This is a genomic window from Pseudomaricurvus alkylphenolicus, from assembly GCF_011683955.1.
GTDB lineage: Bacteria > Pseudomonadota > Gammaproteobacteria > Pseudomonadales > Cellvibrionaceae > Pseudomaricurvus > Pseudomaricurvus alkylphenolicus.
Map to the genome: position 1 here is coordinate 1 of NZ_JAAQPI010000020.1, position 97,640 is coordinate 97,640.

At 55.1% G+C, this 97,640-nt stretch carries 82 protein-coding genes, 2 tRNA genes and 2 rRNA genes; 46 read left to right on the forward strand and 40 right to left on the reverse strand.

What is annotated here, in order from left to right; genetic code table 11:
• Positions 1-227: 227 nt before the first annotated feature.
• On the reverse strand, positions 228-1,844 hold the full coding sequence (locus HBA55_RS31750) for a methyl-accepting chemotaxis protein (RefSeq protein WP_166999774.1): 1,617 nt from the start codon (positions 1,842-1,844) through the stop codon (positions 228-230).
• 387 nt (positions 1,845-2,231) lie between these two features.
• On the opposite strand from HBA55_RS31750, the gene uvrA reads away from it, so the two are divergent.
• Complete coding sequence (gene uvrA / locus HBA55_RS31755) at positions 2,232-5,057, forward strand: excinuclease ABC subunit UvrA (RefSeq protein ID WP_166999775.1); 2,826 nt, start codon at positions 2,232-2,234, stop codon at positions 5,055-5,057.
• A 169-nt stretch (positions 5,058-5,226) separates the two neighbouring features.
• On the opposite strand, the gene HBA55_RS31760 is transcribed toward uvrA, so the two are convergent.
• A complete protein-coding gene (locus HBA55_RS31760; RefSeq protein WP_166999776.1) occupies positions 5,227-5,985 on the reverse strand; it encodes a 4'-phosphopantetheinyl transferase family protein in 759 nt (252 codons plus the stop codon).
• Positions 5,969-6,403 (reverse strand): excinuclease ATPase subunit, encoded by a 435-nt coding sequence (locus HBA55_RS31765; protein WP_166999777.1) that lies wholly within the window; start codon positions 6,401-6,403, stop codon positions 5,969-5,971. The genes HBA55_RS31760 and HBA55_RS31765 overlap by 17 nt, the downstream gene beginning before the upstream one ends.
• Before the next feature lie 236 nt (positions 6,404-6,639).
• On the opposite strand from HBA55_RS31765, the gene HBA55_RS31770 reads away from it, so the two are divergent.
• The 22 genes from HBA55_RS31770 to HBA55_RS31875 all read left to right on the forward strand — a co-directional run bounded on the left by HBA55_RS31770 (position 6,640) and on the right by HBA55_RS31875 (position 27,389).
• Positions 6,640-7,419: a beta-ketoacyl synthase chain length factor gene (locus HBA55_RS31770; RefSeq protein WP_166999778.1), complete on the forward strand. Its 780-nt coding sequence runs from the start codon at positions 6,640-6,642 to the stop codon at positions 7,417-7,419.
• Positions 7,416-8,183 carry a lysophospholipid acyltransferase family protein gene (locus HBA55_RS31775; protein ID WP_166999779.1) on the forward strand — a complete coding sequence of 256 codons (768 nt, stop codon included), beginning with the start codon at positions 7,416-7,418 and terminating at the stop codon, positions 8,181-8,183. The genes HBA55_RS31770 and HBA55_RS31775 overlap by 4 nt, the downstream gene beginning before the upstream one ends.
• Complete coding sequence (locus tag HBA55_RS31780; RefSeq protein ID WP_166999780.1) at positions 8,180-8,443, forward strand: phosphopantetheine-binding protein; 264 nt, start codon at positions 8,180-8,182, stop codon at positions 8,441-8,443. Before HBA55_RS31775 ends, HBA55_RS31780 begins: the two co-directional genes overlap by 4 nt.
• Before the next feature lie 40 nt (positions 8,444-8,483).
• Complete coding sequence (locus HBA55_RS31785) at positions 8,484-8,732, forward strand: acyl carrier protein (protein ID WP_166999781.1); 249 nt, start codon at positions 8,484-8,486, stop codon at positions 8,730-8,732.
• A 33-nt stretch (positions 8,733-8,765) separates the two neighbouring features.
• On the forward strand, positions 8,766-9,329 hold the full coding sequence (locus HBA55_RS31790) for a COG4648 family protein (RefSeq protein ID WP_206020077.1): 564 nt from the start codon (positions 8,766-8,768) through the stop codon (positions 9,327-9,329).
• On the forward strand, positions 9,326-11,077 hold the full coding sequence (locus tag HBA55_RS31795; protein ID WP_166999782.1) for an ApeI family dehydratase: 1,752 nt from the start codon (positions 9,326-9,328) through the stop codon (positions 11,075-11,077). Before HBA55_RS31790 ends, HBA55_RS31795 begins: the two co-directional genes overlap by 4 nt.
• A complete protein-coding gene (locus HBA55_RS31800; RefSeq protein WP_166999783.1) occupies positions 11,074-11,859 on the forward strand; it encodes a glycosyltransferase family 2 protein in 786 nt (261 codons plus the stop codon). Before HBA55_RS31795 ends, HBA55_RS31800 begins: the two co-directional genes overlap by 4 nt.
• Complete coding sequence (locus tag HBA55_RS31805) at positions 11,852-12,805, forward strand: LpxL/LpxP family acyltransferase (RefSeq protein WP_166999784.1); 954 nt, start codon at positions 11,852-11,854, stop codon at positions 12,803-12,805. The genes HBA55_RS31800 and HBA55_RS31805 overlap by 8 nt, the downstream gene beginning before the upstream one ends.
• Positions 12,802-14,352, forward strand: coding sequence for an HAL/PAL/TAL family ammonia-lyase (locus HBA55_RS31810; protein ID WP_166999785.1), 1,551 nt, complete (start codon positions 12,802-12,804; stop codon positions 14,350-14,352). The genes HBA55_RS31805 and HBA55_RS31810 overlap by 4 nt, the downstream gene beginning before the upstream one ends.
• Positions 14,345-14,764: an acyl-CoA thioesterase gene (locus HBA55_RS31815; protein WP_166999786.1), complete on the forward strand. Its 420-nt coding sequence runs from the start codon at positions 14,345-14,347 to the stop codon at positions 14,762-14,764. The genes HBA55_RS31810 and HBA55_RS31815 overlap by 8 nt, the downstream gene beginning before the upstream one ends.
• A complete protein-coding gene (locus tag HBA55_RS31820; RefSeq protein WP_166999787.1) occupies positions 14,761-15,348 on the forward strand; it encodes a LolA family protein in 588 nt (195 codons plus the stop codon). The genes HBA55_RS31815 and HBA55_RS31820 overlap by 4 nt, the downstream gene beginning before the upstream one ends.
• 10 nt (positions 15,349-15,358) lie before the next feature.
• Entirely contained in the window at positions 15,359-17,734 is a 2,376-nt protein-coding gene (locus HBA55_RS31825; protein ID WP_166999788.1) for an MMPL family transporter, read from the forward strand.
• Between the two features lie 4 nt (positions 17,735-17,738).
• Positions 17,739-18,992, forward strand: coding sequence for an NAD(P)/FAD-dependent oxidoreductase (locus HBA55_RS31830; RefSeq protein ID WP_166999789.1), 1,254 nt, complete (start codon positions 17,739-17,741; stop codon positions 18,990-18,992).
• A gap of 10 nt (positions 18,993-19,002) precedes the next feature.
• Entirely contained in the window at positions 19,003-19,620 is a 618-nt protein-coding gene (locus HBA55_RS31835) for a DUF3261 domain-containing protein (RefSeq protein WP_166999790.1), read from the forward strand.
• Positions 19,617-20,816, forward strand: coding sequence for a beta-ketoacyl-[acyl-carrier-protein] synthase family protein (locus HBA55_RS31840; RefSeq protein WP_166999791.1), 1,200 nt, complete (start codon positions 19,617-19,619; stop codon positions 20,814-20,816). Before HBA55_RS31835 ends, HBA55_RS31840 begins: the two co-directional genes overlap by 4 nt.
• Positions 20,813-21,274, forward strand: a complete 462-nt coding sequence (locus tag HBA55_RS31845; protein ID WP_166999792.1) for a hotdog family protein — start codon at positions 20,813-20,815, stop codon at positions 21,272-21,274. The genes HBA55_RS31840 and HBA55_RS31845 overlap by 4 nt, the downstream gene beginning before the upstream one ends.
• Positions 21,271-21,996, forward strand: a complete 726-nt coding sequence (fabG, locus tag HBA55_RS31850; protein WP_166999793.1) for a 3-oxoacyl-ACP reductase FabG — start codon at positions 21,271-21,273, stop codon at positions 21,994-21,996. Before HBA55_RS31845 ends, fabG begins: the two co-directional genes overlap by 4 nt.
• A complete protein-coding gene (locus HBA55_RS31855; protein WP_166999794.1) occupies positions 21,996-23,225 on the forward strand; it encodes a beta-ketoacyl-ACP synthase in 1,230 nt (409 codons plus the stop codon). Before fabG ends, HBA55_RS31855 begins: the two co-directional genes overlap by 1 nt.
• Before the next feature lie 49 nt (positions 23,226-23,274).
• The gene (locus tag HBA55_RS31860) at positions 23,275-24,033 is read left to right on the forward strand and encodes a hypothetical protein (protein ID WP_166999795.1); all 759 of its coding nucleotides are present in this window, start codon (positions 23,275-23,277) and stop codon (positions 24,031-24,033) included.
• A 365-nt stretch (positions 24,034-24,398) separates the two neighbouring features.
• Positions 24,399-25,649, forward strand: coding sequence for a Re/Si-specific NAD(P)(+) transhydrogenase subunit alpha (locus HBA55_RS31865; protein ID WP_240946406.1), 1,251 nt, complete (start codon positions 24,399-24,401; stop codon positions 25,647-25,649).
• A gap of 10 nt (positions 25,650-25,659) precedes the next feature.
• Positions 25,660-25,944 (forward strand): NAD(P) transhydrogenase subunit alpha part 2, encoded by a 285-nt coding sequence (locus HBA55_RS31870; RefSeq protein WP_166999796.1) that lies wholly within the window; start codon positions 25,660-25,662, stop codon positions 25,942-25,944.
• Positions 25,945-25,955: 11 nt separating this feature from the next.
• Positions 25,956-27,389: an NAD(P)(+) transhydrogenase (Re/Si-specific) subunit beta gene (locus HBA55_RS31875; RefSeq protein ID WP_166999797.1), complete on the forward strand. Its 1,434-nt coding sequence runs from the start codon at positions 25,956-25,958 to the stop codon at positions 27,387-27,389.
• Here HBA55_RS31875 and HBA55_RS31880 read toward each other — a convergent pair.
• The 7 genes from HBA55_RS31880 to HBA55_RS31910 all read right to left on the reverse strand — a co-directional run bounded on the left by HBA55_RS31880 (position 27,376) and on the right by HBA55_RS31910 (position 34,062).
• The gene (locus HBA55_RS31880) at positions 27,376-28,197 is read right to left on the reverse strand and encodes a substrate-binding periplasmic protein (RefSeq protein WP_166999798.1); all 822 of its coding nucleotides are present in this window, start codon (positions 28,195-28,197) and stop codon (positions 27,376-27,378) included. The genes HBA55_RS31875 and HBA55_RS31880 overlap by 14 nt on opposite strands.
• 77 nt (positions 28,198-28,274) lie before the next feature.
• Positions 28,275-29,258 (reverse strand): FAD-binding oxidoreductase, encoded by a 984-nt coding sequence (locus HBA55_RS31885; RefSeq protein WP_166999799.1) that lies wholly within the window; start codon positions 29,256-29,258, stop codon positions 28,275-28,277.
• An 8-nt stretch (positions 29,259-29,266) separates the two neighbouring features.
• Positions 29,267-29,632, reverse strand: coding sequence for a group I truncated hemoglobin (locus tag HBA55_RS31890; protein ID WP_166999800.1), 366 nt, complete (start codon positions 29,630-29,632; stop codon positions 29,267-29,269).
• Positions 29,633-29,649: 17 nt separating this feature from the next.
• Positions 29,650-30,006, reverse strand: coding sequence for a c-type cytochrome (locus tag HBA55_RS31895; RefSeq protein WP_166999801.1), 357 nt, complete (start codon positions 30,004-30,006; stop codon positions 29,650-29,652).
• Between the two features lie 17 nt (positions 30,007-30,023).
• Positions 30,024-30,593 carry a Tll0287-like domain-containing protein gene (locus tag HBA55_RS31900; protein ID WP_166999802.1) on the reverse strand — a complete coding sequence of 190 codons (570 nt, stop codon included), beginning with the start codon at positions 30,591-30,593 and terminating at the stop codon, positions 30,024-30,026.
• 24 nt (positions 30,594-30,617) lie between these two features.
• Positions 30,618-32,033 (reverse strand): cytochrome c3 family protein, encoded by a 1,416-nt coding sequence (locus HBA55_RS31905; protein WP_166999803.1) that lies wholly within the window; start codon positions 32,031-32,033, stop codon positions 30,618-30,620.
• A 37-nt stretch (positions 32,034-32,070) separates the two neighbouring features.
• On the reverse strand, positions 32,071-34,062 hold the full coding sequence (locus HBA55_RS31910) for an FAD-dependent oxidoreductase (protein WP_166999804.1): 1,992 nt from the start codon (positions 34,060-34,062) through the stop codon (positions 32,071-32,073).
• A 325-nt stretch (positions 34,063-34,387) separates the two neighbouring features.
• Here HBA55_RS31910 and HBA55_RS31915 point away from each other — a divergent pair, with 325 nt between their 5' ends.
• The 3 genes from HBA55_RS31915 to HBA55_RS31925 all read left to right on the forward strand — a co-directional run bounded on the left by HBA55_RS31915 (position 34,388) and on the right by HBA55_RS31925 (position 41,762).
• Complete coding sequence (locus tag HBA55_RS31915) at positions 34,388-39,340, forward strand: PAS domain S-box protein (RefSeq protein WP_166999805.1); 4,953 nt, start codon at positions 34,388-34,390, stop codon at positions 39,338-39,340.
• Between the two features lie 194 nt (positions 39,341-39,534).
• On the forward strand, positions 39,535-40,482 hold the full coding sequence (locus HBA55_RS31920) for a M14 family zinc carboxypeptidase (RefSeq protein WP_206020078.1): 948 nt from the start codon (positions 39,535-39,537) through the stop codon (positions 40,480-40,482).
• 74 nt (positions 40,483-40,556) lie between these two features.
• On the forward strand, positions 40,557-41,762 hold the full coding sequence (locus HBA55_RS31925) for an Nramp family divalent metal transporter (RefSeq protein ID WP_166999806.1): 1,206 nt from the start codon (positions 40,557-40,559) through the stop codon (positions 41,760-41,762).
• Here the strand turns inward: HBA55_RS31925 and HBA55_RS31930 are convergent.
• Entirely contained in the window at positions 41,759-46,399 is a 4,641-nt protein-coding gene (locus HBA55_RS31930) for a response regulator (protein ID WP_166999807.1), read from the reverse strand. The genes HBA55_RS31925 and HBA55_RS31930 overlap by 4 nt on opposite strands.
• 223 nt (positions 46,400-46,622) lie before the next feature.
• Between HBA55_RS31930 and HBA55_RS31935 the strand changes: the two genes are divergently transcribed.
• The 6 genes from HBA55_RS31935 to HBA55_RS38105 all read left to right on the forward strand — a co-directional run bounded on the left by HBA55_RS31935 (position 46,623) and on the right by HBA55_RS38105 (position 54,489).
• Entirely contained in the window at positions 46,623-47,639 is a 1,017-nt protein-coding gene (locus HBA55_RS31935; protein WP_240946407.1) for an HDOD domain-containing protein, read from the forward strand.
• A 36-nt stretch (positions 47,640-47,675) separates the two neighbouring features.
• A complete protein-coding gene (pyk, locus tag HBA55_RS31940; RefSeq protein ID WP_166999808.1) occupies positions 47,676-49,103 on the forward strand; it encodes a pyruvate kinase in 1,428 nt (475 codons plus the stop codon).
• The gene (locus tag HBA55_RS31945) at positions 49,103-50,269 is read left to right on the forward strand and encodes a methyltransferase (RefSeq protein WP_166999809.1); all 1,167 of its coding nucleotides are present in this window, start codon (positions 49,103-49,105) and stop codon (positions 50,267-50,269) included. The genes pyk and HBA55_RS31945 overlap by 1 nt, the downstream gene beginning before the upstream one ends.
• Before the next feature lie 298 nt (positions 50,270-50,567).
• Positions 50,568-52,322 carry an ATP-binding response regulator gene (locus HBA55_RS31950; RefSeq protein WP_166999810.1) on the forward strand — a complete coding sequence of 585 codons (1,755 nt, stop codon included), beginning with the start codon at positions 50,568-50,570 and terminating at the stop codon, positions 52,320-52,322.
• Positions 52,323-52,417: 95 nt separating this feature from the next.
• The gene (locus tag HBA55_RS31955; RefSeq protein WP_166999811.1) at positions 52,418-52,648 is read left to right on the forward strand and encodes a hypothetical protein; all 231 of its coding nucleotides are present in this window, start codon (positions 52,418-52,420) and stop codon (positions 52,646-52,648) included.
• 53 nt (positions 52,649-52,701) lie between these two features.
• A complete protein-coding gene (locus HBA55_RS38105) occupies positions 52,702-54,489 on the forward strand; it encodes a diguanylate cyclase (protein WP_166999812.1) in 1,788 nt (595 codons plus the stop codon).
• Positions 54,490-54,542: 53 nt separating this feature from the next.
• On the opposite strand, the gene HBA55_RS31965 is transcribed toward HBA55_RS38105, so the two are convergent.
• Positions 54,543-55,781, reverse strand: a complete 1,239-nt coding sequence (locus HBA55_RS31965) for a hypothetical protein (protein WP_166999813.1) — start codon at positions 55,779-55,781, stop codon at positions 54,543-54,545.
• A 139-nt stretch (positions 55,782-55,920) separates the two neighbouring features.
• Here HBA55_RS31965 and tcdA point away from each other — a divergent pair, with 139 nt between their 5' ends.
• The gene (tcdA, locus tag HBA55_RS31970; protein WP_166999814.1) at positions 55,921-56,748 is read left to right on the forward strand and encodes a tRNA cyclic N6-threonylcarbamoyladenosine(37) synthase TcdA; all 828 of its coding nucleotides are present in this window, start codon (positions 55,921-55,923) and stop codon (positions 56,746-56,748) included.
• Here the strand turns inward: tcdA and HBA55_RS31975 are convergent.
• The 5 genes from HBA55_RS31975 to galE all read right to left on the reverse strand — a co-directional run bounded on the left by HBA55_RS31975 (position 56,709) and on the right by galE (position 61,970).
• The gene (locus HBA55_RS31975; RefSeq protein ID WP_166999815.1) at positions 56,709-58,382 is read right to left on the reverse strand and encodes an aminotransferase class V-fold PLP-dependent enzyme; all 1,674 of its coding nucleotides are present in this window, start codon (positions 58,380-58,382) and stop codon (positions 56,709-56,711) included. The two genes, tcdA and HBA55_RS31975, sit on opposite strands and share 40 nt — an antisense overlap.
• A 24-nt stretch (positions 58,383-58,406) precedes the next feature.
• Positions 58,407-59,207: a TatD family hydrolase gene (locus tag HBA55_RS31980; RefSeq protein ID WP_166999816.1), complete on the reverse strand. Its 801-nt coding sequence runs from the start codon at positions 59,205-59,207 to the stop codon at positions 58,407-58,409.
• Positions 59,207-59,464, reverse strand: coding sequence for a hypothetical protein (locus tag HBA55_RS31985; protein ID WP_166999817.1), 258 nt, complete (start codon positions 59,462-59,464; stop codon positions 59,207-59,209). The genes HBA55_RS31980 and HBA55_RS31985 overlap by 1 nt, the downstream gene beginning before the upstream one ends.
• Before the next feature lie 49 nt (positions 59,465-59,513).
• Entirely contained in the window at positions 59,514-60,869 is a 1,356-nt protein-coding gene (gene rimO, locus HBA55_RS31990) for a 30S ribosomal protein S12 methylthiotransferase RimO (RefSeq protein WP_166999818.1), read from the reverse strand.
• A gap of 84 nt (positions 60,870-60,953) precedes the next feature.
• On the reverse strand, positions 60,954-61,970 hold the full coding sequence (gene galE, locus HBA55_RS31995) for a UDP-glucose 4-epimerase GalE (RefSeq protein ID WP_166999819.1): 1,017 nt from the start codon (positions 61,968-61,970) through the stop codon (positions 60,954-60,956).
• Between the two features lie 347 nt (positions 61,971-62,317).
• On the opposite strand from galE, the gene HBA55_RS32000 reads away from it, so the two are divergent.
• Genes HBA55_RS32000 through HBA55_RS32010 form a run of 3 tightly spaced genes read left to right on the forward strand, consistent with a single transcriptional unit; the run spans position 62,318 to position 67,163 of the window.
• Positions 62,318-64,240, forward strand: a complete 1,923-nt coding sequence (locus HBA55_RS32000) for a PrkA family serine protein kinase (RefSeq protein WP_166999820.1) — start codon at positions 62,318-62,320, stop codon at positions 64,238-64,240.
• Between the two features lie 31 nt (positions 64,241-64,271).
• Entirely contained in the window at positions 64,272-65,552 is a 1,281-nt protein-coding gene (locus HBA55_RS32005; protein ID WP_166999821.1) for a YeaH/YhbH family protein, read from the forward strand.
• 12 nt (positions 65,553-65,564) lie between these two features.
• A complete protein-coding gene (locus tag HBA55_RS32010; RefSeq protein WP_166999822.1) occupies positions 65,565-67,163 on the forward strand; it encodes a SpoVR family protein in 1,599 nt (532 codons plus the stop codon).
• Here the strand turns inward: HBA55_RS32010 and HBA55_RS32015 are convergent.
• Positions 67,160-67,723, reverse strand: a complete 564-nt coding sequence (locus tag HBA55_RS32015) for a response regulator (RefSeq protein ID WP_166999823.1) — start codon at positions 67,721-67,723, stop codon at positions 67,160-67,162. The genes HBA55_RS32010 and HBA55_RS32015 overlap by 4 nt on opposite strands.
• 456 nt (positions 67,724-68,179) lie before the next feature.
• On the opposite strand from HBA55_RS32015, the gene HBA55_RS32020 reads away from it, so the two are divergent.
• The 3 genes from HBA55_RS32020 to HBA55_RS32030 are packed head-to-tail and all read left to right on the forward strand — an operon-like array spanning position 68,180 to position 71,491.
• Positions 68,180-69,469, forward strand: coding sequence for a response regulator (locus HBA55_RS32020; RefSeq protein ID WP_166999824.1), 1,290 nt, complete (start codon positions 68,180-68,182; stop codon positions 69,467-69,469).
• A gap of 37 nt (positions 69,470-69,506) precedes the next feature.
• The gene (locus HBA55_RS32025) at positions 69,507-70,754 is read left to right on the forward strand and encodes a multifunctional CCA addition/repair protein (RefSeq protein ID WP_166999825.1); all 1,248 of its coding nucleotides are present in this window, start codon (positions 69,507-69,509) and stop codon (positions 70,752-70,754) included.
• Positions 70,751-71,491, forward strand: a complete 741-nt coding sequence (locus HBA55_RS32030) for a pteridine reductase (RefSeq protein ID WP_166999826.1) — start codon at positions 70,751-70,753, stop codon at positions 71,489-71,491. Before HBA55_RS32025 ends, HBA55_RS32030 begins: the two co-directional genes overlap by 4 nt.
• Positions 71,492-71,520: 29 nt before the next feature.
• Here the strand turns inward: HBA55_RS32030 and HBA55_RS32035 are convergent, their stop codons facing one another.
• A complete protein-coding gene (locus tag HBA55_RS32035; RefSeq protein WP_166999827.1) occupies positions 71,521-71,943 on the reverse strand; it encodes a CBS domain-containing protein in 423 nt (140 codons plus the stop codon).
• Between the two features lie 127 nt (positions 71,944-72,070).
• Between HBA55_RS32035 and HBA55_RS32040 the strand changes: the two genes are divergently transcribed.
• The 3 genes from HBA55_RS32040 (at position 72,071) to HBA55_RS32050 (ending at position 73,564) form a co-directional block, all read left to right on the forward strand.
• Positions 72,071-72,439 carry a SpoIIAA family protein gene (locus tag HBA55_RS32040; RefSeq protein ID WP_166999828.1) on the forward strand — a complete coding sequence of 123 codons (369 nt, stop codon included), beginning with the start codon at positions 72,071-72,073 and terminating at the stop codon, positions 72,437-72,439.
• Between the two features lie 75 nt (positions 72,440-72,514).
• Positions 72,515-73,036, forward strand: a complete 522-nt coding sequence (locus HBA55_RS32045; RefSeq protein ID WP_166999829.1) for a DapH/DapD/GlmU-related protein — start codon at positions 72,515-72,517, stop codon at positions 73,034-73,036.
• Between the two features lie 180 nt (positions 73,037-73,216).
• Positions 73,217-73,564 carry a hypothetical protein gene (locus HBA55_RS32050; RefSeq protein ID WP_166999830.1) on the forward strand — a complete coding sequence of 116 codons (348 nt, stop codon included), beginning with the start codon at positions 73,217-73,219 and terminating at the stop codon, positions 73,562-73,564.
• Between the two features lie 18 nt (positions 73,565-73,582).
• Here HBA55_RS32050 and HBA55_RS32055 read toward each other — a convergent pair whose 3' ends face one another.
• The gene (locus tag HBA55_RS32055; protein WP_166999831.1) at positions 73,583-74,473 is read right to left on the reverse strand and encodes a radical SAM protein; all 891 of its coding nucleotides are present in this window, start codon (positions 74,471-74,473) and stop codon (positions 73,583-73,585) included.
• 10 nt (positions 74,474-74,483) lie between these two features.
• Positions 74,484-74,846, reverse strand: a complete 363-nt coding sequence (locus HBA55_RS32060; protein ID WP_166999832.1) for a DUF2750 domain-containing protein — start codon at positions 74,844-74,846, stop codon at positions 74,484-74,486.
• 84 nt (positions 74,847-74,930) lie between these two features.
• On the opposite strand from HBA55_RS32060, the gene HBA55_RS32065 reads away from it, so the two are divergent.
• Positions 74,931-75,971 (forward strand): AraC family transcriptional regulator, encoded by a 1,041-nt coding sequence (locus HBA55_RS32065; RefSeq protein WP_166999833.1) that lies wholly within the window; start codon positions 74,931-74,933, stop codon positions 75,969-75,971.
• On the opposite strand, the gene HBA55_RS38110 is transcribed toward HBA55_RS32065, so the two are convergent.
• Positions 75,934-76,617: an OmpA family protein gene (locus tag HBA55_RS38110; RefSeq protein ID WP_166999834.1), complete on the reverse strand. Its 684-nt coding sequence runs from the start codon at positions 76,615-76,617 to the stop codon at positions 75,934-75,936. The genes HBA55_RS32065 and HBA55_RS38110 overlap by 38 nt on opposite strands.
• A gap of 178 nt (positions 76,618-76,795) precedes the next feature.
• On the opposite strand from HBA55_RS38110, the gene purU reads away from it, so the two are divergent.
• Positions 76,796-77,659, forward strand: a complete 864-nt coding sequence (gene purU / locus HBA55_RS32075; protein WP_166999835.1) for a formyltetrahydrofolate deformylase — start codon at positions 76,796-76,798, stop codon at positions 77,657-77,659.
• Between the two features lie 210 nt (positions 77,660-77,869).
• A complete protein-coding gene (locus tag HBA55_RS32080) occupies positions 77,870-79,858 on the forward strand; it encodes a putative bifunctional diguanylate cyclase/phosphodiesterase (protein WP_166999836.1) in 1,989 nt (662 codons plus the stop codon).
• On the opposite strand, the gene HBA55_RS32085 is transcribed toward HBA55_RS32080, so the two are convergent.
• The 16 genes from HBA55_RS32085 to rlmE all read right to left on the reverse strand — a co-directional run bounded on the left by HBA55_RS32085 (position 79,855) and on the right by rlmE (position 96,587).
• Positions 79,855-80,556: a hypothetical protein gene (locus HBA55_RS32085; protein ID WP_166999837.1), complete on the reverse strand. Its 702-nt coding sequence runs from the start codon at positions 80,554-80,556 to the stop codon at positions 79,855-79,857. The genes HBA55_RS32080 and HBA55_RS32085 overlap by 4 nt on opposite strands.
• Before the next feature lie 165 nt (positions 80,557-80,721).
• Complete coding sequence (pnp, locus tag HBA55_RS32090) at positions 80,722-82,830, reverse strand: polyribonucleotide nucleotidyltransferase (RefSeq protein ID WP_166999838.1); 2,109 nt, start codon at positions 82,828-82,830, stop codon at positions 80,722-80,724.
• Between the two features lie 277 nt (positions 82,831-83,107).
• Positions 83,108-83,377 (reverse strand): 30S ribosomal protein S15, encoded by a 270-nt coding sequence (gene rpsO, locus HBA55_RS32095; RefSeq protein WP_166999839.1) that lies wholly within the window; start codon positions 83,375-83,377, stop codon positions 83,108-83,110.
• A gap of 110 nt (positions 83,378-83,487) precedes the next feature.
• Positions 83,488-84,441 (reverse strand): tRNA pseudouridine(55) synthase TruB, encoded by a 954-nt coding sequence (gene truB / locus HBA55_RS32100; RefSeq protein ID WP_166999840.1) that lies wholly within the window; start codon positions 84,439-84,441, stop codon positions 83,488-83,490.
• Positions 84,442-84,460: 19 nt separating this feature from the next.
• Entirely contained in the window at positions 84,461-84,832 is a 372-nt protein-coding gene (rbfA, locus tag HBA55_RS32105) for a 30S ribosome-binding factor RbfA (protein ID WP_166999841.1), read from the reverse strand.
• Positions 84,833-84,861: 29 nt separating this feature from the next.
• Complete coding sequence (gene infB, locus HBA55_RS32110; RefSeq protein ID WP_166999842.1) at positions 84,862-87,540, reverse strand: translation initiation factor IF-2; 2,679 nt, start codon at positions 87,538-87,540, stop codon at positions 84,862-84,864.
• A gap of 18 nt (positions 87,541-87,558) precedes the next feature.
• The gene (nusA, locus tag HBA55_RS32115) at positions 87,559-89,064 is read right to left on the reverse strand and encodes a transcription termination factor NusA (protein WP_166999843.1); all 1,506 of its coding nucleotides are present in this window, start codon (positions 89,062-89,064) and stop codon (positions 87,559-87,561) included.
• A gap of 34 nt (positions 89,065-89,098) precedes the next feature.
• Positions 89,099-89,554: a ribosome maturation factor RimP gene (rimP, locus tag HBA55_RS32120; protein ID WP_166999844.1), complete on the reverse strand. Its 456-nt coding sequence runs from the start codon at positions 89,552-89,554 to the stop codon at positions 89,099-89,101.
• A gap of 220 nt (positions 89,555-89,774) precedes the next feature.
• A tRNA-Met gene (locus HBA55_RS32125) sits at positions 89,775-89,851 on the reverse strand.
• 217 nt (positions 89,852-90,068) lie between these two features.
• A tRNA-Leu gene (locus HBA55_RS32130) sits at positions 90,069-90,153 on the reverse strand.
• Positions 90,154-90,165: 12 nt separating this feature from the next.
• Positions 90,166-90,579 (reverse strand): preprotein translocase subunit SecG, encoded by a 414-nt coding sequence (secG, locus tag HBA55_RS32135; RefSeq protein ID WP_166999845.1) that lies wholly within the window; start codon positions 90,577-90,579, stop codon positions 90,166-90,168.
• A gap of 10 nt (positions 90,580-90,589) precedes the next feature.
• Positions 90,590-91,327 (reverse strand): triose-phosphate isomerase, encoded by a 738-nt coding sequence (gene tpiA, locus HBA55_RS32140; RefSeq protein ID WP_166999846.1) that lies wholly within the window; start codon positions 91,325-91,327, stop codon positions 90,590-90,592.
• A 172-nt stretch (positions 91,328-91,499) separates the two neighbouring features.
• Positions 91,500-92,837, reverse strand: a complete 1,338-nt coding sequence (glmM, locus tag HBA55_RS32145) for a phosphoglucosamine mutase (RefSeq protein WP_166999847.1) — start codon at positions 92,835-92,837, stop codon at positions 91,500-91,502.
• Positions 92,827-93,693, reverse strand: coding sequence for a dihydropteroate synthase (gene folP, locus HBA55_RS32150; protein WP_476704295.1), 867 nt, complete (start codon positions 93,691-93,693; stop codon positions 92,827-92,829). The genes glmM and folP overlap by 11 nt, the downstream gene beginning before the upstream one ends.
• Before the next feature lie 176 nt (positions 93,694-93,869).
• Positions 93,870-95,783 carry an ATP-dependent zinc metalloprotease FtsH gene (gene ftsH / locus HBA55_RS32155; protein WP_166999855.1) on the reverse strand — a complete coding sequence of 638 codons (1,914 nt, stop codon included), beginning with the start codon at positions 95,781-95,783 and terminating at the stop codon, positions 93,870-93,872.
• 183 nt (positions 95,784-95,966) lie between these two features.
• Positions 95,967-96,587, reverse strand: coding sequence for a 23S rRNA (uridine(2552)-2'-O)-methyltransferase RlmE (rlmE, locus tag HBA55_RS32160; RefSeq protein WP_166999848.1), 621 nt, complete (start codon positions 96,585-96,587; stop codon positions 95,967-95,969).
• A 65-nt stretch (positions 96,588-96,652) separates the two neighbouring features.
• On the opposite strand from rlmE, the gene yhbY reads away from it, so the two are divergent.
• Complete coding sequence (gene yhbY, locus HBA55_RS32165; RefSeq protein ID WP_166999849.1) at positions 96,653-96,952, forward strand: ribosome assembly RNA-binding protein YhbY; 300 nt, start codon at positions 96,653-96,655, stop codon at positions 96,950-96,952.
• Between the two features lie 264 nt (positions 96,953-97,216).
• Here yhbY and rrf read toward each other — a convergent pair.
• Both rrf and HBA55_RS32175 read right to left on the reverse strand, forming a co-directional pair.
• A 5S ribosomal RNA gene (rrf, locus tag HBA55_RS32170) occupies positions 97,217-97,332 on the reverse strand.
• Between the two features lie 189 nt (positions 97,333-97,521).
• Positions 97,522-97,640, reverse strand: a 23S ribosomal RNA gene (locus tag HBA55_RS32175); the annotation flags it as partial.

The following is a 97,640-nucleotide window of genomic DNA, read 5'->3' on the forward strand; positions in this document are numbered from 1 at the left end:
CCTTCGGCGGATCGGTGGATTACGAAGCGCAAAGCGCTTCTAATCCACCCTACGTCGTGCGGCCGTTGCGGACATTATCGAACGCCCATGGTGCCCTGAACCAGGATTATGAACTTCCGGTTATGGCGCACTGCCACCATTAGACTTGGCCTCAAACAGCCCACAAAGCCTCCCGAAAATCCAAATAACCAGGCGAGCATCCATGCTCTTAAACTGAAGAAAAACGATTAAACCCGGAATGCCCCAAGTTTCTGGCCCAATTGCTGAGCCAGATCCGATACTGAACGACTGGTCTGCAGGGCATCCGTCGATAACTCCGCCCCCTGCTGCGCCAACTGATCAATTCGCTCAGCACCACTGCCAACCCGAGAAACCACCTGCCGCTGCTCATCACTGGCCGAGCGGATATCCCCGGAACGGGCCCCGATCGTGGAGAACCCCTCCATAATACTGCCCAAAGACTCCCCCGCCATCTGAGCCGCAGACACCGCCGACTCCGTCGCGTCAACACCCTCCAACATCTGCTGCGATGCCTGCTGAGTGCCCTGCTGAATATTATCGATAATCACCTGAATCTCCTGGGTCGAATCCGACGTGCGGCTCGCCAACTGACGCACCTCGTCCGCCACCACCGCGAAACCACGACCCTGCTCACCTGCACGAGCCGCTTCAATCGCCGCATTCAACGCCAGCAAATTGGTCTGATCCGCGATAGACTTGATCACTTCCAGAACCGTGCCAATATTCTCACTGTCACGTTTCAGATTATCCATCCCGTCTGCGGCACTCTTCACAAAGCTCGCCACATTGTTGATCGCCTCAACCGTATCCAGCACTGTCTTATTCCCATCCAATGCCAGAGTCTGAGCCTCCTGACTCACTGAATCCGCCGCCATCACATTCTGCACCACAACATCCGCAGAGGTATGCACCTGCCCCATGCCCTCGACCATTTGCGCGATCTCATCGGACTGCTGCTCCGATTGACGGGTGGCCTGCTCATTCACACTCAGCAACTTATCCGCCGATTGGGACAGCTCACGTCCCATCAACTGCACCTGAGCCATCAACTGACCAATCTCCGACATCATGCGATCAAAGCGGCGCCCCATATCACCAAATTCATCACCCTCCGGCAGCTGGGCCCTGATCGACAGATCCTTACTCTGCTCGATCTCGGTGATCACATTCAGCATTCGATTCATTCGACGGGTAATACCCGTATTCAACCACCAGCCCAAAGCAATCGAAATAATGGACAGTGCGACCACCGCCGCCTTAAGCATCGTCGCCCCTTCGTCCGAGACTGCCCCCGCCTGAGCACTGGCCTGGTTCGCCAACTCGCGCTGCACCTCCTCCAGTTCATGGATCATATGCAGGACAGGATCAATCTCCGTGTAGAGTTCCAAATCCACATAATTGCCCATTCCATAGGACGACTGCTCTGCGATAAAACCCTGCAGCTTTTGAATCGTTCCGGCCGCCTGATCAATCGCATCGGGGTACTTGGCCAAAATATCCTGCTCTTCCTGGCTCAGATCCCCGTCCAGATAAATCTGCCATTCACTGGCAATCTTCTGCTCAGCCTCCAGGATTTGGGTTCGCGCTTCTGACCAAAACATCATCTGTGCCCGGGTTTTATGGGCCAGATCCACCACATTTTGTGTGTACTGACGCGCGATAAAATCCAGCCGCAGGGCAGGAATCAGACGCTCCTCGGTAAGGCGTGTCGCTGTGGTCGTGACCGTCGAGAGCGTTGTTAATCCCAGCGCGGCAATAGTGAGTGCGACCACCATCGGCAGCACAATAAGTAACACCAGTTTGGTGCGAACCTTGAGTTTCATAACAATCATGAACCTGAGTATGGATGCTTAAACCCCTGGACAGACACTGCTGGTCCTCAACCGTGTCCGATGATGCCCCGCGAAATTCGCATAGGTTTTTGATTTTATGAGGCTTTTTAAGCGCGCAGCGCTCAAAGGAGCTTCCTGCCCCCCGCGGTAAAATGTATATCGGTTGAAGTTTCCTTTTCTATTGTGAACTTTTTGTTACAGTCCTTGTAATATTTCGTTCTATTGATGGATGAATCAACTGTCAAATCGAGCAAAATTGCCCTATAGAGCCCTCCTGACAAGATCTGTCAGCAGCACCTGCGGGAACACTGCAAAATTGTCGGCAAAAACGCGTATACTTGCCGGTTTGCCGATTGAGAGAGCTGGACAGGACCTTCTGTGGATACGATTTACGTTCGCGGTGCGCGCACCCACAACCTGAAAAACATCGATATAGACCTGCCCCGGGACAAATTGATTGTCATCACCGGGCTATCGGGCTCCGGCAAGTCCTCCCTGGCCTTTGACACCCTCTATGCCGAGGGTCAGCGCCGCTACGTGGAATCACTCTCCACCTATGCGCGCCAGTTTCTGTCGATGATGGAAAAGCCCGATGTGGACCATGTGGAGGGGTTAAGCCCCGCCATTTCCATCGAACAGAAATCCACCTCTCACAATCCCCGCTCCACGGTGGGAACCATTACCGAAATCTACGACTATCTGCGCCTGTTGTTTGCCCGGGTCGGCGAACCCCGCTGCCCGATCCACGGCGAGCCCCTGGCGGCACAAACCATCAGCGAAATGGTCGATCAGGTCATGGCCCTGCCCGAAGGCACCAAGATTATGCTGCTGGCGCCAGTGGTTCGCGATCGTAAAGGGGAACACCAACACACCTTTGAGCAACTGCGCCGGGACGGTTTTATTCGCGCCCGTATCGATGGTCTGGTGGTGGATCTGGACGATACGCCGGAACTGGACAAAAAGAAAAAGCACACCATTGAGGTGGTGGTAGACCGTTTCAAGGTTCGCGACGATTTGCAGATCCGGCTGGCCGAATCCTTTGAAACCGCCCTGCAGCTGACCGATGGCCTCGCCACCATCAGCTTTATGGATGGTGAAGATGATGATCGCACCTTCTCGGCCAAACACGCCTGCCCAGTATGTGACTACTCACTTACTGAGTTGGAGCCAAGGCTGTTCTCGTTTAATAACCCGGCCGGAGCCTGCCCCAGCTGCGATGGTTTGGGGGTCAGTCAGTTCTTTGATGAAAGCAAAGTGGTGCAATTCCCGGAGGCCTCCATGGCCGAGGGTGCCATTCGCGGCTGGGACCGACGCAACTTCTACTACTTCCACCTGTTAAAGTCGCTGTCCGATCACTATGGATTCTCCATAGACACGCCTTGGCAGGAGCTGGATAAGAAGCACCGCAAAGCAGTGCTGTATGGCTCCGGCAAAGAAGTTATCAACTTCACCTATACCAACGATAAGGGCGACACCTACCAGCGAAATCACACCTTCGAAGGTGTGATTAACAACATGAGCCGGCGCTACAAGGAGACCGAATCCCAGAGCGTTCGCGAAGAACTGGCCAAATACGTTTCCTCCCAGCACTGTCCGGAGTGTGAAGGCACCCGTCTGCGCAAAGACGCTCGCAGTGTGTTTGTGGATGAACGCACACTGCCGGAAATTACCGATCTGCCCGTGGGCGAAGCCTTCGACTATTTTGAACAGCTGGTGTTTGAAGGTTCCAAAGCGGAAATTGCCGACAAGATCCTGAAAGAGCTGCGCGACCGCTTCCGTTTTCTGGTGGATGTGGGGCTCAACTACCTGACCCTCAACCGCAGTGCCGATACACTCTCCGGCGGTGAAGCCCAGCGCATTCGCCTGGCCAGCCAGATTGGGGCCGGACTGGTCGGCGTCATGTACATTCTCGATGAACCCTCCATTGGTCTGCACCAACGGGATAATGATCGCTTGCTCAATACGCTCAACCACCTGCGGGATCTGGGCAACACCGTGATTGTGGTGGAACACGATGAGGATGCCATCCGCCAGGCCGACTTTATTCTGGACATCGGGCCGGGGGCGGGCGTGCACGGCGGTGAGATCGTCGCCCAGGGCACACTTGCTGAGGTAATGGCCAACCCCAATTCCCTGACGGGTAAATATCTGTCGGGTGAAGAGGAGATCGCCGTCCCCAAAAAACGCACGCCTTACCCCGAAGACCGGGAGCTGATTCTGGAAGGCGCGCGTGGCAACAACCTGCAGGACGTAACCCTGAAGATTCCTGCGGGCCTGATGACCTGCGTCACCGGTGTGTCGGGCTCTGGCAAGTCAACGCTGATCAACGCGACTCTGTACCCGCTGGCTGCCACCGCGCTGAATGGGGCATCAACCCTGACGCCAGCGCAACACAGCGCTGTGCACAATATGGAGCTGTTCGATAAATGCGTGGATATCGACCAGAGCCCTATCGGCCGCACACCTCGCTCCAATCCCGCCACCTACACCGGCATCTTTACTCCCATGCGGGAGCTGTTTGCCGGCACCCAGGAAGCTCGCTCGCGCGGCTATAAGCCGGGACGTTTCAGCTTTAATGTCAAGGGTGGGCGCTGCGAAGCCTGTCAGGGTGATGGCGTGGTCAAAGTGGAAATGCATTTCCTGCCCGACGTCTACGTACCCTGTGATGTCTGCAAGGGCAAGCGCTATAACCGCGAAACCCTTGAGATCAAATATAAGGGCAAGAGTATTCACGAAACCCTGGATATGACGGTGGAGGACGCACGCGAGTTCTTCGATGCAATTCCTGCCATTGCCAAAAAACTGCAAACCCTGATGGACGTGGGCCTGTCCTATATTCGCCTGGGACAGGCCGCCACCACCCTATCCGGAGGTGAAGCGCAACGGGTCAAGCTGGCCAAGGAACTGTCCAAACGCGATACCGGCAAGACCCTGTATATTCTCGATGAGCCCACCACCGGCCTGCATTTTCACGATATCCAGCAGCTCTTGAACGTACTGCACCGACTGCGTGATCACGGCAATACCATCGTCGTGATTGAGCACAATCTGGATGTGGTCAAGACTGCCGACTGGATTGTGGACCTCGGGCCCGAAGGTGGCAGTGGCGGGGGCCAGATTATTGCTACCGGTACGCCGGAACAGATCGCAGAGTGCTCAGCCTCGCATACCGGTCACTTCCTGCGGCCTCTATTGCACCGATAAAAGGCTGTCAGGGGCCCTCTGTGTCGTGAATCCGAAGTTCGTTGAATTAATTTCAAAGCCAAAAACTGGAGAACAAGGCGGCTGGACGCAGGCGTAGTGGTGCTACGTCAAGTACAGCCAACGCCGTTATCCAATTTTTGGCGAAGGAATTTTTCAACGAACTTCGGATTCACGACACTAGGTCTGGCGGAGCAAAGAAGCTTGTGGGCAGCGACTGTGCCCGCCAGCGCCCCTCAGTCTGCAGCCATTGGTGCGAACCAATGGGCTCTGACAAAGGTTCCGGCACGGTAAGCGCCCCAAAGCCCTCCTGGAAGCAGAAACCGTAGCTGTACCAGGCCAGCCCCCCAACCGCTGTTGCAGGCACCAACTCCTGACGCATGCCGCCATCCAGCAGTTCACCGCAGCGGGCCTTGAGCCGGCTTTCCTTGAGTGTCCAGAGCTGATAAAAGTGTTCGGCAAGCGCTGGGGGATCAAGACCCCGCAGCCGCTGGTATTCTGCGGGCGCGAAGTATTCCCGGGCCAGTTCCAGCAACTGGCGTGGCCGGGTCGGTATTTCCAGGTCAAACCCGACGGGGCCGGTACGACTGATGGCACAGCCGACCGTGTTGCCACTGTGACTGATGTTGAAGGCCAAGGGAGCCTCGCCGTTACCTCCGAACTGTGGTGGCCGCCCCTCCATATGTTCAATATCACCGTTGGCCCGCCAAGCGGGCTCAAACTGATCCAATGCCCGCCGCAACAGCCGATGGCCACTGAGGTATACCTGCCGGCGCCGACGGCTGCGCATGCCTCGCAAACGCTCCTGCTCGGACTCACTCAACTCATTGGCGAAGTCATCAAGGCTGTGACTGGGAGTGGCTCCAAGATCCGGCACCCTGGTCCACCACAGTGATACGGGTGCCTTGTCGCTGTTATTTGAGTTTGACAACCGTACCCTTCAGCGCCACACCAGCCATCACGGCACCGGCATGACATTCGTACTTTTCGTTACTGTGATAGGGCTTCTTCTTGTAGTAGCTGTGGATATTGATCACCGCGTCTCCGCCCTCGTTCAGCGCACGCTCCTGCAATGCCAGCATCGAAGACAGGAACACCCACTCGCAGGCTTCCAGATCGGACTTGTTAAAGGCATTGGTTTTGCGGTTGGAGACATAGCTGCCGTACTCCTCCTTCACCTTGGGAGCCTTGTCACCAAAATAGAACTTAACGCCCTCGTTCAACTTTTCCTTGGCCGCTGGCGTGTTCATGGCGGATTTGATGGAATAGAGATGTTTGGTGTCTCTGGCGTCTACCAGAGCAGTACTGGTGACCAGTGTCAGCCCCAGCATCAAGGTTCTTAACCGCATGTTTGCCTCCTGCATATCGCTTGGTAAGCGCCGCAGTATAGCCTAAGCGGAGATCCTTCTGCACCAAACCCGACCATCTGTCCATATTGGGTGCTTGCCACTCACGGGCGACAGGGTAAAATACGCGTCTTTTTCCGGACAATTTGGACGTCGATAGCCGCAGTTGGGTTCACTTGCGCACCGAAACCCCAAGACGGTGCACGCCACCTCCGCCCGCGTCGTTATTTAGAGAACTTATGAACACCATTCAGCTCACCATCAACGCCTGGAACGCATGGACGCCAGGCGTGGAAACCCGGGAACAATGGGATGAATGGGCAGAGGATTTGCGTACGCCCCTTGATCAGGCCACAGCTCCCAAAGCCGAGGGCATCCCCCCTATGCTGCGGCGACGCCTGAGCAGCCTGGGCAAAATGGCTCTCGCCGTCGCGGCGCCACTGGCACGGGCCAACCCAGGCATTGCCAGTGTCTTTTGCAGCCAGCATGGCGAACTGGAGAGAACCGTGCAGTTGCTGACGGAAGTGGCCGGGCAGCAACCGCTGTCGCCGACGCAGTTCAGTCTGTCTGTTCACAATGCCATTGGCGGCCTGCTCTCAATGGCCACAAAAGACCCCAGCCCGATGACCGCCCTGGCCTGTGAGGACGGAGAAGTCAGCGCAGCCCTGCTTGAAGCGGCATTGATTGCCCGGGAACAGGACAATCGCCAGGCTCTGTGCGTGATTTACGACGAACCGCTGCCGTCCCCATATCCACGCGATGATATGCCCCCCGCTCGCCCTTATGCGCTGGCACTGGTTATTTATGTCGGCGACAATCCAGCGCCAGGGGCCTGCCCACTCGAATTACAAGTGCTCTCACCGGATACTGCCCAGGGAGCGCTCCTTGCAAAAGGCGGCGACGAGCCCGAAGCCCTGCAGCTTGTGCGCCTGCTCTTACTGCAGAAACAACAGCAACTCACCCTGGCAAGTGCTCGCCACACCTGGCGTTGGTGCAAACTGCAGGTTACAGAGCCATGAAACAGAAACTCAATTGGGCCTGGCGCTTGATCGGTACGGCTATTGCCTTTAGCACCTTTGGCATAGGCGGACTGATCCTGCCCTTGATTGTGGTGCCGACACTCTACTTGCTGCCCGGAGGCCCCGGAGCTCGCGAGATGCGGGCGAAAGCGGCGCTCCACTATGCGTTTCGGGGGTTTGTGGAAATCATGCGCGGGCTGGGGCTGTTAACTTACAACGTCGAACAACGTGAACTGTTGAACCGGCCCGGTCAATTAATTCTCGCCAACCACCCATCGTTAATTGATGTCGTGTTTCTGATCGCCTTTATTAAACGGGCGGACTGTGTGGTCAAAAGCAGTCTGTTGCGCAATCCTTTTATGATCGGCCCTATCAGCGTTGCCAATTACATTGCCAACGACAGCTCCGAACAGGTGATCGAACTGGCCCGCCAATCCCTGGACAGGGGCAACAGCCTGATTGTCTTTCCCGAAGGCACCCGCACAACCCCGGGGCAACCAATTACCATGCGACGTGGTGCAGCTAACATCGCTCTGCGTTGCAATTGCCCCATTACACCGGTGGTCATCACCTGTGAGCCCAGTACACTGACCAAGGATCTGAAGTGGTATCAGATCCCCGAGCGCCGCTTTCATGTGGCGCTAAAGCTGCAGCCGCAACTTCCGGTCGCACCCTACCTGGAAGAACAGGCGCCTTCACTGGCCGCACGCCAACTCACAAGATTCTTAGAACAGTATTTTAGCCAGGAGTTATGCCAAGCATGAACGCATTGGAACAGGAACTGAAACAACTCATTATCGACACCCTGGACCTGGAGGACATCAGCGTCGACGATATCATCTCTGACGAACCCCTGTTTGTTGAAGGCTTGGGCCTCGATTCCATCGATGCGCTGGAACTGGGGCTGGCACTGCAAAAGCGCTACGGCATAAAACTCGACGCCGACTCGGAGGAAACCAAGAAACACTTTGCCAATGTGATGAGTCTGGTGGCGCTGGTGACCGAGCACCAGGCCGGACAGTAATTCCCTTTGTCACATTCAGAAACACGCATGAGAAAGTAAAATGACTAGAGATGAAATTCAGGACAAGATCATCAGTGTCTTGATTGAGTTGTTCGAATTGGACGATTTGGATATTCAGCCAGGCTCCCACCTCTATGAAGATCTGGATATTGACAGCATCGATGCCGTTGACCTGGTGGTAGAGCTTAAGAAAATGACCGGCAAAAAAATCAAGCCGGAAGAATTCAAAAGCGTGCGCACCGTGGGCGACGTCGTGGACGCGGTCGAAGAATTAATGGCCGGACGCTAGTCGCTCTCCCGGCTCCGGCGAGATAACTCCCTTATGTCCATGACGGTAAAAGTGTTGCTCGGCCTGGTTACTCTGTTGTATCCGCTTGCCGTGTATACCGGCCTGCAGACCTTTGAAGCCCAACAACTGATCGTCCTGCTGGTACTGTTGGCGGGCCTGCGCCTTTTGGTGCAAGGCGACAATCCAATGAATCACTGGTTGTGGTTGCCGATTTTGGCACTCATGGCACTGGCCACCTGGATCACGGGCAGCGACCTGGGGCTAAAACTTTATCCCGTACTCGTCAATCTGAGTTTGCTGACCCTGTTTGGCTGGAGTTTGAAATTCCCCCCGAGTGCGGTGGAACGCATGGCGAGACTGCGCGAGCCCGATCTCCCGGACGCAGCCATTCGCTATACCCGCAAGGTCACGCAGGTGTGGTGCGCTTTTTTCTGCATTAACGGTACTATGGCGTTGCTGACATCGCTGTGGGCAAGTACGGAAGTCTGGGCACTATACAACGGGTTGATCGCTTACCTACTCATGGCGCTTTTGTTTGCCGGCGAATGGCTGGTGCGCCAGCGTGTGCAGCGCAGAGCCTCTGGAAACTCACTATGAAGTCGCCTGATTATTTCCCACTGGGAGAGCTGTTAACCCGCCCCCCTGCGCAGTTCGCCCAATGCTTGCGTTCAGGTGCGCTCCAAAGCCACCACGACTGGCTGCTTCGCGTTGAACAATGGCGACAACTGCTGACCCAACACAGGCACCAAATATGGGCATTGCACCATTCCGACACGGGCGAGTTTGCCGCCATTCTGTTGGCGCTCTGGTCACTGGGAAAAGAGGTGTACCTGCCTGGCAACGCCCAGCCGCAAACATTACAGGCCCTGACGGGAATGGTGGACGGTTTCATTGGCGATTTTGACCATCGCCAGACCGGGATTCAACCCCTGTCGCCCCCCGGGTCCGGCGCCGCGGAACTGCCTGATCAGTCACTGCTGCCGCTGGCGACAAATCGAGATCACTGCGCACTGCGCATATTCACCTCGGGTTCCTCCGGCGATCCGGTTGCCATCACCAAGTCACTGCCGCAACTGGAATCTGAACTCAATCACCTCCACCAACTGTGGGGACAGGCAACCAACGGCACCCCTCTGGTGATCGCAACAGTAAGCCATCAACATATCTATGGCCTGTTGTTCCGGGTTTTGCTGCCGCTGTGTGCCGGTTGGTGTTTTGATGCAAATACCTGTGAATTTCTGGAGCAGTTACAAGAGCGCCAGTGGACGCAAGGGCCACGGATACTGATCAGCAGTCCTTCGCATTTGTCCCGTATTCCACCGCAGCTGCCCGCTGCGAGCAGCAGCAACCTCACTGCTATCTTCAGTTCCGGGGCACCACTGTCAAGGGATGCCAGCCTCGATGCGCTGCAGAAGTTTGGGTGCGGTGTCAATGAAGTCTATGGCAGCTCCGAAACCGGCGGCATAGCCTGGCGTCAGCAACAGATTGATAGCGAACCCCAATGGCAACCACTGCCAGGTGTGAACCTACAGCGCGATACCGACAGTGGTTGCCTGCAGGTGCGTTCGCAACACCTGCCAGACCCGCGTCAATGGTACACCACAGCGGACCGGGCGCAGCTGGATTCAGAAGGTCGCTTTCGTTTACAGGGCCGGGTGGACCGAATCGCCAAGGTGGAGGGCAAACGCCTGTCCCTGGACGAAATGGAAAGGCAGCTATTGCGGTGCCCCGAGATCGAAGCGGTACGGCTGTTGGTGCTTGAACGTCAGCGGGTGGAAATTGCCGCTGTCGCCGTGCTTAGCACGCAAGGCAAGGCAGTTCTGCAGCAACAGGGCAAGGCCGGCCTCAACCGTCACCTGAGACAACAGTTGCTGTCGCATTTTGAGTTGCCACTGCTGCCAAGACGCTGGCGCTACCCTGAACAGCTCCCCTACAACAGTCAGGGCAAACTGGTACAGCAAACACTTATGGAGATGTTTATGCCTGGCACTGGCCCGGAACTACCGCAACAAATTCGGCGCCAACAAAACGGGCATCAATTGGAGTTGCAGCTGCGTGTTCCCGCCGACTTGAAATTCTTTGATGGCCACTTTGACAAAGCCCCAATCCTGCCCGGTGTGGTGCAACTGCATTGGGCCCAACATTTCGCACAGCAGGCCTTTGACCCCAAGGGCGAATTTGCCGGCATGGACGCGCTGAAGTTCCAGCAGATTGTCGTGCCCGAACAGGATCTGATTCTGCAGCTCACCTACGACCAGGACAAAGACAAGATTTTCTTTACCTATACCTCGGAGCGCGGCCAACACGCCAGCGGTCGTATCCTATTGAAAAGGCAGGCAGGATGAACGGCGCCAGCCAGAATCATGTCCCGCTTCGGCCTTGCATCGTAATACCGGTGTATAACCACGAAGACGCGGTAGGCATTATTGTGCAACGACTTGAGTCCAGCGGCTTGCCGGTTATTTTGGTTAACGATGGCAGCAGCCCGGCATGCCGGCAAGTACTGGAGCAATTGGCTGACGACAAGTCCAATGTGGAACTGTTAACCCTGCCGGACAATCGCGGCAAAGGCGGCGCCGTCAAAGCGGGGCTTCGCCTGGCACTGCAGCAGGGTTTTTCCCACGGACTCCAGATCGATGCCGACGGCCAACACGACACCGGTGATGTGGAGCGCTTCATCGACCAAGGGCGCCAACACCCCAATGCCATTGTTTGCGGCTGCCCGATCTACGACGACAGTGTTCCCAGGCTTCGCTATTACGCCCGCTATCTGACTCACGTATGGATATGGATTAACAGCCTCTCGCTGGCGATCAAAGATTCCATGTGCGGGTTTCGACTCTATCCCCTGGAAGCTGTCGTCGAGTTGATCGACCAGGAACATACCGGCGACCGTATGGACTTTGACCCGGAAATTATGGTGCGCTGGGTTTGGAGAAAGGGGCAGGTGATCAATGTACCCACGGCCGTGTCCTATCCCATCGATGGCGTTTCCCACTTCGCGCCCTGGCGTGACAATGCGCTTATCAGCCGTATGCACGCCAATCTGTTCTTTGGCATGCTGGTGCGACTGCCGCGCCTGCTCTGGCGTAAACACCGCTCAAGTCAGGAGTGCGCCCATGGCTGACCGTCATTGGTCTCAGGTGCAGGAATCCGGTGCACTGCTGGGCATGAAAGTCATGTTTTTCGTCTATCGCGTATTGGGGCGCTGGGCGTTTGGCCTATTGCTTTACCCCGTTATCACTTATTTTTTCCTGGCCCGCCGACAGGCTCGAAGCGCCTCCATGGACTATCTGAATCGGGTCAGGCAACAGGGGGCCCTGCCGGCGTCGACACCGCTCTGGCAGCAAAGCTTCAGCCACTTTTTGCACTTCGGCCGCAATCTGCTGGATAAGCTGGCCGCGTGGACGGGTGCATTTAACTACGACAACGTGCGTTTTCACCGCCGAGACGATTTTCTGCAAATGGTGGACCGGCAACAGGGAGCCCTGGTGATCGTTTCCCACCTCGGCAACCTCGAAGTCTGCCGCGCGCTCGCCGACAGCAGTAAACGCATTCGCCTGAATATTCTCGTGCACACCAAGCATGCGGAAAAGTTCAATCGACTAATGAATGATCTGGACAACGATAACCATCTCAATCTGTTGCAGGTTACCGATGTCTCTCCGGCAACGGCCATGTTACTGAACGATAAACTGAGCGCCGGCGAGGTTGTGGTGATCGCCGGTGATCGCACTCCGGTAAACGGCGGCCGACAGACTGATGTTGATTTCCTTGGCGCCCCGGCCGCGTTTCCGCAAGGACCTTACATTCTTGCCTCGGTATTGCGCTGCCCGGTTTACCTGATGTTTTGTGCCAAAGGCGAAGATGGTTACGAAATATTTTTCGAGAAATTTGCCGAGCGCATTCGTTTGTCCCGCAACAACCGTGACGCCGACCTCAGGCACTGGACCACTCAATTCGCCCAACGCCTGGCACATTACACGCTCCGCTATCCGTTGCAGTGGAATAACTTCTATCCTTTCTGGTCTCGGGCACAGGCAGACCAGGTTTATGACAGCTCCTCAACATGACAATCACTTTTGATAACACGCCACTCACCATTGAATGCATCGCAAAACTGGCCAGTGGCGAACAGCAACTGCAGCTCAGCCGGCAGGCCGAATTCCGACAACTGATCGAAGCCGGCAGTGACTTTCTTGATCGTTTGCTGGTTGAAGACGGTGAGATCTACGGAGTCACAACGGGCTACGGCGACTCCTGCACCGTCGCGATTCCGCCGCAACTTGTGGCAGAGCTGCCTCGTCATCTCTACACCTTTCACGGCTGTGGCATGGGCAACATCCTCTCGCCCGAAATGACACGTGCCGTCCTGGCGGCGCGCCTGGCGTCTTTGTGCCAGGGCTATTCCGGTGTCAGTTTCGAACTCCTGGAACAGATTGAAACCCTGTTCCGAAACGACATTTTACCGCTGATTCCGGAGGAAGGTTCGGTGGGCGCCAGCGGCGATCTCACGCCATTGTCCTATGTGGCTGCGGTACTCTGCGGTGAGCGCCAGGTACTGTATCGGGGCGACATCAAAAACACCGCAGACGTGTTTGAGTCCCTGGGCATCCAGCCCCTGACTCTGCGTCCCAAAGAGGGCCTGGCGATTATGAATGGCACAGCGGTGATGACAGGGCTGGCCTGCCTGGCCTTTCAACGCGCCGAGTACCTTGCCCGAATCGCCACCCGCATTACCGCCCTCGCCACACTGGCAACTAAAGGAAACGCGCACCACTTCGATGAAATTCTTTTTCAGGTAAAACCTCACCGCGGGCAACAACAAATCGCGCACTGGCTGCGCGATGACCTGCACGTGGGTGAACCACCCCGCAATCCCAAGCGTCTGCAGGATCGCTATTCTCTGCGCTGTGCTCCCCATGTCATTGGCGTACTGCAGGACACACTGCCGTGGTCGAGGCAACTGATCGAAAACGAACTCAATAGCGCCAATGACAACCCCATCATCGATGGCATCGGCGAGCATGTGCTGCACGGCGGTCATTTCTATGGCGGGCACATCGCCGTTGCCATGGACACTCTGAAAAATACTGTCGCCAACATTGCCGACCTGCTGGATCGTCAAATGGCACAGATGATGGATCCTAAATTCAATCACGGATTGCCGGCCAATCTGTCCGGCGCACAGGGAGAGCGGGCGGCGATCAACCACGGTTTTAAAGCGGTGCAGATTGGCTGCTCGGCGTGGACCGCAGAAGCTCTGAAGCACACCATGCCCGCCAGTGTGTTCTCGCGCTCTACCGAGTGCCATAACCAGGACAAGGTCAGCATGGGCACGATTGCCGCGCGAGACTGCCTGAGAGTCCTGCAGCTGACGGAACAAGTAACGGCAGCCACACTGCTCGCCGCCTGCCAGGGTGTGGAGCTGCGGGTAAAACAAGGCGAGCTGGATCTGCAGCGACTGTCTCCCGAGCTCAGCGACATGATCGAACAAGTGCGACAGCTGAGTGCGTTTATCGATGAAGACCGCGCACTGGATGAGGAACTATCGACCACGACCCACGCCATTCAATCCCAACGTTGGCCCCTTTACCGGGAGAGCAAAGCAAATGGATAAGCAGAGACATGAAGCTGAGGTGGAGATCATCATCCCGTTTCACGATGTCGACATGATGGAAGTTGCCTGGCACGGTCATTATGTAAAGTATTTTGAAATCGCCCGCTGCGCGCTGCTGGATCAAATCGACTACAACTACCAGCAAATGAAGGACTCCGGCTACGCCTGGCCAGTCATCGATCTTCGAATTCGATATCCGCAATCTGCGCTTTTCAATCAGAAAGTCACCGCCAGAGCGCGAGTGGCCGAGTGGGAAAATCGCCTCAAGATTGACTATGAAATCAGAGACAGCGCCAGCGGTCGCCGGCTGACCCGCGGTCATACCATACAAGTTGCGGTGGATATTGCCACCCGGGAAATGTGTCTGGAATCACCACCGGTGTTATTGGAAAAGCTGGGTGTTCTGCCATGAAGGTCGCATCAAGTATCTGTGCCGTTCTGCTGACAGCCATTTGCTGGCTGCAGCCGGCGCATGCCGATAAGCCACTGCTGGACGGCATTTCCAAACGCCTGCAACCAAGCTCCCCGCAATCCGGAACCTTTGAGCAACGCAAATTCCTGCAAATTTTGCCTCTGCCACTGGCTTCCGAGGGCACTTTTGCGCTGAGCGAAGAGGGCGAGCTGGTTTGGACTGTCACGGCACCGGTTCACAGCCAATTGACGTTTGGCAAGGAAGGTATCACACAAATGGTGGACGGCAAGGAGAGCTGGTCTGTGGGCGCCGACCAGGCGGGCGCCTCGTCACTGGGGAATATCATGCGAGCCCTGCTGTCAGCGGACTGGTCTGTGTTGCAGGAGTACTTTCACATCCGTGGCGAACTGAACCAAGACAGCTGGAAATTGGGCCTGACCCCAGCGGAGAGCGGATTGAGTGCTGCTATCGTCCGTGTCGACCTGCAGGGCAACCACTATCTCAGGCAAATTCAATTGCTGGAGCACAACGGTGACCGCACCGAGATAAGCTTAACCCCTGCTGCCGTGCCCCTGGATCAGTAACCACTCGACCATGTCCCTGCCCGCGCCTCCCATTCTCACCTCTCGCCGCGCCCAATACCTGGGGCTGGCCTTTTGGCTATTGGTTTTGTGCACTGCGGGCGCGAGCATTCTGCACAAGTTCCAACAGGGTTATCAATTTGACAGTAACCTGCTGGCACTGCTGCCCGCCACCGAGCAAGACCCTGCGCAATCGCTCGCCGCAGAACGCTTGATGGGCGCTGCCGACGATCAACTGTTGGTCATTGTCGGAGCAAAAGATGCCGCGTTAAGTTTGAATAGTGCAGAACGGGTGCTGCGGCAATTGGAAAGCAGCAAACTGTTTGCCAGGGTGGAAGGACCGCGCAAAAATCAGGATCTGGTTGGCGCCCAACAGTTCCTTGAGCGCTGGCGTTATCAGTTGCTCAGCCCAGCCCAAAGTCAGCAACTGCAGCGGGCTGACGTCACCCTGGTTAACGATGCCCTGGGCCGACTGTACAGCCCACTGGCGGCGTTGATAGGACCGAAACTGATCCAAGACCCGTTGCAGTTGCACTTTTTGTGGCAAATGCAGGCCATGCCCAAAACTCCCTTTGAACCCAGACAAAACTGGCTGACCCGGCAAATCGAAGGGCAATCGCAACGTTTGATCCGCGTTCACCTCAAGTATTCACCCTACGCTTACGGCTATCAACAGCAGGTGGCAGATCTGTTGCACCAAATTCGCACCGAAGCAGATTCAGACACCCAGGTGTTGGCTTCGGGTCTGGTTCTGCACGCGGCCTACGGTGCACGCCAGGCGCGTCAGGAAATTTCCACGATAGGCCTGGGCTCTGCGCTGGGAATCCTATTGCTGTTGGGGCTGTGCTTTGCGCGCCTGCGCATTATCCTATTGGCGTTCCTGCCTCTGGCAAGCGGAGTTTTGCTGGCTCTGGCCATCAGCATGCAGTTCTTCGAAAAAGTCCACCTGATCACTTTGGCCTTCGGTGCCAGTCTGGTGGGTGTTGCCATCGATTATCCATTGCATTTTTTCTGCGCCCGCCGCGAAACTCTGGCAGGGGATTCTCCAGCGCAAAGTTTGTTTCGTATTCTTCCCGCTTTGTCTCTGGGCCTCGCATCCAGCATCGCGGCTTACTCCGCTCAAGCCATGACCCCCTTTCCAGGTTTGCGGCAGATGGCGTTGTTTTCGGCCGTGGGATTATTGGGGGCCTGGACCACGGTTATCTGCTGTTTACCGTTATTGACACCGCACACAACGGAACCCAGTAGAGGCTTTTACGGATCTTTGGTAACCGCATTGTGCAGATGGCTGCGACGGTGGCCCACCATTGAGCAAGGTCGATGCCGCTGGATATTAGTCGCCTTGGTCAGCGTTGCTTTGGTGGCAGCCATCAATATGAACCGTCAGGATGACCTGCGTTTGTTGCAAACGTCACCACCGCAACTGCTGGAGGAAGACGCGCGAGTCCAGAACATTCTGGGAGCCGATCATCCAGGGCAGTATTTTGTGATACGAGCGCAAAGTGCACAGCTGCTGTTGCAACGCGAATTGTCATTCTCCAGAGAACTGCAACGGCTGCAGCAACAAGAACTCATTCGGGGCTACAACGCCGTATCCAGTGTTATTCTTCCCGCCGCGATGCAAGAGGAAAACCTTAGACTGCAGCGACAGCAAATCTACGCTGAAGGCGGTCTGCTGGATCTGCTGGCAGAGAAAATGGGACTGCCGACGTTCGCAGATCAGGCCCGCTCCCAGTTCTCTCAGAACTCTCAGGCTTCTCCTCTGCTACCCCGGCAGTGGCTCCAGCAGCCCGCGGGGGAATATCATCGGCGACTGTGGCTCGGCGATGTTGACGGGCACTACTATTCCATCATCGGTTTGTCGGGAATTCAGAACGAAGCGGCGCTGGAAACACTGAGGGCGCTGGCGGACACGGACACTGCCGTGGTTTTCGTCAATCGCGCCGATCAGATTTCGCAGGTGCTCGCCACTTACCGGCAACAGCTCACCCAATGGCTGCTGCTGGCTTATGCTCTGGTCATGGGGTTACTGATTTTTCGCTATGGGTTAAACAGCTGGCGGGTTTTGGCTGCCCCTGCCACAGCGAGCCTGGTCACCCTGGCCTGTTTACAATGGCTGGGCGCTCCCTTCACGCTGTTCCATGCGCTGGCACTGCTGTTGATACTGGGCATCGGCCTGGATGCGAGCATCTTTTTCACCGAAAGCCGTTGCAGTCCTCATACTTGGGTGGCCATTTCCCTGTCGTCGGCCACGACCCTGCTCGCCTTCGGACTGCTGGCTCTGAGCAGTACACCGGTGCTGCAATTCTTTGGACAAACCGTGTTTATCGGAATCATCTCGGTGTGGCTGTTCACTCCGTGTTTTGTCACACCAACTGCAAGGACCTGACGCTATGCCTGTTCACTCCCCCACTCCCGTCGATGTTGCCATTATTGGCGCCGGTCCTGCCGGTAGTGTCGCCGCATCGCTGCTGCACGCAAGAGGTCATCGAGTACGCGTACTGGAGCGTCAACATTTTCCGCGCTTCTCCATTGGTGAAAGCCTCTTGCCTCAGTGCATGGAGTTCCTTGAGGAAGCCAACCTTCTGAAGGCAGTGCAGGCGAATGTTCAGGACCATCACTTTCGCTTTAAGAATGGCGCTGCCTTTGTGCGCGGGGAGCAGCGCTCCACCTTCGATTTCACGCAGAAATTTTCTCCCGGTTGGGGAACTACTTTTCAGGTTCAACGGGCGCCCTTCGACGATGTCCTGGCCAGGGAAATCGAGCGCCAGGGCGTTCCCATTTCTTGGGGGCATGAAATCACCCGGGTTGATATCAGCGTCGCGGGAGCCAGGCTTCAGGTTCGCTCGGAATCCGGAGACACCTACATGCAGGAAGCCGGGTTTGTATTGGATGCCAGCGGATTCGGTCGCGTACTGCCACGGTTGCTGGATCTTGATCGTCCCTCCGGCTTTCCGCTGCGCACCTCGTTATTCACTCATGTGGAAGATCGCATCGACAGCGGCAGTTTTGATCGCGACAAAATTTTGATCACCGTCCATCATCAGCACAAAGATGTGTGGTTCTGGTTGATTCCGTTTGCCAACGGCCGCAGCTCTGTGGGTGTTGTTGCCGAGGATGGCTTTTTTACCCATAGAACCGCGGATCTGGATGCTCGACTGAAGGAAATCATCGCTTCCGATCCCGGACTCGGGCAGCTGCTGGGCAACGCCCGATTCGATACCCCCGCCAGGGAAATTCGCGGCTATGCCAGCGATGTGTCCCGCCTGTGGGGCGAGCGCTTTGCCCTGCTGGGAAATGCAGGCGAGTTTCTGGACCCGGTGTTTTCCTCCGGTGTGACTATTGCCATGAAATCCGCGAGCTTGGCCGCCCGCACACTGGATCGTCAGCTCCGGGGAGAAACCGTGGACTGGCAGAAAAGTTATGCGCAACCGCTGCAGGCGGGCATCAATACCTTCCGGGTATTTGTTGAGGCCTGGTACGACGGACGCTTCCAGGACATCATTTTTGCAGCGCGACAGTCCAAAGAGGTCCGCGCCATGATCAGCTCCATCCTCGCCGGTTATGCCTGGGACACTAACAACCCCTATGTACGTGACAGTGAACGACGACTCAATACGCTCTATGAGCTTTGTCGTATGAATTGAGTCTGTTGCCATGAGCCTTTATACATCATCACATCGATTGTGGATCTGGCTGTTGATCTTGACCTTGCAGGGGTGCACGCTGTTGCCGTCACCCAAGCCGGAGCTGAAGCAAGTGCCCCTTCTTCCCCCGGCCGCCATGACGCAGAGCTGGCAGAAATTGCAGAGTGTGTCGCTCTACCGGGAAGCTCAGACGGAATCGATATTGACCGCGCTGGTGGCCTGGTCCGTGGACCCGGCCCAGGTCAAAGTGGCAGTGCTGACCCCGACCGGGCAGTCACTTTTAACGCTGCTTTACGACGGCCAGACATTAGAGCAAGATTACTCGCCGGCCGTAGCACCCCGGCTAAGGTCGGCGTTTTCGGCACGAACTCTGGTGACGCAACTGCAATTGGCTTATTGGCCAAAAGACGTCATCAATCGATCGCTACGGCACAGCGAGTGGCAGTGGCTGGCGGAAGCGGAATCACGGCGCCTTATGTGGCGCGGCCAAACCCAGCTGGAAATTGAGGGTGCACCAGAGCGCCATCAGACCTTCCAAATACACCACTACGCCGGCGACATGCGACTTGAAGTAAAGACCCTGGCACACACGCCACTGCAGCCGGGAGCGCAAAGGCAATTACCATGAAACAGCCACCCGTATATTTGATGGACGTGGGTGCCATCTGCGCGCTGGGTTCCAATCTGGACCGTATCTCAGAGAGATTGTACCGCGCTGACCCTGACTGCCTGAGTTGGTCCGGGCAGTTCAGCCATGGTCATTCGTTACCCCTCGGAATGGTCGGTACCGATTTACCGCCGCCAGAGAACCTTCCCGCCCATCAGCGCAGCCGCACCAATCAACTGCTGCTGGCGGCCATGCAACCCATCCGCAGCCAATTCGACAACCTTCGACAGGGAATCGACCCCCTGCGCATAGGCGTTGTCATCGGTACCAGCACCAGCGGTATTGCCGAGGGAGAAACCGATTTGGCGACTCACCTGGAGACTGGAAGCTGGCCGCAGCGGTTCGATTACCAGCGCCAGGAAATGGCCAACGCCGCCTCCATGCTGGCGGATCTGCTGGGCATACAGGGGCCGGCCATGGTCATCTCCACCGCCTGCTCCTCGGGGGCTAAAGCCCTGGCCAGTGCCCGCCGGTTGTTGCGCGCAAATCTGTGTGATCTGGTCGTTGCCGGTGGTGTGGACTCGCTGTGCCAACTGACCGTGCAAGGGTTTTCCGCACTGGAAGCCATCAGTGACCGGCCTTGCCTGCCTTTTAGCGCCAACCGTGAGGGCATTAATATTGGCGAGGGCGCTGCACTGTTCCTGCTCAGCCGCGAACCTGGCCCCGTCTGCTTGAGCGGGGTAGGGGAAAGCTCCGACGCACATCATTTTTCAGCACCTCACCCCCAGGGCGACGGGGCGGCCAGCGCCATGAGCCGTGCGCTTGAGGATGCACAGCTGGAGCCCGGCGACATCGGTTACCTGAATTTGCACGGCACCGCCACCCGACAGAATGATCTGATGGAAAGCCGCGCCGTGGCCAGGGTATTGGGTACTGAGGTTCCCTGCAGCTCAACCAAGGGTTATACCGGTCATACGTTGGGAGCCGCGGGGGCAATTGAAGCGATGTTTTGCTGGCTCAGCCTGACCCATCCAAAACCTGCTCTCCCGCCCCACTTGTGGGATAATTGCCGGGATTTGGAGTTGGAACCGATCAATCTGGTGCTCGAAGCGGATCAGGGAACCACTGACCGGGAGCCACTCAAACGCGCCATGAGCAACTCCTTTGCCTTCGGCGGCAACAATATATCGCTGATTATGGAGCGCACAGGCCAATGATTGAGTTCGACGTTCGAGAGATCGTCCCCCATTCCGGGACCATGTCACTGCTGGACCAGGTGCTCGAGTGCGATGAGGAGGCTCTGTCCGCCATCGTCGAGATTCGACAGGACAGCCTGTTCGTGACCGAAGGGGGTGTGCCCGCGGCAATTGGCATTGAATACATGGCCCAGGCGGTAGCCGCCTGGGCCGGCGTCCAGGACCGGCGCGCGGGGCGCGATGTGAGCATTGGCTTTTTGGTGGGCACACGGCGCTATCGCAGCAGTCATCCCTTTTTTGCCGTTGGCTCCAGGCTGCGTATCTCCGTGAGGCGAGAGCTCCAGGGCGACAATGGTCTGAGCGTGTTCGATTGCCGCATTGAAAACGACCAGCTTGAGGTCAGTGCGAACCTGAACGTCTTTCAACCGGATGACGTGGACGCATTTTTGGAACAGGAATCCGCAAAGGCTAGATTATGAACAAAACCGTTTTTGTCACCGGCTCCAGCCGGGGCATCGGCAAAGCCACGGCACTGCGCCTGGCCAATGATGGTTACGATATTGTGCTGCATTGCCGCTCCGGGCGAACCGAAGCTGACGCAGTAAAAACAGAGATTGAGCAACTGGGCCGAACCGCCCGCGTATTGCAGTTCGACATTGGCGACCGTCAGCAGGCTGCCGAGATTCTGCTGCAGGACGTTGACACCCACGGCGCCTATTACGGTGTGGTGTGCAATGCCGGTCTGGCCAGGGACAACGCCTTCCCGGCCATGAGCGGAGATGATTGGGATCTGGTGGTGCACACCAACCTGGATGGTTTTTACAATGTGCTCAACCCCCTCACCATGCCTATGGTCAGACGCCGCAAACCCGGCAGAATTGTTGTACTGTCGTCCGTTTCCGGTGTTATGGGTAACCGCGGCCAGGTCAATTACAGTGCCTCCAAGGCGGGGCTCATCGGCGCCAGCAAGGCCTTGGCCCTGGAACTGGCGAAGAGAGCCATTACTGTTAACTGCGTGGCACCGGGGCTGATTGAAACCGACATGGTTGACGATGTGCCTGTGGAGGAAGCCATGAAGATGATACCGGCCCGGCGCATGGGCAAGGTGGAAGAAGTGGCGGCGACCATCAGCTTTTTAATGTCAGAAGATGCGGGCTACATCACCCGCCAGGTAATCTCCGTCAACGGTGGTATGTGTTAATGAAGAGAGTGGTTGTAACCGGGATGGCGGGCATCTCACCGATTGGCCAGGATTGGGGGACGGTAGCCGCTAATCTCAAAGCGATGAAGACAGGTGTTCGCCGGATGGAGGATTGGGATATATACGATGGTCTCAACACTCGGTTGGGCGCACCGGTGGAAGGGTTTGAAAAACCCGGTCACTACAGTCGCAAAGCCGTTCGCAGTATGGGCCGCGTTGCGCTGATGGCAACCCGGGCTACAGAACTGGCCCTGGAGGATGCCGGCCTGCTGGGAGATGCTTCGATTCAGGACGGCCGCATGGGCGTGTCCTACGGTTCCTCCGCCGGGTCCACATCGGCGTTTAAAGACTTTGGCCATATGCTGATCAATCACAGCACCGATGGCCTCAATGCCAACTCTTATATCAAGATGATGGCGCATACCGCCCCGGTAAACCTGAGTGTTTTCTTTGGACTTAAGGGACGCGTGCACACCACCTCCAGTGCCTGTACATCGGGCAGCCAGGGTATCGGCTACGCCTTCGAAACCATCCGCTTCAACCAACAGCAAATGATGGTGGCCGGAGGCTCGGAAGAGCTCTGCCCAACTGAAGCGGCGGTGTTTGACACCCTGTTTGCCACCAGCACCCTCAATGACCAGCCTGAGTCCTCTCCCCGTCCATTCGATCAGGAGCGGGACGGCTTGGTTATTGGCGAAGGCGCCGGCAGCCTGATCCTGGAACAACTGGATTCCGCCCGGGCCAGGGGCGCCACCATTTATGCGGAGGTGGTCGGTTACGGTACCAATTGCGACGGAGCTCACGTCACCCAGCCGCAGGATTCCACCATGCAGCAAGCCATGCAACTGGCACTGGACAGCGCCGGCCTGAGTCCCGAACAGATCGGTTACATCAGCGCCCATGGCACCGCAACCGATCGGGGTGATATTGCGGAAAGCGTGGCCACTCATCGCCTGTTTGGCTCCAGGGTCCCGATCAGTTCTCTAAAGAGTTTCACCGGCCATACACTGGGTGCCTGTGGTGCGCTGGAAGCCTGGACGGCTATTCATATGATGAACGAGGGTTGGGCCCACGCCACCGCCAATCTCACCCGGGTCGACCCCGAGTGTGCTGAGCTGGACTATATTCAAAACGCCCCACGCACTATCGACGCGGAGTACGTGATGAGCAACAACTTTGCCTTTGGCGGCGTCAACACGTCATTGATTTTCAAACGCTGGGCAGATTAATCCCACCATCCACATCGAGTAGATACCAAAACCTGACAGGGAGACATTTATGATAAGGACTTTCACTCTGACACTCTTGTTGGCAATCTTGCCCGGCATCTCGCTGGCGCTGCCAGCCTCAGTGAACTCAGAACTGCAGGAGTACATCAGGGTTTTCCAGGGCAATGATTGGTTTCGACAGAAGCAAATCGCCCAGACGCTGGAATGGTCCGGGCTCACCCAGCCGGAATTGTTCGATCTGATTGAAGCCAAGCTGCTCGACCGCTATGAGACAGAAGACGACAAGCATCAGGCTGACTATTTGGCTTGGCTGTGCAAGGCACTGGCCTTCTCCGGCAATGACAAATACCGACTGACGATTCAACGGGTTGCCGCTAACGCCGAGCATGGAAAGCTGCGTAAACATGCCAAGCTCAGCCTGGCCATTCTGGATCAATACAAACAGTGGAACCACGATATTATTGTTGAAAGCCAATGGCGCGAAGACCAGTCTGCCGACGTTAATCGTTTTACAGCCATGATCCAGAGTGACGTTTTGGAGCTAAAACGACTCGCTGCCAAACGGGTTCACTTTAAACACCTGTACGAAGAATCGCTGATGGACCTGCTTGAACAGCAGCTGCTGGCTAACTACCAAACCGACAGCGGCCACAGACTCTATGTCGACAGCTGGGCCTGGGTCTGTAAAGCCCTTGCCGGCTCCAGGAATCCGAAGTACAAAGCGACCATAGAAAAGGTCGCACAACAGGCCACCCACAAGAAGCTGCGCAAATACGCCAAGAAATACTTGCAGTATTACAGCTCCTAATCAACTCAAACCAGGCCTGTACGGGTATCAGCCGAGTTCCCACAACTGGATACCCGTAAATCATCATGTCGAACCCAATATTGAGCTTAATGTTGCTCCAGCAACGATCCCACTAAGTTGCTCCCACAACAATTCTTCTTCCAATCTACGTTCAAACGCGCAAGACAATCCCATCAAAATCCTCTAGATTAAAAAGTATCAGTCCTTTGGGCCGCCATTTACGAAAAAAGGTCCTAACCGGCCTCCATCGCCCGATGAATAGCCTCGACAAATAACATTAATAAAGACAATTAACTATGTTTATCAATGCAGGGCCCTAGACTCTAGGGTCCGCCTTTAGCGGCCCAATCGGACACAGATCCGAAATGACCAAAATAAGGCGCAGAAACGCACAGATTGCGGAGGACAACACCTTGATTATTGGAGTACCCAAAGAAACCTGCCCCGGTGAAAACCGCGTGGCACTGATTCCCCAGAATGTGAAAGCACTCACGGGGTTAGGCAGACAGATATTGGTCGAATACGGTGCCGGAGAAGCCGCCGGACACAGTGATTCCGCCTATCAGGAAGCCGGAGCCAGCCTCACAGACCGTGACAGTCTGTTTACGCAGGCAGACATTATCACCCAGGTACAGACCCCGGGCCTGAATCAGGACACGGGTGACGCCGACCTGGCTTCACTGCCCAGCGGCAAAGTGCTGGTGGGAATGATGGACCCCCTGGCCAACCCTGAGTTTGCCCAGACGCTGGCAGGCAAGAACGTCACCGGCATCGCCATGGAACTGATCCCGCGTATTACGCGCGCCCAGGCCATGGACGTTCTGTCATCCAACGCCATGATTGCCGGCTACAAAGCTGTGCTGATTGGGGCGAGCGAGTTGGCGTCTATGTTCCCTATGAACATGACGGCGGCCGGCACCCTCAATCCGGCACGTGTATTTGTGATGGGGGCAGGCGTCGCCGGCCTGCAGGCCTGTGCCACCGCCAAGCGTCTTGGCGGTGTCGTGGAGGCCTATGATGTACGGCCCGCTGCGCGCGAGCAGATTCTCTCGGTTGGCGCCAAACCGGTAGAGCTGGACATCAAAGCTGATGACACCGAAGGCTCCGGCGGCTATGCCAAGGAGCAGTCGGCCGAGTTTATCAAAGCTCAGCAGGCCGCCATGGCCGATGTGCTGGCGCAGCAGGATGTGGTGATTACCACTGCCGCCGTTCCCGGCAAGAAGTCACCCATTCTGGTTACCGCTGAAATGGTAAAAGCCATGAAACCCGGCGCCGTGATTGTGGACCTGGCCGCTGAAAAAGGCGGTAACTGCGAACTGACCCAATTGGGTGAGGTCGTGATCGAGAACGGGGTGAAAATCCTCGGTCCCAAGAACGTACCCTCCACTGTGGCCAACCACTCCAGTCAGATGTACGGCAAGAACATCGAAAATCTGCTGGCTCACCTCATTGATGACGAAGGCAATCTCAACCTGGATTTCGAGGATGAAATCATCAGCGAAACCGTGGTGTCTCTGAACGGCGACGTTCCCCATGGGCGCATGCGAGACCTGCTGGGCCTGCCAGAGCAGCCCCAAGCGGCCAAAGAGCCCGAAAACAGCACTGAGAATGCCTGAGGAGTAAACCATGGATATATCCATCATTCACATTACCCTGTTTGTTCTGGCCGTATTTCTCGGCTTTGAACTGATTACCAAAGTCCCCCCAACCCTGCATACACCACTGATGTCGGGTACCAACGCCATCTCCGGTGTCACGCTGGTCGGCGCCATTCTGGCAGCGGGCCACGGCGGCAGCCAAAACCTGGTGAACATTCTGGGATTTGTTGCCGTCACACTGGCCACCATTAACGTGGTGGGTGGCTTTATGGTCACCAACCGTATGCTGGCCATGTTCAAACGCAAGGACTGAGGGGGGATCCGATGAACGAAAACCTGATTGAAATCGCCTACATTCTGGCCGCTTCGCTGTTTATTCTCGGCATTAAGGGGCTGGCAAAACCCAAGACCGCAGTACGTGGCAACCAAATGGCTGCCACCGGTATGCTGATCGCCATAGTGGTGACGCTGCTCAATAGCACCGTGGTGAGCTACGAATGGATTCTCGCCGGTGCTATTGTCGGTGCCATCATTGGTGCCACGCTGGCCATCAAAATCCAGATGACTGCTATGCCGCAGCTGATCGCCTTGTTGAACGGCTTTGGTGGTGGTGCATCGCTGACCGTCGCCGCGGCGGAGTTCTTCAAGAGCCAGCCGGTCAGCGGTGATTTGGCCACCATGGCGGCCACTGCCGCCGGCCACGATGTTACCGGTATGGGCACCTTTGCCATGATAGCGACCGGTGCGGCCGTGTTTATTGGTGCGGTCACCCTGACGGGCTCCTTTATCGCCTTCGCCAAACTGCAGGAAATCATCGATGGCAAGCCCATGGGTTTTGCAGGCCAGCAGGCGGCCAGCGCACTGCTGTTGATCGGCTCCATTGTGGCCATTGGTTACCTGACCATTGAACCCACCAATACCGACCTGTTCTGGGCGATGGTGGCAGCAGCCTGTCTGCTGGGTGTTCTTCTGGTGATGCCCATTGGCGGCGCCGATATGCCAGTGGTTATTGCCCTGCTGAACTCTTACTCGGGTATTGCTGCAGCCGCAGCCGGCTTTGTCATGGGCAACAGCGTACTGATTATCTCCGGTTCGCTGGTTGGTGCCTCCGGTCTGATCCTCACGCAAATTATGTGTAAGGCGATGAACCGCTCACTCACCAACGTGCTCTTTGGTGTGATGGCCGAGGGTGGCGAAACCATGGACGCCGACGAAGTCTACGCCGGCAAGGTGAAATCCAGCTCTCCTGACGAAGTGGGTATGCTGCTGGAGACCGCCCGTCGCGTAGTGATTGTACCCGGCTTTGGTCTGGCTATGGCGCAGGCCCAGCACGCGGTGCGTGACCTGGCCGACACCCTGGAAGATCGCGGCGTTGAAGTTGAATACGCCATTCACCCGGTTGCCGGTCGTATGCCTGGCCATATGAACGTGCTGCTGGCAGAAGCTGAGGTGGACTACGACAAGTTGAAGGAAATGGATCATATCAACCCCACCTTCGAACAAACCGATGTGGTTATCGTGATCGGCGCCAACGACGTAACCAACCCACTGGCCCGCGAAGACAAAGGCAGCCCCATTTATGGCATGCCGATTCTGAACGTGGATAAAGCCAAGACGGTGGTGGTGGTGAAGCGCTCACTGTCTCCCGGTTTTGCCGGACTGCCCAACCCACTGTTCGCCAAGGACAACACATTGATGCTGTTTGGTGACGGTAAGGGCGCGGTACTGGATCTGGTAGGAGCTCTTAAGGAAGCCTGATCGATTTTTCACTATGTTCAATAGAAGGCCGGACCGACTCAGTCGGTTCGGCCTTTTTTGTATAGTCGAGAGGCCCATAAAGCTCCGGCGGCATCTGACGGCAAGTGCGCAAGGCCCGATTAAACAGAGGTAAAAAATCCGGATAACGAGCGTCAAATTCCTTACCGAAATAGACCACAAACGGCGACTGAAGAATGGGACGAACAATCCCTGTGCTTTGCCGCCCGAGGCTGCGCATGGTTGAGGACAGGAAGATACCAGACGTAATAATTGCATCCAGTCGACCGCCTTCGAGCATTTTCACCATCTGGTGGTATCCGGCGACCTGATGCAGTTCACCCTGCATCACCACCGACAAAGCCCGCCCAATTTCAACTTCCACATTGGCCCCGCTCATAACCCCTACACGCCTTAGCGGCTCATTGGGCCTTGGCCGGTAGGAAACTTTTGAGTCTTCAACCAGGTAATCGGAAGGGTAAGCGTAGGCGTTGCGGGCCATATCCCAATTGGCCGGAAAAAAGCCATCACTGCGGCCCGATGCCAGATTGCGTTGAATACGAACAAAAGGGCCGTCGCTGTACTCAACCCGATAGGGAATCTGATCAAAGGTGCAATCCAGCACTTGCCGGAACAGACCGCGCAATTGACCATCCTCGAAGATCAGCAGTCCCGGCCAGCGGGCCACCTGCCGGTCCAGAGTTTGCAGACGCACCGGCACCTGCTGTTCCAGCGACGGCAATGACCTAGACTCCGACCAGCCCGGCATAATAGAAACCACCAGACCAAGAGAAAGAAAAAAACGACGCAAAGCTCACCCCCATATAGAGGGAGACTAGCGGCAGCGCGGGCGCCAGGTCAAGCGCCCTGCGTCGTTAAACACCATGATCAGGCAAATGGGGTGAACGTATCGACCGCAATCTCCTGTATCGCCGCACCCGCCAGGAAGCATTGTTTACGAAGTTTTGATGTAAAGGATTCAGCCCCACAGATGTAAATTTTGTGCCCCTGTAGACTTGGAAAATGCTGATGAACGTAGTTATAGATATCCGCTTGCACAGAGTCTATAGCAAACGTGTTGCAGTCGGCGAAGTCCTCCTGATACACCAGCTTGATGTTTAGCTGAGCGGCTGCCTGCAGCAGAGACAGTTCCTCCAGCAAATAAAAATCATGGGGCGAGCGGGCCGCCCACAACAGCTGCATCTCGCCCTTGTGTCCCTGACTCAGAGCCTCTTTGATAACACCCAGCACCGGCGCCAATCCGGTTCCTGCTGCCAACAACAGCAAGGGCTGCTCAGAGGCTGCAGAATAGATACAGGTTCCCATGGGCCCCTGCACCTGCAAGCAGTCTCCCGGCTCTACTTCCGTGGCCAGCCAGTTGGAAAAAGCGCCATCCGCGTAGTGGCGAATGTGGAACTCCAAGGTGCCGCTGCCGTCAGACGCGTTGGCAATGGAATAACATCTGGCCAGGAAATCACCCGAGCCGGAAGGCCGCCCCAATAATGTGACGTACTGACCCGGCTGATAATCGAGAGCCGCCTCAAGGGTAACGCCGAGTACTGAAGGATTCAGCCAACGTTTATCAACAACCTTCGCATTAATTTTCAGCTGTTCACCGTCAACCCTGTTTACCGCCATCGGCTCCCAGGGCTGGCACTGGCAGGCCAGGAAATAACCCAGGCGCTTTTGTGCCTCGGTTAATCCCTGCTGACAATTTACCAGTTTCTCGCTGTCGCTCTGAAGCAAACAGGACTGGCAGACACCCGAACGACAACCGTTGGCGATATCAAAGCCTGCTCTCAGCAGACCATCCAGCAGCGGCTCGTTTTCGCCGAGCCGGATGGTTTCTCCCTCGAAATCAATGGCAGTCATAGCGAACCTCAGGCGGCAGGCTCCAGATTGAGCACATCGTCTTTAACGCTCAGGCAGACGGCGATGATGTCATCTATGTATTCCTGCGGAACCTCCAGCTCCTTGAGTGTTGCTACCAGGTTTTCCGCCACCGCGTTAAAGTGCTCTTCCTTCAGATTCAGGTGCTTGTGGCCCTCACGCATATCCTTGCCCGTGTAACTGTTGGGACCACCAAAGGCCATGGTCAAGAATGCTTTTTGTTTAACATGTTGATTCTCCATATCAACGGTATCGAAGAACTCACTGATACGTTCGTCCATCAGCACCTTGCGATAAAAAATATCCACGGCAGCATTCACCGCCGCCTCGCCACCAATTTTTTCGTAAATAGACATTGTTTTTTCCTTTCAGATTAATTTGCCATTGCGACATAATATTCAACGATCTGGCGTATCTCGGCCTCAGTCAGGTGATCCTTACCGCCTTTGGCTGGCATCAAGCCATAGCCTTCAACCGCATGCTTGACCAAAACGTCGACACCTTGTGGCAGACGATCTGCCCACATTTTCTTATTGCCCACAATAGGGGCACCATTGATACCCTGTGCGTGGCAGACTTTGCAGTTTTGTTTGTACAACAACTCCGCGGCCTTGTGTTGCTGTTCAGCAGTACCGAGGCTCTCGGTACTGCCGCGCTCACCCGAACAACCGACGAGCGCGGCGATAATCAATATCGCCGAAAAGCATAACCTCACTCTTGAAGCCAACATATGGGACCTGCGATTACTTAGAGAGGCACACGAATGACAACACCACCCATCACCTCACCCAATTGAAAATCGCTTTTGGGTGAGTCCTTATGATCGTTGTGGCAGGATGTGCAGGCATCGGAAACAGCCACATCGGGATATACCGCCGTAAAGTAGGTGGTATCACCCAGCTTCTCTTCACCGTAGAAATTCTCTCCGGGGTTGGCGGCAATATATTCCAGGCCTTTTTTCTCCATGTCTGTCTTGGGTGCGTTCTGGCTGTTGATTGGCCAGATGGACTGCAGCGAATAGGTAAAGTCGTCTGTCATTTCCGCCACCGCTTCGGCCCCGGCACGAAACATCTGCGCTGGCAGCAGAGTGCCGTTGTCGATGTCCTTCCAATGTTCATCCGGTTTGATCACATTCGCTCCTGCAGGCCCAAGGCGCTTTACCACTAATTTGGTGTAGTTGGTTCTGTCGGCCTTCATAACCGCAAACAGAGAGTCGGTGTAAATCTTAGGATCGACCCCTTTGCTTTCAGGCTCCCCGCATCCTGTCAGACCGACCGCAACCGTCGCCATTGCCAACGTCATTAAGGTTTTTTTCATGATCACTTCCTCAGTTGTAGAAAATTAATGTTTCACTCGTTTTACAGCCCAATCCACAGATTCAATATGTTGTTTTGGATTCCCGGAAAAATTGTTTCGAATCAGTGTCTCATCAGCCAGAGCGTCAATGGCGAACTCCAGACTGTGACAGCTCATACAAACGGGCCTGATCATTTTCTCATTGGGCCGCAATGTCAGATTCTGGTTATGCACAACGGAAATGACGGCGTTTTCCGTCGCTTCATGGCCTTCTCCCAGGCTCGCACCACCATCTACCGTTTTTTCGAGGGACAGGTTGCCGGGGGTCGCAGCGGCAAAGTTAAGTCCGGGGTTTTTGTGTGTCATCCTCGGCATGTGACAAGTCGCACAGGTAACGGCTTCCGCCCAAGGCTTGCTGCCATCAATCGCGGCCTGCGCGAGTCGGCCGTGCGGTGAGTTCAGAAAAGCTCTGGAGTGCTCGTCGTCGTGGCAGGACAGACACGCGCCTACAGCGGCATTTTGCGTATCAAAGTCATGCGCTCCATGACAGCTGGTGCATCCCTGGGGTTCATGCAGCGCCTGGGACTGGAATTGCAGAGTGGAATCTTGTGGCGTTACGGCACTAAAACCGGCCGCCAGTTTCATTCCATGTTTTCCATCGAGATAACCCCGCGTTTCCAGCGCATGACAACTCTGGCACTGCGCCAAACCGGGTTTCTCCAACCATTCGGCCTGATCCATATCGCTCCCCTGCGTATGGCAACCAGCACAATCAACACCGGCACGACCATGGGCACTGAGCAACCATTGCCCCGTAATGGTGTCGTGCTGCTGCCGCTGAACCTGGCTATCGGCAATCTGCACCGGCAATCGAGTCGGCGCTTGGTTGGCAGCATGGTTGGAATCGGCCAATCGGGCGACCACCTGCAGCCACGGCTGGCCGGAATTCTCCACCAGAAAGTCTTCATATAAGGCGCGGTTATCATGGTAATTGTGGCAGCCCGCACTGGCGCAGGAGTCAAAAGCCAAACCCTGATGACTGAGCCGACTCTCCCCAATATCCTGATGACAGTGATAACAGTAGTCTTCTGGCAATGTCACACCCATGGGGTGAGTTTGCTCTTTCTGGTGCTCCGTGTGACAACTGACGCACTGACGTGCATCAATCACTTCCAACAGGTCGGCATTGCGGGGATCGGTAAACTTCTTGCGGGGATGCGAATCGTGAGCCAATGCCAAATCATCGCCGTGGCAATCCACACAGGCCGACTGAATGACCTCTCCACCGCCAAAAGCATCGGTGTGGCAGGAGGAGCACGCCAATTCAATCTGGAAATGGCCATGACTGGCCTCACCGATCAGCAGCTCGCTTTTGTCTTCCGCTTTTAGCAGGACAAAAGAGAAGTAGCCGGCAATTGCCAACGTCATTAATACCCAGCTTGACCAAAGAACTCTTTTCAAAACGATAACTCTATAAATTCGAATTAAGCTGCATAAATTAGAAATAATAAACAGTGATAATGTGAGCGATCAGCAACACCGGCAGGGGCCAGGCCACGAGAATATGCAGATAGTTCCAACCCTTTTGAATTCCCGCAGCTTGCGCTGGCGCCAGTTTGTGAGCGAGACCGGCCACCCCTCCCGCGAGCCCCCCAAAGACCAGCACAACCAGAAAGCTCGTCATCAACAGACGATTGAGGTTTTCTCCCAAGTGAAAACCGGTATGCAACATCAGCAGACCAGCGCTGACGGTACCGAGAGCTACGTGCAGGAGACGCCAGCCAAAGAACGCTCCCATCCAGGTCCACCCAAGTCGCTTGCGCAAGGACATTAAAAGCCCAATAAGGACCAGTCCGAGCAAAGAAAATCCGCTGACCTGTTTCCAGTCTTTGTCATTCCAGATCCGCTCGAACCAACCCACAGCTTGCACGCTTTCCGAAACCTGAGCTGCGGGGAGAAACATCATGATCAGTGCTGCTACGACCGCCATAAAACTGCCGGCCAACAGAAAAGGCCATGCTCGCGCCCTCTCCAATCTGGTGCCCAATATCTGCGATAGCATTGGCCGGCAGGAACCGCACACCGTACCCGCGCGAGTGGCCTCCCCGAGGGCATCGACGCTGCTGCATCCATCGGCCTGGGCCTTCTTTAGATCCTGCAGCGTGATCTGGTTACACTGACAGATGATGGAAGAGAGCGGCCATCGAGAAACGTCACCTGCACCCTGCAACAGCCATAACCGCCCCAGTACCCAGAACATCAGCCACTGCCAGGGCCAAATCCGTCGTCCACTTTTGTAGGATTCCTCAATGCGGCGAAATTCCGCCCAGGGACCAAAACCCACCGCGCCGATCAATCGGCCCTTATGCAATACCAGCTTTCGGTACTTCTGCTGCCGGCGATGCCGGAACGTTATTTCCCGCTGCGCAGGTCGCTGGGGAAGATCATTGACATCACCGATACTGACAACGTCTTCTCCGATCACTTTGAGTCGACTTACCGTGGTAGATCCCTGGTAGCAGGCATTACCACCCGCCACCGCTTCCGCAGCGACAGCGGCCTGCTCCAGACCGGGACTGACCAGCCCGTAGGTTTTGCCCCGGTGTTCACAGCATTCTCCAATGGCATAAACGTGTGGATCTGATGTTTGCAGTGAGTCGTTAACCAGTATGCCGGTAGCCACTTTTAGACGCGCCGACCGGGCCAGCTCCATATTGGGGCGTATGCCGGCACAAAGGAGTACTGTGTCGCAGGCCAATACCTGCCCATCGCGGGTTCGAATGGCGGTCACGCGGCCATTGCCCAGCACCTCCCTGACACCAGAGTTGGTAATGACCTCTATGCCCAAAGCTCGAACCTTTTGCATCAACAAAGCAGCTGCGGGATCGTCCAGCTGGCGGTTCATTAACCGTTCGCCCTGCTGGATAACCGTCACCCGGGTACTTAGCCGCGACAAACCGCGCGCAGCTTCCAATCCCAAAACGCCGCCGCCAACAATCACCAAGTGACGGGCACGGGCAACGCGGGAGTACAACGCGTGGGCATCTTTCATATTTCGGAATGTATAAACCCCCTGACGCTGCACGCCGTCAATACTCGGTACGTGGGCCCTGGCCCCAGTGGCAATCACCAGCTTGTCGTAGGCAAAGCGTCGACCGAGTGAATCCCCTACGGTTTGTCCCCCAGTGTCGATGTCACAGATGGTCGCTGTACTGTAAGTGAAATTCGGGTAATCACTGAGATCAGGGAAAGGCAGCTCAATTTGTTCCGGAGTTCGGTCTCCTGACAGCAAACTGCTCAAGAGTACGCGGTTATAGGGCTGGAAAGGTTCATTGCTAAACAAATGTACCCGTGCCGTCGAGCGGCGGCGCAGCAATTCATCCACAAATCGCATGCCTGCCGGTCCGCTTCCAATCACCAGAATGTTTTCTGTGACAGCCGGCTCGTATTGACGAACCGCCATCTCAGACTCCAACCTGTGTGCCAACATTCCGCTCCCCTACGCTTCTCTTTGAATTCGATGTTCCACAAACAAAAAAGGCGCCCACAACCCGCAAATATTTGCGAATCGAGGGCGCCTTTGCCGAAAGTCCCGAGCTACGCCGTTGTAGCCGTACTTTCAATATGTCCTTTTTCCAATCTTCACAAGCATATAGCATGCCAGACTTAACAGGCCTATGACTTCGAGCCCTGCGGTGAGTGTTGGGAAGGAGAATGTGTTTACGAGGTGCGCTGACTAGCCTGCAAGCACCAGGCGGGTGCACAGGCTCGAAAGCACAGGAATCCTTGGCTACTATAAAGAAATGGTCAGAAACGTGACTCCCAACCAATCGATCAAACGCAGCCTGACGTTGCTAATGCTGGTATTGGCCCTGGTACCTGTTTCGCTCGTCTCTGTTTTCAGCTATCAGCAAGCTGCACGCAGCCTCAAACAGCAGGTGGCCCAGGAACTGGTACAATCTTCCAGCATGGCCGGGCATTTTCTCAACGAGTGGTTCGATTCGCGAGGGCGCGAGCTGGACACACTGGCCCGTTCCCGCTGGAGCACCGCCACCATTGAAACACTGAACAGCGACTTCGCCGAAAGCGGGCTCACACTGGATAAATACATCGGCAGCACACGCTGGCGCCATACCGTGGAACCTTTTCAGCAGGTTCTGCAGGAAATCATGGAACGATACCCCAGCAGCTACGACCTGTTCCTGATTGATCGCAAGGGCAACATCCTACTGACGGTGACCGAAGAGAGCGATCTCGGCACCAACCTGATTACAGGGCCCTACGCTGATTCTCGCTTTGCCGGTGCCCTAAAAAAGACGCTGGCAAAGGAAACCCTGGTATTCTCCGATTTGGAACATTACGCCCCTTCCAATAACATCATTGCTGGCTTCATGACCGCTCCAATCCGCGACAACAAGGGCGCAGTGTCCGGGGTAATGGCGATGCAGGTGAAGCTCGATCAGATCATGGACGTAGTGCGCGCCAGCCAATACAGTCAGCAAGAGCGCTATTTGGTCGGTACAGATGGACTACTGCGCAGCCACCTCAGCAGCGAACCGGACACTGCGCTAAGAGTTAGGGTTGATTTGGACCGGTGGCACCAGGAGCCAGCCACCGAGCGGGGAATTCAAGCCAATGTTGGCTTTTACAAAAACGATAACGGGCTGAACGTTATCGGCGCCCATCGGCAGCTGGATATTTTGGACATTCCCTGGATTCTCGTCAGTGAAACCGCCACACGCGATGCATTGGCCCCCGCCCGGGATATCGCCACGATTACCGCCCTGTTGCTACTGTTGACTTCCCTGGTTGCGGTAGTCCTGATTCAGATACTGGCCAACCGAATCACCGCCCCCCTGATCCGGCTGTCACGCGCTGCCAGTGACGCTGCCAAGGGCGTGCCGATGAAACCCGTCGTCGTCGACAGCCACAACGAATTGGGGCATCTCGCCCACGCATTCAACCAAATGGTGACTGCGAGAAGACGCCATGAGGAAAATCTCGCAGCCTCCAGCCAATACATTGAAAGCCTGCTGAGAGCCGCCACCGGGTTTTCAATCATCGCCACTGACTGCGATGGCTTGATCACAAGTTTTAACAGCGGTTCTGAACAAATGCTGGGTTATCGGGCTGACGAGATGATCGGGCGTCTTACGCCCGCTGTGATTCACTGCGCCGACGAAATAGAACAGAGAAGCCGCGAACTGAGCCGCGAACTGCAACGACCCATCAGCGGCTTTTCTGTTTTTACGGCCATCGCCGAACGAGACAGCGCGGAAACTCGCGAGTGGACCTATATCGCCAAGGGAGGGCGCCGCATACCGGTAACCCTCTCGGTGACCGTTACACGAGACAGCAATCAACAGATCACCGGGTATCTGGGCATTGCCCAGGATATCTCCGAACAGAAGCTGGCGGAGAACGCACTGGCGGAGAGCAAGCGACAACTGCAGTTGATTATTGAAAGTACAGGCGTGGGAATCTGGGACTGGAATCTGGTTCGCAACAGCATTTCCTTTGATCAGCGTGCCGCAGAAACACTCGGCTACCAACGCCTTGAACTGGAAGAACTCCCCGACGGCCAACAGCTCAAGTTTTTGCATCCCCGTGATCGCAAACGCGCCAGGAAGCGACTAGATCACCACTGGCAAGGTAAAACAGATCGCTTTGAGGCGGAAATACGGGTGAGGCATGCCAAAGGCCATTGGCAGTGGGTTCTATTGACCGGCAAGGTCGTGGAGCATCGCCCCGATGGTACGGCCCGGCGAATGGTTGGCACGATACTGGATATCGACAAGCGTAAGCAAGCCGAGGCGGAAATCACCAATCTGTCAAAAATCGCCAGCCAGACCAGTAACGGAGCCATCATTACCAACGCCGCAGGAGAGGTGGAATGGATCAATGACGGGTTTACCCGAATCACCGGGTATTCCCTGGAAGAAATGAAGGGGCGTTCGCCGGGCTCCGTTTTACAGGGGGAAGAGACTGACCCGGCGACGGTCAGCGAAATACGGAATGCCCTGGCTCAGAAGCAGCCCTTCGATGTGGAGATCCTCAATTACCGTAAGAACGGCGAGAGTTACTGGATCGCGGTCAGCTGTAACCCGCTGCACGATGAAGAGGGTCGCTTGCAGGGTTTTATGGGTATTGAGACCGACATCACTGAACGCAAGCGTAACCAGATCGCCCATCAAAATGCCCTGCGCTACAACCAGGTACTGGCGGAGCTGACGATTCACCCCAAAATCATGGCGGGCAAGCTGCAGGAAGCGCAAAGCTACCTGACTGAGCAGATGTCCTATGCACTGCAAGTCACTCGCGCCAGCATCTGGCTGTTTGCCGAGGACACACTCAGCATTCACTGCTTGGATCTGTATGATGCCCGCACCAATCTCCACTCCAGTGGAGAACGGCTACTGCGTGCTGATTACCCAAGCTATTTCGACGCCCTGTTGCGACAGTCACTGATAACGGCTGACGACGCGCGCACCGATCCGGATACCCGCGAATTTAGAGAGACCTACCTCGATCCCTTTGGCATCACATCCATGCTGGATGCGATAATCGTCGGTGGCGAGGGTGTTGTTGGCATGGTGTGTTTCGAGCACATTGGCCCGCAACGCGATTGGAGTTCGGCAGAAGGCAACTTTGCCGGTGCTGTCGCCACAATGATCGGCGGCATCTACTCCAATGAACAACGTCGGGTGGCAGAGGAGGCCCTGATTGCAGCGAAAGAAGCCGCTGAAAGTGCCGCTCTGGCCAAAAGTGAATTCTTGGCCATGATGAGCCACGAAATTCGCACCCCTATGAACGGTGTGATCGGCATGCTGAATTTGTTGCAGCGAACTGAACTCGATGGCGAACAAAGCCGACAGTTGGAAATTGCACAATCCAGCGCTCGTTCACTGCTGTTTTTGATTAATGACATTCTGGACTTTTCCAAAATCGATGCTGGCAAAATGGATATGGAATACATCGATTTTGACCTCAGCCACAGTCTGGAGGAATTCGCGGAGGCCATGGCGTTCAAGGCGCATCAGAAAGGCCTGGAGCTGGTACTGGATGTGACCGATATTACCGAGCCCTGGGTGACAGGCGATCCTGGCAGGATCCGGCAGATTTTCACCAATCTCGTCAGCAATTCGCTCAAGTTCACCGAACAGGGTGAGATTGTTATTAGGGCCACACTCAGACACGAGGATGATTGCAGCCACCTGGTCGCCAGCGTCACCGATACCGGCATTGGTATTCCCAAGGAAAAACAGGCCTCGCTGTTTGAGTCTTTCACCCAGGTGGATGCCTCTACCACTCGCCGCTACGGTGGTACCGGATTGGGCCTGGCTATTACTAAAAAGCTGTGTCAAATGATGGGGGGCGATGTCAATGTGAGCAGTGGTGACGGTGAGGGCAGCCGCTTCAGTGTGCATCTACCTCTGCGGCGATGCCCTCAACATCACTTGAGCGTCCCGGACATCAGTCTGGAGGGCCTGCGGGTGCTCATTGTCGATGACAATGCCACCAACCGGGAAATTTTGCGGGCTCAACTGCAACAGTTTCGGGCGCGGGTTTTTGAAGCCGCCAGTGGCAAAGAGGCGTTGGAGTTTTGCCTACGCCGGGAAAGCCCGCCTGTGGATATCGCCATACTGGATATGCAAATGCCCGGTATGGACGGGGAGCAATTGGGTGAAAAACTCAAAGCCGACCCCCACACTCACTCGGTGCGCCTGATCATGATGACCTCCATGGCCAAACGTCACGATGCCGAGCACCTGGCTGAACTGGGGTTCAGCGCTTACTGCACAAAACCTACCACAACCCGCGATCTGCACGATGCGCTGGCCGTTGTCATGGAAGACGGCAAAGTGATGCACAGTGCCCACCCGCTGGTTACCCACGATTTTCTGGTCAGCCTCGATCATCCTGACGACACCGAGATCAACCGCACCATCCATTGGCCGGAGCACTGCCGCCTGTTGTTGGTGGAAGACAACCCTGTTAATCAGGAAGTGGCAACCATGATGCTGGCCGATCTCGGTCTGCAGATTGACCTCGCCACCAATGGCCTGGAAGCCATACAAGCGTTACACGGCTCTTCCACGGCCAATCCTTTTACATTGATTTTTATGGATTGCCAGATGCCGGAGATGGATGGCTACGAAGCGAGCCGTCAGATCCGAGCCGGTGCGAGCGGCGAACGCTACTTGAAAGTCCCCATCGTGGCGATGACGGCCAACGCCATGAAGGGGGATCGGGAAAAGTGCCTGGCCTCGGGCATGAATGATTATCTCAGCAAACCCATTGACACTGAAGAACTCTACACCTGCCTGCATCGATGGCTGATTGGTCCCGGGCGCAGAGAAGAACAGCTTCGCAGCGCTAATGAACAAGCGAAATCAAAGGAGAAAACCGATAGCCAGAAACCACTGTGGAATCGCGAACTGGCGCTGAAACGTGTCAATGGCAAACCGGAACGACTGCAGCATCTGACCCAATTGTTTCTGAAAGATATGCCCGCCCGGCGACAACAATTGCTGGAAGCCCAGGGCGCGCAACATTTGGAAGAAGTGAAATCGCTGGCGCATATCGTCAAGGGTGTATCCGGTAATCTGGCACTGGAACGTTTGCAGGACAGCTCCGCCGCCGTTGAATCAGCAGCACTGGCGTTATTGACGGAGGGCAAGCCGCTGCCCGGTGAACACCCGCTGTGGCTGGAGTTTCTTGAAAGCTTCAATGAAACGCTCGAACTTTTGGCGGAGGAAGACGACTAAACTGCCACTATGTGAATTAATCGTGACAACCACAGCCTCCCGGTCTGTCGACCACAACCTTTTGCTATAGTTCTGAGATAGAAGTTCAGAGAAAACAGTTCAAGCGTAACGCTCGACAACCCGGAGAAGGGCCAATCAACAACTCAATTTTTTTCCGGCAACTCAATATACTTGAGGAACACAGCTCCCCGCACGTGCGCGTGCACCGAATTGCCAGTGTTGACTACCAGAGCAGCACTTACCCCATTTACGCGCTCTCCCTTGGCAGTGACTCAAGTGATGTTCCTTGCCTCGCGTTTATCGCCGGCATTCACGGCCTGGAGCGAATTGGCAGTGAGGTGGTGCTGGCCTTTCTGGACACACTGATACAACGACTCGAGTGGGACCAGTCCTTAATCAGCGGATTGGAACAGCTGCGATTGCTGTTTATTCCGGTGGCCAATCCGGTTGGCAGCCTCAATAGCACCCGCAGCAATGGCAACCATGTTGACCTTATGCGCAACGCGCCGCTGGATGCCGAAAGCCGACCTGCCTTTTTGGTCGGCGGCCACCGGCTCCATCCGAGGATACCCTGGTATCGGGGCCCCGAGGGAGCCCCAATGGAAATCGAAAGCCAAGCCGTTTGCGACTTTGTCCGACGCGAGCTGCTGCCGGCCCCGTTCAGTATACTGCTGGATTGCCATTCGGGATTTGGATTTGATGATCGCATTTGGTTTCCCTTTGCCTACAGCCGTCGGCCAATTGACCATCTGAGTGAAGTGTTTGCCCTCAAACGCCTGCTCAATCAGACCTACCCCCATTTACACTACCTGTTCGAACCCCAATCGCTTCAGTACACTACCCACGGTGATCTTTGGGATTATCTCTATCTGGAATCGCTGCAAAGAGACACCGTCTTTCTGCCGCTGACTCTGGAAATGGGGTCCTGGCGCTGGGTAAAGAAAAATCCCCGTCAATTGGCGTCGGTCAGCGGGTTGTTTAATCCGATCATTCCACACCGTTTACGCCGTGTACTGCGTCAACATATCGTGATGATGGAGTTTCTGATACGAGCCTGCCGCGCCTGGCAGCAATGGTGTCCCCAACCCACACAACGCGTTTTCCTGCAACGCGAAGCCCTTCGTCACTGGTACAACACCTAGTCAATGCACCGAGAGCCTGTTAGATTGCCCCCAACGCTGTGCCAGCAGAGCTGATTGAATAACAGGAATTCGTCATGAAAAAAATGGGACCGGGTTTACTGGTGATGGCCGCCTTTATTGGCCCTGGCACCGTGACCACTGCCAGCAGCGCCGGCGCCAATTTTGGCTTCGCCCTGCTGTGGGCGTTATTGTTTGCGGTGATGGCGACACTGGTTTTGCAAGAGATGTCAGCCCGCCTGGGGCTGGTCAGCGGGCAAGGCCTGGCCGAAGCCTTACGCACCAGCTTCCGCAATCCGTTTTTCAGTCGCCTGTCGATCATCCTGGTGGTGGCCGCCATCGGCTTTGGCAACGCTGCCTACGAATCAGGGAATATTTCCGGTGCTTCACTGGCCCTGCAGGGCGTGACCGATATCCCGCGCGGCATATGGGCTGTGGTGGTGGCGTTGATTGCCGGTTCGCTGCTGGCGTCCGGTCGCTATCAGGTAGTGGAGAGTGCGCTGGTTGCCCTTGTGGCGGTGATGAGCGTTGTCTTTGTTGTCACCATGATGCTGGTAAAACCGGATCTGGGCGACCTCTTCAGTGGTTTATTGCGCCCCAGCCTCCCCGACGGTTCCGCTTTGACGATTATGGCTCTGATAGGCACGACGGTGGTGCCCTACAACCTGTTTCTTCACGCCAGCTCGGTGCGACAAAAGTGGTCCGAGAATGTCCCTCTGGAGACGGCACTGAAAGAATCCCGCCAGGATACAAGGTTTGCCATTTCTCTCGGCGGTCTGATCACTCTGGCGATTGTATCTACTGCTGCCGCTGCGTTTTTCGGTACCGGCGTTGCCTTTTCTGCCTCAAGCCTGTCAATTCAGTTGCAACCGCTATTGGGTGACTATGCAGGTTGGTTCTTTGCCAGTGGGCTTTTTGCTGCAGGGCTCACCAGTGCGGTCACTTCACCTCTGGCCGCAGCCTACGCCGTATGCGGTGCTTTAGGATGGCCCGTGGATATGACGGAACGACGCTTTAAAGCGATATGGATCGCGGTTTTGACGGCGGGCGCAGTCGTGGCTGCGCTGGGAGCGCGCCCTATTGCTGCCATCATGTTCGCCCAGGCCAGTAATGGGTTTTTACTCCCCTTGGTGGCCGTCTTTTTACTAGTGGTTATGAACCGCAGGGATTTATTGGGGCAATACTGCAACACCTGGCGAAGCAACCTGCTCGGTGGGCTGGTTATTGCGATTGTGCTGATGCTCAGTGGAGTAAAGCTGGCGCAGGTGGTCGGCCTGGTTTAGGCGGAAGTCTGCGCCAGGTAATCCCGCAACTCGGTTTCCAGCTCACAGTATTGTTTGCGCAGTTGAAAGGTCAGCGTATCGAGCTGGTCGGCACTGCACTTGCGACCGGAGATTTCCACCGCGGAAATAACTTCAGTAAAGGCATCGGCACCCAGGTTGGCAGCAACACCTTTAATACCATGAGCCAGCTTTGAAATTTCTCCATAATTGCGCTCGGCCATTTTTGCCTGCAGCTGCACCATGCGCGCAGGGATATCATCGACAAACATAGACACCAGATGCCGCAGCCGCTCTTCTTTGCCTCGCACACGCTTAAAGACGGCATCGCGATCCCACACCAATTTGATGACCTCGGATCTGACAGTTTCTGGCTCATTCTCATTGAGGCCATCACTGAGCCACTGCATCAACTTGAGTTCCAATTCATCGGCATCGACGGGTTTGGCAAGGTAATCACTCATCCCGCACGCCAGGCAGCGTTCCCTGTCTCCCTTCATCGCATTCGCCGTCATGGCAATAATCGGCACTGAACAATAGCTTTCACCCGCTTCCCCTCGTCTGATTCGACGGGTGGCTTCGTAGCCATCCATGTCGGGCATCTGACAATCCATCAATACAAGATCATAGGGTGCCAATTGACGAGCCTGTTTTAGGGCATCCAGTGCTTCGGTGCCGTTTCCGGCCACATCGCAGCTGAGGTCGAACTCCTCAAGGATACCCAGTGCAACAGTCTGGTTAATGGGGTTGTCCTCCACCAACAACAGCCTCGGGCATCCCTGCCAGGGTTTAATAGCCCGTCGCTGCGGCTGATGATGCCGCAGACCACTGAGGTAGTGGCGAGTAACCAGTGGTTGTGCCTGCTCCATTACTTCCCCGCCGTTGATGACCACCGCCAATGCGTCAAAGAGATCAGAAGTTGTGGCAGGTTTAGGAAAATAGGCATTAAACCCCTGTTCTGCCAGGCGACGGGCATCTCCTCGCCTGGCCATGGAGGTCATCATGACCAATTTGCAGTCGTCAAAACGGTGATCCGCACGAATGACTGCACCGACTTCGAGCCCATCCATCCCGGGCATTTGCATATCCATTAAGATCACATGAAACAAAGGCTCGTCTTTGCTACCCAGCTGCGCCTTCATGATGCTCAAAGCCTCTTTGCCGTCCCGCGCCTGTGTAACTCTGGCACCCCAGGATTGCAACTGAGTCGTCAGCACCTCTCGGTTGGTCGCGTTATCATCTACGACCAGCATAGGTATGTCTTCAATACTCACGGCGGGTAGCAGTGACTGTGTCTGGGCGCTGGCTTCCAGCTCCACCGTAAAGAAAAATCGACTGCCCCTGCCTACCTCACTTTCAACCCCGATCTTGCCGTTCATCAGCTGGCATAACTGTCGGGTAATCGCCAGCCCCAGTCCGGTGCCACCAAACTTTCTGGTGGTGGAGGCATCCACTTGAGTGAAAGAATCAAACAATGTATCAATCGCCTCTGCCGGTATTCCAATGCCGGTATCCTCCACTTCGCAGCACAAACTCAGTTTGCCCTCATGCCCTGTTCTTTGTTTGGCATGCAGCGACACCCGAATCGTTACTTCACCGCGTTCCGTAAATTTAATGGCGTTACCCACAAGATTAGTCAGTATCTGGCGTAACCTCCCCGGATCACCTCGGACCATGGTTTGATCGACAGCAGTCACATCGAGTATCAACTCCAGTCCTTTTTCCTGCGCCTTGTGACTGATCGCCTCGGCGAACTCACCCAGTTGATGCGTTAGGTTAAAATCGATAACTTCCAGATCCAGTTTGCCTGCTTCGACTTTAGAGAAATCCAGAATATCATTGATGATGGTCAACAACGATTCAGCGCTGGATCGAGCCAGGGACGCTTGGTGATACTGTTCTTTATTCAAATCACCCCGCATCAGCAATCCCAACATGCCCAACACGCCATTCATTGGCGTCCGTATTTCATGGCTCATGCTGGCTAAAAACTCAGACTTGTAACGTGCCGCGCTTTCCGCTGCTTCCTTGCTTTCGATCAGTGCCTGCTCAGCGGATTTTTGTGCGCTGATGTCGTGGATCAAACCAGTAAACACACGCCCTTCGGCAGTGGACACTTCAGATATAGCCAAATGAATCGGAAATTCCGTGCCATCCTTTTTCCTGGCAACCAGTTCCCTGCCGACTCCAATGATGCCGCTACGACCTGTATTTAAGTATCGGCTGATGTAACCGTCGTGTTGCTCGCCATGTTCCGCAGGCATCAGACCATTGATTTTCTGGCCAAGAATCTCATCCAAATGGTAACCAAACATTGTCTCCGCCGCGCGATTAAAACTCAGAATTACGCCATGATCATTGATGGTGATAATGGCGTCCGCAGCGGAATTAACAATTGCCTGCAAATGTTGACTGCTTTCCTGAGACTCCAGCGCCAGTTGCTTTTGTGTATTCAGTGACGACTGGATGCGAATCAGTAAATTGTGAAAACTCCTGGCCAGCACTCCGATCTCATCCTGGGATTCAATCGGTAAATGTTCCAATCGACCACTGCTTTCGTAGGTCTGTACGGCGTGTGACATCTGTACCATCGGTTGCACCAGGCGTCGCGAAGCCAACACTGCCAGAGCCAAGGCAACGAGCGCCAGTGCCACGCCCAGTACCAAGCTGCGGTTACGAAAGGCTGCGAGTTCCGCCGTGACACCATCACCGCGGTGTTGAATCAGTAACAGCAGTGGATACTCACTTCCGTAGTGACTCAGGTCAAGACGTTGGAAGTATGAAGCTCGGCCTTCGGCTGATTCCGTTGCCAGATGACTAAACCCTCTGGCATGCACGCTCGCCTCTACCGCCGCCTGCAGATCCGGAAACTCTTCCTGCATCAAATGACGTCGCCCAAGATCAAACCCGAAACGCTTGTCTGCCTGAGGGTGTACAAGGTAATCGCCGCGGAAATTCGCCAGGTAGTATGTAAAGCCCTCCATATTGGGCTCAACGTATTGGGACAAAAAGCGATTGAAGTCCATATTAAGAATAACAAGTCCAAAAAGCTGACCCGTTTGATCGCTGTAGATCGGCGTCGCCACTCGCAATACCGGCTGATGAGGAACAACTACCCTCCCGTGTTCGCGACTGAGTTCGATGGCAGAGAAGTAAACCTCGCCCGGCATTTTCTTTGTGGCATCCAGAAAGTACTCGGTATCACCTTTGGATTGCAGGCGCGATGAAGGAATCACTTGAATACCACTGAAATTGCGGACCACATTCACCAGTTCCATACCCTTGTCAGCGATACCGATATAGCGGATTTGCGTGTAGGTTGGATTACTGGAGAGCCGTTGCTGAAAAATTGTCTGTAAGCGGCCAGCCCATACTTTTGCATCCTTTTCTCGCCCTTCCAGGGTGGCACGCGCAATCGCATTAATCGGTGGGGTTCCCGCCAGAAAAGTCACATCGCTGGCGGATTGCTGGTACAGCTGTGCCAGTAGCGGCTGTACCAATTTCGCCTCAAGTTTCAGTAGCTCCAGCCCTTTTTTGTGCACCAGGCGCTCACTCTCAAAGTAAAAGCTGAAGCTGACCAGCAGTGCCACAATCAGCACCAGCAGAAATGCAGCGAGCGGCATTTGCAATCCAAGTGGACGACGAGCATTGCCGATGTCAAGTTCCCCCTCAACTGTTTCCCGTGGATTACCTGCCCTTTCACTGCTCTCATCTGGTGACCGATGGTGCGCTGCTTTTGCACCACTCACCAAATCCATCAAAAATCCGAGCAGAACCGTAGCGTAGGCGAGACTCTTCAGGGCGTGGGCAATATTAAAATGGTTGTCGAACAACGCGCTGGATCCAATCGCCATATGCAACTGGGTCGACACCGCGGGTATGAAACTCAACAACAGCCCATAACGGGCAATGCTATTGTCTCGACGAAACCAGACCCAATATACGGTCGCCCCCAACAGCAACAGTGCCAAAGGCAACACATCGAATGGCCGACTGATCAACGCCTCAGGAAACTGGGTTTGCGGCAATTGCAGACGGGCCGCGGCAGCTTGTGCAACGATGAGAGCTACTGCGACAAAAGAGGCTGACACGGCCATCAGAGTGGTCATACCATAGTGGCGGGGCGACTGAAGCGGACGGGACAGCCATATACTGACAAAAACAGCCGCGATCATGATCGATGCGTTAAACAGGCGGGAAACGGCCCAGGTAAAAGGAATAACATCGGTGCTGGGCGCATTGGCCTCAATGATGCGAGTGGCCGCCAGTGCATGAAAGGCATCGACGCCCCCCGCGCAAAGCAGCGCCACACCGATAACAGGCACGGTGATATCCCTGCGTACCCGGTAGTGTAAAAATGAAACAGCCGCTGTCACCACCGCCAGGCTGATCGCCGTCCATTCCAGCAGTGCGTGGTGCATCGCTCCGGAGAGAGCATAGAACTGGGAATCCTGATCACTTTTTCCCCAGACCACACCTGAATTCGGCGCATGAGCCAAGGACTGGCTACTGGAGCCAAAATCCACACCCAATGTATTGAGGAAAGTGGGCAGCAAACAAAAAAACGTCAATAGCCACAGCGTCGCGTGGCGCCTGTTGATTCCCGTTTCCATGGAAGCCTGAATCGTTTGCAAGTTCATTCCCTGATCCTACGAGAGTGGCCGACGCCACGCTCCGCTGCTAACTCTGTAAAAACCTTAGTCCATAACTCGGGTATTTGGTAGCAATAGCTGATGCCTGCAATAAGCGATTGATTTTCCTGGTGCTATCGCTAGGATTACCCAAGCGGGCTCGGACCGCGCAGTCATCTGAAGCTGCAGACAGGAAGGATGGCAGATTTTTCGACATTGAGGTTCCCGATTTATGGCCGTCGCCAAACTCTTTCGCAAACTGTTCGGCAAAAGCCCGGATACCCCCCAATCGACCGGCGCCAAACCCTTGGCGCTGGAGCGAACGTTTGAAATTGCCGAACCCTACACAATGGGCATACGCTCCATTGAGGACGGTTTCTACCGCGCACTGTTTGCCAGTTCGTCACTGAGCGACCCGCTGACCACCACCCAGAAGCAGGCCCAGGAGGCCGTGCGTCAGAAGCTGGGCGCGGCTGAGTCACGGGACCTGATCGTGCCCCGTCTGCCCTCAGTGATACCGCGGCTGATGCGCAGCCTGCGGGATCCGGACTCCTCCGCCAGCGATTATGTGGCCATTATCAACAAAGATCCTGCCATGAGCGCTGCGGTATTAAAGCTGGCCAACACGGTCTACTTTAACCCCGCCAACCGCCGCATTACGTCCATTGAAACCGCTGTGGTCAAACTGGGAATCGAGGGATTGCGTTCGGTGCTGTCAGCGGCGGTCATGCAACCGGTGATTCAAAAGGATTCACCCTACTTTAACCAGTTCGGCGAGCAACTTTGGCAGCACTCGCTGCAATGTGCGGTCACCTGTGAAACCATTGCCGCCACACGCGGCGCCGAACCTTACAAGGCGTATCTGCTGGGCCTGACCCACGATATCGGCAAGATTACCGCCTTCAGCGAACTGTGCCGCGAGTTCAAACTCAAGATTGGGCGCGATACTCCCGGCTACCAGGCATTTGTACCTGTATTGCAGAAGATTTCCGCTCCCCTGAGTTATCAGATTGCCCGCAATTGGGACTTGCCTGACGAAATTTGCAATGCCTTGAAGCAACAGGTCAATTTGCAACCCGGCCGCAAGGTCGACACCTATGCCCATATCCTGTTTCAGGCCAATCTGATCTGTGAAGTGATGGGCGCACCGGACTTCCACCCACCGAAAGCGGTGGACCGCTTGATACGAGCCATGCAATTGCCCGCCAATTTGAATACCTCGCTGCAGGAACTCTCCATGGAGCTCTGACTCCTTCCCCTCCGCCAACACCGAATCGAGATACCCATGCGCAAAACCAAAATCATCTGTACCATCGGCCCTGCCACTGAATCGCTGGAAATGCTGGAAAAACTCTATCACGCCGGCATGAATGTGGTGCGACTGAACATGTCCCACGGCGACCATGAGTCACACGCCAAGGTGATTCGCTCTATCCGCACTCTCAACAAGCGGGTCAAGCACCCTATTCCCATTCTGCTCGACACCCAGGGGCCGGAGATTCGCACCGGCGATGTGGCCAGGGAGCTTGACCTGCACGAAGGCTCTGAGGTGACCATCGCCGTGCGCGGTGCTGAAAATGTGGAAGAGACGTCTATCCACATTAACTATGACGACCTGGTGGACAGTGTCAGCGATGGCGACATGATCACTGTGGATAACGGTTTGATCAATCTGGAAGTTCTGGAGAAGCATGAGCGGCAACTGCGCTGTAAAGTGATCGATGGTGGGGTATTGAAGAGCAAACGCCATGTAAACCTTCCAGGCATCCGCGTCAATCTGCCGGCGATAACCGAAAAAGACCGTCGTGATGTTTTGTTTGCCATGGAACAGGAACTGGATTTTATCGCCCTGTCTTTTGTTCGCCGCGCCGAAGACATTGAAGAGCTGCGCCAGCTTTTGGGTGACAAAGCCAACAAGATCAAGATTATTGCCAAAATTGAGGATCAGGAAGGTCTGGGTAATCTCGAAGAGATTATCGACGCCGCCGACGGTGTGATGGTGGCGCGAGGAGATCTCGGAGTTGAAATCAGCGTCGAGCTCCTGCCCAACGAGCAACGGCGCATGGTGCGCCTGTGCGTAGAGCGAGGCAAGCGGGTCATTGTTGCCACTCATTTGCTTGAGTCCATGATCGACAATCCGATCCCCACCCGCGCAGAGGTCACCGATGTGGCCAACGCCATCTACGAAGGCGCTGACGCGGTCATGCTTTCCGGCGAAACCACCATCGGTAAGTATCCCGTCAAATGCGTGGAAATCCTCGACAAGATCGCGGACGCTTCAGAGCGGGAACCGGGTCTGCAGTTTGCCCGCAACCTGCACAAAAATGACGAAAAACAGCACTTGGCGCACGCAACGGTCAGCCTTGCCGAATCGCTGCGGGTGAAGGGTATTGTTGTGATAACACGACGGGGCTTTATGGCCAATTTGGTGACCAATTGCCAGCCCCACCACACGCCGGTATACGCCTTTACCAATGACGCCCGTACCCGTCGGCAACTGTTGCTCAACCGCAGCGTTTACCCATTCCGTATGGAATTTTCCCAGGACCCCGAAAAAACACTGCTGAACGCCTTCCGGATTCTGGTGGAAAGGTCCGATTTTGTGCCGGGTGACCAGGTTGTGGTGATTTCTGACATTATTGCCGGTTCCGGTGTTGATGCGGTGCAGGTCAGAGAGATTCCGGTCCAGGACCCAGAGGTCGATTCGCACTGATGTCGGCGGACACCAACCTGTTCGATACCCCCTTCGGCGGCTTCTCTTTGCATCGCTACCCACCCCGGAAAAAGGGTGGGCAGGCACCGCTGCGTGCCTGGGATGCTGCCGATGAGTACCTGCTGCATTGGCTGCACGACAATCAGGATTTGGATGTCGCCAACAACAGATCCTTGATCTGCAATGACGCCTTTGGCGCTCTGAGCCTGGCTTTACACCACCTGCACCCGGTTAATCAGGGTGATTCCTGGCTCGCGCATCGGGCTTGCCAGGAGAATCTGGCCCACAACGGCATGAGCGGCGATAACGTTGTCTGTATCGATAGCCTGACGACACCGGAGCAAACTCTGGCACTGGTGGTGATCAAAGTACCCAAAACTCTGGCGCTGCTGGAGGATCAGCTCTACCGATTGCGGCCGCGAATTACTGAAAATACCTGTGTTGTCGCTGCCGGCATGACCAAAAATATCCATACCAGTACACTCAAGCTGTTTGAGTCGATTATTGGACCCACCCGAACTTCCTTGGCCAAAAAGAAAGCCCGGCTGATTTTTTGCCAGCCCCAACCACAGCAATGGCAGCATCAATCTCCCTACCCCAGTTATTACACGCTGGAAAATTCCGGTTATCGAATCGGCAATCACGCCAATGTCTTCTCCCGTGCAAACCTCGATATAGGCACCCGCCTGATGCTGGAGCATATGAACGCGCTCCCCGGTGCCGATGACATTATCGATCTCGGTTGCGGTAATGGCCTCCTCGGTCTGATGGCAAAGGCCCGGCAGCCGGAATCGCGGGTTGGTTTTTTTGACGAATCCTACATGGCGCTGGCCAGTGCCAGAGAAAATCTGCAAAACGCGCTGGGCCCTGATGCGCTGAATGATTGCCAGTTCCTGGCCAACAACTGCCTGGAGGGAGTAGCCACCGCCAGTGCAGATCTGGTTCTCAACAATCCGCCGTTTCACCAGGGCAACGTGGTGGGTGACCACATTGCCTGGCAGATGTTTCAGGATGCTCGGCGGGTATTGAAACCGGGCGGGCAGTTGTGGGTAATTGGCAATCGCCACCTCAACTACCACACCAAACTCAAGAAACTGTTTGGCAATTGTCGCGTGCAGGGCTCCAACCGCAAATTCGTGGTGCTGGTCACCACTTGCCGCACATGACCTTATTTAAAGTCATTCACAGATTCCCTGGATCCCCACACTGATATCCTGTGGATAACAAGCGCTCGCCCCCGTCAGCCCTGGGATTGCAAAGTTTGCTTAAGAATCAGACAGTTAGCACTCCCTCCTGATTGATTGCTCAACTCTGCTCCCGGATTCACAACCGCCAATTCGATTTCAGAGCCCCAGGGGATTATACTTCAGGGACTCTAGCCACAGGGCCTCAAGGCTTGAAGCCCCTTAACGACAATCGGGCGTGAACCCACAGTGAGCGTGGGAATTACATGGACGTAACACGATGGTTTCCTTGAAGCACTCTCTTTCACCTTCTGCCAGTATCGAATCCGAGCTGTTGCACCTATTGGCGCGCCAGGGCTGGATGGGGCCGATACCGGTTTTGATTTCCCTTGGGGTTATCGCCGGGTTTTCGGCCGAACATGTGCCCGTTCTTGCCTGGGCCGGCTGGCTGCTGCTCTGTACGGTGGTGTTATTCGCTCGCTCCACCGTGCTGATTTATTTGCCGAGGATGAACCATATTGCTGAGCACAGGCGACTGCGCTGGGCCATTGCGCTGAGCGCAGTCAATGGCTGCTGCCACGGGCTGTCGCTGCTTTTCTTTCCTTATCTGGACGAACTCCAACGTGCAGTGCAGACGATGATCCTGACGGGCATAGGCACCATCAGCGTGATAACCACCGCCGGGTTCCTGCCAATTTCGATCGCCTACCTGATCCCGACACTGGTCCCCAATATCTGCTTGTGGATCGCCTATACCTGGCTTGAGGAAGGCAGCTGGATTGGTTATGCGGTGGCGATCATGGCACTGTTGTCCAATGTCATTATGGTGGTGCTGTCCAAGGATACCTACGAGCTGTTTAAGGAATCTTTCGCAATTCGGCGCCGCCAGAACGAGATGAATATCCAACTCAAAGCGGCACTGCAGGAAGCGGAAGCCGCGAGCAGGGCCAAGACCCGCTTCCTGGCCTCCGCAAGCCACGATCTGCGCCAGCCCATTCATGCATTGTCACTGTTTGGTGGCGCCCTGGCCAAACGCCCGCTGGACGAGCACAGCCGGGATATTGCTGAACATATGGATCTGGCATTACAGTCGCTGGCGTCACGATTGGACTCGTTACTGGATATATCGAAACTGGATGCCGGCATCATTCAGGTCAATGAGGCGCCATTCAATTTACGCCTGCTGGCGGAACGGTTACAGGATGAATTTATGCCGGCCGCAAGAAACAAGAGCCTCAAGGTGTGGTTGCACTGCCCGGACGACGTATTCGTAGCCAGCGATGAAGTGTTGATGGAACGGATTGTTCGTAACCTGCTGTCGAATGCGATCAAGTACACCGACAGAGGGCGCATCGACTTCAGCGTGACCGTCGCGTCCGGGCTGGTCAGGCTTCAAGTCATGGATTCCGGTCAGGGGATTCCGCTGGATGAGCAGGAGCACATCTTCGAGGAGTTCTACCAACTCAACAATCCTGAACGCGACCACGCCAAAGGGCTTGGCCTGGGGCTCGCCATTGTCAGGCGTTTGTCTGATCTGCTGAAAATCACACTGGAGTTGGAATCCAGTCCGGAACGGGGCTCCACTTTTACACTCACCATGCCCAGTACCAGAGTTGAGGCGGACCCCGTACTGCCAGACCCCAAAGTCAGTCTCAGTTGGAATAATCTCTGTGCACTGGTCATCGATGACGAACTTGAAGTGGCGCTGGGCATGCGAGCTCTGCTGGAGAGTATGGGTTGCAAGGCATTGTTGGCTGACAGCACAGAGACCGCCATGCAACAGGCCCGGCGGGAAAGACCGGATATCATCCTCGCCGACTTTCGCCTGCGAGGCGAAGATGACGGCATACGCTCCATCAAATCTGTTCGCGGCCTCTACGGCGAGCTACCTGCCATTCTGATCAGTGGAGATACCGCCCCGGAGCGACTGCGGGAAGCGGAAAATGCCGGTATAGAACTGTTACACAAACCTGTGTTGGTACAAGATCTGGAGTTGGCCATTTCCGAAGCCTGCGACCTCACCGAAGCCCTGTGAATTTTAAGTAAGTTGCTATACTCAAAGGGCAGCTGCCCTCCTGGCGCTGACCCACAAAAATAAAGTTAATTCCGGCTTACCACAGGAGTATCGATATGGATCTTGCACATATGCAGAAGCTCTACGACCTTGGCCGCCTCAGCGACGTTATGGCGGTAGCGGAGAATCAGGACGACAGTTGGCACCTGGACTGTCATGACCTCTGGGGACATGTTCTGCACCTGACCGACAACCGCGGTGAACCGCGCCGTTTTCACAGTCTCGATTCCGCCTCACGAGTGGCGAGAGATATCGGTTTCAGTGAAATTCAGGTAGTGGAGCACTGACCTTCCCACTAGTCCGACACCTCACCCACTTTAACACTCTTCAAGTCAGGAGAGTGTTTTCGTTCGTCTGCCTGTCAATGCTGCTGGCTTCGGTCGGCCAGACGGCGAGCAGCCAGCCAGCCTGTATCAATCCAAGCCCACAGCAGGGAGAGATGCGGGTCAACTGCTGGTCACAGTCCCAACCGCTATCTCTGGCCGGTGAATGGCAGCTGCACTATCAGTCCCAGGACAATCAGGAACATTACCAGGGGCCAATGGCAGTGCCCGGGCTTTGGCGTACCCGCAGAACCCCGTTACCCGGTATGGGAGAAGGGCAATACCGGCTCATACTGCACTTTCCCCAGACGGTGTCCGGAGCCGCGCTCCAGCTTCCCTGGATGAGTGCCGCCCGCCGGGCCTTCATCACCATCGATGGGCAGCGCACTCCTTTGTTGGATGTTGGATACCGGCAGCGTCGGGCTGCACAAGCCGACTATCGACACCCTCTGCTGCAACTGCCTCCACTCTCTGGCAGGGTATTGCTGGAAGTCGATGTATACAGCAACTTCAGCCTCAATGGTGGCATGTATGGCCCGCCAGTGCTCGGGGATTACCAGTTACTCCTGAGGCAACACCAAAAACAAAAGACCCTTGCCACGGCACTCGGCACCCTGATCTTTATGTTTGCCCTGGTGAATCTGGTGTTCTGGGGGCTGCGGGACTATGGGCGAGGCTTTTTGCTGTTGGCGGCGCTGGGTACCGATATTTCACTTCGCATTCTGATCAACGATTCCGATGTTCTCGAGGACTTTCTTCCACGCTTTTCGGTTGCCGCCGATACCTATTTCGGCTGGGTGTTATTCCTTGGCGGTGCGGCTTTAGGGGCCGCCTACTTTCGAACCATTTACCCACGCATTATTCCTCGCTGGCTTTGCATCGCTGCTGTCCTTTTCAGCCTGATCGGGTTGACGCTTCTGTTCACTTCGCCTATCCCTGTCGTGCAGTCCTATGGCGAGTTTTATCGCCCAATGGTGGCCCTGCTGGCACTGGCGCTGACGCTGATGCTGGTGCGGGGCTATCTTCGCGGTCAACGCGAGGTACTCTACTCCCTGCTGTCAGGCATGGTGGTATTGGTTTCATTTATGTTTGAAACCCTGTATTTCCATTTTCAGGCCCGTGCCACCCCTTTTCTGGCCTATGGTCTCGGCTGGCTGGTGTTTCTGATGATCGAAACCTGGCAGATGTCGCGGCGCTTTCGGCGCTCAATGGAGCGGGCCGAACGTCTCAGTTCCCGCAATCAGATGTTGGAAGATATCGCCCTTCGAGATCCCTTGACGGAACTGGGAAACCGGCGCGCCTTTGACCAGCGCTTTGAGCAGGAGGTAAAACGCCACCGCCTCCGTTATCCCGGCAGCCAAGGCCCGCTGTTGGGGCTGGCACTGATAGATTTGGATTTGTTTAAACGCATTAATGATGAGCACGGTCACGACGTGGGCGATCAGGCTCTGCAAGCGGTGGCTGCCGTTTTACGAGAGCGGGTCAGAGATGAAGATTTCGCCGCAAGGGTTGGCGGCGAGGAATTTTGCCTGCTGATGCCTGATTGCGGCAGGGATAGCGCCCGCCAGACGGCCGAACGTTTGCGTCGCTATATTGAGACCCTGGCTCTGGGTAGCGCAAAAGGCCCGCTCAGCATCAGCGCCAGCATCGGCGTGGCGGTACTGCTGCCCAACATGAGCCGCCACGACCTGCTGCGCAACGCCGACCGGGCACTCTATCGCGCCAAAGACAGTGGCCGTAACCGCTCCGTCTGCTATTGGGAAATGGAAACCGAACCCGACAGGGATAAAGAGCCCTCAGCCTGATGGAGAGCCTTCAGCCTGATGGAGAGCCCTCAGCCTAATAGACAGCCCTCAGCCTAGGCGTACTGCATGGCCCGCATTTCGTAAATCGCATCAAAAAACGCTTGCTTGCGCGCCCGCATCGCCCGGCGCGCCACTTCCATCTCCGCCTTGAGTTGTTCCAGCCTGCGCTTCAGCTCCAACTGAGGCAGAGACATGGATTGAATCTGGATCTTACGCGCCCTGAAGGTCTCCCAGTGCTGCGTGGCCTCCAGCCATTCCGACTTGAGAGCCTCCAGTTTCGCTTCCCATTTGTCCCAACGGGGGCGCAGGGTTTCCACCCGGGCTTCCAGCAATTTGCGACGGGCGATTATTTCCGCCTCCTGGCGTTTGCTGGCCCGTTGCAGCCCCTTTACCAGCCCCAGGGCATTGAGCAGCAGAATCACATAACGGCTGGGGTCGAGCAGCCAGCCGCTCCAGCCGAAGCCATTGCGGTAATCGCGGCCATAGTCGTGATGGTCAGCGTGGTGATTGCCCTCACCCAGTGGCCCCATCCAGATGTAATTGTTCTTGGCGGAGCTGAATGCGCCTTTGGTAAATCCCCACATATGGGTCACGCTGTTGACCGTCCAGGTATTGTGCTGTGCCAGGATAAATCCGCCAATCGACGCCACCAGTAGGCACAAAGCTCCGGTGATCGTGCCCGTAATCAAGTAGCCCACCACCATCGGCAAGAGAAAATTCAGACCAATCAGCAGTGGCAGGTAAAGTTTGTCCTGCCATACCAGCGGGGCGCTGTTCTTGGCGTCGTAGGCCTTGTCTTTGGCTTCCGTGTCGGGGTGATGAAAGAAGTAGGTCAGCACGTGGGACCAGAGGAAATTGCGCCAGCCACTGCTGAACCAGGTGGCGCTGTAGGGATCCAGATGGTGCTTGCCACTGCGGTCGACGCCATGGTGCACCACATGCATAGCCGCCCAGCGACGCACGCTGCCCTGCATGGCCAGCACCTGCCCGATAAACCCAAACACAATGTGTACAGGCCAACTGATCGTTTTGGCTGCGCCATGGGCGATAAGGCGATGGGAATAGACAGTGGTGGAAAGGCAACCAATCAATGCGTGGATCAGGGTCCAGCCAAGCATAATCTGCCAAAAGCCCGCAGGGGCATAATAATAGGCGACAGGCGTCGCCAGCAGACAGATCAAGTGAGTGGACGAAATGAATGACGCAGTCACCCAATCGATGGTAAACCCATTGCTGAACAGGTCGCGAATTCGATGGTAGATGGGAGCCGGATCGTTTTGGGGTCGGGTCATTGGGTACCAACTTCAATGAGGCAAATCGAGAGCTCTTATACTATAGGCGATGCCAGCAAAAACAAGTCGGCTTTGGTATGAAGCTTTTGTAACAGTCTGCTAGAATCCGCTCCCCCATTGTGCTACCCGTCTCACCTTTATGAAGCCACTGTCCGAACACACCCTGCAACGCTTTGGCGGCATTGCCCGGCTCTATGGCATGACGGCCCTTGAACACTTGCAGCGGGCGCATTTTGCGGTTATTGGCATTGGAGGGGTAGGCACCTGGGTGGCAGAGGCCCTGGCCCGTAGTGGCGTGGGTGAAATCACCCTGGTGGACATGGATGACATTTGCCTGACAAACACCAATCGCCAGATTCACGCCCTGCAGAGCACTATTGGACGCCAAAAGATCGATGTCATGGCGGAACGGCTGAGGGATATCAACCCCGAAATCAAACTCCATTGTGTCGATGATTTTCTGGATCGGGACAACCTGCTGGAGCTGATCCACTCCGATTTGGATCTGGTGGTGGATGCAATTGATGCCGCCTATGTGAAAGCGGCTCTGATTTCCCACTGCAAGCGCCAGAAGCAGTTGATGGTGACGGTGGGCTCCGCCGGGGGAAAACTTGACCCCCGGCAGATTGTCAGCGGGGATCTGGCCAAGACCATCAATGACCCATTATTGGCCAAGACCCGCAACAACTTGCGCCGACTGCACGGCTTCTCCCGCAACCCCAAGCGCGTGTTCTCAATCGAGGCCGTCTACTCCACCGAGCAAATGACCTACCCCGACCAACAGGGCGGCACCTGCCAGAGTAAGAGCGGTCTGGAGAATGGGGTTAAGTTGGATTGCAGCGGTGGTTTTGGCGCTGCCACCATGGTTACCGCCAGCTTTGGCTTTGTCGCTGTATCGCGGGCTATCGACAAGTATTTGCTGCGCTGTCAGTCCCGGGACGAAGCCCGTACCAATGCCAGAGCCTGATCCAGCAGCGCCCTGAAGCCATTGCTGCGCGAGGGGCTGAGGTACTTCTCCAGACCCAACTCTGCGAAGGTGGCCTCCAGATCCAGGGCCTCAATGTCCCGGCGAGTGCGGTTATCGATCAGCAGCAAAACCAGTATGGAAAGCCCTTGAATGACTCTTGAGTCCGTATCGATAGCGAAGCGATGGCGATCCGCTTCCACTCGATGTACCAGCCAGACTTCGGATTCGCAGCCGTGCACCTGATGTTCAGGAACTCGAATCGCCGGTTTGCGCGATAACTGAGTCGCCCAGCGAGTCAGTTGTCTGTAGCGTTTCTGCCAACTGGATTGCGATGAAAGCTCCTGCAGGGACAAAGCGCTGAGATCATCCCCGACCCAACCCTCAACAGTCGATGGTGCCGCAGATTCCACATCCTCATCCAGAGGCATGACTGATAGCGCCTGTAGCAATCGATCGACGTCCTCGCGGTTGTTATAGGCGGCCAAAGAGATTCTGAGACTACCCGATTGGCCCAGACTCTCCATAAGCGGTTGGGCGCAATGGTGTCCCACCCGTACGGCAATATCGTGCTCATCCAGCCAGTCGGCGATATCACTGGCCGCCAGCTTGCACTGAGGGCTTGGCACCAGTGCCGCAATACCGACGTTGTTTTCGAAACGGGTCAGAAGTTGTAGCGGTCGCTTCAGGCAAAGAGCCTCCAGCTCTGTGTGCAGGTAACGGTTCAGGTGAGACTCATAGGTTGCCATCGCCTTGCGGTCCTGGCCCTCAAGAAACTCAAGGGCGGCCCCCAACCCCGCTATGGCCGCCAACGCCGAAGTCCCCGCCTCAAACCGATGAGGGGCCTCGGCATAATCGCTGCTTTGCAGACGCACCTGACGAATCATCTCACCACCACCCTGCCAGGGCGGCAATGCGCTTAATGCCTCTCTGCGTCCATACAACAATCCCACACCCGTGGGTCCATAAAACTTATGGGCGGAACCCACCAGAAAATCACAACCCATTGCCTGCACATCCACGCGCTGGTGAGCCAGTATCTGACTGGCATCCACGACCAGACGACAGCACTCTGGCAACAGGTTTTTCACTCTCTCGACCGGAATACGAAAACCCAGGGCGTTAGAAGCCGCCGATAGCGCCACTACCCGCAGGCGCCCGTTCAAGAACTCCGGCAATCGCTCTAACTGCGGCTCGCCGTTGTGATCGGGCAGAAAGCAGAGCTCCAGCCCAAATTGCTCTGCTGCCATTTGCCAGGGCACCAGATTGGCATGGTGTTCGGCCGCAGACAGCAGTACCTGATCGCCAGGCTCCAGGGTGCGTGCCAAACTTTGGGCCAATAGGTTAAGCGCTTCAGTGGCTCCCCGGGTAAAGATAATTTCGTCTCTGTCGGAGGCATTCACAAACTCCGCCGTGGCCTGCCTGACACGCTCAACCATGGCCGTAGCGGCTCTGGCCAGGCGGTGGCTGGAGCGGTGTGTATTGGCATTGTAGCGGCTGTAAAAGTCCGTCAGCGCCTCGATGACACAGCTGGGTCTCTGGGTGGTGGCGGCATTGTCCAGATACACCAAACGGGTATTCTCGGCATGCTCAAACAGGGGGAAGTGCCGTTTAAAAGCGGCGTTATCAAAGGCCATGAATATCGATCAACAATTTACGGTTCAATTAAGCTGCAGATTAAATAGACGTCGGGCATTTGCACTGGTCTGTCGCGCGATGTCTTCCAGCGGCAACTCACGCAACCGTGCGAGGCACCGGGCCACTTCGAGCAACGCCAGAGGGCTGTTGCGTCTGCCCTGATGCCCCTGCAGAGGCATGGCCGGGGCGTCGGTTTCCAGTACCAGGCTCTCCAGCGGTAAATCCACAACCGCTGAACGGGTTTTACGGGCGCGCTCATAGGTAATACTGCCGCCCACACCAATATAAAAGCCCATTGCCCAATATTGCCGGGCCAATTCGGGGCTGCCGGAAAAGCCGTGTATCACCCCGCCGGCTTTGGGTCGGTGGGCCTTGATCTGTCGCAGCAGGGGATTGTGAGCGCGATGACCATGCAAGATCAAGGGCAAATCCAGTTCGCAGGCCAATTGCAGCTGTACCTCCAGATAGGCTTGCTGACGCTCCAGAGGGCAGTTGATGGCGCCATCCAGCCCGCACTCTCCAATCGCAACGGCCCCCTGCTCCCGGATTTGCTGTTGTAGCTGCAGTTGAAACTCTTCGGGCGACTCCTGCTGGTGCTCTACCCACCAGGGATGGAGCCCATAGGCCGCCAGCAATCGTGGCGATGCGGCTGCCTGTGTGAGCTCCGAAAGCCCCGCCCACTGCGCTGGCTCTATGCCAGGAAGCACGATAGTGGTGATTTGTTGGTCGCGACATTGCTGCAACAGGGTCTGGCGATCCGGCTCAAACTCCGGAAAATCGAGATGACAGTGGCTGTCTACAAACGCTGCAGAGGATATCGGCATCAACAGCCACCGCCGTCGCCACCGCCGCCACTGCCGCAGTCACCGCCTCCGCCATCACCCCAACCGCCGCTGCCCCAGCCTCCAGAGCCACCGCTGCCGCCGGCCCTGGCAAGAGTCAACCGCGACAGCAACCAGACAATAAAGGCAAAATCCACAACGGGTAACAGGACTCCGTCGAACCAATGCAGGCTCTCCAGATCGGTGTTAAGGAGGCTGGTGATACCCACCACCAGCCAGATCAGGGTAGTCAGCTTCATAGAGCCCTTCCCGCATGCTCAGTTGTCAGTTACCAGTGTAACGGACGACTCAGACATTGTGGACAACACTACCCCAGAGGTCATATTCATCGGCATGCTCGATTTCGACCTGAACCCGTTGACCAGGTTTGACGCTGAATTCTTCATTCAGGTATACGACGCCATCGATTTCCGGGGCATCCGCAAAGGTGCGTCCAATGGCACCTTCATCGTCAACCTCGTCAATCAACACCTCCAGGGTGCGGCCGATCTTGCGTTGCAGACGGGCTGCGCTGATGCGCTGCTGGGTTTCCATGAATCGCTCCCAGCGCTCTTGCTGGATATCTTCAGGCACGTGATCCGGGAGGTCATTGGCCCTGGCGCCATCAACCGGGGAATACTTGAAGCAGCCAACCCGATCGAGCTGGGCCGTTTCCAGAAAATCCAGCAACATCTGGAAATCTTCTTCCGTTTCACCGGGGAAACCCACAATAAAAGTGGAGCGAATGGTCAGGTCAGGGCAGATCTCCCGCCAGTTCTGGATGCGGTCCAGAACCTTTTCACTGTGGGCCGGGCGCTTCATCATCTTCAGCACCCTGGGGCTGGCGTGCTGAAAGGGAATATCCAGATACGGCAGGATTTTGCCTTCTGCCATCAGGGGGATCACCTTATCGACGTGAGGATAGGGGTAAACATAGTGCATTCTGACCCACACTCCCAACTCGCCCAAGGCAACCGCCAGGTCCTGCATACGGGTCTCACGTCCCTGGGCCAGATCCAGCTTGTATTTGACGTCCACGCCATAGGCACTGGTGTCCTGGGAGATCACTAACAGCTCCTGAACGCCACTTTTGACCAGCTTATCGGCCTCTTGCACTACATCGTTCAGGGGGCGGCTGACCAGGTCCCCGCGCATATCGGGAATGATGCAGAAGGTGCAGCGATGGTTGCAGCCCTCGGATATCTTCAGGTAGGCGTAGTGTTTCGGGGTCAGCTTGACCCCCTGAGGCGGCACCAGATCCACTAAGGGGTTGTGGGCCTCAGGAGCAGGGGGAATAAACTCGTGAACCGCATTCATGACCTGGTCATAATCCGCGGGGCCACTGACGCTGAGCACATCGGGATTGGCCGCCTTGATGGCCTCGGCGTCAGAGCCTTTGCCCATGCAGCCAGTGACAATCACCTTGCCGTTCTCCCGCATGGCCTCTTCAATCGCTTCCATCGACTCCTGTTTGGCGCTGTCAATAAAGCCACAGGTGTTGACCACCACCACGTCGGCGTCATCGTAGCTGGATACCACGTCGTATCCATCAAGCTTGAGCTTGGTCAGGATCCGCTCGGAATCCACCAGCGCCTTGGGGCACCCCAATGACACAAAACCCACTTTTTGCGAACCGACTTTCTGGTCGAAACTGCTGTTAGACATTCAATAATCACCGACGGGTAAAACAGGGCCGCGTATTGTACAGAAATCACCCAGCCGGTGCTATTAAATGGGGGGCTATGGAAGCTATTGATAACCTTCGGGATTATTGGACTGCCAGCGCCAGGTGTCCTCCATCATGCGCTCAATACCCAGCTGTGCCTGCCATCCCAGTTCCCGCTGGGCTTTTTCCGGGTTGGCGTAGCATTGAGCCACATCCCCCGGCCGGCGCGGTTGAATCTCGTAGGGGACCTCGCGATCGCTGGCAGCGGCAAATGCCGCCACAATTTCCAGCACGCTATAGCCGCGTCCGGTACCCAGATTATGGGTGTAACAGCCTGAATGGTTATCCAGCAGGAACTGCAGGGCTTTTACATGGCCCTGGGCCAGGTCCAGAACGTGAATATAGTCCCTGACTCCCGTGCCATCGGGGGTGTCGTAGTCCTGTCCGAACACATTGAGATGGGGCAGACGCCCCACCGCCACCTGGGAGACGTAGGGCAATAGGTTATTGGGAATGCCCTTGGGGTCCTCGCCGATCAACCCGCTGGCATGAGCCCCTACCGGGTTAAAGTAGCGTAACAGGCTGACACGCCAGGGATTATCCGGAGTCCTGCACAGATCACGCAGAATTTCTTCCACCATAAGCTTGCTGCGACCGTAGGGATTGGTGGCAGAGGTTGGAAAGCTTTCATCGATGGGAACTGTCGCAGGATCGCCATATACGGTGGCTGAGGAGCTGAAAATCAGGTCATGGACATCATATTCGGCCATCACCTGGCACAGAGTCAGCGTCGCCGAAATATTGTTGTGGTAATAGGTCAGAGGCTTTTGCACTGACTCCCCCACCGCTTTCAAGCCCGCGAAGTGCAGTACCGCGCCCACCTGGTGACGGGCGAAAATCTCCCTCAAGGCATCGCGATCAGTGACATCCGCTGTTTCCAGTGCCAGCTCCCGGCCCAGAATCTGTGACAGGCGGTCCATAACCATGGGTTTGCTGTTGCAGAAGTTATCAACCACCACCGGCTCAAAGCCCGCGCTCATCAGCTCTATACAGGTATGGCTGCCAATATAACCGGCTCCGCCGGTAACTAGTACTTTCATGTCTTGGTCCTTAATTTAACGGGCTTCCTTCAGGGGGCGATTATCACACACCCAATACGACTAAAGAAGCGTCAACGCCAGTGCAACAACACTGCGGGAGTAATCTTTTTGCGTTAAAAAAACGTAAAAATTAATTCCATAGTGACGCACAAATTTTTTTTGCGTCTATGCTTTCTGGTAGGGAATAACGGTTTCGATGGATTCGCCTATAACGTTATATGCAGTTGGCCTATATAGGGGGAATATTTTAACTATCCCGCGGTCTAAACCCCCACAGGCTACTGACAATTTTTGACCAAAGTTTTTGCAGTTGCAGCAGTTAGGCTTTGCCCTGAAGGAGACGAACCATGAGTATTTTCAGCCACTATCGTGAGCGCTATGAATCCACTCAGGAAGAGGAACTCACTATTCAGCAGTATCTGGAGCTGTGCAAGAGTGATCCCGGCGTATACGCGACCGCGGCAGAACGTATGTTGATGGCCATTGGTGAGCCGGAGTTGATCGACACCTCCACAGATTCCCGCTTGAGCCGTATCTTTTCCAATAAAGTCATTAAGCGTTATAAGGCTTTTGGCGATTTTTACGGAATGGAAGAATGCATCGAGGAGATCGTTTCCTTCTTCAAGCACGCCGCACAGGGTCTGGAGGAGAAAAAACAGATTCTTTACCTGCTCGGACCGGTGGGAGGGGGTAAGTCCTCACTTGCAGAAAAACTGAAAGACCTGATGCAAAAAGAGCCCATTTACTGCATCAAGGATTCACCGGTTTTCGAATCACCCCTGGCGCTGTTTGACGAAGATGAGGACGGACATATTCTGGAAGAGGATTACGGCATTCCACGTCGTTATATCAAGTCCATTATGTCGCCCTGGGCGGTCAAACGCCTCCACGAATACAACGGCGATATCAGCAAGTTCAAAGTCGTTAAAATGTATCCCTCCATTCTGGACCAGGTTGCCATCTCCAAGACCGAACCCGGCGATGAAAACAACCAGGACATTTCCTCCCTGGTGGGCAAAGTGGACATTCGCAAACTGGAGGACTTCCCGCAAAACGACCCCGATGCCTACAGCTTCTCCGGCGGCCTCTGCCGATCCAACCAGGGCATCATGGAATTTGTGGAAATGTTCAAAGCACCTATCAAAGTGCTGCACCCTTTGCTGACTGCCACCCAGGAAGGCAACTACAACAGTACCGAAGGATTGGGAGCCATCCCCTTTGAAGGTATCATTCTGGCGCACTCCAACGAATCAGAATGGCAGACCTTTAAGAACAACAAAAACAACGAAGCCTTTATCGACCGTGTTTATATCGTCAAGGTCCCCTACTGCTTGCGTGTTTCGGAAGAGATTCGCATCTACGACAAGCTGTTGGTCAACAGCTCCTTGTCCAAGGCGCCTTGTGCACCGGATACGTTGAAAATGCTGGCTCAGTTTTCCATATTGTCTCGCATTAAGGACCCGGAAAACTCCAACCTCTATTCCAAGATGCGCATCTATGATGGCGAAAACCTCAAGGACACTGACCCTAAAGCCAAGTCGTTACAGGAATACAAAGACTCCGCCGGAGTGGATGAAGGCATGGCGGGCCTATCTACCCGCTTTGCCTTTAAGATTCTCTCGAAGGTGTTTAATTTCGATCCCACCGAAATTGCTGCCAACCCGGTGCACCTGCTTTATGTATTGGAACAACAAATCGAGCAGGAACAATACCAAGCCGAACAGCAGGAAAAATACCTGGCCTTTATCAAAGAATATCTGGCCCCACGATACGTCGACTTTATTGGCAAGGAAATCCAGACAGCTTATCTCGAATCTTATGCTGAATACGGGCAGAATATTTTTGACCGCTATGTAACCTATGCTGACTTCTGGATTCAGGATCAGGAATTCCGTGACCCTGAAACCGGCGAAATTCTGGACCGCAGCGCTTTGAACGAAGAGCTGGAGAAAATTGAAAAACCGGCAGGTATCAGCAACCCGAAAGATTTCCGTAACGAAATCGTCAACTTCGTATTACGCGCACGCGCCAACAACAACGGTAAAAACCCGGTTTGGAACAGCTACGAAAAACTGCGCACCGTGATTGAGAAAAAAATGTTCTCCAATACCGAAGACTTGCTGCCAGTAATTTCGTTCAACGCGAAAGCTTCGGCCGACGACAAGAAAAAGCACGAGGATTTTGTCGATCGAATGGTGGACCGCGGTTACACCGAGAAGCAGGTTCGCCTGCTGTCCGAATGGTACCTAAGAGTCAGGAAATCGCAGTAACCTGACGTGTTGGGTACCTAAGGGGCATTGTATGAGTTATATCATTGATCGGCGCCTTAACAGCAAGAATAAAAGCACGGTTAACCGGCAGCGGTTTTTAAGGCGCTACCGCAAGCATATCCAAAAAGCGGTTTCTGATGCGGTCACCCAACGCTCGATTACGGACATCGACAAGGGTGAACAAATCAGCATTCCCAGCAAGGACATCAGTGAACCGGTTTTTCACCATGGATCCGGAGGTCTTGGCACCGGGGTATTACCCGGCAACAAGGAGTTTGTCAGCGGCGATAAAATTCCCCGCCCCCCCGGCGGTGCCGGCGGAGGTGGTGGCTCGGGTTCAGGCGCCAGTGATCAGGGCGAAGGCATGGATGATTTCGTCTTCCAGATCACCCAGGAAGAGTTTCTGGACTTTATGTTTGAAGACCTGGAACTTCCCAATCTGGTCAAGCGGCAACTGTCAGGCAACGAAGAATTTAAAATGCGCCGCGCGGGTATTTCCAACGAGGGTTCGCCTGGACGCATTAACATTGTCCGCTCTCTTCGTTCCGCCAACGCCCGCCGTATCGCACTGACCGGAGGTAAGAGGCGCAAACTGAAAGAACTGGAAGCTGAATTGGCGGAGCAGGAAGCGCTGGACCCACTGCTTAAGGACCATCGCAAAATCGAAAAGATGATGCAACAGATCGCCAGTCTGAGAGGCCGCATTAATCGTGTGCCCTGGCTGGATGATTTCGACCTCAAATACAACCTTCACGTCAAGGAACCCATCCCCCGCTCAAAAGCCGTCATGTTTTGCCTGATGGATGTGTCGGGCTCTATGAACCAGGCCACCAAGGATATGGCCAAACGCTTTTTTATTCTGTTATATCTGTTTCTACAACGAAACTATGAACACACTGAAGTGGTGTTTATTCGCCACCACACCAGCGCTAAAGAAGTGGATGAACAGGAATTTTTCTATTCGCGAGAAACCGGCGGCACCATCGTCTCCAGTGCGCTGAAGCTGATGAAGGAAATCCTGGACACCCGCTATCCAGTCAGTGAATGGAACATTTACGGTGCCCAGGCGTCCGACGGTGATAACTGGAACGACGACTCCAGCACCTGCTCCAAAATTTTGATGCAGGACTTGCTACCCAAACTCCAATATTATTCTTACATCGAAATCACTCCCCGCGACCATCAGGCGCTGTGGGAAGAGTACCGTGAGGTGCAGGCTAATTTTGGCGATGTGTTCGCCATGCAGCAAATTGTCAATGTGTCTGACATCTATCCGGTATTCCGCGAGCTGTTCCACAAAAAAGCTGTATGAATGAGGGAACCTATGAGCAACCCGGACGACGCCCCCCAGAATGAATCCGTTGAGAGCCCCCTGAGAAGCAACCCGATTTCTGAAACCTCGGAATGGTCGTTTGAGCTTATTGAGGAGTATGATCGCGCAATTGCTGAAATTGCCAAGGGGTACAAGCTCGACACCTACCCCAATCAGATTGAAGTGATCAGCTCCGAGCAGATGATGGACGCCTACGCTTCTGTGGGCATGCCCCTCGGGTATCATCACTGGTCCTATGGCAAGCAGTTTCTCAATATAGAGCAATCCTACAATCGTGGGCAGATGGGGCTCGCTTACGAAATTGTGATCAATTCCAACCCCTGCATCGCCTATCTGATGGAGGAAAACACCATGACCATGCAGGCGCTGGTAATCGCCCACGCCTGTTATGGCCACAATTCGTTTTTTAAGGGAAATTACCTGTTCCGAGCCTGGACCGATGCAGACTCCATCATCGACTATCTGCTGTTTGCCAAGAACTATATTGCTGAGTGTGAATCTCGCTACGGCATCGACGAAGTCGAATCCCTGATTGACTCCTGTCACGCCCTGATGAATTACGGTGTTGATCGCTATAAGCGCCCCTATCCTATCTCCGCAGAAGAAGAGCGGCAGCGGCAAAAAGAACGGGAAGAGTATTTGCAGAAACAGGTTAACGACCTGTGGCGTACCATCCCTACCGCGGAGGAAGATAAGGCAGAAGCAGAAAAAATTCACTTTCCACCTGAACCAGAAGAAAACCTGCTCTATTTTATTGAAAAAAATGCGCCCTTACTTGAACCATGGCAAAGGGAAGTGGTGCGTATCGTTCGTAAGATTGCTCAATACTTTTATCCTCAACGCCAGACTCAGGTCATGAACGAAGGCTGGGCCACCTTCTGGCACTATACGTTGCTGAACACCATGTACGACCGGGGCCTGGTGACTGAAGGCTTTATTCTGGAATTTCTCCAGTCCCATACCAGTGTTATTTATCAACCCCCCTATGACAGCCCCTATTACAGCGGCATTAACCCTTACACATTGGGGTTCAGCATGATGTGCGACCTGCGCCGCATCTGCGAGAACCCCACAGACGAAGATCGGCACTGGTTCCCGGACATTGCAGGCAGTGACTGGCTGGAAACCCTGCACTTTGCCATGCAGAACTTTAAGGATGAGAGCTTTATCCTTCAATTTCTGTCACCCAAAGTGATGCGTGACCTGAAGCTGTTCTGTATTGTGGATGATGACCAAAAGCGCGAAATTGAAGTTTCTGCCATCCATGATGAAATGGGATACCAGAAAGTGCGGGAAGCCCTCGCCGGCCAATACAACCTGGGCAATCGGGAGCCCAATATTCAGGTCCACAAGGTGGACATTCGCGGCGACCGGTCGCTGACCCTGCAGCACATTCAGTACAACCGCAAGCCCTTGGGTAAATCCACAGAGGAAGTATTAAAGCATGTTCACCGTCTGTGGGGATTTGATGTGCACCTGCATTCGGTTCAGGACGATACCGTCAGTGCCAGCTATCACTGTCCGCCACAACCGGAAACCAGCACCGAGGATCTGGAGGTAGCACTGCCTGTCATCGGCTGGGGAATTTAACGGATCAGAGCTTCGACACGAGCCAGCAATTCGTCGTTTTCGAAGGGTTTGGGTAGGACATCTGTGGCCCCCAGGGCCATGGCGCGCTCTAATCCCGCAGCAGTCTCAGCGGAAATAATCAGAACTTTGGTGTTGGCATGTTCTTCGTTGCTGCGGATAAAGGACAATACTTCATAGCCATCCATTCCCGGCATCTTCAGATCCAGTGTCACCAATCCGGGCTTCATTCTCGACAACATGGTGCCGGCGCTAAAGCCGTCACGAGCCACCTCCACCTCGAAACCGCTGCGTGCCAACACCCGTCGAATGGCACTGGCCATTTCCGGCTGGTCTTCGATCACCAGCACAGAGCGGTTGGGAGCCTGCAAATCCGCCGGAACCGGCATATCGTTTTCTTGTAGAAATAGCACGAAATCCTCTACCTGAATACGATGGTCACCACGCCCGGGTAATTTATAGGCCTTCAGGCGGCCCCGCTCGATCCAACGAATGACCGTGCGGAAATTAACGCCGCAGTATTTTGCCGCTTCGCCGGTCGTCAGGACGCGAATTTCAGACATAGAGTGCTCTTGAATTTTTTATTGTATAAGCGCAAACCAGCAGTCTACCTGACTTGCATGACTTATGTGAATATCTTCCAGCCGATTTTTTAACCAACATTCGAAATCTTTCCTTTCTGACCGTTGATCTCGTCATTCAATCAGTCAGTGATCTATCCCGCATTTTGGCCTGATAGTACCGAATGTCAGGTTTGACAGGTTTGTTACATTTGGCATATTATAGCTTGCAGATGTTGTGGTGTCCTCTCCTTTGTGGCTGGGCGAGAGCGTCGTACGGGCCGAAACGGCCTGACCCCTGAATAGTCAGTCGGGGGCAAACGAACTTTCTGCCAGCTCCCCGAACACCCTAAGACCCTTCGCCCCTAGCTGTATTGGGGGCCTTTTTTCTTTCCTGCCTGTTTTTTCCAACCGCTGTATCGGCCATACTGCGATAAAAATCCAGCGGACAGGGAATCCATGGCCAGCCAAGCCAACGCGCCAGAATCATTCGAAAGCGCCTCCATTCTTGTCGTCGACGACAACCCAGTGAATCGCAAAGTGCTCCGGTATATTCTGCAGAGCCAATACGCTCACCTGGAAACGGCGGAGGATGGTGAGCAATGCCTGCACCGCCTGACTTCAGGGCGCTTTGATCTGGTCATGCTGGATCTAAATATGCCCCTCAAATCCGGGTTTGACGTGCTCCAGGAAGTGGGGGCAATGCCTTTAAAGCAACGCCCCACTTTTATTGTGGTATCGGCCGATAACAACCCCAGCAGTATCAGTCGCGCCCTGCGACTGGGGGCCTCTGACTATGTCAGCACACCATTTAACCGCGACGAGCTCCTGGCCCGGGTCAAAACCCACCTGGCCCTGCGAAGCCGAGAGCTGGATCTGGAAAACCGGGTCAAGAAACGTACTGCACAGCTGCAAGCCACTAACGAAAAGCTTCGCGAGGCCCAGCACCAGCTGGTTCTGGCCGAAAAAATGGCGTCACTGGGCCAGTTGTCGGCGGGTATCGCCCACGAAATCAATAATCCAATCGGATATGTGGCCTCCAATCTGGATTCGCTCAAACACTATGTGGAGGATCTGGTGGAACTGATCGGTGAGTACCAACAGGTGGAAGCCTACATCGGCGACGAGTCCGCCCGCCGTCAACTGGAACAGAAATGTCAGGCTGTGAATCTCCCCTTTTTGAAAGAGGACGTCAGACAACTGATTGGCGATTCATTGACGGGTGTACAACGGGTCAAGCAGATTGTCAGCGATCTGAAGGTTTTCTCCCACCCCGAACAGCGAGACTGGGAAGCACTGGATCTGAACGACTGTATCCGCAGCGTACTGAATATTGTTAACAGTGAGATCAAGTACAAAGCGGACATTGTGTTGCAACTGGACCCGAATCTGCCGACCATTGCGTGCATCACCACACAGATGTACCAGGTAATTACCAATCTTGTGGTCAATGCGGCCCAGGCGATCGAGAAACATGGAGAAATCCGTATCAGTACCCGCAGCCTCAAACCCTCGCAAGACAGCATTGAAGTGGAGATCTGTGATAACGGCTCCGGCATGAGCCAGGCGGTCAAACACAAAATATTTGACCCTTTTTTTACCACCAAGGCTGTGGGCCAGGGCACTGGTCTGGGGCTGTCCATATCCTACGGCATTATCGAAGGCCATAGAGGCAGTATTGACGTCGACACTCGCCCGGGCGAAGGCACCTGTTTCACATTGACACTGCCAATCTCCCAGGGCGAGTAGCGCCTGTACCCTGCCTGACAGCGTGTATAATGCCGCCATGAAAGAGATTTATCTGGTTGGCGGCGCGGTCCGCGACAAACTATTGGGCTACCCCTACAGCGAAAAGGACTGGGTGGTGGTAGGCGCCACCCCGGAAGAGATGGAGAGCGAGGGCTATCGCCCTGTGGGCAAGGACTTCCCGGTATTCCTGCACCCCGAGACGGGTGAAGAATACGCACTGGCCCGCACCGAACGCAAAACCGCCCCCGGCTACAGCGGCTTCGTTTTCCACACCTCTCCGGACATTACTCTGAAGGAAGATCTACTGCGCCGGGATCTGACAATCAATGCCATTGCAGAAGACTGCCAGGGCAATATTTTTGATCCCTATGGTGGGCGACAAGACCTGCAATCCCGCATCCTTCGTCATGTCAGCGACGCCTTTAGTGAAGACCCAGTGCGGGTACTGCGTGTCGCCCGCTTTGCCGCCCGCTACCATCACCTGGGGTTCACATTGGCCGAGGAAACCCGGCAATTAATGAGCAGCATGGTGCAAGAGGGTGAAGTTTCCCATCTGGTGCCAGAGCGGGTCTGGAAAGAAACCGAACGGGCGCTGCGCGAGCCGTCTCCACATATTTTTGTCGAGGTATTGCGTCAGTGCGGTGCGCTGGCCGTGATCATGCCGGAGCTGGACAACCTGTTTGGTGTTCCGCAGCCAAAACAACATCACCCGGAGGTCGATTGCGGTTTGCACTGTCTGATGGCGCTGGAGCAAGCCCGTCAGCTGAGTGAAGACAGCGAGGTGTTATTCGCCGCCCTGGTCCACGACCTGGGTAAAGCCGAAACGCCCACCGAAGAACTGCCACGACACATCGGCCACGAAAGCCGCAGCCTGCCGTTGATCGAAACGCTGTGCGACCGGCTTGGGGTACCCAAAAAGCATCGGGAGCTGGCCCTGTCGGTTGCCAGAGACCACACCAATTGTCATCGCGCCATGGAGCTGCGCCCCACTACCCTGATGCAGTTAATGCAACGCCTGGATGGCTTTCGGCGCCCCCAGCACCTGGAGCAATTCCTGTTGGCGTGTGAAGCGGATGCGAAAGGCCGCACAGGCTTGGAGCAGCACCCCTACCCCCAGCGGGAGTATGTTCTGCAGGCGCTGGTGGCGTGCAATCGAATACAGGCTCGGGATGTGATGGAAGAAGGCATAACCGGAAAAGCGATTGGAGAGGCATTGACGAGGAAACGAGTCAGTGCCCTCAAACAATTCAAACAGCAATTTACGACTCAGGATAAAACACAGTGACCACAGAACAACCCGTTGCTCTGGTGACCGGTGGCGCCCGTCGTATCGGCGCTGCGATTGTCAGAGAACTGCACCAGGAGGGCTACCGGGTGTTGGTGCATTGCCGACACTCCATCCAAGATGCCCAGGCCCTGTGTGAACAGCTGAATCACGAGCGCCCCGATACCGCCAAGGTGGTTGTGGGTGATCTGAATGATGCGGATGCGATTGCTTCACTGGCGGCTTCGGTGCTGAATAGCTTTGGCCGGCTCGACAGTCTCATCAACAACGCCTCGGTGTTTTATCCGACCCCCGTCGGTGAGGCCACGCTCGAACATTGGGACGATCTGTTCGCCAGCAATGCCCGGGCGCCGTTTTTTCTCAGCCAGGCCCTGGCACCCGCCCTCACCAAAAGCCGCGGCTGTATCGTCAATATCGCCGACATTCACGCCGAGAAGCCGCTTAAAAACTACACTATTTACTGCATGGCAAAGGCCGCCAATCAAATGCTGACACGCTCACTGGCGCGCGAGCTAGCCCCGGCGGTACGGGTTAACAGCGTCGCCCCCGGTGCGATCATGTGGCCTGAAAATGAAGCGGAGATGGATGCTGACGACCAGTTGCAGATTATCGATCGAACCCCCATGAAACGCCCCGGCCACCCTGACAACATCGCTCAAACCGTGCTCTACCTGCTACAGAACGATTTTATCAACGGGCAGATTATCGCCGTAGATGGCGGGCGCTCACTTACCTGACACCACTTCCTCGCCAAAGTGGTGCACCTCTATTGGGGATTCGGTGCCTCGGGATGGGTGATGCGCTCCAGCATTTCTTTGAGAATGTGACGCCGCGAAATCACCCCCACCACTTTGTCTTCCGAATTCACAACCGGGTAGATCTTGCGCTTGTGATTTTTCATATCCTCGGCCAGATCGAGCGCATTGCGATCTGGTGCGGATTTGGTGACTTCCTTGCTCATGATGTCACTCACTACAGCAACGCGGTCTTCATAGTACATGACCTGACTGACTGCACCGATACAGTCCTGCTCAGAAATCCAGCCAATCAAATGACCTTGAGCATCTACCACCGGGCCGCCCAGCAACTCGTTCTTCACCAGAGCCACTGCCGCTTCCACCAGCGGCATCTCTGGCTCAAAGGAGACGAATTGACGACTCATGCAATCTGAAACCTTGATGGAATCCATAGCTTTCCCTCTGTAGCAAAATATTCCCGAACCGGCCCAAAAGGCACAGGTCCTGAGTCTAGTCTACGCTTAAAGTGGAAACCCTGCCATTCGCAGGCATCGCAGTAAGATGATATTAGAGGCCATCATGCTGGATTTTGAACTGTTACAGAATCAGGGCATTATCCGGGTGCACCCGGAGACCCCTCTACTGGCGAGGGATTTCGCCCAACTCAGTGAAACAGTAGATCGCTACCTCGCCGGTAACCGGCAACTGAAAGGCATTGTGATTAGCGCAGAAGACCAGCTTGGCTGGGAGGATTTTTCGGAATTGGTGTCCCACATCCGCTTTGACGGGGACCATCACCGAATCATTCCCAGGGTGGCGGCAGTGTCTGATGAGCCACTGGCAGGCATACTTCCCCCTATTGAGCATCATTTTGCCGCCGCAGAAGTTCGGCGCTTTTCCAGCGAGGACTTTGAAACGGCTATCTCTTGGGTACAGGATTCAAACTGATACTCATATTACCGCTGGCACTTTTGGGCTATGCTGTGCGCCTGTTTTACGCACTGACCATAAGAGGGAGCCCCTGTGATTGCTGACCTGAAAGACCGTACAGTCAACGCCCATGAAGATTGTTTTGTAGCCCCTACGGCGACCGTCGTTGGTTCTGTCGAGCTGGCAGAAGGGTCCAGCGTCTGGTTCGGGGCCGTGCTTCGGGGCGACTGCGAACAGCTCAGCGTTGGCAAAAACAGCAATGTCCAGGATGGTGCCGTGCTGCATGCCGATCCGGGCTTTCCCCTGCAGATTGGTGAAGGTGTAACCATCGGTCATAACGCCACTGTTCACGGCTGTGTGGTTGGCCAAAACTCCCTGATCGGAATTAATGCCGTGGTATTGAACGGCGCCAGGATTGGCAATAATTGCCTGATTGGTGCCAGCGCTCTGGTGCCTGAGGGCATGGAGATTCCTGACGGCTCCCTGGTTCTGGGAGCCCCCGCCAAAGTCAAACGCAGTCTGTCGGAAAAAGAAATTGAGGGGTTAAAGCTCTCCGCCCAGCATTACGCAGACAATGGTCGTCGCTTCCGAGAGGAAATGGCCATTCGCCCTTAGCCCTGATCCCAGCCTCTTGACCTGTCGCCTGGATCCATAGCAACATGTCGATCCAGGCGACATCACTATCGCTTAAACGACGCCACTGTCACTTAAACATAGTGTGAACTGCTTCGAAGCATCGATGCACAAGCCCGTGTTTTAATAATCCCGACGATTGGCAAGCCCTCAGAGGTCACCATGGCAATTACAACCCTCACCGAACCGCAGCTGCTCGGCAGCCGCGAAATTCAGTTTCTGAACCGCCAGGAAACGCGCCACACCCACCTGCAGCGCCTGGTAATGGACTTCGGATTTCGTGTGCTGGAACTGCTTCAGAGCCGCCATGACGGAGGCTCCCAGGATGAGATCAATAAGAGATTTGTGTTAGTAACGGATGACTACCGCCAGAGTAAGCTGTCGGCAATTACACCCGAATTTGAGTGTCTGAGCGGTCTCAACGATCATGTCGGCAACCACATGACCAATCTTCTGCACGACTACCTGTTTGGCTTTGTTGATGAGGACATTTCTCTGGCGCAGGCCTGATTGCCCCCTCAACCCCGATCACAATCCCCGCTGCCACTCTTGTCGCAGTGGTATGCGGCCAGGTTGACGCAAGGCCAGGCGCACTTGCTTCAGCAGAGCTTCCTTGTCACGACCCAATATTCCCTTCAAGACCAGATAATTCGAGGCGTGATCGCTGCGGAACACCGTGCGTTCCAGCTCCAGATTCTCCAGCAATAACTCCATCTCCTCGAACAACCGGGTCTGCCCCAAGGGCTGAAAACGGCCCTCGAAGTTATGCTGATATCGTTGATCTCCCGCCGGAAATGAGACCACCAGCGTTGAAAGAAAGTCGGGCTGCGCCGCGTTCATCAGCCGGGCGGAATTAACGGCATGCTGGCGAGAATATTGCTCACCGCCCAGCCCATTAAGAATCATCACCGAACTCTTCATACCCGCTGCTTTGATCTTCTGCAGTGCTTCCAGCGAAGAGGCAAAATTCTCGCCTTTCTCCACCAGAGACAACACCTGATCATCGCCGCTCTCACAGCCCACATACATCATGCTGAGGCCCAACTGCCGCAGCTCCGTCAGTTCTTCTACGGATTTTTTCTTAAGGTTTCTGGGCAGGCAGTAGGAGGAAATCCGTTGGACATCCGGATAGTAACTCTTCACCAACTCCAGAATCTCGCGCAAACGCCGCACCGACAGGGTCATGGCGTCACCATCGGCAAGAAAAACCCGACGCACCGGATAGCCTGCCTGAGCCAATTGCATCAGTTGCTGGTCCAGCTCTTCTATCGGCTTCGGACGAAAACGCTTCTGCGACTGAGTGTACATTTCGCAGAAGGTGCATTTGTTCCAAGAGCAGCCGTTGGTCACTTGTAAAATCAGTGAGCGCGCCTCGCTCGGAGGGCGAAACACCGGGTCGATATAATCCAGAGGGTACATGTCCGCAGACCTACTTCATCTCGCTGTCGAATTCTTCGGCCAGATCCAGAGGTTCCATCTCCATACCTTCCAGCTCTTCCGTCCAGTTGATGCCCACCAGCAGAATATCCGCGTGCATACCGTCAACCCATTCATCCAGAAACTCTTCCAGCGAAACCGGCACCGGCTTGTAAACCGACCACTCGTCGACACAGACCGCCTGGGCAAATTCCGGCTGTGACCAAAAAGGCATCACATCGACGTCGTCGTTATCCTCCGAGGGACACAGCGCAAAGCCCTCCGGCCCTTCGAGACCCCAGACGCAGCCGGTCTCCAGGGCTTCGACAATAAAGCGGTCCAGGTTTTCCTCGACGTTTTCAGACAGTGGCTCCATAGCAACTCGCTCGCAGTAAAACTTTCGCGCCATTATAGAGCAAAGATGGATGATGGAGCCAAACCCGCGTAAACTCTGTTACCCATGCAGCACTCCCCGTCCATCATCGGCAGCTGGCTGACCCTGTTTGTCGCCACCCTGGAATACTACGGCGTTGATCGCGACGAGTTCCTGAAATCCAGGGGCGTCGATTACGAGCGGCAATCAGATCCCGATCAACGCATTCCGTTGGCGTTGATGGCAACACTTTGGGAAGACGCAGCCGCATTAACCGGCGACCCCCACATCGGCCTGCGAGCAGGCAGCTTCGTCACCCCCACCACCTTTAGCGCGCTGGGCATCGCCCTATGGAGCAGCTGTAGCATCAAGGATCTACTGGTGTGCTGGTGTCGCTATATGGCGGCGTTCAGTACCGCTGCCGACGAGATCACCCTCAGAGAAGCCGAAGACACTCTGGTGATGACCGGGAGTGTCCGTTTTACGCCACAGGCCAGGGCCTCGGACTATGCCATCGATGCGACCTTTTCTGCCCTGTCCCACCTGTGCCGCAAGCATTCCACCTTTGATTTTCATCCCTTGGAAATGACGCTACCCCGCCCACAACCCGTCGACCCCGACTCCTATGATCAATGGTTTGGCTGCCCCGTGAGCTATCACTCCCATCAATTTGAAGCGACCTATGATCGTCACCAGGCGGAAACGCCGATCCCGGGGGGTAACCGCCAACTGGCTCAGGCAACCGAACAACTGGTTGCTGATTACCTGGCAAAACTGCAGACGCCCACCCTCGAACAGCAGTTGCAGAATGTCTTGTTTGAACGCCTGCCCCGGGGAGAGGCCAATCTGGAAAATGTCGCCAGCGAGTTGCATATGAGCCCGAGAACCTTGCATCGCAAGCTGGAAGAGCAGGGCAGCAGCTACCGCCAAGAATTGGAAAACGTGCGACGGCAGCTGGCGTTGCAATATATGAAGGGCGATGACCTCAGCATCGGCGACATCGGTTTTTTACTGGGCTTCTCCAATACCAGCAACTTCAGCCGCGCCTTCAAACGGTGGACAGGGCAGACCCCAAAGACCTATCGAGCCGTCAATTCATCACCACCTCCGGCTTGCGACGACCACTGAGAATATCGATATCGACACGGCGCTCGGCGGCATAAGCCCGATGATCACCCTTATCGGCGCGGGAGCGGCTGGAACCATGGCTGTATAACTCTACCCGCTCCGGTTTTACACCCGCGGCAACCAAGGCTTCTTCCACCGCTTTCGCCCGATACTGGGACAGGACATTGTTGTACTCATCGGTTCCGCGTGGGTCCGCGTGTCCGTCGAGTCGTATGCGCCATTGAGGCCACTGCTGCATGAGCCTGGCCACCCGCTCCACACGATCGCGCCCCCGCTCGGTCAGCTGATCCGAAGCCGTGTGGAACAATACCTGAGTATTGAGAGATTCCAGGGCCATTTGCTGCAGTTTCTCCGTTTCCTCTCTGGCCTGCACCAGTTGAGCATTCAGTCGTTCAATCTCTTCGTTTGCCACTGCCACCGATTGCGTCATGGTGTCCACCTCATCTGCCTGTTTGATTTGCTCCCCGATATAAGCGCCGCCCAATGCTCCCAGAATCATACCAACAGGCCCTCCCAGGGCCGCGCCGGCCAACGCCGAAGTAGTAAAGGCAGCCCCCTGCTTGAGCTCTGTTGCCTCAGGCGTTGCCTGAGCTGATGTTGCCACTGTGCAGGTTGCCAAAGTGAGTATTGCCATTGTCTTTTTCACGCGGTTGTCTCCGTTGCCTGTGATTTGATGGTTATTACAGCGCTCAAATCAGACTCACAGCGGGTAAGAAAAAGGCAGGTTGAAGGGAAATCATGATGAATTGTGGCAGCCGCATCTGGTACAGTTCGTGCTCCACATTCAGGCACCCTTAGCCATACCAACCTTTGGAAGTTCCACCATGAGCCAACCACGCTATGTTCTGACGTTCAGCTGCCCGGACCGCCACGGCATTGTGGCTGCGGTCACGTCGTTTCTGGCCAACCACTGTTACAACATCGAAGAATCGTCACAATTTGAGGACACCTCAGAGAAACGCTTCTTTATGCGCACCGAGTTCACAGCGGCTAATGACAGCGCCACCGACATTGATCTGCTGCGGGAGCAGTTTTCTCAGCTGGCAGCCACCGACCAGATGCAGTGGCAATTGTGCGATCTGTGCGAACGCCCGAAGGTGGTGCTGGCCGTGTCTCGCTGGGGCCACTGCCTGAACACACTGCTGCACAAGTGGAAAGAAGGCACCCTGCCTGTCGACATCGTGGCGGTGGTTTCCAACCATGAAGATATGCGCGATCTGGTGGAGTGGTATAACCTGCCCTATCACTATTTGCCGATTACGGCAGATACCAAACCTCAACAGGAAGCCCAAATTCTGGAGGTGATGGAGAACACGCAGGCGGACTTCCTGGTATTGGCCCGCTACATGCAGATTCTGTCCAACGAGCTTTGCCAGAAGCTGGAAGGCAGAGCCATTAATATTCACCACTCTTTCCTGCCCGGCTTCAAAGGGGCCAAACCCTACCATCAAGCCTACGAACGCGGCGTGAAACTGATTGGTGCCACCGCTCACTTCGTCACTTCGGATCTGGACGAAGGCCCCATCATCGAACAGGAGGTGGAGCGTGTTTCTCACACCAACTCTCCCGAACAACTGGTGGAAATCGGTCACGACATCGAAAGTGTGGTGCTCTACCGGGCGGTGCGCTGGCATGCTGAACACCGTGTTTTGCTCAACGGCAACCGTACTGTGGTGTTTCGCCGCTAAGCACTCGACTGGAAAAGAGTGACTGCTCGCTCCAACATGCTCGGGCCGACCTGTACCCGGTCGGCCAAATCCCCTCATCCTCTGTTTGGCCCAAGATCCCCTGACCTAAACCTCTAAACGAGCCGGACACGAAACTGTCACAGTGCAGCGATACCCTGGCACTCCGAACTCTGCCCCCCACGTTCACACCGGCGCTGAGAGTTAAGCCTGATGAAGTTTCAGTTCCTATCTGCCCGCCAGTCCATTCTGGTGAATGTTGTTGCCGGCCCGCTACTGATACTGCTGTTGGCGCTTTCCGGGCTGCTTCTGGAAGCCAATTTCCTGTACGACCAACACGCCCTGCTGAAACGCCAACAAAGCTCCGCCCGCACTGCGGCGGAACTCAATATTGCATTGAAAAACCAGACCCAGGCCTGGAGTGATTATCTGCTTCATGCCAGTGTCAACAACGAAACGGGGCTCTGGACACAGTTTCGTATGCGCGAGCGAGCCACCCTGGAGCTGGCTAATGAGCTACTGGTTAAGATTGACGACGAAGACCTTCACCGCCAGATCCGCACCATTATCTATGCACTTGAAGTGCTTCGAATTGCCTACCAGGAATCGCGCGCAGGTTTTCTTAACGACAGTGGCAACCCCGGTGCTGCAAATATGCAAGTACGCAATATTGATCAAACACCAAGTACCTTAATCGAGAACCTATACCAGAACATCGAGTTTCAGGCAGAAGCCGCTTCTGAAGAATTGCGAGAACGCAGCGTCAGGCTCTCCGGCCTGTTTGCCGCACTGCTGCTTCTGGCCACAATCATCTACATCCGCTTCAGCGGTCGGCACATTCGCCGCCTGCTGGACAAACAGGATCGCAGTCACCAGCGAGTGCAGTGGCTATTGAAACACGATTATCTGACTCGTTTGTTAACCCGTAACAGCCTGATTCAGGAGATCGAAAATAACATTCAGGAAAAGCAGTCGCTTTATATTTTTCATATCAGTCTCTCGAATATCAAAGATGCGGCCCAGTCCCACGGCCACTCTCTCCAAGATCAATTGATTCGTGTGGCGGCCCGTCGCCTCTCCTCTGAAAAACGCCCTCAGGACTTGCTGGCCCGCTCTATAGGAGAAGAATTTGTTCTTTTGGTTCGGGACGACGAGAACCTTGTGGTGCGCAGCTATGCACGGCAGTTACTGAGCAAAGTAAACACCGATTTCAGCGTCGCCGGATTTCGCTATCAGATCGCTGGCGCGATGGGCATCAGCCACTACCCTTCCCATGCGGATGATTGTGCCAGTCTGTTGCAGAAAGCGGACATCGCCGCTGTACACAGTCGTACCCGCAACCTGCAATCGCCCTGTGTGTTCGCTCCGGCAATGACCAATAACATTCTTAAGAAGTTTGAGCTGGTGGACGAACTCAAGCAGGCAATTTATCTGCATCAACTGGAAGTCGTGTTTCAGCCCCAGGTGAACCTGCAAACCCGCAAAATCGTCGGCTTGGAAGCACTGGCCAGGCTGACTACGGATAACCCACAACTTAACTCGCCGCAGGTGTTTATTCCTCTTGCGGAAGAAACCGGTCTCATACACCGTCTGGGCAAACTGGTATTCCAGCGAGCCCTGCAGCCGTTTGCCCAGTGGTCAGAGCAACATCCTGAATTGAATTTGTCCATCAATGTTTCAGCCCGCCAGCTGGAAGCACCGGACTTTGCTGATGTGGCGGCATCGGCCTGCCGGGATTTTCGTGTTGCCTGCGAGCGTGTCGACATCGAATTGACGGAGTCCAACTACATCGATGGGCATCATCCGCAACTCGATCGGTTGCGCGAATCCGGCTTCCGTCTCAGTATTGATGACTTTGGCACCGGTTATTCCAATCTGGGTTACCTGGCCCGCTTTGTCCCCCAGCAGCTAAAGATCGACAAATCCTTTGTTGACAAGATTACAGAGTCAGATCGCAGTCATGCGTTGGTTCAGTCCATGGTGGGCCTGGCGCAAAGTCAGCAGATTGAGGTGGTGGCTGAAGGTATCGAAACGGAGATCCAGGCCCACATACTCAAGCAGATGGGCGTCGATGTGGGGCAGGGTTATCTGTTTAGCAAACCGGTAGACGCTGCCGGTATAGACACATTTTTGAACAAGGATCGAAGGCAACTCAAGGCTTCCGGCCAGCTGGTCTCCCTGTATCCACAGAACTTCAGCTAGAGAAGTGCCTCACACGGCAGGAAAGAAGCCTGCTCTAATCTCACTATGTAGGCCCCCTGCTGAGCGAGCAGGTCGTAGTCCTGAAGGTGCTGGCGCGCATCGCTGTAGGATTGATAGACGCCATAGTAAACCGAAAACAGACCGTCTTCCCGTTCCCGACAGGTCAGCGCAATACCCGGGTGTCGCTGAGCAAAGTCATGCCCCTGTTTCGCATCCGCAAAAACCGCAGTCTGGATGCTGTAGACCAACTCGTAAGGGGCGTTCTGTCGCAAAGTCAGGCGTGGCGCCTCCCCCTGCCCATCAGCAGTCGCTGGTGCTGGCACCGGAGTAGAAGCCGACAGACCGAGGGGTGCTGGATCCGGCTCTGCCTCCAGGCGAATACTGGGTGAATCCTGAGGTCCCTGAACGGACACAAGCAACGGATATCGACTTCGCCCCCAAGTCTTCAATGCCTTCCCCAGAGCTGCCACACCGGCGGCTCTGCTGGTGTATTGCCCCAGATAGACCAGTCGCCTGCCACCTTCTACTGTCACCTTGTAGACGATATCGGCTCTGCTGCTGAGTTCGTTTTCGCCCGCTTGCTCCAGCAGTTGAATGCTGTAGTACCGTCTGTTGTTTGGGGAAGCAACGGCTTGCGACTCCTCGCAGCGAAATCCGCTCTCATGACCACCACTGAGGCAGTATTGATCATTTGCCAATAGTGTTGGTATCCACACAACCCCGATGCAGATCAAAAGAGTCCTTACACATGTCATTACAAGCGCCCCCATCGCCATGCCTGACTAACCATAACAAAAAAAGCCCGCAAGCGGGCTTTTCGGGAAGCTCGAAAGGGGAAAGGTGGCCCTTCCCCCGACCGAAGTTTAGTCTTCGGCTTCAGCTTCGGCGGCATCGTCCAGTGCCGCTTCTTTGATGGACAGCTTGATACGACCACGCTGGTCCACATCCAGACACTTGACGCGAACCATCTGGCCTTCGGTCAGGTAATCGGACACGCTGTTGACGCGCTCTTCGGCAATCTGAGAGATATGAACCAGACCGTCTTTTCCGGGCAGGAAATTAACAAACGCACCGAAGTCGACAATGCGGACAACCTTACCTTCGTAGATTTCGCCAATCTCGGCCTCAGCCGTGATTTCGCCGATACGATCCAGGGCCGCCTGCAAAGACTCAGTGCTCTCGCCGTAGATCTTCACGGTGCCGTCGTCATCGATATCAACGGAAGCGCCGGTTTCTTCAGTGATTGAACGAATGGTGGCGCCACCTTTACCGATAATGTCGCGAATCTTATCGGGGTGTACCTTGATGGTCTCAAACTGAGGTGCGTTGTCAGAAACGCCCTGACGAGACTTGTCGATCACCTTGTTCATCTCTGCCAGGATGTGCAAACGTGCCTGCAGAGCCTGCTCCAGAGCGATCTCCATGATCTCTTCAGTGATACCTTCGATCTTGATATCCATCTGCAACGCAGTGATACCGTCAGAGGTACCGGCAACTTTAAAGTCCATATCACCCAGGTGATCTTCGTCACCCAGAATATCGGTGAGGACGGCAAAGCCGTTGTCTTCTTTTACCAGACCCATGGCAATACCAGCTACGGGAGCCTTCAAGGGCACACCGGCATCCATCAGAGCCAGTGAAGAACCACACACGGAAGCCATGGAAGAAGAACCGTTGGATTCAGTGATTTCACTGACCACACGAATGGAGTATGGGAACTCATCTTCTTTTGGCAGTACAGCCGCCACACCGCGACGCGCAAGGCGACCATGGCCGATTTCACGACGACCTGTACCACCCATGCGACCGGCTTCACCTACGGAGTAGGGAGGGAAGTTGTAGTGCAGCATGAATGGGTCACGGCGTTCGCCTTCCAGCGCGTCAATGATCTGTGCATCGCGGGCGGAACCCAGAGTGGAGACCACGATGGCCTGAGTTTCACCACGGGTAAACAGTGCCGAGCCATGGGCCTTTTCCAGCACGCCAACTTCTACCTGGATGGGACGCACGGTTTTGGTGTCACGACCATCGATACGAGGCTCACCGGCTACAACCGCCTGACGGACAGTTTGCTTTTCGAGCTTGCCGAATACCGCTTTGATATCGTCGGTGCTGACGGTTTCACTGGCCAGTTGCTCGGCAGCGGCATCGCGCAGCTCACCCAGACGGGTGTAGCGCTGCATCTTGTCGGTGATACGGTAGGCTTCTTTGATCTGGGCACCAAAGGCCTCAGTCACAGCGGACTTGAGCTCGGTATTTTCAGGCTCTGGCGTCCACTCCCAAGCGGGCTTGGCGGCGTCTTTGGCCAGCTCGTTAACTGCCTGAATAATGGCCTGCAGCTCCTGGTGAGCAAAGAGCACGGCGCCCAGCATGATGTCTTCCGGCAGCTCGTTGGCTTCGGATTCCACCATCAGTACCGCGTCTTGGGTACCGGCAACCACCATGTCCAGCTCAGACGCTGCAACAGCGGCGTAACCCGGGTTCAGGAGATAACCCTGATCTTGGGTATAACCGACACGGGCAGCGCCAATCGGGCCACTGAACGGAATACCGGAAATGGCCAGTGCCGCAGAAGTACCGATCATGGCCGCAATATCCGGATCCATATCCTTGCCGGCGGACATAACGGTGCAAACCACCTGCACTTCGTTCATGAAGCCATTGGGGAACAGCGGACGAATAGGACGGTCAATCAAGCGGGAGGTCAGAGTTTCTTTTTCACTGGGACGACCTTCACGCTTGAAGAAGCCACCGGGGATCTTGCCGGCGGCGTAGGCTTTTTCCTGATAGTGAACAGACAGGGGGAAGAAGTCCTGGCCTTCTCTCATACTTTTGGCGCCAACCACAGTACACAGAACCTGGGTTTCGCCCATTGTGACCATCACCGCACCGGAGGCCTGACGAGCTACTTTGCCGGTCTCCAGAGTGACGGTATCGTTTCCATATTGAAAGGTTTTAATGACGGGATTCACGACATTTTCCTTATGCTTTTCTAACTTTACGTTTACTTTCGACTTTTCTTACTTTCTTCAATGTAGACTAAGGCGTCCATGCCTTTCGCCGCCCGCCTGGCTGTTGCCCGGCTTTTGGCCTAACGTTTTAATGTTTTAACCTTCGCGTTAGGCTTGGCAGCTAAGGGTCGCTTCCTGCGACCTGCAGAGAATTCTATCCTCGGCGTTGTTCCTCAATATGAGGAGGACACAAGCGCTAAAATAAAAGTGCCCGCGGTTGCGGGCACTTTTATGTCACTTAGCGACGCAGACCCAGCTTTTGGATCAGTGTGGCGTAGCGACTAACGTCCTTGCCCTTCAGGTAATCCAGCAGTTTACGACGCTGGTTTACCATGCGGATCAGGCCGCGGCGTGAGTGGTGATCCTGCTTGTGATCAGAGAAGTGGCCTTGCAACTTATTGATGTTGTGGGTCAACAGCGCAACCTGCACTTCCGGAGATCCGGTATCACCTTCAGCTTGTTGAAAGTCTTTTACAATATCAGCTTTTTCAGCAGCACTCAGTGCCATAGTCTTTTCCTCAAAGTTAATATGCCTTACATCAATCCAGCCAGCCCCGTGCATATTTACAGGACGGCTAGCTATCAAACCTTAGCGACTTAATAGACAAGCGCTATGGTCTAATTTTCTGCGGTGGGTCTCACCACAAGTCGTTTGGGTGCCACACGACCTTCGTCATCCAACACCCCAACGCCCAAAAATTCACCATCTTCGGCGAAGACGCGAACCATATCACCTTCGTCGCCAATGCGATAGACCTGGGGGTCCATCACAGGGTTACCCTGGCGAAAATAATAGGCCGAGCTGTCCGCCAGGGCCAATGAGGCCAGCGACTGTACCGGCGCATCGGTCGGCAGCAGATGATGATCCAGCACCTCTGCAAGCTCTTCGCCTCGCTCCTCACGCAACTCATCCAGCGTAAGGGTATCGGCCTCCACAAAGGGACCGGATTCGGAGCGGTGCAATTTGACCACATGGGCACCGCAACCCAACATCTCACCGAGATCTTCCGCAATGGAGCGAATATAGGTGCCCTTGCTGCAGCGTATATCCAGATCCACCTCAGCCCGCTCGCCGGGACGAAAATCCAGCATCTCTATATGATAGATGGTTACCGGGCGAGCCTCGCGCTCAATCTCGATTCCCTGGCGTGCCAGCTTGTAGAGTGGCTCGCCATTGTGCTTAAGAGCGGAGTACATCGGCGGTACCTGCTCGATGTCACCCTCGAAGGCCTTCAGTGCTTCCTTGACCTGTGCTTCGGTGATATCGGCGGCGCTCACTTCCTCCAGCAGCTCTCCATCGAGATCGCCGGTAGTGGTGTAGGCACCCAGCCGGTAGGTGGTGCGATAGCGTTTATCGGCATCCAAGAGAAACTGGGAAAACTTGGTCGCCTCGCCAAAACACAGCGGCAACACCCCGGTCGCCAGCGGGTCGAGACTGCCGGTATGGCCTGCCTTGGCCACATAAAACAAGCGCTTGGCTTGCTGCAGGGCATCATTGGAGGTCATGCCCGCGGATTTGTTCAATAGCAACACGCCACTTATCTGGCGCCCTCGTGCTCTTCTACGACCCAAGCCGATACCTTCCGTTATTTCACTCTTCGCCGCGATCTTCGCGCACGGCCCGGTCAATCAGCTGTGACAATTGCTGCCCCCGCACGGAGGTCTTGTCATAGATGAACGTCAGGCGAGGTGTCACTCGAATATCCAGCTCTTTTGCCAGATGGGAACGCAGAAAGCCGCTGGCCTTGTTCAGGGCTGCGGCGGCTTTTTCACAGTCTTCGTCAGACTCCTTGCCGACAAAGGTCACAAATACCCGCGCGCTGGCGAGGTCGCGACTGACGTCCACGTCGTTGATATTGACCATGCCGATGCGCGGATCGCGCACCTCAAACTGGATCAACTGGGCCAGGATGCGCTGAATGGCGTCGCCCAGTCGGTCCGTTCGTTTAAATTCTCTGGCCATGTTACTACCTCTAAGAAACGGTCACGCGCTTAGAGCTCGCGTGCCACCTCTTTCACATCAAAGACTTCGATCTGGTCGCCGACCTTAACGTCGTAGTCCTTCACGCCGATACCACACTCGGTGCCGTTGCGGACTTCGTTAACATCGTCCTTAAAGCGGCGCAGGGACTCCAACTCGCCTTCAAAAATAACGACGTTGTCGCGCAGTACACGGATCGGTTTGTTGCGATATACGGTACCCTCGGTGACCATACAACCGGCAACCTGACCGAACTTCGGAGAACGGAACACTTCACGCACATCGGCGATACCGACAATTTCTTCGACCCGCTCGGGATCCAGCATACCTGCCAGAGCGCCTTTCACTTCGTCCAACAGCTGATAAATGATGCTGTAATAGCGAATCTCGACAGACTCCTGCTCCGCCAGCTTACGGGCACTGCCATCGGCGCGAACATTAAATCCGATGACAATGGCACCGGAGGTCAGAGCCAGGTTGATATCGTTTTCAGTAATACCGCCAACGCCGGATACGACCACATTGACCTGAACTTCTTCGTTGCCGATATCCAAAAGTGCAGACTGGATAGCTTCCAGCGAACCGCGCACGTCGGTCTTCAGAACTACCGGGAGAATCTTCTTCTCGGCGCTGCCCATATTGGCAAACATGTTTTCCAGCTTCGCCGCCTGCTGACGCTGCTGACGATCCTGACGGGCTTTTTCGGCACGGTGCTCGGCCACTTCTCGGGCTTTACGCTCATTGGGCACAACCACAAACTCTTCGCCCGCATCCGGCGCGGTATCCAGACCCAGGATTTCCACCGGAGTGGATGGTCCGGCCTGCTTGGCGGTTTTGCCACGCTCGTCGGTCATGGCACGAACCCGGCCGTAACTCTGTCCGGCCAGCAGCATATCGCCGCGACTGAGTTCACCGCCCTGAACCAGAACCGTGGCGACGACACCGCGGCCTTTATCCATGCGCGATTCGATCACGACACCACGTGCAGGAATACCTACAGGTGCTTCCAGCTCCAGCAGTTCCGCCTGCAGCGAGACGGCCTCAAGCAGTTCGTCAATACCTTCACCGGTATGTGCAGAGACGTTTACAAACTGCACATCACCGCCCCAATCCTCGGGGATCACTTCCTTGGCGGCCAACTCATTCTTCACACGGTCAGGATCAGCGGCTTCTTTGTCACATTTGTTAACCGCGACAACAATAGGCACCTCGGCGGCCCTGGCATGCTGAATCGCTTCCTCGGTTTGCGGCATGACGCCGTCATCGGCGGCAACCACCAGAATAACCACGTCAGTACACTGGGCACCACGTGCGCGCATTGAGGTAAATGCCGCGTGGCCTGGAGTATCCAGGAAGGCGATTTCACCCTTATCTGTTTTCACTCGGTAGGCACCAATGTGCTGGGTAATACCACCGGCCTCACCGGTAACCACCTTGGTGTTACGGATATAGTCCAGCAGAGACGTTTTACCGTGGTCAACGTGACCCATCACAGTAACTACGGGGGCTCGAGCCTGCATATCGCCATCAGAGACGATGGATTCTTCCAGCGCTTCCTCGACTTCGTTACCACTGACGATAACCGCAGTGTGCCCCATCTCTTCAACCACAAGTTGCGCGGTTTCCTGATCAAGCGCCTGGTTCATGGTGGCCATAGTACCCATCTTCATCAGGGTCTTAACCACCACGCCAGCCTTGACACTCATACGCTGCGCCAAGTCGGAGACGGTGATAGTTTCCGGTATCTGTACTTCGTGCACGATCTTTCCTGTCGGCCGTTTGAAGCCGTGTTTGTTAGCCAACTTGATCGCGGGGCGAGCACTCTTACGGGGCCTGGCGCTACCGTCATCGGCATCCACATCGTCATCGAGCTCGTTAAGCAACGCAGTGCGATTGCTCTTTTTGGGCCCGGATTTTTTCGCCACTCTGGGCGCCTTCTTGCGGTGCGCGCCCTCGGCATCGTCATCATCGCCCGCCTCAGCGACATGCTTCTCTTTCTTCTTGCCGTGCTTGCCTTTTTCTTCTTCCTGCTTGGCCTTGAGAGCTGCTGCCTCAGCATCAGCACGCATTTGCGCTTCACTCTTGGTTCCCTCGCCCGCCTCTGCCTTAGCACCGACTTCTTTGACTTTGGCGGCCTTGCGCTGAGCTTCCTCTTCCTCAGCCTTGCGGCGAGCAGCCATGGCAGCAAGACGCTTTTCCTCGGCGTCATCAACAAAGGAACTGGTTGGAGCAGGTGCTACCGGCACCTCCACCGCGGGCTCAGGAGCCTTGGTCTCCTCCGCCACAATTTCAACCACTTCCGGCTCCACCACGGGTTCAGGTTCAACCGGCACGCTTTCCACTACTGGCTCCGGCGCTGGAACGGGCACTTCCGCCTGCACAGACTCTTCCACATCCCGTTTAACATAAGTGCGCTTTTTGCGGACTTCGACATTAACGGTTTTGCGGCCACTGCCACTCCCAGTCTTCAGGGTAGTCGTGGTTTTACGCTTCAGGGTAATTTTTTTCGGTGCTTCTGTTGATTCACCGTGACTGGTCTTCAGGAAGGCCAGCAAAGTCTGTTTTTCTTCGTCCGACACCAGCGCATCCGCGCTCTTGTGGTTCAGACCAGCCTCAGCCATTTGCTTCAGCAGGCGCTCTTCTGACGCACCTACTGATTTGGCGAGCTCACTTACGGTTACTTCTGCCATGATCTATCCTCAATCCTCTTATTGCTCGCCTTCCTGCTGTTCATCAGCGAACCAAGGTTCACGCGCCTTCATGATCAAAGCTGCTGCGCGTTCCTCATCGATGCCATCAACATCCAACAAATCATCTACCGCCTGCTCGGCCAAATCATCCATTGTGGCTATGCCGCGACTGGCCAGAATAAAGGCCAGGTGCTTGTCCATGCCTTCCATGTTGAGCAGGTCTTCAGCAGGCTCGGCATTTTCCAGCTGCTCTTCAGAGGCCAGGGCCTGAGTCAACAGGGCATCCTTGGCACGAGAGCGAAGCTCTTCGGCAATTTCCTCGTCGAAACCTTCAATCGCCAGCATTTCTTCAAGCGGTACATAAGCCACTTCTTCCAGACTGGTAAAGCCTTCTTCTACCAGAACTTCAGCCACGTCCTCGTCAACGTCCAGAGCATTCATAAAGGTTTCGATGTAGCTGCCAGACTCTTCCTGCTGTTTGGACTGCCACTCTTCGACGCTCATGACGTTGATTTCCCAGCGGGTCAGTTCGCTGGCCAGACGAACGTTTTGTCCACTGCGACCAATTGCCTGTGCGAGATTGTCCTCATCCACAGCCACATCCATAGACCCGGCATCCTCGTCCACGACAATCGACTCGATCTCTGCCGGGGCCATAGCGTTAATCACAAACTGAGCCACATTGTCGTCCCAGAGCACGATATCGATGCGCTCGCCGCCCAGCTCATTGGAAACCGCTTGTACTCGCGAACCCCGCATGCCCACGCAGGCGCCCACCGGATCGATACGTCCATCGTTGGTGTAAACCGCAATTTTCGCGCGGGAACCCGGATCTCGGGCAGCCGCCTTTAGCTCAATCACCTGTTCGGAAATTTCAGGAACTTCAATCTTAAACAGCTCGATCAGCATTTCCGGACAGGCGCGGCTGAGGTACAACTGAGGGCCACGCATTTCGGTGCGAACATCCAGCAACAGAGCGCGAACACGATCGCCCATGCGGAACACTTCACGGCCAACCAGCTGATCACGAGGCAGAAGGCCTTCGGCATTGTTGCCCAAATCGACAATGATGCTGTCGCGGGTCACTTTTTTCACGGTGCCGCTAATGAGTTCGCCCAAGCGGTCGCGGTAGAGCTCAACAATCTGCTCGCGCTCTGCCTCGCGGACCTTTTGTACGATAACCTGCTTGGCCGTTTGTGCCGCAATACGGCCAAACTCAACGTTCTCTACCACTTCGGAGTATACGTCGCCGGCCTTCAGACCTTCGTCCTTTTCGTGGGCTTCCTCCAGGGTGAACTGAGTTCCGAGCAGCGCCAGGGTGTCATCGTCAACAACCTCCCAACGGCGGGTCGTTATATAGTCCCCGGTACGGCGGTCGATCTCCACCTCAATATCGGCATCTTCGTCGTAGCGCTTTTTGGTCGCCGCAGCGAGAGCCAGCTCAATGGCTTCAAAGATAATGCCCTTGTCTACGCCTTTTTCATTGGAGACCGCATCAGCCACCAGCAGAATTTCTTTACTCATGAGTACGCCTCGTTTACCTGCACCAGGTGCATCCCTAAAAACGGGGAATAATGTTTGCTTTTTCGATTAGTTCAATTGGCAGCAGATATTCATGGTCATCCACCACCACCAGCACGTCGTCATCTTCAATGCCGCGCAATACACCGGAGAATTTTCTGCGACCCTCAAAAGCGGAACGCAGCTTGATCGACACCTGCTCCCCGGCATAGCGAGCAAAATGTTCAAGGGTATAGAGAGGCCTATCCATGCCAGGAGAAGACACTTCCAGGGTATATTCACCCGCAATTGGGTCTTCAACATCCATGACGCTGCTGACCTGGCGACTGACGCGCTCGCACTCTTCCAGACCCACACCGTCAGGATGATCGATGTAGAGACGCAAGGTGCTATGACGCCCCTGGGTGAAATACTCCAGCCCCCAGAGTTCACAGCCCAAGGACTGCACCACTGGCGCCAGTAATTCTGTTAATTGATCATGTTTTGAAGCCATGACAGTCAACCACACTGTACAAACAAAAAATGGGCACAAGGCCCATCATACTGCGACTGCAGAAGCACAGTCATTTGCCTGCCCCCTCCGGGAGCCGGTTGCGCCCTACCGAGCGCATACGAAAAAGCCCCTTAAAAGGGGCTTTCCAACTGCGCCATTGTAGCGCAAGACCAAAGATAGATCACCTTACATTCCAGAGATCAACTCAAGCCTTTGAATTTGGTAGCGGGGGCTGGATTTGAACCAACGACCTTCGGGTTATGAGCCCGACGAGCTACCAGACTGCTCCACCCCGCATCAACAACTTGGCGAAGAACCCGTCCTCAACCAAGGCCGCGTATTATAGGGACCGACTCAGGGATGGTCAATAGCCTTTCCAGGGAAAATTACGTTTATTTATCAATAACTTGAAAGGGTGGCACCAAGCCACCTCAGGGACGGGGCAAGTGAACGCGGACGCAGTCCGGCCGAGAAAACAAAAAAGGGCCTCGCACAGCGAGACCCTTCCTTAATATGGTGCCCAAGGCCGGACTTGAACCGGCACGGCTTACGCCACTACCCCCTCAAGATAGCGTGTCTACCAATTCCACCACTTGGGCATAAACTTGTTGTCACTGCGGCACGTCAGATGAATCAGAACCTACGGGCACATCAGCTGCCGGTATGTCGCTTTCATCGCCACTTGGTGCCGGCACATCACTGGCATCAGCTGCCGGAATCTCTGCACCCGCCTCTACAGCGGCCGGCATAGCACCGTCCGTTATCGGCAGACCCTCGGTAGCACTGACAGCAGCCTGCTGCTTCGCCACGATGGCCAAACCAAAACTGGTGATAAAGAACACCGTTGCCAGAATCGCCGTTGCACGAGTAAAGAAGTTGCCACTCCCCTGACTGCCAAAAACAGTCTGGGACGCACCGGCACCAAAAGAAGCGCCGGCCTCCGCACCTTTACCCTGCTGCAACAGGATCAAGCCAATAATCGCCAGCGCCGTCAATACGTGCACTACCAGAATGACTTTTTCCATCACTTAACCTTTATTCTGCCGCCAGGCAGATTTGATAGAAATCTTCACTTGCCAACGACGCACCGCCAACCAGTGCGCCATCAATGTCAGGCTTCGCAAAAAGCTCGCCTGCATTGGCGGGCTTTACGCTGCCGCCGTACAAAATTCTTACCGCATCCCCGGTATCACCCAGTTGTTCACGAATAAAACCGTGAACCTCTTGGGCTTGCTCAGGTGTTGCCGTCAAGCCGGTACCAATCGCCCAAACGGGCTCATAGGCAACAACGGCGTCAGTCATAGCCTGCAACCCTGCGCGATCGATCACCGCTTTGAGCTGCTCAGCAATCACATCGAGCGTTTCGCTCGCATTCCTCTGCTCCAGAGTCTCGCCCACACAGAGGATCGGCACCAGGCCCGCCTGCTGTGCTGCCGCAAACTTCTCCGCCACCAGCTCATTGGTCTCGGAGTGGTACTCACGCCGCTCCGAATGCCCGACAATCGCATAGCGGCAATCCAGATCCGCAACCATGCTCGCCGATACCTCACCGGTGTATGCACCGGATTCGGCCTGACTGACATCCTGGGCACCAATCTGAAGACCGTCACCTGCCAATTGCTTCACTTGAGCCAGGTAAATCGCGGGAGGACACACCGCCACTTCCACCTGATGCTCACCTTGCCAGCGCTCCAGAAAACTCTCCAGCAGCTGACTGTTTGCAGCCAGACTGCCATTCATTTTCCAATTTCCGACGACCAGGGCTTGTCTCATGCTTTCAGGTCCTATCCCCAATGACACACGCAGAGCGTTATCTCCATACGCTGCCAATATTGCCGGGGGCTCTTGGCAAAACGGGCGCAAATGGTATCGGATAAATTCATAAGATACAACGCCTTATAACGATGATTGGAAATTTTATTTACCTGATTAGCCGGACAGGATACTAGCCCAGCGCACCGGCAACCACATCCGCCAGCTCCTGACTCAGACGGGCCACCAACGGCGGCTGATCACCTTCCACCATCACTCGAACAACCGGCTCGGTTCCTGATGGCCTTAGCAGGACACGACCGGAACCAGCCAATTCCGTCTCCGCTGCCTGCACAGCCTCCTGAATAACCTTGTTGCTATCCAGATCCACCTTGCCGGAGACTTTCACATTGATCATATTCTGGGGCAGCTTACGCATCCCCTGTTTCAAATCGTTCAGGGGTGCGCCATCTGTGGAGAGCGCCAACAACACCTGCAAGGCTGCCACAATCCCATCACCTGTCGTAGTGACATCACTACAAACGATATGGCCGGAATTTTCACCCCCGAGCATCCAGTCTCGCTCGCGCATGGCCTCCAGCACGTACCGATCCCCAACTTTGGCGCGTACAAAGGGTATTTCCAGCTTTTGCAGGGCCAACTCAAATCCGAAATTACTCATCAGCGTGCCGACGACCCCGGAGCAGCCACCTGCGTAACGCTGTCGGTAGGCGGCAATCAAATAGAGGATTTCGTCGCCATCAACCACCTCACCCTTATGGTCAACGAACACCACCCGATCACCATCGCCGTCGAAGGCGATACCCATATCGGCACCGCACTCCAGCACCCTCGCCTGTAGCCTTTCCGGCTTGGTTGAGCCGCATTCGAAATTGATATTCTCGCCATTTGGCTCTGCGGCAATCACATCAATCTCTGCTCCCAACTCGCTGAATACTGCCGGGGCGATGTGGTAAGTCGCACCATTGGCACAATCGAGTACCAGCTTCACCCCGTTCAGACTGAATCCCCAAGGCATGGTGCCTTTGCAGAACTCGATGTAGCGCCCCGCTGCGTCTTCAATTCGACGCGCCTTGCCCAGGGTTTCCTCTGTTCCCATCGGAACGTCCAGCTGAGCCTCAATGGCATACTCGATTTCATCCGGCAGTTTGGCCCCGGTGCCGCCGAAGAACTTGATACCGTTGTCAAAATAGGGGTTGTGCGACGCACTGATGACAATACCCGCCTGGGCCTGAAATGTCCGGGTAAGGTAAGCAATCGCCGGCGTTGGCATCGGCCCCAGCAATCCGACATCCACACCTGCACTGATTAAGCCGGCCTGCAGAGCTGATTCGAACATGTATCCCGATGTCCTTGTGTCCTTGCCAATCAGTATCTGCTTGTGCCCGGCGTAGCGGTCAGCCAGAACCTTGCCAGCCGCCCACCCCAGACGCAGTACAAACTCCGGAGTAATCGGGCCCTCACCCACCCGACCCCGAATCCCATCGGTGCCAAAATACTTACGCCCCATAACCACGCTCCCTATTATTTTTTACCGCTGCCCACATATTCAGTACATCGGAGGTCTCAGCCACATCATGTACGCGGAGGATTTTCGCACCTGCCTGCGCCGCCAGCAACGCCAAAGACAAACTTGCGGCCAGTCGTTGATCCACGTCACGCCCAAGCACCTGCCCAATCAGAGATTTGCGAGATAACCCGGCGAGTATCGGCAGCCCCTCGGACTCCAGCTCGGAAAGACGAGCCAGCAACTCCAGGTTGTGCTCCCGGGACTTCCCAAATCCAAACCCGGGATCAATGATTATTGAAGATCTGGGAATCCCGGCACCCACCGCGGCATCGACACGACTGCGCAGATAATCCAATACCTCATCTACCACCGACTGGTAGCTGGGCTGATTCTGCATGGTTCGAGGGTTTCCTTTCATATGCATCAGACACACTGGCAGGCCTGTCTGAGCAGCAACCTCCAGTGCACCTGGACGCTCCAAGGCGCGCACGTCATTGATCAACCCGGCTCCCATCGAGGCGCCCTCCCGAATCACTTCCGGGCTGCTGGTATCCAGAGAAACCACCACATCGAGTTCTTTTCGGATAACCTCGACGGCGGGCACCACTCGATCCAACTCCTCCTGAGTTCCAACAGGGGTTGCACCAGGGCGGGTAGATTCCCCTCCGATGTCCAGAATCGCAGCACCTTCGGCAACCATTTTAGCGGCTCTGCCAAGGACTCTGTCCAGCAGAACACGTTGATCGCCGTATAACTGCCCACCATCTGAGAAAGAATCCGGTGTGACATTGAGAATACCCATCACCAATGGTCGGGTGATATCCAGGCTTTTAGCGCCAAATTGCATTTTGCTCATCGCTTTGACTGGTTTCCAAGACAAAACCGCTACCGCCATCCTTGGCTCTCGCGGAATACCGTACGTCCTGTACATAACCGCTACCGCCATCCTTGGCTCTCGCGGAATACCGTACGTCCTGTACATAAAAAAGCGGGGCCCAGAATACCTGGACCCCGCTTTATACAATTAGGATATTAGTGGTGTTTGGCTGGTCCACCAATAGGGCTTGATTTACTTTCGTCGCCGGAGGTTTTCTCTTCGTCGGCTTCCTGAATATGACCGTTGAAATCACCATCGTGCCAATCACGTGGCGGGCGAACCTTGCGGCGCGCCATCAGATCATCCACCTGCTCTGCATCAATGGTTTCATACTCCATCAAAGCATCCTTCATCGCTTCAAGTATATCGCGATTTTCCTCCAGCAGGCGTGATGCCTCCTTGTAGCAGTGATCAACAATCCGGCGAACCTCTTCATCGATCGTTTTGGACGTCGCTCCTGAATAATTAGGCGGACCTCCCACACCGGTCATTCCACCATCGTCTTCGCCATAGTGAAGTGGGCCCAGCTTTTCAGAAAGGCCCCACTTGGTGACCATACTGCGAGCCAGGCTCGTGGCCCTTTCGATATCATTCTGAGCACCGGTGGTGACCCCTTCGAAACCAAGCGTCAGCTCCTCAGCAATACGCCCACCAAAGAGTGAGCACAATTGAGACTCAATCGCCCGCTTGCTGAGGCTGTATTTATCATCCTCCGGCAGAAATTGCGTCACACCCAGCGCCCTGCCGCGCGGGATAATAGTAACCTTGTGTACAGGATCATGCTCGGGCACCAGACGGCCAACGATAGCGTGACCAGCCTCGTGGTATGCTGTGTTTTCCTTTTCCTTCTCGCCCATCACCATGGACTTGCGCTCGGCACCCATCATGATCTTGTCGCGAGCTTTTTCAAACTCCTCCATGGTAACCAGACGCTTGTTCGCGCGCGCCGCAAACAGCGCAGCTTCGTTAACCAAGTTGGCCAAATCGGCCCCTGAAAAGCCTGGAGTACCGCGGGCAATGATGGAAGCCTTGATTTTCTCGTCCAGAGGAACCTTGCGCATGTGCACTTTCAGGATCTGCTCACGACCGCGAATATCCGGCAGGCCCACAAACACCTGACGGTCAAAACGGCCTGGGCGCAACAACGCTTTATCCAGAACATCCGGGCGGTTGGTTGCGGCAATAACAATGATACCCTCATTACCTTCAAAACCATCCATCTCTACCAACAGCTGGTTCAATGTCTGTTCACGCTCGTCGTGGCCACCGCCGTGACCACCGCCACGATGACGGCCCACCGCGTCAATTTCGTCGATAAAGATAATGCAGGGAGCCTGCTTCTTGGCCTGATCGAACATATCCCGGACACGGGACGCACCAACCCCCACAAACATTTCCACAAAGTCTGAACCGGAAATAGAGAAGAACGGCACCTTCGCCTCACCGGCAATCGCCTTGGCCAGCAGCGTCTTACCTGTACCTGGGGGGCCCGCCATCAGCACGCCGCGAGGGATCTTGCCGCCAAGACGCTGAAATTTGGATGGATCACGGAGGTATTCGACCAACTCCTGAACCTCCTCCTTGGCTTCATCAACTCCGGCCACATCAGCAAAGGTGGTTTTGATCTGATCCTCACCAAGCAGGCGTGCCTTGCTCTTACCAAAGCTCATGGGGCCGCCTTTACCACCGGCGCCGCCCTGCATCTGGCGCATAAAGAACATAAACACCACAATGATCAACAAAATGGGGAAGCTGGCGACCAGCAGCTGCTGCCACAGACTTGGCTGCTCGGGTTTACGACCTTTTACGGTGACATTGTGATTTAAAAGGTCGTCCATCAAACGATCATCGGCGATCTGGGGACGAACCGTCTCGAAGCGACTGTTATCGTGACGAGTACCTATGATGATCAACCCGTCTACGGTAATTTCCCTCACCTGCTCGGACTGAACTTCGTTAACGAACTCCGTATAGGTCAGCGACTCCTGCGAGGTTTGCGGATTAAAATTCTGGAATACCGCCAGCAAAATTGCCGCTATTACCAGCCACAGCACCAGATTTTTTGCCATATCGTTCAAAAAGACACCCTCATGTCATCAGGATATTCAGTATAAGTCATTGATCTATAGGGAGTTTCCCAAAAATAGCGCGAGCAAAGCCCACTTCTGACCGATACCACTGCTTACCAGTATAGCGCTATAGACCCACCCTCGGCGATGGCCCCTTTTCGCTTCCAGGTAAAATTCTGTAAATCAGCCCTTAAAACCCTTACCTACTACATACACCTCTCGTGAACGTGCTCGCGAGGAATCGGGCTTGCGGATCACCACGGTCTTAAAAGACGTCCTGGCATCCTTTACGTAGGCATCAAAACCCTCGCCCTGGAACACCTTGGCGGCAAAGTTACCGCCAGTCTTAAGCGTCTCACGCGCCATATCCAGGGCCAGTTCAACCAGGTACATGGACTTTGGCTGATCCACGTCAGATACACCACTCATGTTGGGGGCCATATCCGAGATTACAAGGTCTGCCTTGTCGGCACCCAGCAACTCCAGGATCTTCTCGAAGACATCATTCTCGGTAAAATCCCCCTGCACAAACTCCACCCCGGCCAGAGAATCCATCGGCAAGATGTCAGAGGCAATCACCCGACCATTGTCACCAATATGACGAGCTGCTACCTGACTCCAACCGCCTGGTGCCGCCCCCAAGTCCAAAACGGTCATGCCCTTGTGGAACAGTTTGTCTTTCTTGTCCAGTTCAACCAGCTTATAGCTGGCGCGAGATCGATAACCATCCTTCTGTGACTGTTTGACATACTGATCGTTAAAATGTTCGTCCAACCAGCCTTTGCTGCTTTTTGACCTTGCCATACCAAACAGGCACTCCAACATGAGGTACAATAGGGAATTGCTAAGTTTTAAAGAAGAGACATTGTATGCCTTTAACCCCAGACCGTAAAAAGCAATATCGCACACTGGGACACAACCTTAAGCCCGTCGTCACCGTTGCTGGTAACGGCCTGAGTGAGACCGTTATGGGCGAGCTTAATCGAGCACTCGACGACCATGAACTGATCAAAGTAAAACTTGTGATTGCCGATCGTGACCTTCGCAAACAGGTTATTGCGGAAATGGTAAAACAATCCGATTCCGAAATTGTTCAGGAGATCGGTAAGGTTGCTTTGATCTATCGGGAAGCTAAAAAGCCCAATTTCAAGTTATCCAATGTGAGGTGAAGCTCGGTTGGAAATCTGTCGTTCCCCAGAAGGGCGAGGTAGAAATACCTCGCCCTTTTTTGTGTACTGTCGATACTAGCTAGCCAGTCTGGCATCAAGCGCGGCTTCTTTATCAGGTTTTTAAACCATTTTGTTTAAATATCTGGTGGTGGACTGAAGGACAGACATGGGGGAGGTCACATGGACCCTTTTGTAGTAGACACTAGATCCTAGTATCCAAAAAAAAAATCCCCCGACACTTCGTGCCGAGGGATTTTGTTTGGAGGCTGACGATGACCTACTCTCACATGGGGAAACCCCACACTACCATCGGCGATGCTTCTTTTCACTTCTGAGTTCGGGATGGGATCAGGTGGTTCAAAAGCTCTATGGTCGTCAGCCAAACTGGCTTGGTTCGTGGTTGGTCTTAGGGCTTGTCTTAAGCCGGCCGCACGAGATCCAAATAGGTTGGCGGATAGTAAAGTTACTTCAGTTAACACAATCTCGCACTGATGATCGGTGCGTATTCTCTTTGACTCTTGCCTGTCCTGCAACTGTCGATGCGCTTAACATCCAATTGCGTCAGTTATATGGTCAAGCCTCACGGGCAATTAGTACTGGTTAGCTCAACGCCTCACAACGCTTCCACACCCAGCCTATCAACGTCGTAGTCTTCAACGGCCCTTCAGGGGACTCAAAGTCCCAGGGA

Coding starts and splice junctions, on each gene's coding strand:
- glmM (WP_166999847.1), bottom strand. CDS start 92,837: ATGGGGCGTAAGTATTTTGGCACCGATGGGATTCGGGGTCGGGTGGGT.
- HBA55_RS31900 (WP_166999802.1), bottom strand. CDS start 30,593: ATGAAAAAAACCTTAATGACGTTGGCAATGGCGACGGTTGCGGTCGGT.
- HBA55_RS31975 (WP_166999815.1), bottom strand. CDS start 58,382: ATGGCCTTTGATAACGCCGCTTTTAAACGGCACTTCCCCCTGTTTGAG.
- rimO (WP_166999818.1), bottom strand. CDS start 60,869: ATGTCTAACAGCAGTTTCGACCAGAAAGTCGGTTCGCAAAAAGTGGGT.
- HBA55_RS31965 (WP_166999813.1), bottom strand. CDS start 55,781: ATGACCCGACCCCAAAACGATCCGGCTCCCATCTACCATCGAATTCGC.
- rlmE (WP_166999848.1), bottom strand. CDS start 96,587: ATGGCAAGGTCAAAAAGCAGCAAAGGCTGGTTGGACGAACATTTTAAC.
- HBA55_RS31945 (WP_166999809.1), top strand. CDS start 49,103: ATGTCGGCGGACACCAACCTGTTCGATACCCCCTTCGGCGGCTTCTCT.
- HBA55_RS31805 (WP_166999784.1), top strand. CDS start 11,852: ATGGCTGACCGTCATTGGTCTCAGGTGCAGGAATCCGGTGCACTGCTG.
- HBA55_RS31985 (WP_166999817.1), bottom strand. CDS start 59,464: ATGAAGCTGACTACCCTGATCTGGCTGGTGGTGGGTATCACCAGCCTC.
- HBA55_RS31790 (WP_206020077.1), top strand. CDS start 8,766: ATGTCCATGACGGTAAAAGTGTTGCTCGGCCTGGTTACTCTGTTGTAT.
- HBA55_RS32015 (WP_166999823.1), bottom strand. CDS start 67,723: ATGTCTGAAATTCGCGTCCTGACGACCGGCGAAGCGGCAAAATACTGC.
- HBA55_RS31815 (WP_166999786.1), top strand. CDS start 14,345: ATGGATAAGCAGAGACATGAAGCTGAGGTGGAGATCATCATCCCGTTT.
- HBA55_RS31770 (WP_166999778.1), top strand. CDS start 6,640: ATGAACACCATTCAGCTCACCATCAACGCCTGGAACGCATGGACGCCA.
- HBA55_RS31835 (WP_166999790.1), top strand. CDS start 19,003: ATGAGCCTTTATACATCATCACATCGATTGTGGATCTGGCTGTTGATC.
- HBA55_RS31860 (WP_166999795.1), top strand. CDS start 23,275: ATGATAAGGACTTTCACTCTGACACTCTTGTTGGCAATCTTGCCCGGC.
- fabG (WP_166999793.1), top strand. CDS start 21,271: ATGAACAAAACCGTTTTTGTCACCGGCTCCAGCCGGGGCATCGGCAAA.
- HBA55_RS31950 (WP_166999810.1), top strand. CDS start 50,568: ATGGTTTCCTTGAAGCACTCTCTTTCACCTTCTGCCAGTATCGAATCC.
- tpiA (WP_166999846.1), bottom strand. CDS start 91,327: ATGAGACAAGCCCTGGTCGTCGGAAATTGGAAAATGAATGGCAGTCTG.
- rbfA (WP_166999841.1), bottom strand. CDS start 84,832: ATGGCCAGAGAATTTAAACGAACGGACCGACTGGGCGACGCCATTCAG.
- HBA55_RS31765 (WP_166999777.1), bottom strand. CDS start 6,403: ATGCGGTTAAGAACCTTGATGCTGGGGCTGACACTGGTCACCAGTACT.
- HBA55_RS32050 (WP_166999830.1), top strand. CDS start 73,217: ATGGCAATTACAACCCTCACCGAACCGCAGCTGCTCGGCAGCCGCGAA.
- galE (WP_166999819.1), bottom strand. CDS start 61,970: ATGAAAGTACTAGTTACCGGCGGAGCCGGTTATATTGGCAGCCATACC.
- HBA55_RS31780 (WP_166999780.1), top strand. CDS start 8,180: ATGAACGCATTGGAACAGGAACTGAAACAACTCATTATCGACACCCTG.
- HBA55_RS31810 (WP_166999785.1), top strand. CDS start 12,802: ATGACAATCACTTTTGATAACACGCCACTCACCATTGAATGCATCGCA.
- HBA55_RS32035 (WP_166999827.1), bottom strand. CDS start 71,943: ATGGATTCCATCAAGGTTTCAGATTGCATGAGTCGTCAATTCGTCTCC.
- HBA55_RS31785 (WP_166999781.1), top strand. CDS start 8,484: ATGACTAGAGATGAAATTCAGGACAAGATCATCAGTGTCTTGATTGAG.
- yhbY (WP_166999849.1), top strand. CDS start 96,653: ATGCCTTTAACCCCAGACCGTAAAAAGCAATATCGCACACTGGGACAC.
- HBA55_RS31980 (WP_166999816.1), bottom strand. CDS start 59,207: ATGCCGATATCCTCTGCAGCGTTTGTAGACAGCCACTGTCATCTCGAT.
- HBA55_RS31750 (WP_166999774.1), bottom strand. CDS start 1,844: ATGAAACTCAAGGTTCGCACCAAACTGGTGTTACTTATTGTGCTGCCG.
- HBA55_RS32000 (WP_166999820.1), top strand. CDS start 62,318: ATGAGTATTTTCAGCCACTATCGTGAGCGCTATGAATCCACTCAGGAA.
- ftsH (WP_166999855.1), bottom strand. CDS start 95,783: ATGGCAAAAAATCTGGTGCTGTGGCTGGTAATAGCGGCAATTTTGCTG.
- HBA55_RS32010 (WP_166999822.1), top strand. CDS start 65,565: ATGAGCAACCCGGACGACGCCCCCCAGAATGAATCCGTTGAGAGCCCC.
- HBA55_RS32060 (WP_166999832.1), bottom strand. CDS start 74,846: ATGGAGCCACTGTCTGAAAACGTCGAGGAAAACCTGGACCGCTTTATT.
- HBA55_RS32080 (WP_166999836.1), top strand. CDS start 77,870: ATGAAGTTTCAGTTCCTATCTGCCCGCCAGTCCATTCTGGTGAATGTT.
- HBA55_RS32065 (WP_166999833.1), top strand. CDS start 74,931: ATGCAGCACTCCCCGTCCATCATCGGCAGCTGGCTGACCCTGTTTGTC.
- HBA55_RS31825 (WP_166999788.1), top strand. CDS start 15,359: ATGTCCCTGCCCGCGCCTCCCATTCTCACCTCTCGCCGCGCCCAATAC.
- folP (WP_476704295.1), bottom strand. CDS start 93,693: ATGAGCAAAATGCAATTTGGCGCTAAAAGCCTGGATATCACCCGACCA.
- HBA55_RS32020 (WP_166999824.1), top strand. CDS start 68,180: ATGGCCAGCCAAGCCAACGCGCCAGAATCATTCGAAAGCGCCTCCATT.
- HBA55_RS31870 (WP_166999796.1), top strand. CDS start 25,660: ATGGATATATCCATCATTCACATTACCCTGTTTGTTCTGGCCGTATTT.
- HBA55_RS31775 (WP_166999779.1), top strand. CDS start 7,416: ATGAAACAGAAACTCAATTGGGCCTGGCGCTTGATCGGTACGGCTATT.
- HBA55_RS31925 (WP_166999806.1), top strand. CDS start 40,557: ATGAAAAAAATGGGACCGGGTTTACTGGTGATGGCCGCCTTTATTGGC.
- HBA55_RS31800 (WP_166999783.1), top strand. CDS start 11,074: ATGAACGGCGCCAGCCAGAATCATGTCCCGCTTCGGCCTTGCATCGTA.
- HBA55_RS32040 (WP_166999828.1), top strand. CDS start 72,071: ATGCTGGATTTTGAACTGTTACAGAATCAGGGCATTATCCGGGTGCAC.
- HBA55_RS31955 (WP_166999811.1), top strand. CDS start 52,418: ATGGATCTTGCACATATGCAGAAGCTCTACGACCTTGGCCGCCTCAGC.
- HBA55_RS31910 (WP_166999804.1), bottom strand. CDS start 34,062: ATGTTGGCACACAGGTTGGAGTCTGAGATGGCGGTTCGTCAATACGAG.
- HBA55_RS32025 (WP_166999825.1), top strand. CDS start 69,507: ATGAAAGAGATTTATCTGGTTGGCGGCGCGGTCCGCGACAAACTATTG.
- HBA55_RS31795 (WP_166999782.1), top strand. CDS start 9,326: ATGAAGTCGCCTGATTATTTCCCACTGGGAGAGCTGTTAACCCGCCCC.
- HBA55_RS31885 (WP_166999799.1), bottom strand. CDS start 29,258: ATGACTGCCATTGATTTCGAGGGAGAAACCATCCGGCTCGGCGAAAAC.
- HBA55_RS32005 (WP_166999821.1), top strand. CDS start 64,272: ATGAGTTATATCATTGATCGGCGCCTTAACAGCAAGAATAAAAGCACG.
- HBA55_RS32055 (WP_166999831.1), bottom strand. CDS start 74,473: ATGTACCCTCTGGATTATATCGACCCGGTGTTTCGCCCTCCGAGCGAG.
- secG (WP_166999845.1), bottom strand. CDS start 90,579: ATGGAAAAAGTCATTCTGGTAGTGCACGTATTGACGGCGCTGGCGATT.
- HBA55_RS31930 (WP_166999807.1), bottom strand. CDS start 46,399: ATGAACTTGCAAACGATTCAGGCTTCCATGGAAACGGGAATCAACAGG.
- HBA55_RS31935 (WP_240946407.1), top strand. CDS start 46,623: ATGGCCGTCGCCAAACTCTTTCGCAAACTGTTCGGCAAAAGCCCGGAT.
- HBA55_RS31890 (WP_166999800.1), bottom strand. CDS start 29,632: ATGTCTATTTACGAAAAAATTGGTGGCGAGGCGGCGGTGAATGCTGCC.
- infB (WP_166999842.1), bottom strand. CDS start 87,540: ATGGCAGAAGTAACCGTAAGTGAGCTCGCCAAATCAGTAGGTGCGTCA.
- HBA55_RS31840 (WP_166999791.1), top strand. CDS start 19,617: ATGAAACAGCCACCCGTATATTTGATGGACGTGGGTGCCATCTGCGCG.
- HBA55_RS31845 (WP_166999792.1), top strand. CDS start 20,813: ATGATTGAGTTCGACGTTCGAGAGATCGTCCCCCATTCCGGGACCATG.
- rpsO (WP_166999839.1), bottom strand. CDS start 83,377: ATGGCACTGAGTGCTGCTGAAAAAGCTGATATTGTAAAAGACTTTCAA.
- nusA (WP_166999843.1), bottom strand. CDS start 89,064: ATGAGTAAAGAAATTCTGCTGGTGGCTGATGCGGTCTCCAATGAAAAA.
- HBA55_RS31865 (WP_240946406.1), top strand. CDS start 24,399: ATGACCAAAATAAGGCGCAGAAACGCACAGATTGCGGAGGACAACACC.
- HBA55_RS31855 (WP_166999794.1), top strand. CDS start 21,996: ATGAAGAGAGTGGTTGTAACCGGGATGGCGGGCATCTCACCGATTGGC.
- pyk (WP_166999808.1), top strand. CDS start 47,676: ATGCGCAAAACCAAAATCATCTGTACCATCGGCCCTGCCACTGAATCG.
- purU (WP_166999835.1), top strand. CDS start 76,796: ATGAGCCAACCACGCTATGTTCTGACGTTCAGCTGCCCGGACCGCCAC.
- HBA55_RS31895 (WP_166999801.1), bottom strand. CDS start 30,006: ATGTTGGCTTCAAGAGTGAGGTTATGCTTTTCGGCGATATTGATTATC.
- HBA55_RS31830 (WP_166999789.1), top strand. CDS start 17,739: ATGCCTGTTCACTCCCCCACTCCCGTCGATGTTGCCATTATTGGCGCC.
- HBA55_RS31875 (WP_166999797.1), top strand. CDS start 25,956: ATGAACGAAAACCTGATTGAAATCGCCTACATTCTGGCCGCTTCGCTG.
- HBA55_RS31820 (WP_166999787.1), top strand. CDS start 14,761: ATGAAGGTCGCATCAAGTATCTGTGCCGTTCTGCTGACAGCCATTTGC.
- rimP (WP_166999844.1), bottom strand. CDS start 89,554: ATGGCTTCAAAACATGATCAATTAACAGAATTACTGGCGCCAGTGGTG.
- tcdA (WP_166999814.1), top strand. CDS start 55,921: ATGAAGCCACTGTCCGAACACACCCTGCAACGCTTTGGCGGCATTGCC.